The organism is Sphingomonas suaedae (genome assembly GCF_007833215.1).
In the GTDB taxonomy this organism is placed as follows: Bacteria; Pseudomonadota; Alphaproteobacteria; order Sphingomonadales; family Sphingomonadaceae; genus Sphingomonas; species Sphingomonas suaedae.
This window is the reverse complement of sequence record NZ_CP042239.1, coordinates 2,084,829-2,192,559: the sequence shown is the minus strand read 5'-3', so window position 1 is coordinate 2,192,559 and position 107,731 is coordinate 2,084,829. Positions and strand designations below refer to the sequence as shown.

Genomic DNA, 107,731 nt, shown 5'->3' with positions numbered 1-107,731 from the left:
CGATCCTCGACATCATGGAGCGACTTGATCCCGGGGTGGATGTCATCGTTTCCGGCCATACCCATCGCGCCTATATCTGCGATTATTCCGCGACCAACCCGGCCAAGCCGGTGCTGCTGACCAGCGCGGGGAATAACGGCGTGATGCTGACGGGCATCGACCTGACCTTTGACCCGGTAACGAAAAAGGTCTCGGCGCGGTCGGCGCAGCAGGTGATCGTGCAAGGCGACGGTGCGGTCGGCGCGGGCGGGCCGGTTAAGCCCAACCCCGCATTCCCTACCTATCCCGCCGATCCGGCGGTTGCAGCGCATGTCGCGCGCTATTCGGCGGCGGCGGCACCCCTGGCGCGGCGGCCGGTGGGCAAGGCGTCCGCACCGATCCTGCGCGACGAAGATAGCGAGATGCGCGAATCGCCGCTCGGGCTGCTGATCGCCGATGCGCAGCTTGCCGCGACCCGAAAGGACGGGGCGCAGATCGCGCTGATGAACCCCGGCGGCGTGCGCGCGTCGATCACTCCGGGGCCGGACGGGACGGTGACGTTCGGCGATCTTTTCACCGCGCAGCCATTCGGCAATAACCTTCAGGTCCGCGAATATACCGGCGCGCAATTGCTGGCGGTGCTGGAGCAGCAATTCACCAACGCGGACGGCGCGAAGCTGCTGTTCCCATCGGGTTTGACCTACAGCTATGACCGGTCAAAACCGGAGGGCCAGCGGATCATCGCGCCGTCGGTGCAGGGCAAGCCGCTCGACCCCGCCGCGACCTATCGCGTGGCGATGAACGGGTTCCTCGCAGGTGGCGGCGACAGCTTCACGACGCTGAAGGCCGGGCGGATCGTCGCGGGCGGCGTGCTGGATCTCGACGCGCTCGAGGCGTGGTTCGCACGGGGCGAGGTGGTGGACCCTCCAGCGCTGGGGCGGGTCAAGGATGTGACGCCGCAGTGACGCTTCTTAAGCCCCTCCCCTTTAGGGGAGGGGTTGGGGGTGGGGCCTATCCTCTGGGCGCGTCGGTCTCGGTGAGACTGTGACGCCCCACCCCAACCCCTCCCCTGAAGGGGAGGGGCGTAGATGAACTAAGCCCGCACGACTTTCGCAATCGCGTCGAGCAGCCCGTTCACAAACCCCTTCTCGCGCCGGTCGTAGAATGCGTCGGTGACGTCGAGATATTCGCTGATCGCGGCGCCCGTGGGTACGTCCTTGCGCGCGAGCAGTTCATAGGTTCCGGCGCGCAGGATCTGGCGCATCGGGCGGTCGAGCCGGTCGAAGCTCCAGTCCGCCGATAGCTTCGACGCGATCAGGGCGTCGATCTCGTCGCGGCGCGCGTCGACGCCCTTGACGATGTCGTCGAAGAAGGTCGGATCGGCGTCGATATATTCCGCGTCCTCGATCGTCGCGCCCAGGCGATGCTGGTGAAATTCGGTAAGCAGCTGAGTGAGCGGGGTCTTCTCCATCTCCTGCTGGTACAGCGCCTGCACGGCGGCGAGGCGCGCGGCGGCGCGGGCTTTGGATCGGGTCTTGGCGGTGGGACTGGGCATGGCGGGCGCACATAGTCCCCCGGATCACGGAACGCAAAGAAGTTCGAACGCAAGCACCGGGACGCTGTGCTCTCCCTGCCATTCTAACCGGGCGGGGAAGGAGACACATCATGACCCTGCTCACCGGAAAAACCGCAATCGTCACGGGCGCCTCATCGGGCATCGGCCGCGCCACGGCGCTGTGCTTTGCTCGTGCGGGGGCGTCGCTCGTCCTCAACGCGCGCAGTCCCGCACCGTTGGAGCGGGTCGTCGCGGAGGTCGCCGCTCTGGGTGCTCAGGGGTGGGCCGTTCCCGGCGATGTCGGGGACCCCGATCTTCATGCCCGGATGGTGCAAATGGCGCAGTCCCGCTTCGGTGCGCTGCATGTTGCCGTCAACAATGTCGGGACCGTCGGAATACCGGGCCCGCTCGAAACCATGTCGATCGCCGAATGGGACCGGGTGATTCAGACCAACCTAACCTCTGCCTTTCTCGCCGCGCGGGTTCAACTGCCCGCGATGCGCGAGGCAGGCGGCGGGTCGATCATTTTCGTGTCGTCCTTTGTGGGGACCAGCGTGGGCCTGCCGGGCATGGCCGCCTATGGCGCGAGCAAGGCGGCGCTGATGGGACTGGTCAAGGGGATCACCGCCGATCACGGGCGGGAGGGCATCCGGGCCAATGCGCTGCTGCCCGGCGGCACCCATACCGCGATGGCGGGCGACGCCGCCCAGCGCGAATGGGCGGCGGGGCTGCACGCGCTCGGTCGCATCGCCGATCCGGATGAGATCGCGCAGGCCGCCTTATTCCTCGCCAGCGACATGAGCAGCTTTGTCGCCGGGTCGGCCCTTTATGCCGATGGCGGCAACGCGGCGGTCAAATAGCGGTCAGCGCAACCGCAGCGCCACCGACCTGGCGTGCGCCGGAAGCCCCTCCGCCTCGGCCAGGGCCACCGCCGCCGGGCCGATCGCCGCCAGCCCCTGCGCATCGAGCGCGAGGAAGCTGGTGCGCTTCATGAAATCGAGCACCGATAGCCCGCTGGCAAAGCGCGCGCGGCGGCCGGTGGGCAGGACGTGGTTGGGACCGGCGACATAATCGCCGATTGCCTCCGGCGTCATCCGCCCGAGGAATACCGACCCGGCATGGCGGACGCGGGCGAACAGCGCGTCGGGATCGTCCACCGCCAGTTCCAGATGCTCGGGCGCGAGCTTATTGACCAGCGGAATCGCTTCGTCGAGTGTTCCGGTCAGGATGATCGCGCCATTGGCGTCCCAGCTTCGCCGCGCCACGTCGCGCGTTGCCAGCTCGCCGATCTGGCGGTCGACTGCCTCGGCCACCTTGCCCGCCAGGATCGCGTCATCGGTGATGAGGATGGACTGGCTGGTGGGATCATGTTCGGACTGGCTGAGCAGGTCGGCGGCGATCCATTCGGGGTCGTTCCTGCCGTCGGCTACGACGACGATCTCGCTCGGCCCCGCGACCATGTCGATGCCGACCACGCCATAGAGTTGACGCTTGGCCTCCGCGACCCAGGCATTGCCGGGGCCGGTGATGACATCGACCGCGGCGATCCGCCCGGTACCATAGGCGAGGGCGGCAATCGCCTGTGCACCGCCGATGCGCCAGATTTCGTCCACCCCGGCGATGTGCGCGGCGGCGAGGACCAGCGGGTTGATCTCGCCATCCGGGGTCGGCGTGACCATGACGACGCGATCGACGCCCGCGACCTTGGCCGGAATGGCGTTCATCAGCACCGAGCTGGGATAGGCCGCGCGGCCGCCGGGGACATAGACCCCCGCCGCCTCGACCGCACCCCAGCGCGCGCCGGTGCGGACGCCCGCGGCATCGGTGTCGTCGCTGTCGGCAGGCTTCTGCTTCTCGTGATAGGCGGTGATTCGCTGTGCCGCGAGTTCGAGCGCGGCGCGCAGGTCGGGGGCGAGGCCGTCGAGCGCGGCGGCGCATTCGGACTTCTCGATCCGCCAGCCGGTTTCGTTGAGGTCGTGGCGGTCGAACTTCCGGGTGAAGGCATGGACTGCGGCATCGCCCTCATCGCGGACGCTCGAGACGATGGTCCGCACGTCGCGGGTGACATCGGCGTCAGCTTCGCGGCGCGCGTCGACCAGATCGCGGAACGCCTGGGCAAAGCCGGGTTCGGAGGTGGACAGGCGGATCATGCGGTGTCGCGCTCCACCGCCCGGCGGAAGCCATCGACCAGCGGCAGCACCTCGGGGCGCGTCTTGAACGCGGCGCGGTTGGCGATCAGGCGGCTCGACACCTCCATGATCGTCTCGACCTCGACCAGGCCATTTTCCTTGAGCGTGCGGCCCGAGGAGACGAGATCGACGATGCGCGGGGCTAGGTCGAGCAAAGGCGCCAGCTCCATCGCGCCGTTCAGCTTGATGCATTCGGCCTGCACGCCGCGCGCCTCGAAATGCTTGCGGGTCAGATGCGGGTATTTGGTCGCGACGCGGACATGGCTCCAGCCGCGCGGATCGTCGGTGGCGGCGAGCGCGGCGGGTTCGGCGACCGACAGGCGGCAATGGCCGATGCCAAGATCGACCGGAGCGTACAGTTCCGAATAGTCGAATTCGGCCAGCACGTCCGAACCGACGATGCCGAGCTGTGCCGCGCCATGCGCGACAAAGGTCGCGACATCGAACGCCCGCACGCGGATCAGGTCGATATCGGGCCGGTTGGTCCTGAAGCGCAGCGCCCGGCTGCCTTCGTCCGAAAATGCCGGTTCGGGCACGATTCCGGCGCGCGCGAGCAGGGGCGAAGCCTCTTCGAGGATGCGGCCCTTGGGCACGGCAAGGATGATCGGTTCGGGCGCGGTGTCGGTCATGGGTTGCGCGCCTTTACTTGGGGGGGCGCTGCGGCGCAACAAGGGGAGAGGAGGCGGCGATGACGGACTGGATGGCGCTGGAGGATGTGCGGACAGCGTTCGCGAACCAGGTGGACTATTGTCGGGCGAACGATGCGCCGCTGACGGCTGCGGTGGTGCAGGCGATCCTCGACGGCATGGCCGGGCCGGGGGCGTTCCGGGCCGCGCTGCGCGATTGGCCGGGCAAGCCGATGGCCGACGCGCTGCCGTTGCGTGCGGCGGGCGGGCTGCATGGGCTGCTCCTGACCGGAGCGGCGCCGTCGCTGGCGCCGCTCTATGCGGGGGAGGCGGTGGATAGCGGCGCGCTGGTCAACGCGGCGATCGACGCGCATGACGCGGCCCTGCTCCCCTGGCTCGACGGCCCGCCGCAGACCAATGAGGCGGCGCGCTCGGCCAATTACGCTGCGGCGATGCTGTGGCTGGCGGCGCAGGGCCTGCCCCGACGGTTCGAATGTATCGAGATCGGGTCGAGCGCGGGCATCAACCTGATGATGGACCGCTATCGCTACGACCTTGGCGGGATCGCGGTCGGGCCGGAGAACGCGGCGATGCGCATCGCTCCCGACTGGCGCGGTCCCCCACCGCCTGAGGCCACCGTCGAGATCATGTCTCTGCGCGGCTGCGACGTCGCGCCGATCAACCTGACCGACGCCGAGGCCTTGCTGCGCCTGCGCGCCTATGCCTGGCCGGAACATCGCGTGCGCGCGCAGCGGCTGGAGATCGCGGCGGCGGAGGCGGCACGGCGCGCGCCCGATCTGGTCGAGGCCGATGCTGCGGCGTTTGTGGTCGAGGCGCTCGCCCGGCCACAGGCGGCGGGGACGAGCCGCGTGCTGATGCACTCGATCGTGTGGCAATATCTGGGAGCCGAGCGGCAGGCGGCGATCACCACCGCGATGGAGGCGGCGGGTGCCGCCGCAACGCTCGACCGCCCCCTGGCCTGGATCGCGGTCGAGGCGAACCGACTGACCTTTCGGCACGAACTGACCGTGCGGTACTGGCCCGGCGATGGCGAACCGCAGCTGCTGGGGGCAGCGCATCCCCATGGCGCATGGGTGGAGTGGAAGGGCTGACCAAGCCCCAACCGTCACCCCGGACTTGTTCCGGGGTCCACCGGGAGGCAGGCGCGAAGCAAGAGGCTCAAAGCGATGCGCGGGATGATGAGTGGACCCCGGCACAGGTCCGGGGTGACGAGCTTTACTGTTCTGCAGCTACGGGCGCGCGCTTCTTCCCCATCACCCACGCAAACAACCGCGGGATTGGCGCATTGCGCTCCATCCACTCGCTATAGTCGCGATAGGCCGGGTCTTCGCGCAGATGCTTTTCCTCGGTCTTGGCGCGGACATAATAGATCAGGCTGACCAGCCCGAGCAGTAATGTCGCGCGCGCCGCATCGGCCAGGCTGCCGGTGGTGACCAGCAGCGGGCAGGTCGCGATCCACCAGAACAGGTTCTTCGACAGATAGGCCGGGTGCCGCGTGAACGCATACGGCCCATGGGTGATGATCCCGCGATGGGTGAGGTTCGAGAAGCGAAAGCCGAACGCCATCGTCGCCCAGGCGTAGATGGCGGTCAGCGCCACCAGCACCGCGCCGACGATCCACAACAGCACATCGTGCCCCGCCAGCCAGTGCGTCCAGTCCGATGTGCCCGGATGATAGTCGAGCGGCCCGCCATTCCCCATCAGGATGAAGGGCGGGTAGCAGATCAGTGCCACCGCCCAGGCCCCCGCATAGGGATTGGCGGTGCGGATATGGCTGTCGAGCGGGCGGAAGGTGAGGATGTAGCCGACCGTCGCAAAGGCGACGTCGAGCATGAACATGCCGGTGATCAGCCAGTTGGCGAGCGCGACCGGGTTGGTCAGGATCCCACTCGCATCGGCGCGGACGAACGCGCCGAAGCCGGGTGGGACGATCGCGAGCATGAAGGCGAGGAAGAACGCCTTCACCCCCCAGCTGCGCAGATGGTTGTGAATCGCCTCGTCCTCGACCGGCTCCTTCGACCCGATCAGCCACGCGCCGAGCGCCCAGGCGCCGTCGCGCGGGTTTTCGAGATGGCGGTCGATCCACAGCACATAGGGGACCGAGAGGACGAACAGCGCAGGCGCCGCCATCTGGAAACACCACATGGCGAAGGCGAAATTGCCCTCCCAATAGAAGCGGCAGATGGCGTAGATTGCGGCGATCCCGCCCCAGGTGAGCCACAGCCCCGCAATCTTGGTGATCGAGATGTCCAGCGTTTCGCGCAGCGGGCGGGGGTTTTCCCATTTGACGCCGGTCGTCGGATTGCGATGGACCCTGTCCACGAACACCGCCCAGAACACCATCGGTACGCCGCCCGCGACAAGATTGACCAAGGCCGCGAAAGGTCCGTCGAGGCCATAGCTACGCGCGATCGTCAGCCAGATCGCCATGCCCGCGAGGCCGGCGAGGCCGCAGCCGGTGCTGACGGCGGATTTGGGCCGGGGGTCGGCCTTGGCGCTGCGGGCAAGGGCGGGGTCGTGATACATGGCGAACGGCATAACGCGGCAATGGTAAGCAAGCCGTGAACCCTGATGTCGCCAAGGGTTTACGTCGCGGTGCCGGACTGGCTAAGGTGACAACATATCCTGTCTGCCCTGTCCGAAAGGTTTGTTCATGCGTCGCGCCTTTGCGCTCACCGCCCTGTTGCTCGCTACAAGTGCCGCCCTCGCCCAGAACAGCGCGCCCCAGCCACTGCCGTTCGACAACCGCATCCCTGCCGCGCGCGACATCGCCTATCCCGGCACGATGACGGTGAAGGTCGATGCGACCGATGTGCAACAGGCGATCTATCGCGTGAAGCAGACCATCCCCGTCGCGAATGCCGGGCCGATGGTGCTGATGATGCCCGCATGGCTGCCTGGCAAACATGCGGCGCGCGGCGAGATCGAGAAGCTGGCGGGCCTGAAGATTGGCGCCAATGGCAAGCCGGTGCCGTGGACCCGCGATACGGTCGATGTCTGGGCGTTCCATGTCGATGTGCCGCAGGGCGCGACGCAGCTCGATCTGGAATTCCAGTTCGTCGGCGCCACCGACGGCAATCAGGGGCGCGTGTCGATCGCGCCGACGATGCTGAACCTCCAGTTCGAGCAGGTAAGCCTCTATCCGGCGGGCTATTTCACCCGCCATATTCCGGTTTCCGCCACCGTCACCTATCCTCAAGGCTGGACCGCGGTCTCGGGCCTGCCCGCGAAGAAACAGGGCGACTCCTATGTCTATGAGACGACCGATTATGAGACGCTGATCGACTCGCCGGTGTTCGCCGGTCGCCATTATCGCGAGATCAAGCTCTCGCCCCAAGTCGACCTCAACGTCTTTGCCGATGAGCCCGAGGAGCTGGCGGCGACGCCCGAGCAAATCGACGCACACAAGAAGTTGGTCGAACAGTCGGTCAAGCTGTTCGGCGCGCAGCATTACGACCAGTATGAATTCCTGCTGGCGATCAGCGACGAGATGGGCGGGATCGGGCTGGAGCATCATCGCAGCTCAGAAAATGGGGTGAAGCCCGGATATTTCACCAAATGGAGCGAGGGGCCGGGCTCGCGCAACCTGTTGCCGCATGAGTTCGTTCACAGCTGGAACGGCAAGTTCCGTCGCGGTGCCGATGCCTGGACCCCTGATTTCCGCACCCCGATGCGCGATACGATGCTGTGGGTCTATGAAGGCCAGACGCAATTCTGGGGCTATGTGCTCCAGGCGCGCTCGGGCATCGTCAGCAAGCAGGATACGCTCGACATGCTCGCCAATATCGCGGCGAGCCTGGACAATCGGCCGGCGCGCAGCTGGCGGCCGCTGGTCGACACGACCAACGATCCGATCATCTCGGCGCGCCGTCCCAAGGGCTGGGTCAGCTGGCAGCGGTCGGAGGATTATTACAATGAAGGGCTGCTGATCTGGCTCGAGGCCGACGCCAAGCTGCGCGAACTGTCGCGCGGGAAGAAATCGATGGACGATTTCGCGCGGGCGTTCTTCGGGATGCGCGATGGCGACTGGGGTGTGCTGACCTATGATTTCGATACGGTCGTCGCGACGCTGAACGGGGTGCAGCCCTATGACTGGGCGGGTTTCCTCAAGTCGCGGGTGTACGACGTTGCGCCAAAGGCGCCGCTCGCGGGGTTCACGCAGAATGGCTACCGCCTGATCTATACCGACGAGCCAACCCCGGCATTCAAGAATAACGAGAAGCGCCGGAACATGGTCGATCACAGCTATTCGATCGGTCTGACCGTCGGGAAGGGCGGTTCGATCAGCGGCGTGATCTGGGATTCGCCCGCGTTCGACGCGGGGCTGGACCTGGGCGACACGATCGTTGCGGTCGCGGGGCGCGAATATTCGGACGAGCGGCTGAAGGATGCGATCATCGCCGCCAAGACCGGCAACGCGCCGATCAAGCTGCTGGTGAAAAGCGGTTCGCGCTATCGCGAAACGACCATCGACTATCGCGATGGCCTGCGCTATCCGCGCCTCGAAAAAATCGGCACCGGAGAGGGTGGCCTGGATAAGCTTTTGGCTGCTCGCTGACGCGAGCCGCGGCGGCACCAGCCCGCTCCCCCAGCCGGCCACCCATCACGCTATACTGGTGTGGGCGGACGGCTGGGGAGCGGGCTGGTGCCGTAACCTAACAGAGGACGAAACATGCGTATCGACATGATCCCTGTCGGCGACAATCCGCCGCACAGCCTGAACGTCATCATCGAAGTGCCGACCGGCGGCGAGCCGGTGAAATATGAGTTCGACAAGGCGTCGGGCGCGCTGTTCGTCGACCGCATCCTGCACACCCCGATGCGCTATCCGGCCAATTACGGCTTCGTGCCGCACACGCTGTCGCCCGATGGCGATCCGCTCGATGCGCTGGTCATCTCACGCTCGCCCTTCATCCCGGGCTGCGTCGTGCGCGCGCGGCCCATCGGCGTGCTGAAGCTGGAAGACGAGGCGGGGGGCGACGAGAAGCTGGTCTGCGTTCCCGTCGACACGACCTTCCCCTATTATACCGATGTCGGCGAGCGCGGCGACCTGCCCTCGATCGTGCTCCAGCAGATCGAGCATTTCTTCAAACATTATAAGGACCTGGAGTCCGAAAAATGGGTCCGCATCGGCGAATGGGGTGATGCCGAGGAAGCACGCCGGATCGTCGTCGAGGCGATCGACGCGGCGAAGCAGGCCAAGGCTGCGGCGGCCTGACCTGCTTCAATCGTTGAATTTCGCAAGGCCCCGAACGGTTCCGCGTTCGGGGCCTTGTCCGTTCAGAACGCACCACCGGCGGGACGCACGATGATCTCGCTGACGTCGACGCCATCGGGCTGGGCGATGGCATAGGCAATCGCGCGCGCGATCGCATCCGGCGTCAGCGACTTCTGGCGCCACTGCTTCAGCCCCTCCGCGATCTCGGGCACGGTGATGTCCTCACCCAGCTCGGTCGCGACCACGCCGGGCGAGATGATCGTGGTGCGGATATCGTCATGCTCCATCCGCAGCCCTTCGGTGATCGCCCAGACGGCATATTTGGTGCCGCAATAAACCGCTGCGGTCGGCGCGACCATGTGGGCGGCGACCGATGCGACATTGACGACATGGCCGCTCCCTTGCGCGGCGAAGCGCGGCAGCACCGCGGCGATGCCGTTGAGCACGCCATGGACATTGACGTCGATCATCCGCTTCCACTCGTCGCGCTTGAGCGCATCGAGGCGGGAGAGCGGCATCACGCCGGCATTGTTGACCAGCACGTCGACGCGCCCGAACCGCGCCTCCGCTGCTGCGACGAACGCCTCGAAGCTGTCGCCATCGGCGACGTCGAGCTGCCGCCAGGCGACGTTGTCGCCCAGTTCGTCGGCCAGCGCGGCGAGGCGATCGGAGCGGCGCGCGCCGATGAACAGGCGTGCGCCGGCGGCGGCGAGTTCGCGCACGGTGGCTTCGCCGATGCCGCTCGATGCGCCGGTGACGAGGATCGTCTTGTCGAGGGTGGGGGTGGTCATGGGTCCATTCCTTTCGGCTTGAGTTGACGCGTCAGAGATGCGTCCGGACCGCGCCGGAGCGGTAGAGCGATCGCCCGAAGAAATTGCACGATCCTCCATTTCCAAATGCCATGGGTTGCGATCGCGCGGAGCGTGCGCGACAAGGGCGGATATGGAACGCATTGCCGAAGTCGCGAAGGTCCTCGCGCGCCATACGCAGGAACCGGGTATATTTCCGTCGGAGGTACCGCGACTGTCGTTGATCCGGGGCCATGAGCCGACCGAGCCGATGCCTGCCGTTTATGAAGCATCGCTTTGCCTGATCGCCCAGGGGTCGAAGCGCGTGGCGGTCGGGGAGCACAGCTTGGTCTATGACCCGGCACATTATCTGGTCGTATCTGTCGACCTGCCCCTGGTCGGGCATGTGCTGGAGGCGAGCCCGGAGCGACCCTATCTGTGCTGCAAGATCGACCTCGACATGGCGGCGCTCGCCGATCTGGTCGTCGCGCAGCGTGGGCCGGACGCGCCTGCGGGGGTCCCCGCACTCGCGGTATGCAAGAGCGATGCGGGGCTGATCGACGCGGTGAACCGACTTGTCGGCCTGCTCGATACGCCAGGGGACATTGCAATGCTCGCACCGTTGATCGAACGCGAAATCCTCTATCGTCTGTTGAACGGCCCGCACGGACCGATGCTGCGCCACATCGCGGCGGGGGACAGTCATTTGCGGCAGGTAAGCCGGGCGATCGCGACGATCCGCGGGGCTTTCGACAAGCAACTGCGCATCCGCGACATCGCCGATGCGGCGGGGATGAGCGAATCCTCGCTCCATGCGCATTTCAAGGCGATGACGCGAATGACGCCGCTGGAATATCAGAAGCAGCTACGGTTGCAGGAGGCGCGGCGACTGATGCTGGCGGAGGGGGCGAGCGCGGGGAGTGCAGGCTTTGCGGTCGGCTATGACAGCCCGTCGCAGTTCAGCCGCGAATATGCCCGGCTGTTCGGCGCGCCGCCGCGGCGGGACATCGCGCGGTTGCAGGGGCAGGAAGCGCAGGCGGTCGCCTGAAACGGCTCAGCCGGGTTTGCGCTTCTTCTTCACGGGTGCCCGTCGGCTCGCTTCAAGCGCCAGCGCCGCCCAGGTCCGCATCGCATCGGCATCGTCATAGACGTCGTCGGGCGCGCGGCGATAGTTCATCGAGACGGTCTCGCCGTCCTTGCCGGTGAAGGTGAAGGGCGGGCATCCGGCTTCGTCCCACAGGGGCGCGCTGACCTTGTCGTTCTTGAAGTAAATTGCCTCTTCGTCGACCACGGCGAAGACGAGTCCGTCGCAGTGGAGCACCGCTGCGCCCATCATCGGGCGGTGGCTGACGGTGCCGAGCGGCTCCAGCGCTTCCTTGGCCCATTCGACGAGCCCCGCGTCAAAAGCCATTGGCCAGCGCCTCCAGCGCTTCGTCCTGCATCCGCCAGCGTTCCCAGCCATCGACATGCGCCGCGCCGATGCTGCGATAGAAGCCCTTGCCCAGTGCGTTCCAGTCGAGGACGTTCCATTCGAGCCGCGCGCCGCCGCGTTCGATGACGAGCGCGGCGAGGCTGGAGAGCAGGGCGCGGCCCAGCCCCGCGCCGCGTGCGTGGGGTTCGACGAACAGGTCCTCCAGCCAGAGGCCGGGCTTGCCCTCGAAGGTCGAGAACGTCTGAAAGAACAGCGCGAACCCGGCAGGGACGCCGTCCAGTTCGCCGATCAACACTTCGGCGGCGGGCCGCTCGCCGAACAGATGACGATGGAGCGTCGCGTCGTCGAAACGGACCTCGTGTGCGAGTTTCTCATAGTCGGCGAGCTTGCGGATGAAGCCTGCGACGAGATCGAAATCCTGCGCAGTCGCCTGACGAATCGCGATCATGGCAATTGTGCCTCCGTATCGGCGACCGGCGCCTGATCGCGCCGCCGCGCCGCGATGATGCAGCCTCCGACGATCAGCGCCGCGCCCGCCACGGTGAAGACGGAAACCCGTTCGCCGAACACGATCCAACCCCAGAATGTCGCCCAGAGGAAGCCGGTATATTCGGTCGGCGCGAGATAATTGGCCTCGGCGCGGGCATAGGCCCAGCTGAGCAGGAAGAGCGAGGCGGTGGCGAGGATCGCGGCGAGGATCAGCGCGGGGGCGTGCTCGACCGAGGGGACGCGCAGTAGCCAGGGCGCGGCGAGCAGGAACAGCCCGGCGACGAACAGCGACTGGTAGAAGGCGACCTCGCCCGGACCTGCGAGCAGCGATTGCTGGCGCATCAGGATGATGTTCCAGGCGTAGCAGAGCGCCGAGCCGAGGATCGCGAGCGCGCCCCAGAACGCGTCCTCGCCCAGTTCGGCGTGCGACTGGCCCCACAGGATCAGCAGCACGCCGGCAAAGGCGAGCGCGGTGGCGACGAGGGTGAGGCGGGTGATCCTCTCCTTCAGCAGCCAAGCCGCGAGGAACAGCGCGATGATCGGCGCGATGAACGAGAGCGCGATCGCCTGCGCCATCGGCACGCGGCCGAGGCCCCAGAAGAACAGGAAGGCCATCACGGCGGACACTGCGGCGCGAACCAGATGCAGCCGCATCGCCGCGCGGCTGGGGCGCGGCGGGCGCGACAGGGCGTAGGGAACGCCGCTCGCCACCACTCCCGCCAGCATCCGCCAGGTCAGCGCATTATAGGCACCGAGCGCGATCACCAGGCCCTTCATCACCGCATCCATCGACGAAAAGATCGCGATGCCGAGCGATGCGACGGCGAAGGCGATGAGGGGGGCGATGGGACGCATGGCGGCGGCTTGACCGGTCGCAAACCGCGGGTCAAGCGACGCCGATTGGACATGCTCCGGCGACGGGCTATCATCAACCGTCAGAGGGGAAAACATGTTGAAACTGCTCGCGATGCTGACGATGTTTGCCGTGCCGCTGACGGACGCCCCAAGCGTGCTAGAGCCCGCGAACGACTGGTCGGTCGAGCACAGCGATGGGCGGTGTCTTCTTTCCCGCAGGTTCGGGACCGGAGCGGACCAGGTCGTGTTCGGTTTCGGGCTGTATCCGATCACGGGCGCGGACCAGATCGTCCTGATCGAACCGACCCGCGAAACCAAATCGATCAAACCGACGGACGCCAGGCTCGTCCTGAATCCCGGGCGTGATCGAGAGACTGTCTATGGCGTCGCGGTGCCGCGGGAAGAGGGCGGACGCATAACCAAGTTCGGCGTTCCCATCACTCTGAGCGATGGATTCCGGGGCAGGGAGCGGGTGGTGATCCGTACCGACGGCAGGCGCTATGATCTTCCGTTGTCCGACATGGGTGCTGCCTTCGCCGCAGCGGAACGATGCCAGAATGACCTGATGCGAAAATGGGGTCTGGACCCAAACCTCGTGACCGCCGCGGTGACGCCAGCCGAACCCATCGGCAGCCCTGCGTCATGGCTGAGTGCCAATGATTACCCGCGTGATGCGCAAATACGGGAGCCGACGCGCAAGGTCGTTGTGCGTGCCGAGATCGACGCTCGGGGGGCGGTGACCAACTGTGCCGTGGTCCAGTCCAGCGGGGCGCAGGCGCTCGATCAAGTTACCTGTGAGGTGGTCGTCAGCAACCGGGTGCGTTTTCGTCCGGCGCGGAACGCTGCGGGCGAGGCAGTTCCATCGATCTGGATTCAGGGGTTCTGCTGGCTGCGCTGGCCGGACTCGCTTTGCATCCCGTAGCCGCGATCACGCCGCCGCGACCGCCGCCGCCTCGTTGGCGGCCTCGATCTCCGCTGCCTTGGCTTCGACCAGCTTGACAAGATGGTCGAGCATGTCGGCATCCTCGATCGTGTGATCGGTCACGCCCGACAGATAGACCATGTGCTTGCCGTTGCCGCCGCCGGTCAGGCCGATATCGGTTTCGCGCGCTTCGCCCGGGCCGTTGACGACGCAGCCGAGCACGCTGAGCGACAGCGGAGTGCGGATATGCTGGAGGCGTTCCTCGAGCGCCTGAACAGTGCGGATCACGTCGAAGCCCTGGCGCGCGCAGCTGGGGCAGCTGACGACTCGGACGCCGCGATTGCGGATGCCGAGTGCCTTGAGGATTTCGAAGCCGACGCGGACTTCCTCTTCCGGCTCGGCGGAGAGCGAGACGCGGATCGTGTCGCCGATGCCGAACCATAGCAAAGACCCGATGCCGATCGCGCTCTTCACCGTCCCGCCGACGAACCCGCCCGCCTCGGTGATGCCGAGATGCAGCGGGCAATCGACGACTTCGGCGAGCTGCTGATAGGCGGCGGTGGCGAGGAACAGGTCGCTCGCCTTCACCGCGACCTTGAACTCGTGAAAATCGCGATCCTGCAACAGCTTGATATGGTCGAGCGCGCTTTCGACCAAAGCCTCGGGGCAAGGCTCGCCATATTTTTCGAGCAGGTCTTTCTCGAGCGACCCGGCATTGACGCCGATGCGGATCGCACAGCCATTGACCTTGGCGGCGTTGACGACCTCGTTCACCCGCTCTGCCGAGCCGATGTTGCCGGGGTTGATGCGCAGGCACGCCGCGCCGGCATCGGCGGCTTCCAGCGCGCGCTTGTAGTGGAAATGGATGTCGGCGACGATCGGCACGCGCGCGGCGCGGACGATCTGCTTGAGCGCCGCGGTGCTTTCAACATCGGGGCACGAGACGCGGATGATATCGACTCCGGCATCCTCGCAGCGACGAATCTGGTCGATCGTGGCGACGGGGTCAGAGGTCGGGGTGTTGGTCATCGTCTGCACGGTGACCGGCGCATCGCCGCCGACGGGGACGTTGCCGACCATGATCTGACGGCTTTGGCGGCGCGTGATATCGCGCCAGGGACGCACGGACATTGGATTTCCTCTGGGTTCGGCGCGCCTATACCCTATCGCTGCCCCGCGAGGAAGGCGGCGACGCGGTCGACGGCATTGTGGCGCAGGTCCATATAGACGAGCTGAACGTCGAGCGCGCGATAGCTGCCGTCCGGGGCGATGAAGCTGGCATAGCGCTCGCCCGGGGACGAACTATAGACACGCCCACCCTGTCCGCAGCGCGCCTCGATCAGTTCGGCATCGGGCGCGCGCAGCGGCTCTGGAAATTCATAGCCGCCCCGCATCCAGGCGCCGCGATGGGCGGTGCGCGGGGCGGGCGTCGGCCCGGTCGTCCAGCTGATCGGGTTGTTGCAGGCGGCGGCGGGACGGCTCGGCGCCGCCTTGCTCCCCTCGGCCCAGATCGACCAGGTGACGACGCAGCCGGTGTCGGTGGCGGTCGTACAGTGGCGGATGTCGCGCCGGGCGCCGAACCAGTCGAGCGGGATATGTTCGCCGACCAGATAGGCGGCGACCATATGCGCGGCGATCGGCCGGCCGTCGACCTCGCGCTCGATCAGCATCCGGCCAAGCCGTGATCCCAATCCATGCCCCGCAAGGATGAAGGGACGATCGCCGACGCGGCGACGAAACTCGCGAAAGGCGCGGAGGATATCGCCATAGGCGAGCGCGAGCGCCGCTTCGCTCCCGTCCGACGACCATGCCGGATTCATCTGGCGATAGCGCGGCGCATAGATCGCGCAGCATCCGTTGAAGGCGCTGGCCTGATTGCGGATCGTGGTCTGGCCCACATCTCCGTTGAACCACACGTCGCTTGTGCCCGCATTCCACACCGCACGGCGCAGCGGCACGGCGGAATGGATGAAGAAGACATCGGCGGGTGCGCGCAGCTGGGGCGGCTCCGCCACGCCCTTCGGCACCGTATCGCCATCGTCGCGGATCGACGGGAGCGACGCCCAGTTGGTGGGTCCCGCATAGTCGGGGGCTGGCGGCGCAGTCGCGGGGTCGAAGCGCGGGGGCTGCGCCTGCGCGCTGTCCGGTCGAGCCGTAGTGGCACAGCCCGCCAGCGCGCACGCGATCGCGGCGATGTATAAAGAGGTGCCGTTCCGCCGCATTCCCGCTCCCGCTAACCAATTGGTGAGGCGCCGCCGCGTATAGCGCGGCGCGTGAGTGAAGCGAACCGGGACCTTTCGGACGATGCCGCACGTGGCGGGCGCCATTATGGCCTCGACTGGCTGCGCATTGCCGCGTTCGCGCTGCTGATCCTCTATCATATCGGCATGGTGTTCGCGCCGTGGGGATGGGTGATCCACACCGATTACCAGATTTCCGCGCTGATCGCGCCGATGGCGCTGCTGACGCCGTGGCGGCTGCCGCTGTTGTTCGCGGTATCGGGATTCGCCTCGCGGCACCTGTTCGAGAAATCGGGCAGCGCCTCAGCCTTTCTGCACGCGCGCAACCTCAGGCTGCTGATTCCGCTCGCCTTCGGCATGGCGGTGCTGATCCCGGTCGAGATGTGGGTGCGGGTGCGCGAGGCGGGCTATCCGCATGGCTATCTCGTCTTCTGGGCCACCGATTACTGGCGTTGGGGGCCGTTCTGGGGGCGCGAGTTCCCAAGCTGGGAACATCTGTGGTTCGTCGTTTATCTCTGGGCCTATACCGCCGTGCTGGCGCTGATCCTCTGGCGCTGGCGGCGCTGGTTCGATGCGGTGGCGAGCGGGATCGCCGCCTGGCTGGCTCAGGGCTGGCGGCTGCTGTGGGTGCCGGCGGTGGGATTGGCCGTGGCGCGGCTTGGCCTTCAGTTCCTGGTTGCGGACGAGCAGGGCCTGCTGCGGGACTGGGCGGGTCATGCGCTCTATTTCCCCATCTTCCTGTTCGGGTTCGTGCTTGCCGGATCGCCGACGCTGTGGCCTGTGCTGCGCCGTATTTCGAATGCCGCGCTGGCCGTCTCCGCGCTGACCGGCGCCGTCATCGTCTGGATCGAAACCAGCTATCCCGGAGAGACGATTCCGCCGCACGCGGTGATGGCGCTGGCGCGGGTGGCACAGGTGACGATGGGCTGGACGGTCACGCTCGCGCTGATCCAGCTGGCCGATCGCTATTGGAACCGCGATCGTCGCTGGCGCAAGAGTGCGGCGGAGGCGGTGTTTCCCTTCTACCTCGTCCATCAACCCGTGATCGTGCTCACTGCCTGGTACAGCTTGCCCCTCGGCCTGCCGGCGGGCGTCCAGTTCCTTCTGCTGGTCGCGACGACCGGGATCGCGTGCCTTGCCACCTATCTGATCGGGCGCGAGATCGGCTGGCTGCGCCCGCTGATCGGACTCGGGCCACGCGCCCGCCCGCCCGCGCCCGCGATTTCACCACAAGCGGCCTGACAAGCGTCTGGCCTGCGGCTATGGCGCGGGGGTGAAACGGCATTACGGCATGGACTGGCTGCGGATCGGGGCGTTCGCGCTGCTGATCCTCTACCATATCGGCATGGTCTTCGTGCCATGGGGCTATCATGTGAAGACCGCCGCGCCCGCCGACTGGGTGACGGTACCGATGCTGTTCACCAACCCGTGGCGGTTGACCCTCCTTTTCGTGGTGTCGGGCTATGCCAGCCGGGCGCTGTGGCGAAAATCGAGCGGCGCTGGCGGGTTCATGGCGAATCGCAGCTGGCGGCTGATCGTGCCGCTGCTGTTCGGGGTGGCGGTGATCGTGCCGCCGCAAGCGTGGGTCGAGCTGACTACCCAATGGCCCTACCGGTTCGATTACTGGACCTTCTGGACCCGGCATTACTGGTATTTCGGTCAGTTCGGGCCGATCGTTCTGCCGACCTGGAACCATTTGTGGTTCGTCGGCTATCTGTGGCTCTACACGCTGGGGCTGGCACTGGTCGCGAGCCTGCCGGGCGGCGCCTGGGCGCAGCGGACGTTCGACCGCGCGTTTGCGGGAACGCGCGTGCTGTGGCTGCCCGCCGCCTATCTGCTGATGACGCAGGTCGTGGTGTTTCAGCGGTGGAGCGACAGTCACGATGTCTTCAACGACGGCGTCGCGCATCTGGCTTATTTCCCCGCCTTCCTGTTCGGCTTTGCGCTGGCGGGGTCGGAGCCGGTGATGCGCTGGATCGCGCGGCTGTGGAAACCGGCGCTGGCGATCGGGCTGGCCGGCTATGCCACCACCGCCGCGATCGACATCGCCTATACCGGCAGGATTCCCTGGCTGCCCAGCCGTATCATGCTGGCGGCGCGTTACATTCAGGCATGGATGATGATCGCGGCGCTGATCGGCATCGCCGAGGTCTATCTCAACCGCGACCATCGCTGGCGGCAGATGCTGACCGAGGCGGTGTTCCCCTTCTATCTGATCCATCAGACGATCATCGTCGTGGCGATGTACTGGCTGTTGAAGCTGAGCCTGCCTGCAGCGGCGGAATTCGCGATCCTGGTGCCGGTGACCGCATTGGGATGCTGGCTCTTCTATCGCTATGGTCGCGAGGTGCCGTGGCTGCGCCCGTTGATCGGGCTGCGCTATGCCCGGCGCGACCGCCCCGACCCCGTACCGCCCGTTACAAGCCCGGAGGCCGCATGACTCGCCTGATCGCCCTGATCGTCTCCGTCACGCTGGCGCTGCCTGCGCTGGCGCAGGACAAGCCGAAATGGACGCTGGTGATCCATGGCGGCGCCGGGGTGATCGAGCGATCGAAGATGACATCCGAGCGCGAGGCGGCGGCGCGCAAAGGCCTCGACGCGGCGCTTGAGGCGGGGTCGAAGGTGCTGGCCAGCGGCGGCAGCGCGCTCGACGCGGTCGAGGCGGCGGTGCGGCTGCTGGAGGATGACCCCAATTTCAACGCCGGACGTGGCGCGGTGTTCACCTGGGAGGGGACGAACGAGCTCGACGCCTCGATCATGGAGGGAACGGAGCGCAAGGCGGGCGCGGTCGCCGGGGTCACGCGCACGCGGCATCCCATCAGCCTGGCGCGGATGGTGATGGAGGATAGCCCGCATGTCCTGCTCGCAGGGTCGGGCGCCGACCGGTTCAGCGTCGAGAAGGGGCTGGAGCAGGTCGACCCGAGCTGGTTCGCGACCGAGGAGCGCCGCCAGCAACTCGAGCGCTTCAAGGCACGGCGCACCGGCGCGCTGCCCGACGCCATGCGCTTCGGCACGGTCGGCGCGGTGGCGCTCGACAGCAAGGGGCGGATGGCGGCGGCGACCTCGACCGGCGGCATGACCGGCAAGCGCTGGGGCCGGGTGGGCGATGCGCCCATCGTCGGCGCGGGCACCTATGCCGACGATCGCGCCTGCGCGGTCTCGGCGACCGGCGACGGGGAGTATTTCATCCGCGTCGGCGTCGCGCACGAGATCTGCACCCGGATGCGCGTGGCGACCCCGAGCAACGGTGTGGCGTGCCCCGAGGAAACGAAGGAGCCGGACACCGTCTCCAGCTGCACCCTCCGGATTCTGCTCAGCCCGGAACAGGCGACCGGCATTGCCGACGACGTCCTTTCCGATGTCGAGGATCTGGGCGGCAGCGGCGGGGTGATCTTCATCGCGCGCGGCGGTGCGGCGGGCTGGAGCTTCAACAGCGCGGGCATGTATCGCGGTGCGGTGTCGTCCGACGGCAAGAAGGTCGTCGCGATCTATGGCGACGAGGATTAAGAGCGGCCGCATGATTCGCTCCCTCCTCGCCGCACTGGCGCTCGCCGCCAGCCTGATCGCCACGCCCGCCCTCGCGTACTGGGAATGGGGCCACGAGACCGTGGCGACCATCGCGTACAAGAATGTGAAGCCCGAGACGCGGCGCGCGATCGACCGGCTGCTCGCGCGGCAGGGGCTGCTTGAGACGCCGACCTGTCCGGCGAAGACGCTGGAACAGGCGAGCATCTGGGCGGACTGCATCAAGCCGCTCGGCGCGCGGTTCAGCTATGCCTATAACTGGCACTATCAGAATGTGAACATCTGCAAGCCCTTCACGCTCAAGGGCAATTGCCCCGACGGCAATTGCGTGTCGGCGCAGATCGAGCGCGGCGTGAAGCTGTTGCAGGACAAGGACGTGCCGGTGCGCGAAAAGGTGATGGCGCTCGCTTTCCTCACCCATTTCGTGGGCGATCTGCACCAGCCGCTGCACGCCGGCGACAAGGGCGATCTGGGCGGCAACCGCGCGCGGACCGATTATGGCATCTACGGCCCGGAGCGACTGAACCTGCACAGCATCACGGACGGCTGGCTGGCCGAGCGCGCCATCTCCACCCCGCCGGCGCTGACCATCGTCTATCCCGAGGAGGAGCGGGCGCGGGAAAGCGCGGGGACGGTCGAGGACTGGAGCCGCGAGAACTGGCAGGCGGCGCACATGGCCTATGAAGCGGCGTTCGACGGCGATCCGTGCCGTGCGGACCTCCCCGCGCGGGGCAAGCTCGACGATGCCGATATCGAGAAGCTGGTCCCGATGATGCGCGCGCAGATCAAGCGCGGCGGGCTGCGGCTGGCGCGCTTGCTCGACGAGGCGTTCGGTCCGCCGCCGCCGGAGCAGCCCAGGCGCTGATGCTGATCAATCGCGGTCCGGACCCCAGCGCCAGCGAAAGCCGCCATCGGTCTTCGTCCAGACGAACCAGATGAAGACCGCGAGCATCGGCAGTGCGACGCCGAACCGCACGAACTGGGTCGGCGCCCAGGTGAGCACCAGAGCAAGGGCGATGGCGAAGACCAGCGTCGCCAGCCATCCCTGCCACGTCACCGGCGTCGCGCCCCAGCCGAACAGCTTGGGGGCGAACCAATAGCCTTCGCGCACCTTGAGCGCGTCGCGATAGTCCTTGAGCGTCATGCCAGCGCGGCCAGCAGGCCGATCCCGAGTGCGAGGGCCGACGCCGCGATCAGCCAGGGCACATGGCGGCGGGGTGCGAACAGGGCGGTCAACATCCTTGTGTCTCCTTGGCTGCGGGATCAGGCGGGCGCATAGTTTTCAAGAAAGCCGCAGCTGCGGCAGCGCCAGGTGCGGATCTCCAGCTTGCGGCGCTTGCCGATTTTCAGGCCGGTCCAGAAGCTCTTTTCCGGCGCACCTTCGATCCATTTGCTCACATGTTTGGTGCCATAGCCTTCGTCTGCGACGAACCCTTCGACCATATGGCTCTGACATTTGGGGCAGCTGGGGGAACGCATCTTCAATCCTCCTTGGGCGCCGGATCTTTTGCGGGCCGCCCGCGCTTGGCGCGGACAGGCTCCGTCAGCTTGACGCCGCGCCGGGCCAACGCCTCGCGCAGCAGGCATTCGACCTGAGCGTTGACGCTGCGCAGGTCGGTCGCCGCGCTCCGCTCGATCGCGGCGTAGAGGGCCGGATCGACGCGTAGCGGAAATGCCTTCTTGGGTGGTGCAGCCAAGACGGACTCCCGGTTACTGGTACAGCGATCCGGCGTTCACCACCGGTTGGGTGTCGCGCTCGGAGCAGAGCACGACCATCAGGTTGGACACCATCGCCGCGCGGCGTTCGTCGTCCAGCTCCACGACATTCTTGTCGCTCAGCTGCTCCAGCGCCATCTCGACCATGCCGACCGCTCCCTCGACCAACGTCTTGCGCGCGGCGACCACCGCCTCGGCCTGTTGCCGCCGCAGCATCGCCTGGGCGATCTCCTGTGCATAGGCGAGGTGGGTCAGGCGACACTCGTCGATATGCACGCCGGCGGCGAGCACGCGCTCCTGCAATTCGACGCGCAGCTCCTCGCTGACATGATCGGCATTGCCGCGCAGCGTCATCTCCTCATGGGTGAAATCGTCATAGGGATAGCGCGATCCGATCGCGCGGACGGCGCTCTCGATCTGGATATGGACGAACTCGCGATAATCATCGACGTCGAACAGCGCCTGCGCGGTATCGGCGACGCGCCACACCACGTTCGACGCGATTTCGATCGGATTGCCGCGCAGGTCGTTCACTTTCAGCCGCTCCGAGGTGATGTTGTGGATGCGGACCGAGATTTTCTTCTTGATCATCCACGGCCAGGTCCAGCGCAGCCCGGTGACGCGATCGGTGCCCTTGTAATCGCCGAACAACAGGATCGCCGCCGCCTGATTGGGCTGGAGCAGATAAAAGCCCGGCGCGACGAAGGCGAGGAGCACGACACTCGCGACAAGCCCGAACGGCGCCCATGCCGCTTCGCCGATCTGCGGCGCCGATGCGATAATGCCGATCAATGCGGCCAGCGCGACGAGCAGCATCGCATAGCCGCTCGCGGTGCTGGCGGGGCGCTCGGCGCTGGAGCGTAGTGCACGGGAATCGAAGTCGGACATCTTTGCCTCCCAATAAATATGATATCATCTTTATATCGATTTTCTCGGGAGGCAAGCGGAATCGGATGCGGCGCAGTCGCTAACGGCGCAGCACGTCCTGCAGTTCGGGGTGCCGGTCGATCGTTGCTTTCGCGAACGGGCATAGCGGGATGATCGCGAACCCCTCGCGCCGTGCGTCCTCGATCGCCTGACGCACCATGCGCTCACCCACTCTGCGGCCCCGCAATGCGTCGGGCACGTCGGTATGGTCGATGATGACGAGTGTGTCGCCAGCGCGGCTATAGGTCATCTCAGCTTCGACCCCGTCGACGGTCATATGGTAGCGACCCTTCGACGGCCCGTCCTCGCGCAGGACCGGCTCCTCGGGCAGCTTCCGCTTGTCCGGGGGCGTCAGCGCGTCGGTCGGGCGCACGATCGCGGGGCGCCCCAGCCCGCATTCCAGCAGATCGCGGTCCCACTGGCCGAGATCGGCGGCCGCTTCATAGGTCGACTGGAGGAAGGCGAGGAGTGCTGCATCGCCGTCCTCCGCCGCCTGGACCGCTTCATAGGGTAGAATGAACTCGGACATCCCCTCGTGCCAGAACGCCGCGTCGGGCTGGACCGGCGCGGATCGAAAGCCATGGGGCGCGGGATAGGCATAGGCGTAGAAGGCCGGATAGTCGATGCCGCCGCCGCCCGGCCAGAAGCCTGCGGACGAGACTTCGCGATCATAGGCCTCCTGCGCGACATCGTCGGGCAATGCCGGGATGCCGCCCCCGTGCAGCGGCGCCCTGCGACCCGAAAAGCGCGTGACGGCCATGTCGAAGCTGCCCCAGAACAGGTGGACGGGGCTGCATTTGCCCAGGAACGATGTCCGGAATGTCTTGAACACCCGATCGATCGAGACCAGCGCCTGATGAAAACGCTGGACCGCATCGCGATCATAGGGGCGGTCGCGATGATCCTCGCCGAACGGCACCGGATTGGGGACTTCGTTGGGCGTCCCGTCGAAGCGCGGGGTGCCGCCGAGTTCGGAGACCAAGCGGCAGAAATCGCCGTGGAACTCCGCGACTGTCATGGGACGCAGGGAAAAGGAGGCGATTCGACCGTCTCCGCTCGTTCCGACGACCTGATGGTCGTGAAGGTCGAACAGGATTTCGATCCCCGGTCCATCGGCGATGAGCGAGGAAGTCAGTCCGCGCGGCGTGACATAGAAGGTCGCGTGCCAGGAATGATTGATCCACGGGGTATGCGCCAGCCGATATTTGCCGGCCACCTGCAAATAAAGATGCAGCGCGGAGCATGTTTCGCGCCAGCCGAGATAGTCGAGTTCGGACCAATGGTTGGGCATGTTCGCTCCTTCAATCAGGCGTCGACCGATCCAATCTCGATCCCGGCGAATCTGGCATTCGATCGTGCTGCCCGCCAGTCCTGCCGCCCGAACGCTGTGTTGCCCAAAGCGGACTCTTGATCGCAGGATATGACTCCCCGGCGTCCGTCCAAAGAAAAGGCCAAAAAAAGGGGCGCCCGCCTTCCGGCGCGCGCCCCCGTCTTGCCATCGGGCGAAGTCGTCAGTTGATGACGATGGTCACCGCGCGGCGGTTCTGTGCCCAGCTGGCTTCGTCCGAACCCAGCGCGAGCGGGCGTTCCTTGCCATAGCTGATCGTGGTGATGCGCGCGGGCGAGACGCCGCGGGCGGCCAGATAGTTCTTGGCGGCATTGGCACGACGATCGCCGAGCGCGAGGTTGTATTCGCGCGTGCCGCGTTCGTCGGCATGGCCCTCGATCGTGATCCGCGTGCCCGAATATTGGGTCAGCCACTGCGCCTGGCTGTCGAGGATCTGGCGCGCGCGCGCGTCGATATCATATTGGTCGAAGTCGAAATTGACCGTGTCGCTGATGACGTTCTGGCGGAAATGCTCTGCCGTGCCGGGCTGGGCTGCGCCGGTATCAGGTCCGGGTCCGGGGCCGGGATCGACTGGCCCGCCCGGGCCGGGGGGCAGGGTTTCCGGGCGCTTCTTCTGGCAACCGGCGACGGCGACGGCCATCGTCGCGATGATGAGGGCAGTTTTGAACTTCGCCATTGGTCTTGTCTCCCTAGGCTGTTTCGAATTTCGATACCCCTGCGTAACGGACAGGGTGCGGGTCCGTTCCCGGTTCCGTCAACCCCGATCAGGGGCGCAGCGGTCCCCATGCGGGATCGGAGCCGTCGAGCGGGGTCGGAATGCGCCGCGCATTGGTGCCGGTCAGGTCCACCGACCACACGTCCGCCTTGCCTTCACGCCCCTGCGCGCCGCGATAGAACATCAGCACGCGGCCATTGGGGGACCAGCTCGGCCCCTCATCGCCCCATGCGTCGGTCAGCAGCTTCTCACCGCCACCTGACGGGCTCATGACACCGATGCGGAACCCGCCGCCCATGCGGGTGAAGGCGATCAGGTCGCCGCGCGGGCTCCAGGACGGGGTCGCATAGCGCCCGCCGCCAAAGCTGATCCGCTGCTGGTTCGATCCGTCGGCGTTCATCACGTACAGCTGCTGGCTGCCCGACCGGTCGCTTTCGAAGACGATCTTCGACCCGTCGGGCGAATAGCTGCCGCCGGTATCGATGCCGGGCGCGGTGGTCAGCCGCTGGGGCGTGCCGCCGGTCGCCGGGATGCGATATACATCGGCATTGCCCGCCACCGACATGGTGAACAGGATCCAGCGGCCATCGGGCGAGAAGCGCGGCGCGAACGCCATGCTGACATTGGTGACCAGCAGCCGTTGGGTGCCGTTGGCGAGGTCATAGACATAGAGCGACGGCTTGTCGTTCTGGTAGCTCATATAGGCGATGCGCCGCTCGTCGGGCGAGAAGCGCGGGGTCAGCACGATCGACTGGCCGTTGGTCAGGAAGCGGTGGTTGGCGCCGTCCTGATCCATGATCGCGAGCCGCTTGATGCGGCGGTTCTTGGGCCCGGTCTCGCTGATATAGACGACGCGGCTGTCGAAATAGGGGCCTTCGCCGGTCAGCCGGGTATAGATGGTGTCGGAGCATTTATGCGCCGCGCGTCGCCATTCGGACGGGCGGACGACAAACCCCTGGCGCGTCAGTTCGGTGCCGAGCGCGATATCGTAGAGATAGCAGCCCACGGTCAGGTTGCCGTCGCCATTGGCGCGAACGAAGCCCTGGACCAGCGCCTGCGCCGTGGCGCCGCGCCAATAGGGGAAGTCCGGTGCGCTGACTTCGCCATAGGGGATGGCGCGCACGCCGGTCGGGCCGAGCGGCCTGAACAGCCCGGAATTGCGGAGGTTGTCGGCGATCACTTGGGAAATCTGGCGTCCGAGCGCATCGGTGCTGCCCGCCGGGGTGCTGACGATCTGGGCGGTCGGCATCGGCGGGATGAGGATGGTGAGGTCCTGCGCGGCGACGTTGGTGACGTCGACGCTCAAAATTTCCTCGTCCTGAGGCACGGATATAACCGGTGGTGCAACCGGGACTTCTTGCGCGGTGGCCGATCCGACGATGCCGATGGGCAACATTGCGACTGCGATGATTTGCGCTCTCATGCTTAAAGACCCTCGTACAATACCGGCCCGATCGTTTTCCAAGCCTCGTAGAATTCGGTTGGCAGCTTGAACGGTGCTGCCAGTTGAACGGCACGAACTGCGCGTTCGGCGTGAAGTTTCGCCTGTGCCCGGTTGCTTGGTGTGAATCCGGATTGCTTCACTGTCGGCGATCCGACGATCTCACCGCGCTCGTTCAAGCGAACGATAACCTGTGTCTTCAATTTTTCAGAATCGGCTCCGCTCGGGGGTGCCCAATGTGGCCGCACCTGACGGAGAATTTCCGCCTGCAACGATGCCTTCACATTCGCGCCGATCTGGCTCGCCTGCGGCCGGGTCGCCTTGCCCTTGCTTGGCTGGTCGGTGAGCCCGTCGACGATCCCTGACAGGCGACCGGTGGGCTTCACCGCCTGACGCTCGGTCTTGCGCTCCGCCTTGGCCGGGGCGGGGTTGGACTTCTTGGCCTCGGCCTTGGGCTGAGGCTTGGGGGCAGGGGCGGGGGCTGCTTTGGGCGGGGTAGGATCGGGGCGCGTGACCGGCTCGGCCTGGGTTTCTGGCACCGGCGGTGGCGAATCGGGTTCGGGCGGGGCAGGGACCTCGGCCAGCCGCTCGGCCGGCGCCTCGCGTTCGATCACCGGCGCCTCGCTGACCAGGCCGACCTCGTCGGTCAGCGACACCTCGATCGGGGTGGTTTCCAGCTTGAGCGGGTTGGGGGTGGCGAGAAAGCCGACCGAAAGCAGGCCGAACAGCACGACATGGCCGATCACGGCCACCCCGATCCCCGCCCCCTCTCTGCGGTCGAGCGCCAGGCTCATTAAATCCTCCCCGGAACGGGGAGGGGGACCGCGCGGCGCAGCCGCGTGGTGGAGGGGGCGTGCGGCAAAGGGCTCTGGTGAGGTGAAGCGAGTCCCTTGCCTCGCTCCCCCTCCACCATCCTTCGGATGGTCCCCCTCCCCGTTCCGGGGAGGATCATCGACGCCTTATCGATCACTCCTTGCCTTCCCCCGTCGTCACCAGCGACACCTTGTTCAGCCCGGCGCGGTTGAGCTCACCCATCACGCGCATCACCTTGCCGTAATCGAGGCGGGTGTCGGCGCGCAGGAAGACCTGCGGCGCCTCCTCACCGCGTGCGGTGGCGATCTCGTCGAGCAGGCCGGGCAGTTCGGCATCGGTCACCGGGCTGTTGTCCAGAAACACCGCGCCCTGTTCGTCGATCGAGATCTGGATCGGCTTCTGATCCTGGTCGAGCGGCCGCGCGCGGCTTTCGGGCAGGTTCACCTGGACCCCGGCGGTCAGCAGGGGCGCGGTGACCATGAAGATGATGAGCAGCACCAGCATCACGTCGACCAGCGGCGTGACGTTGATGTCCGCCATCGGCGCGCGCCGCCCCTTGCCGCGCCGGGATGGAAGCTGCGCGCCCATCAGAGTACCGGCTTGCCGCTCGTCGGCGCGCTGTCGAGCTGGCGGCTCAAGGTCGCGTGGAAGCCGTCGGCGAAGCGATTGAGCCGCGCCTCGACCCGGTCGATGCCGTGGCTGAAGCGGTTATAGGCGATCACCGCGGGAATGGCGGCGAACAGACCGATCGCAGTCGCGAACAGCGCCTCGGCGATGCCCGGCGCCACGACGGCGAGCGAGGTGTTCTGCGCGGTGGCGATCGCGGTGAAGCTGCGCATGATTCCCCACACGGTGCCGAACAGGCCGACGAACGGCGCCACCGCGCCGACAGTGGCGAGGATGTTGAGCCGGTCCGACAGCCGGTCGATCTCCAGCGCCACGGCGGCGCCCATCGTCGTCGCCAGCCGCTCGCGCGTCCCGTCCTTGTCGAGCGTGCGCCCGCCGGTCGAGCGGCGCCATTCGGTCACGCCCGCGGCAAAGACGCGCGCGACCGGATGGTCCTCGTCGCCATGCAGCCGGTGAAAGGCATCGATATCGTCGCTCTTGCGATAGTCATGCTCGAACTTGTCGGCCGCCTTGCGCACCTTTCCGACGCGCCCGCGCAGCGAGAAGATGATGCCCCAGGTCCAGATGCTGGCGAGCAACAGGCCGATCATCACCGCCTTCACCACCCAATCGGCCTGCATGAACAGGCCGAGCGGCGACATCGCCGAAGCGTCGAGATTTACGAACCAGTCCATGCGTCCCCTAATTTCCATTCCACACGAGCGGCAAGAACGCCTTGACCCAGTCTGCCGGTTGCCGTTTCGCGCGCCCCGATGGCGCCACGAACGCGGCCTCGACATCCGCCTGGGTCAGCAATTCCCCGCCGCGCATGACTCGTTGATGAATATCGACCGATGCCGCACGCACGCGCATCACCCGGCTGACCACACACAACGCATCGTCGAGCCGCGCGGGTGCGACATAACGAATTGCGAGATTGCGGACGACATAGACGCCTTCTCCCGCCTCATGCGCCGCGCGCTGGTCGATCCCGGCGCAGCGCAGCATATCGGACCGCGCACGTTCCATGAACCGCAGATAATTGGCGTGATAGACCACCCCCGACAGGTCGGTGTCCTCAAAATAGACACGAATCGGGAAGCGATGCTCGATGCCGTCGAAACGGCCGGCGACGGGCTGGTCGATCTGGGCGGTCACATGCGAGCCATAGCGGGAGCGCGATTCGAAGTTCAACTGTCACCGGCAGGGCGCCCCCGACGCACGACGAGCCGCGCGCGAGACGGGTTACCCCTTCGCCATCTCGATCACCCGGTCCCATTCCGCCTTGGTCACCTTGCCGACCGACAGGCGGGAATATTTGACCAGGTCCATCTCGGCGAGCTTCGGCTCCGCCTTCACCTGCTTCAGGGTCACGGGATTGGCGAGCGGCTCGACCGGCTTCATCTCGACCGATACCCAATGCTTGCCCTCGCCATCGGGCTTTGCCTCGCGGCTCACCTCCATGATGCCGACGATCTGCAGCCCGATATTGCTGTGGTAGAAAAAGGCGCGGTCGCCGACCTTCATCGCGCGCAGATTGCCTGCGGCGGTGTGGTTGCGGACGCCGTCCCATTCGGTCTTGCCGTCGCGGACCAGGTCGTCCCAGCTGAACACATCGGGTTCGGATTTCATCAGCCAGAGGTTCATCGGCGATTCCCTTATTTTGGTGTCGGCATCCGCCGGCCGGTGCCGCCTTCCAAACCGAAAACCACCTAAACCGCAAGTGAACACGCGATTCCGCGCGAGTTCAGGACGACTCGTCCAGGGTGCATCCACGGCGCCCGCTCATGCGTTTTCGGCGTCAGTCATGCAGATGCACGAGGAGGAACGTCATGAACACCCTTACCAAGGCGGTGATCGGCCTGACGCTCGGCGCCACCGCGCTCACCGCAGCCGCTCCCGCAGAGGCACAGCGCTATCGCCATCGCGACCGCGACGATGCCGGTGCGGCGATCGTCGCGGGAATCGCGGGTATCGCCATCGGCGCGGCGATTGCCTCGTCCGATCGGCGTTACGATTATGACCGGCGCTATTATCGCGGTCGCGGCTATTATCCGCGCGACGGCTATTATTACCGCCACTATCAGCGCCGCGGCTGGCGCGGATGTACCATCCGCCGGGTGTATGACCCCTATATCGGCCGCCGGGTGAAGGTCCGTTATTGCCGCTGATTGCGGTGGAATGCGGGCGGCGCGGGACTTGCGTTCCGCGCCGCTTTCGTTTGCGCGCAATTCGGGCTAGAGGCGCCGCCCATGAGCGACACTCCTCCCGACCGGCTCTCGGTCAATCCCAAGAGCCCTTATTTCGACCAGACGCTGCTTCAGCGCGGCATCGGCATCCGTTTCAAGGGCGTCGAGCGCCGCGATGTCGAGGAATATTGCATTTCCGAAAGCTGGATCCGCGTGCAGGTCGGCAAGACGATGGACCGCAAGGGCAACCCGCTGACGATCAAGCTCTCCGGCCCGGTCGAGGCGTGGTTCGAAAGCGCGCCTGCCGACGAGGGCGAGGGCGACCCCGAGGCTGAAGCCTGACATCATTCAAGCCCCTCCCGTGAAGGGGCGGGGCCAAGATCGGCTACAACAACCCCCGCGCCGACGCTTCCAGCGCCTGCATCGCTGCGCGGAACGGAAACGGCCCGTGGCTGATTCGCGCAATCCCGGCTTGCGCCACCGCCGCCGCATCGGGCGCGCCTGGAAAGGCCATGAAGTTCACCGGTAGCGGGGACGCGTCGCAGATGCGTTCAAGCAGGTCGAGATCGGCCAGCCCCGGCACGAAGAAGCCACTCGCTCCTGCCGCCGCATAGGCATGTGCGCGATCGATCGCGGCATCGGCCTGTGCCACGTCATGCATGTCGGGTCCTGCCTGCAGGAAGATGTCGGTCCGTGCGTTGATGAAGAAGTCAGGGCCGGTCGCGGCGCGGATCGCGGCGATGCGCTGCGCCTGGAACGCGGGATCGTGAATTCCCGCGCCGCCGATCACCTGATCCTCGAAATTGCAGCCGATGGCGCCGGTCGCCGCAAGCCGGGCGACATTCGCACCGACCGCATCGGGGTCCACTGCATAGCCCCCCTCGAAATCGATCGTCACCGGCAGATCGACAGCGGCAACGATCCGCGCGGCATTCGCCAGCGCCAGATCGATCGCCAGTCCCTCCGCATCCGAAACGCCATGGGCGGCAGCGACCGATGCGCTGCCGGTCGCGATCGCGCGTGCACCGGCTGCGGCCACCGCCCTTGCCGACCCGGCGTCCCAGATATTGACCAGTATCAGCGGCTTGCCGGGTACATGCAGCGCAGCGAATTCTTCGAATCGATTGGTCATCGGTCCCTCCTCGTCGCGATCATTGTACAATCGGAACGAAGAGGGAACAATACCGATTCCTGCGCGCAATCCTAGTGAACGAAGCGTGCCACCACGTCGCGATAGCTGCGGCTCACCTTCACCTGCGATCCCGAATCGAGGATCAAGAAACATTCGCCATTGGTGTGCGGCTTGACCTGCTTGACCTGGTCGAGGTTGACGATGGTCGAGCGATGGACGCGCTGGAAGCGGCGCGGATCGAGCCGCTTCTCCAGGTCCTTCATCGTTTCGCGCAGCACCAGCGTGTTGTCCGCCGTCTTGATGCACATGTAATCGCCCGCAGCCTCCACCACCTCGATCGTGTCGACATCGACGCGGAAAATCTGCCCGCGATCCTTGATGTTGATGAGCTTTTCGAAGCGGTTGGACGAGACTTCGCCGCCATCGGCGGCGGCGAGTTCTTCGACCGCTTCGGGGGCGACTTCGGCGAGAACCTCCTTGAGCTTCTCGACCTCCTCGACGCCGCGCTTCTCGGTCAGCCGCTGGCGGACGCGGTCGAGCGTGTCGGCGAGGCGGCCCTCGTCCACCGGCTTCATCAGATAATCCATCGCATTCGCCTCGAACGCGCGGATCGCGTGGTCGGAATAGGCGGTGACGAAGACGAACAGCGGCGGCTCGATCTCCATCAAGCCCTGAACCACGGAGAACCCGTCAAAACCGGGCATCTGGATGTCGAGAAAAACCAGATCGGGCTTGTGCGTCTTGATCGCGCGGATCGCTTCGCGGCCGTTCTGGCATTTGTCGATGATCTCGACATCCTCATGCGCGGCCAGCCGCAGTTCCAGGCCCTGAATGGCCAGGGGTTCGTCATCGACCAGAATGGTGCGGATCGTCATGTTCTCTCTACTCTCATCCGGTGCCGTCCCGATGCCCCCGGTCCGGCGTCCAACAACCCCTGTTAAACTCCCAACTCAATGGTTACGGCTCGGTTCCGATCAGGCTGCCTCCTTGGCTTGTTCCTCGAACTGGAACGGAATTTCGATCTCAACGCGAAAACCCCGTCCGGGGTCCGACCGGGTTTCGAACCGGTGATCCGGCCCGAACGCCTGTGCCAGCCGCTCCCGTATATTGGTCAGCCCGACCCCGGTTGAAAGGCTTGGACGGTTCTTGCCCTCGATCAATCCCGGACCGGTGTCGGATACGGTGATCTGCACCCGATCGCCGTTGAGTCGCGCGACGACGGTGATTTCGGCGCCTTCCTCCTGCGGGGTGACGGCATATTTGATCGCATTCTCGACCAGCGGCTGGAGCAGCAGCGAGGGCAGCCGCGCCTTGGCGGTGCGCGGATCGATGTCGAACACGGGTTTCAGCCGCTGCTCGAACCGCATCTTCTCGATCTCGAGATAGAGTTTGAGCGTCTCCACCTCCTGCGCCAGCGTGACATGCGCGGTCGGCTCGTTGGCGAGCGTGTAGCGTAGGAAGTTGGACAGGCGCGCGAGCATCGCGTTGGCCCGATCGGTCTGCTTGAGCAGCACGAGCGTCGAGATCGAGTTGAGCGTGTTGAACAGGAAATGCGGGTTGAGCTGATAGCGCAGCATCGCCAGCTGCGCCGAACTGGCCTGGTTTTCCAGCAGCAGCATCCGGTCGCTCTGATCCTCGACGATCAGGTAGAAGTTGATGCCGAAATAGAGCGCCGACCAGCCCGCCAGCACCGTGAAATTGAGGAACAGGCTGCCCAGGATGAGCGGCAGCTCGATCCCCGGATCGCCCCGCATCACCGATACGGTGAAGGCGTTGAGTACCGCATAGATCAGTGTCGCCGCTGCCAGCGTCGCCACGGTTGCCAGAATGCCGCTGATCCGCGGCAGACGCCGGAAATAGCCGAACAGCGCCGACAGCAGCAGCGTGATGCAATAGCCGACGATCGATTCGATCGTGACGCGAATCAGATCCTCGAAGCTGAAGGTGCGGTTGGAGAAGTTCGATACCGCGCGCAGCAGCAGATAGCCGCCCCAGCCCGCGCCCTGGAGCATCCAGAAGGCACGGCTCTTCTGTTCGAAAAAGGGGCGGGAGAAGATGGCGGGTTTCTGCATGGGGTTCGCGGCTTCTCTACATCGCCCCTCTGCGGCTGGGAAGAATGGTGCAACGTAGCTGCAACGATATCGTTGCACCCCTGTTCATGTCGCGACCCGCGCACCCATATCGGCTGGCGCGTTCAATTCGAGAGGAGATCGACCCATGACGACCCGTACCGCCACGGCCCGCTATTCCGGTTTCGGCAAGGAGGGGAAGGGCGCGATCTCGACTCAGTCGGGTGTACTGACCGACCAATTCTATGGTTTCAACACGCGATTCGAGGAAGAGCCGGGGACCAACCCGGAGGAACTGATCGCCGCCGCCCATGCCGGCTGCTTCACCATGGCGCTCAGCTTCGCGCTCGCGCGGGCGGGCTATAGCGAAGGGACGCTGGAGACCAAGGCGGCGGTCAAGCTGGAGCAGAAGGATGGCGGCTTCGTCATCACCCGCTCCGACCTGACGCTGGAAGCCAGCGTGCCGGGAATAGACGGCGATGCCTTTGCCGACCTGGCCGAGGAAGCGAAGAAGAACTGCCCGGTCTCGAAGCTGCTCAACGCCGAGGTCAGCCTGGCGCACAAGCTGAACTAAGCTCCTCCCCGGAACGGGGAGGGGGACCGCCGAAGGCGGTGGAGGGGGCTCAAGGCAAGCGAGTCCGGTGCGGACAGCCCCCTCCGTCAGCGCTGCGCGCTGCCACCTCCCAGTGCCGGGGAGGATTACCGCTCGCTCAGATAGTAGCGATCGGTCGGCGTCAGGTCGTCGGCCAGCTCGTACACGATCGGCTGCCCGGTCGGGATCTCCAGGCTGGCGATCTCGGCGTCGGAAATCCCCGACAGATGCTTCACCAGCGCACGCAGCGAATTGCCGTGTGCGGCAATCAGCACGCGCTTGCCCGCGCGCAGGTCCGGCGCGATGCGCTCTTCCCAATAGGGCAGGACGCGGGCGATGGTATCTTTCAGGCTCTCGGTCTGCGGGATCGGGATGCCGCGATAGCGCAGGTCCTTGGCGAGGTCCCAGGGCGATCCTTCCTCGGGCAGCGGCGGCGGGATGTCGAAGCTGCGGCGCCAGATCTTGACCTGGTCGTCGCCGTGCAGCGCGGCGGTCTCCGCCTTGTTGAGCCCGGTCAGCCCGCCATAATGCCGCTCGTTGAGCTTCCAGCTCTTCTCGGTCGGCAGCCACAGCCGGCCCATCGCCTCCAGCGCCAGGTTGAGCGTCTTGATGGCCCGGCTCTGAAAGCTGGTATAGGTCATGTCGAAGTCGAGACCCTTGTCGCGCATCAGTTCGCCCGCCGCCCAGGCTTCCTTGACGCCCTGCTCGGTCAGGTCGACGTCCCACCATCCGGTGAAGCGGTTTTCCAGATTCCAGGACGACTGGCCGTGGCGGATCAGGACGAGCGTGGGCATGGGACCTCCTTGCAGGACTTTGCCCGCGTCCTTAGCGGATAGGGACGACAGGGCAACGGAGGATGGCCATGGCAATCGAAAGACAGACCGTCATCTATGACGGCCCCGGCGGCCCGTTCGCGGGTGTCGCGGTGGTCGACGGCGACTGGACCGAGCCCCGCCCCGGCGTGCTGATCGTCCCCAATGTGCTGGGCGAGAAGGAACAGGACCGCGTCACCGCCGAACGCATTGCCGCACTCGGCTACGCCGCGCTGGTCGCCGACCTTTACGGAAAAGGCAAGCGCACCACGCGCGAATCGCCCGATCCGGCGGTCTACATGAACGCGCTCAATGCCGACCGACCGCTGCTCCGCGACCGGTTGTTCGCCAGCCTAGCCGCGCTCCACGCACTGCCGCACGTTGATGCCAGCCGCACCGCCGCAATCGGTTATTGCTTCGGCGGCAAGTCGGTGATCGATCTCGCCCGCGCCGGGGGCGAGGTGCGCGGCGTCGTCGCCTTCCACGGCATCTTCGATCCCCCCGGCTATGCCTATCCCACGCCGATCCGCCCGAGGCTGCTGGTCTGCCACGGCTGGGACGACCCGCTCGCGCCGCCGCAAGCCGTGATGGACCTCGCCGCCGAGCTGAGCGGGGCGGGGGCGGACTGGCAGATCCATGCGTATGGCGGGGCAGGGCATGGCTTCACCGACGCCAGCATGACCGGCTCGACGCGGCCAGGGTTCGGCTACAATCCCGACGCCGACCGACGCAGCTGGTCGGCGATGACGGGGTTTCTGGCGGAGGTGTTTGAATAGACCGTGACAAGGCCCGCTTGAAACCACCAGTTCCCCGGCGAAGGCCGGGGCCCAGTTGCGACGCAGGCCGTGGCTCCGCCCCTCTCGAGCCGATAGATACTGGACCCCGGCCTTCGCCGGGGAGCGGGTCAGCCGGGCGACACGCCCGGCTTGCGCCGAGTAAGCCTCCGCAACACCCTCCGCAGCAGCACCAGTGTCGCGATCGTCGCGAGCAGGATCAGCACCGCGATGGCGACTGCGGCAATCGGGCTGGCGAGCGCGAGCAGCAGCAGCCCGCCGGTGACGATATCCTCCCCGGTCGACACAATGACATTGCTCACCGGCTCGGGGCTGACATTGACCGCGGCGCGCGTGCCCGCCTTGGCGCCATGGGTCAGCAGCGCGCCGCCGCCGCCGAGCAGCAGCGCGGCGATCTGCCATGCCGGGTCGGAAGGGTCGACGATTGCGAGCGCGAGCAGCGCACCGCCGATCGGGCGGATCGCGGTGTGGACGCTGTCCCACAACGAATCGACCCACATCACCTTGTCGGCGAAGAATTCGGCCACCGCGCCGATCCCGGCGATGCCGATCAGCCAGGGATTGGCCAGCACGTCGAGCGCCCTGAGCTGTTCGGGCAGTTCGACCCAGCCGGTCTGCATCGCGACACCGACCGCAAATACGCACAGATAGAGCCGCCAGCCCGCGAGCAGGCTGACCGATGCCGCGAGGCCGATCAGCTCGACTGCGCCCATCGGCGGCGCGTCAGCTTGCGCCGCCGGTCTTGCGCGGCGCGCGCGGCTTGGCGGGGGCCTTCGCCGAGGTTTTATTCGCGGCGGGCGTCTTTGCACCAGCCGGTTTCTTCGCCGCTGCTTTGGTGGCGGTGGTGGCTTTCGTCGCAGCTGGCGTGCGCGCGGGCGCCTTGGCGGTCGCCGTCTTGGCCGCAGGTTTGCGGGGTGCCGCGGGCTTTTTGGGCGCGGCAGCGCGGGCGGGCCTGGCCGGGGCCGTCTCGGCAACGGGCGCTGTCGGGGGCTCGGGTGCCGCGGGAGGTTCCGGCGCCTTGGGCGCTTCGGGCGCAGGGCCCTTGGCATCGCCGCCCAGCTTCGCGGTGATCTTCTCCGCTGCGCGCGCGGCGATCAACGTCGCCAGCGACGACGCGGTCTTGGCGAGGTCATCCATCCCCGACGGCTTCTTCTCGCCCGTGTCGGCAGCGGCGGGCGCCGGGGCGGGAGACGGCGCGGGCGCGGCGCCCGCCGCCTTCTTCCGCACATTCCCCGCGAGCGCGACCAGCCCGGCGGCGACGATATCGGCGACCAGCGGGTGCTTGGTCAGCTCGAGCAGTTTGGCACCCTGTTCGCGCAGTTCCTTGGGCAGCTCGATCCCCGCGACGCTCTTGGGCAGCTTCGCGGTCTTCTCGGCCTTGTTGGTCTTGCCGGTCTTCGGCTTGCTCGCCTTCGCGCTTTTCTTGCCCTTGGCCATCTTCACGTCTCCATGGTGTGTCATTCGACTGACACACCTATGGGCGTGCCGTCAATCCGCGAATACCCGTTCGAAAATGGTATCTACCGCCTTGAAATGATAGTCGAGGTCGAACTTCTCCTCGATCTGCTGCGGCGACAGCGCGGCGGTGACCTCGTCATCGGCCTTGAGCAGCTCGAGCAGCGACAGTTCGCCGTCGCTCTCCCACACCTTCATCGCGTTGCGTTGGACCAGGCGATAGCTGTCCTCGCGGCTCACCCCCGCCTGGGTCAGCGCCAGCAGCACGCGCTGCGAGTGGACCAGCCCGCCCATGCGATCCAGATTCTTCTGCATCCGCTCCGGGTACACCAACAGCTTGTCGATCACCCCGGTCAGCCGTGCGAGCGCGAAGTCGAGGGTGATCGTCGCGTCGGGCCCGATATAGCGTTCGACCGACGAGTGGCTGATGTCGCGCTCATGCCACAGCGCGACATTCTCCATCGCGGGGATGACGGCGGCACGGACCATGCGCGCAAGGCCGGTCAGATTCTCGGTCAGCACCGGGTTGCGCTTGTGCGGCATCGCCGACGAACCCTTCTGCCCCGGCGAGAAATATTCTTCCGCCTCCAGCACTTCGGTCCGCTGCAAATGCCGCACCTCGACCGCCAGCCGCTCGATCGAGCTGGCGATCACACCCAATGTCGCAAAGAACATCGCATGGCGGTCGCGCGGGATCACCTGCGTCGATACCGGCTCGACCGCGAGGCCGAGCTTGTCGGCGACATGCTGCTCCACGCGCGGGTCGATATTGGCGAAGGTGCCGACCGCGCCCGAGATCGCGCAGGTCGCGATATCGGCGCGCGCGGCGATCAGGCGGGTCTTGCAGCGGCTGAACTCGGCATAGGCCTCGGCGAGCTTGAGCCCGAATGTCACCGGCTCGGCATGAATGCCATGGCTGCGCCCGATCGTCGGGGTCAGCTTATGCTCGTACGCGCGACGCTTGAGCACGGCGAGCAACTGGTCGAGATCGTCGAGCAGGATATCCGCCGCGCGGGTCAGCTGCACCGCCAGGCAGGTGTCGAGCACGTCGCTCGACGTCATCCCCTGATGCATGAAGCGTGCTTCGTCGCCGACATTCTCCGCGACCCAGGTCAGAAACGCGATCACGTCATGCTTGGTGACCGCCTCGATCGCGTCGATCGCGGCGACGTCGATCGTCGGGTTGGTCGCCCACCAGTCCCACAGCGCCTTGGCCGCCGATTCGGGCACAACGCCCAGCTCGCCCAGCTTCTCCGTCGCATGCGCCTCGATCTCGAACCAGATGCCGAAGCGCGTTTCGGGCGACCAGATCGCGGTCATGGCGGGGCGGGAATAGCGGGGGACCATAGATGAGCCTTTCGTGGGACGCGGCGCCCCTAGCAAAGCCCCGGGTGCGCGGCAAACCGCATCGCCTCGCGTGCGTTCCGCTCGCTTCGTCGTGGAAATCGAACGGATTTGCGATGGAGCGATCGCAAGTAACGCCCAAATGAAAACGTCCAGATTTTTTGATGGAACGTGATAATTCTGCAACGCGTTTAGTTCTCACAAGCATGGCTGTCCCGAAACGGCTCCGTGCGAAAGTTCACTGTTAGAAAACAGGAGAATGACGATGTTGAAATCTATACTTCTTGCTAGCGCCGTGATGATTTCCGCGCCTGCACTTGCACAGGACATGCAGGATCCACAGACGCCGCCGACGCAGGAGCAGCCTGCGCCCGATACGGCGACCGAGCCGGTTCCTCAGACACCGGCACCGCCAGAAGCGGAAACCGCGCCTGAGCCGATGCCGACCCCGGAACCGACACCGGAACCCGTTCCCGCTCCGACGCCTGAGCCTACCGCGACGCCAGAGCCGCAGGCGGCTCAGCAGACAGCGCAGGCAACTCCCGCCGAGACGCCCGCGCAAACTGGCCAGCAACCCGCCAATGCGACGCAGATCGCGCAAATCGTCGATCAGGGCTTTCCCAGCTATGACAAGGATGCCGATGGCAGCCTGAAGCCCGAGGAATTCGGTAGCTGGATGGTGGCGCTGCGTTCGGCCGGCGAACCCGCCTTTACGGGTCAGTCGGCGGCGGACAAGGAATGGATCGGTCGCGCGCTGGCCGCCGCCGATGCCGACCAGTCGGGCGGCGTGACCAAGGATGAGCTGAAGAGCTTCCTGGCCCCGGCCGCCGCATCCTGACCGTCCCCCGGACGGGTCTCCTCGCATCTGACCCGTCCCACGGCCGCCGGAGTTCGCTCTGGCGGCCGTTTCGTTTGCCTACATCAACCCCTGGGCGCGCAGGCTCACATGGCCGCCGCTGCCGATGACAATATGGTCGTGGACCGCGATGCCGAGTCGCTTGCCCGCCTCGACGATATTGCGGGTCAGGTCGATATCGGCCCGGCTCGGACTCGGATCGCCGCTTGGGTGGTTGTGGACCAGGATGATCGCGGTCGAGCCGAGGTCGATCGCGCGGCGGATCACCTCGCGGACATAGACCGGCGCCTCGTCCACCGAGCCTTCCTGCATCAGTTCGTCGCGGATCAGCATGTTCCGGCTGTTGAGGTGGAGCACCCGCACGCGCTCGATCGCATGATGCGCCATGTCGGCGCGGAGGTAATCCAGCAATGCCTGCCAGTTCGACAGGATCGGTCGCGCCGCAACCTCTCCCTTCAGCAGGCGAAGCGCGGCAGCATGGGCGATCTTCAGCGCGGCGACCGATGTCTCCCCCATGCCCGGCACCCGCGCAATGGCTTCGGCATCGGCGGTCAACAGCCCCGCGATCCCGCCGAATTCGTGCAGCAGCGCCTTGGCCAGCGGCTTGGTGTCGCGCCGGGGAATCGCCAGCGCGAGCAGATATTCGATCAGCTCATGGTCGAGCAGCGCCTCATGGTCCGCGAGCAGGCGCGCGCGCAGCCGCGCGCGATGCCCGGTCCCATCGGTGATCGCGTCGCTGCCGCCGTCCCCCATAAAGCAAGCCTAGCGGCAGAGGCGGGGGCGGGGAAGGGGAACAAATCCTCCCCGGTACGGGGAGGGGGACCTCGCCCGAAGTGCGTGGTGGAGGGAGCCCGAGGCACCGGAATCCCTTGCCTCGGGTCCCCTCCGTCAGCGCTGCGCGCTGCCACCTCCCCGTGCCGGGGAGGATTTCGTAGGATTGCAACAATGTTGCACCGCGGTTGACTCGGGGCACCCCCCTTTCTAAAGCGCGCGTGCCTTGGCGGGCTCGCCGCTCGGCCCATGCGTTTCGCCCTGGTAATCGACTGGCGGAGGAAGCGAAATGACCGAGAACGAGCCCGGACCGGACCCCCTCAAGGAGGATGCCCGCATCACTTCGCTCAACGAGCGGCTGGCGCGGGCGCAATCCGAAGAGGCGGATCGGCGGGGCGAGGGGCAGCAGGATGGCGAGCGCGATTATCGCCTCGGCAACCGCGTCCTCGCCGAGCTGATCGGGGGAATGGTCGGAGGGGCGCTGATCGGGTGGGTGCTCGATCGGTTCCTCGGCACCTCTCCATGGCTCCTGCTCACGCTGCTTGCCCTCGGCATCGTCAGCGCGTTCAGGAACATCATCAGGATTTCGAACCAGCGCTCGAAGTGATTTTCGGGCGCTTGCGTTACATGGGAAGCGGACGTGGCTGAAGAAGCGGGCAAGATCGATCCGATGCACCAGTTCGAGGTGACGTCGATTGCCGACATGTTCACCATCGGCGGGCAACAGATCGCCTTCACCAACAGCGCGCTGTGGATGGCGATGGCTGCCGTCGCGCTGTGGATTTTCATGCTGGGCGGCATGAAGCGCGAAGTGGTTCCGGGCCGCTGGCAGATGGCGGTCGAAGGGTTCACCGGCTTTATCGACAATCTGCTCAAGGCGAATATCGGAGCGGAGGGGCGCAAGTTCCTGCCCTATGTATTCTCGCTGTTCATGTTCATCCTGTTCGCGAACGTGATGGGCCTGCTGCCGTTCGGTGTGGTCCCGGGCGTGCATCCGTTCACCGCGACCAGCCATTTCACCGTCACCGGCGTGCTGGCGATCCTCAGCTTCTCGATCGTCCTCGTCGTCGGCTTCGCCAAGCATGGCCTGCGCTTCTTTTCGCTGTTCGTGCCGAAGGGAACGCCGATCCCGGTGCTGATCCTGGTCGCGCCGATCGAGTTCGTCTCGTTCATGGTCCGCCCGTTCAGCCTCGCGCTGCGACTGTTCGTGGCGATGACCGCGGGCCATATCCTGCTCAAGGTGCTGGCCGGCTTCATCATCAATTCGACCAACGCCGGCCTTGGCTGGGGCGCGCTGGTGGGCATCCCCAGCTTCGCGCTGATGCTCGGCGTTTCGGCGCTGGAGATCCTGGTCGCGGGCGTCCAGGCTTATGTGTTCGCGCTGCTCACGTCGCTGTACATCAACGACGCGGTGCACCTGCACGATCATCACTGAGTTTCTTTCAACCAAAGACTGAATTTTCGAAGGAGTGAATTTCATGGAAGCAGAAGCATTCAAGCTGCTCGGCGCCGGTCTCGCGGCGATCGGTGCTGGCCTCGCGGCGATGGGCGTGGGCAACGTCTTCGCGGCGTTCCTCCAGGGCGCGCTGCGCAATCCGGGCGCGGCTGCCAGCCAGCAGGGCAACATGTTCATCGGCTTCGCGGCTGCCGAGCTTCTCGGCCTGCTCGCGTTCGTCGTGGCGGTGCTGCTGATCTTCGTCGCCTGATGTCTCTGCCGCCCCGTATGCTGTATACGGGGCGGGCTTGAGGACGGACCGCGAGAGGACCGACAATGCCCCAGATCGAACAAATCGCGGCGACCTATGCGTCGCAGATCTTCTGGCTCCTGCTGACCTTCGGGCTCACCTTCGTGATCGTCGGCCTGGGCATCGTGCCCAAGGTATCCTCGACCATGGATGCGCGCGATGCGTCGGTGGCCGAGAACCTCGCCGCTGCGGAGGCGGCGCGGCTTGCCGCAGATCAGGCCGAAGAGGCCTGGCGTGCACAGGAGAATGCGGCGCGTGAAGCCGCGCGCAAGCGCCTGACTCAGGCACGCGCCGAGGGGCAGGCGCAGACCGACGCGGCGCTCGCCTCGGCCAAGGCGGAGATCGAGGATCGCGTCGCCGCAGCCGAAGCCCGGATCGCGGAGGCCAGCGCCGCCGCAGCCGGGGAAATCGAAACGGTCGCGACCGATGCCGCTCGTGACATCGTCGCGCGCCTGTCGGGCGTCAGCGTGACGGCGGCGGAAGCAGGCAAGGCAGTGAAGGCGGCACTCAATGGCTGAACCGGCAATGGCTGAACAGGCACAAGTGGCGGGGGATACCGCGACCGATCCGGTCGCCGCCAATCTGAGCGCCGCGTCCAAGGGCGAGGGCATGGGTATGCCCCAGGCCGAGGTCGAGGCGCCCGGCGCGGTCCACGCCGCGCCTGCGGTGTTCGGCATTGACGCGACGATGTGGGTCGGCCTGGCGATGCTCGGCCTGATCCTGATCGTCGTGTGGAAGAAGGTGCCGTCGGCGATCGGCGCGATGCTCGACAAGCAGATCGCGGCGATCCGCACGCGGCTGGACGAGGCAAGCACGCTGCGCGCCGAGGCCGAGGCGCTGCGCGACGAATATGCGCGCAAGATCGCAACGGTCGAGCAGGAAGCGGCCGCCATGGTCGCCCATGCCGACGAGGAAGCACAGGCGCTGCTGGTCAAGGCCAAGGCGGATGCCGAGGATCTGATCCGCCGCCGCACGCGCATGGCGGAGGACAAGATCGCCGCCGCCGAGCGCGCCGCACTCGACGAAGTGCGCGCCAAGGCGGCCGAAGCGGCGGCCACTGCGGCCGGCACGATCATCGCGCAGAAGCACGATGCCGGTGCCGACAAGGCGCTGGTCGACCGGACGATCGCGGGCCTCTCGCGCCTCAACTGAGCCGGGGTTCCGGGCAGGAAAAAAAGGGGCGTCGGTCGAAAGACCGGCGCCCCTTTTTTCTATCTTGAGCCCCTCCCCTTCGGGGGGGGCGTCCAAGTCTCACCGAGGCCGACGTGCTCGGTGGATAGGCCCCACCCCAACCCCTTCCCTGAAGGGGAGGGGCTAATCACCTCACCTCCCGACCAATCCAGCTCCCAGACGCCACCCGAAGCCAATCGCCGCCTCACGCGTTCAACCGTCATGCCGGACGAAACCCCTTCCCGCTCGGAACTGGCGGAAGACCGCACCGACCTCGCCGAGGATCGCACGCTGCTCGCCAATGAGCGCACCTTCAGCGGCTGGGCGCGCACCGCGCTCGCCACCATCGGTATCGGGTTGGGCTTTCACGTCCTGTTCGGCGCCCTCGAACCGGCATGGCTGCCCAAGGTTATTGCGACGGTCTTCATCGCATTGGGCGTCGTCATCATCTGGATGGCCGAGCGGCGCGCCTGCGCGATCCAGAGTCGCCTGTCGGCGCACAACATCCGCACGTTGCGATCGCTCAACATCCGGCTGATCGCCTGGGTCTATACGCTGGGTGCCTTGTCGCTGACGGTCGCGTTGTGGCTCGTCAACGGCGACGCTATTTCTTGAGCAGATCCAGCACCGCAACGGTCATCGCGGTCGTCCCCAGCGTCACCGATGGCTTCGCCTCGACCTTGAAAAAGGGCGAATGGTGCGCGGGCAGCGTCTTTTCACCGCGTTTGGCAGCGTCCAGCTCGGCCTGCGGCGTCCCGCCGACGACGAAATAGGCGCCCGGCACGCCATGTTTCTGCTCGATGAAATAGGCGAAGTCCTCTGCGCCCATGCTCTGTCTCGGCTCGACATGGATGATATCCGCGCCGAATGCGCTGGTGAAGGCGCCGCGCACCCGCCCGGTCAGAGCGGGATCATTGAGCGTCACCGGCGTCGACTCAAAGCCGACCCGCACCTCCGGCAATTTGTCCTCGGGCAGCCCGTTCATCCGCCCGACATTGGCCGCGATCCGCTTGATCCCGTCGAGCAATTTCTTGCGAGTCTCCTCGTCGTCCGACCGTACGGTCAGCTGCAACTCGGCCTTGTCGCTGATGATGTTGTGCTTGAACCCCGAATGAAACGCGCCAACGGTGACCACGCCGGGCTTCAACGGCGCGATCTCGCGGCTCACCAGCGTCTGCAGCGCCATCACGATCTGCGCGCCCATCACGATCGGATCCTTGCCCATATGCGGCGCGGCGCCATGGGTGCCGACGCCATGGATGGTGATGTCGACGCTGTCCGACGAGGATGAGCTGATCCCCGGTTCCAGCCCGATCTTGCCGGTCGGAAAGCCCGACGTGACGTGGAACGCCACCGCATAATCGGGCTTGGGGAAGCGGGTATAGAGCCCATCCTCCATCATCTTGCGCGCCCCGCCGATGCGCTCCTCGGCCGGCTGGACGACGAACACCACCGTGCCCTTCCACCGGCTCTTGAGCTTCGCCAGCTGCCGCGCGGTGCCGATCAGCGAGGTGATGTGCACGTCATGCCCGCACGCATGCATCACCGGCTTCACCACCCCGTCGATATCCTCCTGCGTCACGGTCGAGGCATAGGGCAGCCCGCTATCCTCCTTGAGCGGCAGGCCGTCCATGTCCGCGCGCACCAGCACCACCGGCCCCGGCCCGTTGCGCATCACCCCGACCACGCCGGTTCCGCCGACCTTTTCGGTCACCTCGATCCCGCCGACCGCGCGCAACTCCTTCGCCATGATCGCGGCGGTGCGCGTTTCCTTGTACGAAAGCTCGGGATTCTTGTGGAAATCGATGAACAGCGCCTCGAGATGCGCCGCATAGTCCGCCTCCACCGCTGGCGCGAAGTCCGGCTCGGCCAGCACAGGCGCGGCGATCAGCGACGAAGCGAGCAGGGCGGTGAGCAGGCGCATGGTGGGTCCCCCGAAAACTGACTGCCTCAGGCTATCAGATGGATTCTCCTACGCAATCGCGGGATTCAAGCAGGTCAGCTGCGCCCGTCGGGCGGAGTGGGCCAGATGAAACCGTCGCCCCAGTCGATCAACTGGTCGGTGATCTTCAGCGCGCTCTCGACTTGTTCGATGCGATAGATGGTCTGCCCGAAATTTTTGCCAATCGCGATATCCAGCGCGCCGCCCATTGGGTGTGGAACGGTGAAGCGCAGTCGGATTGCACCCTGATCATGGCTAGACGGCCAGCCGACCGAGCAAGGCTCCCAATAGTCATCGTCGCGTGACCAGTAGCGCCGGTAGATTGCCATCTTGCGCTCGATGAAGTCTCCCAAATCCACCTGCTTCCCCTGTAAATGGTGGTCGCGATCGATCGGCAGCATCTCGCGGTCGTAATCGGCGGCAAGCGCGTGCGCTGCCTCCAACAGGCCATCGGCGGAATCGCCAGCGCCCTTTGGCGCCGCTTCGTCGAGGCGCAGCGCCACGAACAGCGAGGTCGATCCGTTGACCATGCAGCGATAGACGCCGTCCGCGCCCCCGTCCTGCGCCGCGAGCGCCAGCAGCGGCAGCAGGTCGTCGAAGGTGACGGTCTGGACCGGTGTCGTGAGCGCCGCCACGCCGAGCCGCTCGCCCTCAGTCTTCAATCGCGCTGCATCCTCGCACAGCTCGGGCCGGATCGACGGATTCGCCCAGCTCCACATGAAGCTGTGGTCGCGCGGATCGAAGCTACCGAGAATCTGTCCTTGCGCAGCAATTGTCCGCCGGCCGCCGAACTTCAGGACCAGCCGGCCCGCCTCCTGATCAAATGTATAATCGCGTTCGAGGCCAATCCCCCAGTCGCGCGCCAGCGCGATGTTCCGGGCCGTGAGCCAGTCGCACGCTGCGCTCAACCGCGCGGTCAATCCATCGACTTCGCCCGGCGCCGAATATGCAGGTGCATCCGGATCATCCCGGGCGAGCGACAGCTCTTGCACAACCTCCACGATTCGTCCTTGGGCGTCCCGCTTCACCTTGGCGTTGGGCGGCGCAACATCCTGATCGCCTGCCATGAGTTTCTGCAGCCAGTCCAACACAGATCACCATTCCCGATGAAGTGCTTTCAAGTCGGCATTGATGACATTGCGGCGGCGGATGGGGAAGAGGCAGGTGCGGCGTTGCTGGCGAGCGGTCCCCGCCCTACATCACCCCGGTGACCGCCGACCCCAATTCCCCCAGCCGTTTCAACGAAGAAACCGCGACCTACGCCGTGCGCGGGTCGGAGACGCCGGACCTCGACGCCGGCGTCGCTGCGATCCGCAACGTCCTCGCCACGCTCCCTGCGCGCCCGGGCGTCTATCGGATGCAGGACGCGCGCGGTGACGTCCTCTATGTCGGCAAGGCCCGCGCGCTCAGGAACCGCGTCGCCAACTACACCCAGCCCGCCAAGCTCTCCAACCGCCTGCGCCGTATGATCGCCCAGACCCGGTCGATGACCGTGGTGACGACGAACAACGAGGCCGAGGCGCTCCTCCTCGAAGCCCAGCTCATCAAGCGCTTCCGCCCCGCCTATAATGTCCTGCTGCGCGACGATAAGTCCTTCCCCTACATCCTGCTGCGCGGCGACCATGATTTCCCGCGGGTCCAGCTCCACCGGGGCGCACGCCGGGCCAAGGGCGACTATTTCGGCCCGTTTGCCGGCGCGGGGCAGGTGCGCAAGACGCTCAACGCGCTCCAGAAGCTGTTCCTGCTGCGCTCGTGCACCGACGGCTTTTTCAACAGCCGCGACCGGCCGTGCCTGCTCTACCAGATCCGCCGCTGCTCGGCCCCCTGCGTCGATCGAATCGACAAGGCGGGCTATGAGGAACTGGTGTCCGACGCGCGCGATTTCCTGATGGGCAAATCGACCAGGGTCCAGGCGAAGCTGGGCGAGCAGATGGAGGCGGCTGCCGCCAATCTTGATTTCGAGCTCGCCGCGGTGCTGCGCGACCGGCTCAAGGCGCTTACCTTCATTCAGGGGTCGCAGGCGATCAACGCGGAGGGCGTGGGCGACGCCGATATCTTCGCACTGGCGGGCAAGCAGGGCAGCATCGGCATCCAGGCTTTCTTCATCCGCGGCGGCCAGAATTGGGGCCATCGGGCTTTCTTCCCCGCTCACACCGCGGAGGTTCCCGAAGAGGAGGTCTTCGCCCAGTTCCTGATGCAATTCTATGAGGAGGTGCCGCCCCCCAAGGCGGTGCTCATCGATCGCGACCTGCCCGAAGCCGAGCTGCTCTCACAGGCGCTGGCGGAGCGCGCGGGCTTCAAGGTCGAGCTGTCCCGCCCCCAGCGCGGTGCCCGGCGCAAGCTGATGGAACAGGCCCAGCGCAATGCGGTGGAGGCGCTCGACCGCCGCATGGCCGAATCGACGACCCAGGCAAAGATCCTGCGCGACCTCGCCGATTTCTTCGGCCTCGCCGAACCGCCCGACCGGATCGAGGTCTATGACAACAGCCATATCCAGGGCAGCAACGCCGTCGGCGCGATGATCGTCGCCGGGCCGGAGGGGTTCCGCAAGGGCCAGTATCGCAAGTTCAACATCAAGAGCGCCGCGACCGACGACGATCTCGCGATGATGCGCGAAATCTTCACCCGCCGCTTCGCCCGCGCGCAGGAGGAAGACCCCGACCGCGACAAGGGAATCTGGCCCGACCTCGTCCTGATCGACGGCGGGCGCGGCCAGCTCAATGCCGCCCGCGCGGTGCTGGAGGAACTGGGGATCGAGGATGTCTGCATGGTCGGCGTCGCCAAGGGCCCGCACCATGGCCGCGAGGGGCGCGAAGTCTTTCACCTGCTCGACGGCAGCGAACGGATGCTCCCGGTCAACTCGCCTTTGCTGTTCCACATTCAGAAGCTCCGCGACGAGGTCCATCGCTTCGTCATCGGCGCGCACCGTCAGAAGCGCGCCAAGGCGATCGGCGCCTCACCGCTGGACGACGTCCCCGGCATCGGCCCGGCGCGCAAGAAAGCGCTGCTGATGCACTTCGGCACCGCCCGCGCGGTGCGCGGCGCGAGCCTTGAGGATTTGCAAAAGGCCCCCGGCGTCAGCGCGGCGGTGGCGCAGCAAGTGTATGATTTCTATCATTCGCGGTGAGGGGGATGCCGCACAACTGAAAACCACTCACTCCGGCCAGTCCTCGAACGCGCGCGCCACCGCCAGCCGCTCGTTCTCGATCGACAGCGCCGCCCGCGCGCGGTGCCGGGCATCGTCCGCAGCGTGGCGTGCAGCCGCGCTCCAGTCGGGCGCGAATCCCCCGAGCGCCGCCAGCGTCTTCTGCAGCTTCATCGCCACCTCGACATGGGCGGCGCCGTCGCGCGCGATCGGGCGGAATGCGTCCACCACCAGCTTTTCGATCGCCAGCGCCGGGACCACCACCCGTTCGTCGAATGGCGCGCCCTTTGCACCGGCCAGCTTTTGGAGCACCCGCAGCTGCGCGCCCAGCACCGCGATCGCCGTGCCGGGATCGTTGACCGCCGGCGACAGCGCGCGCGACGCGATCTCCGACAGCACGATCAGGCCAAAGCGCGGATCGTGGTCGAAGCTGCGGTCGCGCTGGACCGTGATCGACTCGGCGACCCGAGCGCAGGTCGCCTCATCGCCATCCACGACCCATGCGACTACCCGCCCCGGATCGACGAAGCTGCCGGGAAGCACCGCCAGATGCACGTGCCCGCCGCACGCGGCCATCGCCTCGCCCAGCTCGGACAGATCGATATTGGTGACATGGCCGATCCGGTCCCCGCAGCGCACCGGCTGCGCATCGGCGGGGACCGGCGGCGTGGCGAGCGCGGCGATGCGCGGACGGTGCTGAACCGATTGGACCGCCGCCATCGCCGCGCGCTCGACCCGGGTGATCGTGTCGTGCACCCGGCCCAGCAGCGCGATATGCTGAATCCAGCGCAGCAGCGTGACGGCGATCACCACGATCAGCGCGATCGTGCCCCCGAACAGCAACACGCGCCCCTGCTCGCCATAGAAACCGGTGGAAAGCGCGATAATCCCGACGATCGCGAACAGGAACGCGCCCAGAAAGGTGGACAGCGCATTTTGCGACGTCGTGTCTTCGAGCAGCAGGATCACCGCGCGCGGCGTGACATTGGCGGTCGCCGCGCCATAGGCGGAAACCATCGCGGTCAGCGAAAAGGTTGTCACCGCCAACATGCTCGACGCGATGATGCCCAGGATATTGTCGACCGCGTCCGCCCCGATCTTGGCCCCCAGCTCATAGGGGATCAGCGGCGCGATCAGCGGGGCGACCAGCGCGAGCAGCGCCGCCGCGAACGAAAAGGCGGCGGCCCGAAACCACAACCGCCGCGACACCAACCGCCACAGCCATGCCCAACGGCTCATATGGGCTTCCGGACCGGATTCGTAACGATCATGCCCGTCCAACCCGCCGGGACGGGGGAGGTTCCGGGGTGGGGGCGGTCACCAGCCGGGCAGCGGCGCGGCGTCTGCCATTCGGTGCTCAGCCAACGCTGACGCCGGGATCGCCAACCGTTAGCTTCTGGGCCGATTACGGTCTGGCAGGTCTCAGAACACAAATCCGGCGTTGCCGACGTCCAGAAACTACTAACGCAGCAGCCCGTTCAAATGCTTAAACGCCGCCTCGAAGCGGTCCTTCGTCTCGTCTGACACCTTCGGCCACAGCTTGGTGAGCTGCTCGGTGAAGTAGCGTGCCGGTCGGTAGTGTCCGAACGAACCCGACTTCATCGGGTTGTCAGCCAGCCAAGCCTCGATGGCTCGAAGGCTGCGCGGCTCCTTCGCGTTGAGCTTGGTCTTGGTGATCTTCTCCGACAGCTGTCCTGCAAACTCACCGTTCACTAGGTCGATGTAGAAGGCACGGTCGAACATGTCTTCGACATCCGCTTCGGCAGTGCCCGTGAAGTCAGCATAGGTCGAAACTTGCTTCTTGGTGAGCAGCTTCTTCTTATAGAGGTCCTCGATGAGCTGCTTGTCGCTGTTCTGGATATCTAGCAGTGTGGCGACATTCATGCCCTTCTGCGAGCCGAGCATGGCGACGAAGGTGGGCACCTTGCCGCTACCGCCCACGGGGGTGATGACCCACTGCTCCGACAGCCCAGTGCGGCCCTCGCGCTCCAGCTCGCCGGACACGGCGCGGAGATAGAGCATGTCGGCGACGCCCTCCACGATCAGCGAGTTGGGGCCGATGAACAGTGTCTGCTGGATTTCGTAGCCGAGCGCGCCCTGCAACGGGAACAGGCTGTCATCGGTGGCGTCGAAGACGTTGGCCAGCACCTTGGTTCCGTCCTCCTCCTTTGGCAGCGCTTCGGGGGCGTCGATGCCCAGGTCCTGCACGATACGCACCCGCTCAAACTTGGTAGGGTCGATCATGAACGGGGAGTGCGTGGTGTAGAGGAGCTGGTGGCCCGAAAGTTCCGAGTCGAAGTAGCGCAGCAGGTCGGCTTGAGCCCGACCGTGCAGCGACAGACCAGGTTCATCCAGCAGCAGGATGACGTTCTGTCCTTGGCGCTTCACGTCCTCGTACCAAGCGAGGAAGGAGAAGAACCACACAAATCCTCGCGAACGGTTGCTCAGTGGCGTCGTCGCCCAGTGCACGGAGTCGTACACCTCGCCCCAGACGTTAACGCCCTGCTGCATCCCCTCTGGGTCACCGACTTTCGCGTCACGCACGTCGAAGCGCATCTGAATGTGCCTGTTCTGGGACCAGTACTTGACGATTCGCTGGGTCAGGTGGTTCCCGGCACCTTGCAGCTTGTTTTTCAACTCGACCGTGTTGTTGGTGGCCACGAGCTTGCGGTGGTCGAGGCGCGCCAGGTTGATGAGGCCGATGAGGGGGTAGTCCGAGTCAAGCAGCTGGTCCTTGTCCTCGCGCGTGATGAGGGCGTTGAGGTTGGCCTGCCCCTCCATCTGGTAGTACTCGTCGAAGTACAGGAACTTGGGCGCGCGCGGCCAAATCAACGTGTTGAAGACGTAATAGCTAAGCTCCTTCTCGCGGACTTTCGCCACCAGCTTCTTCACGGCGTTGACCGCATCCGTCGCTTCGACCGCATCAAGCGCGGTTGCAAAGTCCTTCCAAGTCGCCGCAGCCGCCAATGCAGCGCGAAGATCATCGGAAAGAGCCGGGTTGCTGGCGAGGTGCTTGCGCGCGGCGGCATTGTCGCACGTGAGCGTATATCTGCTGTTTCCGTTACCGTAATAGGTCGTCCGCTTGAAGGTCTTACCATTGAGCACATTGGGGCCGAAAACGTTCTCCACCGCGAGCAGGTCGTCCTTCTCCAGCTCGTAGGTGCACTCGACTACCGCAGCCTCCTCACGCTCCCCGTTTTCGACGGCGAAACGGTAGTCTTCGACCTCCCGCTTCGGGTAGTCGTATGTCTCGTCGAAGACGGCGTCGCCCGTGCGGATCGGGTTAGTGCGGTAGAGCGCGGTCAGGACCGTGGTCTTGCCCGCCTCGTTCTTGCCCACGAAGCAGGTGGTCTGGTCGTCAACCTCAATCGGGCCGCTGTCCCAGATGCTGCGGAACTCTCGAACCCGATACTGCTTCAGCTTCATCTCAAGCCCACCCTGCTGATTAACTGCGCGGTGATCGCGGGTACTTCTATGAAGGAACAGAAAACGAACAGCAAGACTTACGACGTGCTGACCTGTGGTGAAGCAAGTGCAAAGAGCGGAAGGAAATCAACGTCGCGCGCTGAACGACCGACCGCTTGAGCATTCAGCGTCCTAGACGTGGAAAAACTCGGAGTGCGCCTTCAGCGCTGCCAGCACCGATGTGCAGACATGCAGCACGTCGTGCTTCTTACCGTCTGGAGTCTCGACCACGACCGTCTCGCGGGCGTCGGAGTGCGTTGTACCATCTGAATAATAGGTGCCGTCGCTGAAGGCCGCGCCCTTGCCACGAAGGAGGTGTTCTGCACGTAGACCGATCAGCTCAGACTTGGGGTGTCGGGTTAGTTCCACGTGCTTCCCGGCGTTCGCGATCGCCCGCACGGTGTGGAAAGCAGGGACCTGGGCGGCAATCTCCTCTGCGATCGCGTGCGGAGTACTAGATCTGACATACGCGACCACGTCCGCAAAGTGATACAAAATGATGCAAGTTGAAATGGCGAGCTCGTAGGCGCTCGGCTCCGCCTCGAAACGACGGCAGAGCGGTGACGCGAGTTCATCCATGTACACTTGGGGATTCGAAAAGGCCATGGTTGGGGCATACTCGGACCCGACCAAATACTCCATGAGGCATCATCCGGGACGTTCCAATCCCCGGAGTCGGGGGTCCGCTTTCAGGAAATTTGCAGGGTCAGTCTAATGACCAATGTTAGGGCGCAAAGCTGACGTGGTGTCATCCCCCGCTTTGGTGTCGGAGGCGGTCAACCCACCTTCGTCTCCACCCCAAATTCGGCCAGCTGCCTAACGCCCACTGCCAGCCGTTCCGACATCATCCACCGGGACTGTCCTACAAGCCCCCGAATCACTACACTCCCGCCATGCCCATCGCCATGCCTTCGCCGCTCGCCTCCATCGCGCTGAACTCTCAGGCGACACCCTTCACATACGGGAATTTTGTCAGAATTGTCAGCATAATGAACGTCTGCGTTCAGTTATTTCCGCCGCATTTTGCGATTTCTTCACCCCTGTCCGTTACGCCGCCGCCATGCCCACGCGCGCTTTCCTGACCGTCGATACCGAATTGATGTGGCGGCACCACGCCGCCGGGCTGCCGATATCGGAGATCGCGGAGCGGTCGCTGGAGCCGGCCGGGGTCGGCATCGGCTATCAGCTGCGTCGCTTCGCCGACCATGGCCTTCGCGCCACCTTCTTCGTCGATCCGATGCCCGCCGTCGCCTATGGCCTCGATCCGATCAAGCGCGTCGTCGGCGCGATCCTTGAGGCGGGGCAGGAGGTTCAGCTGCACCTCCACCCCAATTGGGCCGCTGCGCGCGACGATGATCGCACCGCCGCCGCCTCGTTCGAACTGATCGACTTCACCTTTGCCGAACAGCGCGATCTGATCGCCGCCGCGTCCGACCTGCTGGTCGCCGCCGGGGCGCCGCGTCCGGTCGCGTTCCGCTCGGGCAGCTACAGCGCCAGCGACGATACCCTGGCGGCGCTCGCCGAACTCGGCATCCGCTATGACAGCAGCCATAATGGCTCCGAACATCCCTGGCCCAGCGCCATCGGCCTGAACCCGCGCCAGATCGCCCCGGTCGAACATCGCGGCGTGATCGAGGTGCCGGTGACGCTGATCGAGGATGTCCGCGGCCATCTTCGCCATTTCCAGATCTGTGCGCTCTCAACCGCCGAGATGCGCGACGCGCTCGACCATGCGGTGTCGGCGGGACATGCGGCGGTGACGATCGTCAGCCATGGCTTTGAACTGGCCAACCGTTCGGGCACCCGGCCCAATGCGGTGCATGTCCAGCGTTTCGACTCGCTCTGCGCGATGCTGGCGGAGCGCAAGGGGGGGATCGAGACGGCGCAGTTCGCCGATTTGCCGGACCTGCCGCTCGACCGCGCCGACTCCCCGCTCGGACCCAGCCTGATCCGCACCCGGATGCGTCAGGCGCAACAGCTCTGGTCGAACCTGGTGTCGGAGCGCGCCGCATGAGCGCCGCTGCCCGTCCGACCCCGCTCAACTTCCGCATCGGCGCGCGGACTTTGATGGCCGTGCAGCGCGACATGGTCCGCGTGCCGCTCGGCCTGGATGAAGCCCGCGAAGGCCGCTTGCCCGTCCTGCCGCCCCTGCCCCGCGACGCGCATGGCTATGTCGTGACCTCGCTGCCCGAGGATCGGCTTGAGGCGATGGTCTATGCTTCGGGCCGGATGATCGGCTTCGTCCGGCAGAAATATACCCGCTATTATGCCGATCTGACCGGCGGCTTCGACGCCTATATGGCGAACCTGTCCGGCAATGCGCGACAGGGGGTGCGCCGCAAGGCCAAGAAGATCGCCCAGGTCTCCGGCGGCGAACTCGACATCCGCAGCTATCGCACCCCGGCCGAGCTGGAGGCGTTTCACGACATCGCCCGCCGCATCGCGCTGCGCACCTATCAGGAAAAGCTGATGGGCGAAGGGCTGCCCGCCGGTCCCGACTTCATCCGCGACATGATGGCGCGGGGCGCGGCGGACGCGGTGCGCGCCTGGCTGTTGTGGATCGCGGGCGAGCCTGCCGCCTATCTCTACTGCCCTGCACAGGGCGATACGCTGATCTATGAATATGTCGGCCATGACCCGGCGTTCAACGACCTGTCGCCCGGCGCGGTGCTGCAGGTGGAGGCGTTTCGCGACCTGTTCGAGGAGGGGAAATATACCCGGTTCGACTTCACCGAGGGCGATGGCCAGCACAAGCGCCAATATTCGACCGGCGGGGTGCCGTGCGTCGATCTGCTGCTGCTGCGCCCCAGCCTCACCAACCGGGTGACCACGGCGGCGCTGGGTGGGTTCAACCGCACGGTGGCGGGCGGCAAGGCGCTGATCGAGGCGGCGGGGCTGGAGAAGCTGTCAAAGAAGCTGCGCCGGGGCTAGGCTATTCCTCCCCTGCAACGCAGGGGAGGGGGACCAGCCGAAGGCTGGTGGAGGGGCCGCCCCTTAGAGGGCGGAATTTGCCGAGCTGCTCACCGCCGTCTGCGCGGCGGCCCCTCCGTCATCGCTCCGCGATGCCACCTCCCCCTGAGGGGGAGGAATTGCTAGACGACGCCATGCACCTGCGCACCTCCGCCATCGTCCTCGCCATCCGCCCGCATGGCGAAAGCGGAGCGATCGTCCGGGCATTGACGGCGGAGGCGGGGCTGCTGGCGGGCTATGTCCGCGGCGGCCGCTCCCGCCAGCACCGTCCGGTGCTCCAGCCGGGCAATGTCATTCTGGGCGACTGGCGCGCCCGAACCGAGGAGCAACTGCCCGCGCTGGTCGCCGAACTGGTCCATAGCCGCGCCCCGATGTTCCGCGAGCCGCTGCCCGCCGCCGCATTCGACTGGGCAACCGCGCTGACCGCCGCATCGCTGCCGGAGGGCCAGCCCTACCCCCCGGTCCATGCCGCGCTGGGCGGGCTGCTCGATGCGATCGAGGCGGCGCCCGCAGCCCGGGGCTGGGCGGTGGCGCTGGTCCGCTACGAATTGCTGCTGCTGGCGATGCTCGGCTTCGGCCTCGACCTGGAGCGCTGCGCAGCCACGGGGACGACCGAAAATCTCGCCTTTGTCAGCCCGAAAAGCGGCATGGCGGTGAGCCGGGCAGGAGCGGGCGGTTATGAAAGCCGCCTGTTGCCGCTCCCCGCCTTCGTCCGCACCGGTGGCGCCGCGGAATGGAACGATATCCTCGATGGATTGCGCCTCACCGGCCATTTCCTCGAACGCGATCTGCTCCATGGCAGGGCGGCAGAAGTGCTGGCGGCGCGATCCCGACTCGTCGATCGGCTCAACAGGGCGGTTGCGTGACGCGGCGCAGCACGGCAAGGGGCCAGCACCTTGAGCAGGTGGAGTGTCCATGCCGTTGATCGCAATCCTTCCCGGCGACGGGATCGGCCCCGAAGTCACTGCGGAGGCCCGCCGCGTCCTTGACGCCCTCGATCTCGGCCTGAGCTTCGAGGAGGCCCCGGTCGGCGGCGCTGCCTATTTCAGCGCCGGTCATCCGCTTCCGCCTGCGACGCTGGACCTTGCGAAACGTGCCGACGCCATCCTGTTCGGTGCGGTCGGCGATCCGCGCTGCGACGCGCTGGAGCGGCATCTGCGCCCCGAACAGGCGATTCTCGGCCTGCGCAAGGAACTGGGCCTGTTCGCCAATCTGCGCCCGGCGAAACTGTTCCCCGGACTTGAGGATGCGTCCGCGCTCCGCCCCGAAGTCGCTGGCGCCATCGACATGGTGATCGTCCGCGAACTCAATGGCGACGTCTATTTCGGCGAAAAGGGGATGCGGACGACGGCATCGGGCCGCCGCGAGGGCTATGACATCATGTCCTATGATGAGGACGAGGTGGCACGGATCGCAAAGGTCGGGTTCGAAACGGCGCGGGTCCGCAAGGGCAAGCTCTGCTCGGTCGACAAGGCCAATGTCCTCGAAACCTCGCAATTGTGGCGCGACGTGGTCATCGAAATATCGGCGCAATATCCCGATATCGCGCTGACACATATGTATGTCGATAACGCCGCGATGCAGCTTGTTCGCAACCCCGGTCAGTTCGACGTGATCGTCACCGGCAATCTGTTTGGCGACATCCTGTCGGACCAGGCGAGCATGTGCGCCGGGTCGATCGGGATGCTCCCCTCCGCCTCGCTCGATGGCAGCGGCAAGGGGCTGTTCGAGCCGATCCACGGCAGCGCCCCCGACATCGCCGGGCAGGGCAAGGCGAACCCGTGCGCGACGATCCTGTCGGCGGCGATGCTGCTGCGCTATTCGCTCGGCATGGACGCGGCGGCCGATCGGGTCGAGTCGGCAGTGACCGCGGCGCTGACCGGTGGCGCGCGCACGGCGGATCTCGGCGGCACGCTCTCGACTGCGGCGATGGGCGATGCGGTGGTGAAGGCGCTCGGGTGACCGCAACAGCGCTCGAACTGGCGGTCGTCGTCCCGACCTTCAACGAATCGCGTAACGTGCCGGTGATGGTGGCGGCGATGGACAAGGCGCTGGCCGGACGGCGCTGGGAAGTCATCTTCGTCGATGACGATAGCCCCGACGGCACCGCCGACGCGGCGCGCGCGATCGGACGGACCGACCCGCGCGTGCGGGTGGTGCAGCGGATCGGGCGGCGCGGGCTGTCCTCGGCGACGATCGAGGGGATGTGCGCGACCGCCGCGCCCTTCGTCGCGGTGATCGATGGCGACATGCAGCATGACGAGACGCTGCTGCCGAAGATGCTCGATGCGCTGCTGGCCGACGACAGCGTCGATGTCGCGATCGGATCACGCTTCGTCGAGGGCGGCGGCACCGGCGAATGGGACCGCGACCGAGTCGCCAAGTCGGAACTGGCAACCCGCATCTCGCGCAAGGTGCTCAAGGCGGATCTCAGCGATCCGATGAGCGGCTTCTTCATGATCCGCGCCGACCTTGTCCGCACCATCGTCCCACATCTCTCGGCGATCGGGTTCAAGATCCTGCTCGACATCCTGACCGCCAGCCCGAAGCCGCTGAAGTTCGTCGAACTTCCCTATGTCTTCCGCACGCGGCAGATCGGTGAGAGCAAGCTCGACCATGTAGTCGCGATGGAATTTCTGATCGCGCTCTATGACCGCATGTTCGGGCGGGTGGTACCGGTGCGGTTCGTGATGTTCTCCGCCATCGGCGCACTGGGCGCGGGGGTGCATTTTGCGGCGCTGTGGCTGTTCTTCCGCCTGTTCGGATACAGCTTCCTCACCGGCACGATCGTCGCGACGCTGATCGCGATGACGTTCAACTTCTTCCTCAACAACGCGCTCACTTATCGCGACGCGCGGTTGAAGGGCTTTCGCGCGCTGCTCGACGGCTGGGTCGGATTCTGTATCGTCTGTTCGGTGGGCGCGGTCGCGAATATCGGCGTCGCAGCGTTCCTGCACGATGTCCAGCAGGCGCAATGGGCGCCATCGGCATTGGCCGGAATTGCCGTTGCGGCGGTGTGGAACTTCGCGCTGTCTTCGCGCTTCGTATGGGGGCGCTACTAAAGCGCTACGCCCAACCGGGAAGCCACATCCATCGCGTGAACGCGCGCTCGTGGGTCAGCGCCTGCGCCGAGAGGATCGGGTAAAAATAGGCAAAGGCGCCCACCGCCGGGATCAGCAGCCATTCGTCGCGCCGTTTCAACGCGTCCCGCCAATGGTGAAAGGCGACCGCCAACACCACGCACAGGACGATGCTCGGCAGATAATAATAATAAAAGAATCCCAGCGATTTGGGGATGATCGCCCATATGCCGATCGAAAAGGTCCACAGCATCGCCGCCGCCAGCGGGACACCTGCCTTCTCACGCACCCCCGCCCACCAGCACGCCGCCACCGCGACCAGCCCCGTCCACAGGATCGCCGGATTGCCGATCAGCAGCACGCCGCGCATCACCCCCTGATCCTTCTCATAGAAATACCAGATCGGTCGCAGCATCAGCGGCCAGCTCCACCAGTCCGACTGGTAATTATGGGGGCTGAGCACCTGAGTCTGCAGCGCCCACATCTCGAACTGGAAGGGGATCAGGCGATCCAGCGTCATTGGCCCGACGCGATAGAAAAAGGCGGGGGCGAAGGTCGCGAAATAGGTGGCGATGCTGACCACGCCAAACGCCGCCAATGCGGGGAACCAGTGCATCCCGCTAAATCGCGCCGGGTCGCGCCAGCGCAGCCACAGGAATGCGACGCCCGCCAGCGCGACATAGGGGATCGCCGCCCATTTCACTCCGACCGCCGCACCCAGCAGCACCGCGCTCGCTAGCCACCAGAGCCAGACGCGGCGCGTCTTGGCGTGCATCGCTGCGAGAAACGCGACGCCGCCCCAGACGAGGAAGCCGCCCAGAAACACGTCGAGCATCCCGATCCGCGCCTGCACGAACACCATCTGCCCGAGCAGCGCGAAGATCGCCGCGAATAGCGCCGGGCGCGTCGCGCGGGTCAGCAACAGGGTGAAGGCATAGACGCCGACGATCGTCGCGGTGCCGAACAGCGTCGAGAAGGCGCGCCAGCCGATCGGATTGTCGCCGAACAGATGGATACCCAGCGCGATCAGCGATTTGCCCAGCATCGGATGTTCGGGATTGGTGATGTGCGAGAAATCGAGCAGCACCCGCGCGGCAGTGACGTAATGGACTTCGTCGAACAACAGGGTGCTCGGCCGCTCGATTCCGATGGTGAACAAGGCTTGCGCGACGGCCGCAATCAGCAGGGCAAGCAGGGCGGGGCGCTGTTCGAGACGGTCGAGCATCGCGGCGTTCGATAGCTGAGCTTGGCGCCCGCGTCATCCGTCCCGCTTGGCACGCGCGCCAACCGCGCTTAGGAGCATCGCCATGAAGCGTCGTACCGGACAAGATCGCAGCATCACCCGCAACTGGAAGCCCGCCACGCTCGCCGTGCGCGGGGGCACCGCCCGCAGCGAATGGGGGGAGACGAGCGAGGCGCTCTTCCTGACCTCCGGCTACGCCTATGACTGCGCGGGCGACGCCGCCGCGCGCTTCGCGGGCGAGCAGCAGGGCATGACCTATTCGCGGCTCCAGAACCCCACGGTCGAGATGCTGGAACAGCGCATCGCCCTGCTGGAGGGCGCGGAGGCGTGCCGCGCGACCGCATCGGGCATGGCGGCGATGACCGCGGCCTTGCTGTGCCAGCTGTCGGCGGGCGACCATCTGGTCGGCGGGCGCGCCGCCTTCGGGTCGTGCCGCTGGCTCACCGATACGCTGATGCCGCGCTTCGGGATCGAGACGACAGTGGTCGATGCCCGCGATCCACAGCAATTTATCGACGCGATCCGCCCGAATACCAAGGTCTTCTTCTTCGAAACGCCCGCCAATCCGACGATGGACGTGGTGGACCTCCAGGCCGTGTGCGCCATCGCGAAGGATCGCGGCATCACCACCGTTGTCGACAATGCCTTCGCGACCCCCGCGCTGCAGCGTCCGATGGAGTTCGGCGCCGATGTGGTGGCTTACTCCGCGACCAAGATGATGGACGGACAGGGCCGCGTGTTGGCGGGCGCGATCTGCGGCAGCGAGGACTTCATCACCAACACGCTGCTCCCCTTCCATCGCAACACCGGCCCGACGCTCAGCGCATTCAATGCCTGGGTGGTGCTCAAGGGGCTGGAGACGCTGGACCTGCGCATCCGCCGCCAGAGCGAGAATGCGATCGCCGTCGCGCGCTTCCTCGAGGGGCGCGTGCCCATTGTGAACTATCCCGGCCTGCCCAGCCATCCGCAGCACAATCTGGCGATGCGCCAGATGGATGCTGCCGGGCCGATCTTTTCACTGGAACTCGATGGCGGACGCAAACAGGCGCATGGCCTGCTCGATGCACTGGGCCTCATCGACATTTCAAACAATATCGGCGACTCTCGCTCGCTGATGACCCATCCCGCCTCCACCACCCACAGCGGCGTCGCCGAAGACCAGCGCGAGATCATGGGCGTGCGTGAGGGGATGCTGCGGATCAATGTCGGACTGGAAGACCCCGCCGACCTGATCGACGATCTCGACCAAGCGCTCAGGGCGGTCGGGCTGTGAAGGCGTTGTTCGGCCAGGAAGCGGTGACGCGCGACATCACGGTGCGCGTGTCGGTCAGCTATCTGTCCGAACAGTCCGAGCCCGATCGCGGTCGCTGGTTCTGGGCCTATCATATCCGCATCGAGAACGGCTCGCATCAGGCGGTACAGCTGCTCACGCGGCGCTGGACGATCACCGACGGTCGCGGCCACCAGCACGTCGTCGAGGGGGAGGGCGTGGTCGGCGAACAGCCGATGATCGCGCCGGGATCGAGCTACGATTATGTCTCCGGCTGCCCACTCACCACGCCGAGCGGCTGGATGGAGGGCAGTTATCTGATGGTCGGCGCCGACGGCCGCGATTTCGAGGTGGCGATCCCCCGCTTCCCCCTGCTCGCGCCTGCGGTGGCGGAGTAGAACTATGAAGCGTACCCATCTCCCCCTCAATGGCCTGCGCGTGCTCGACGCGGCGGCGCGGCATCTGTCCTTTACCCGCGCGGCGGACGAGCTGGCGGTGACCCCGGCGGCGGTCGGGCAGCAAATCCGCGCGCTGGAGGACACGCTGGGCGTGGTGCTGTTCCGCCGCACGACCAGGGGGCTGGAGCTGACGCCCGAGGCTGAGGCTGGCCTTGCCGCGCTGCGCGCCGGCTTCCTGCAGTTCGAGGAATCGGTGCGGGCAATGCAGGCGGGGCAGTCGAGCAAGTCGCTGACCATCGCCGCGCCGCGCGACCTCACCGAAAAATGGCTGATGCCCCGCCTCGCCGAGATCGCACGCGAGGACCCGGAGCTGCGCTTCGTGCTGATTGCGGCGGACGAGGCGATCGACTTCACCGAAGCCAATCTCGATCTCGCGATTCGCTGGGGCGAAGGGCCGGGCGAGCATGAGGGCGAAGCGCTGGAGAGCGACGGGATGGTCACCGTCGCGAAGCCCGGTGCGCGCGCCGACACGCCGATCGGCTGGCCCGGCTGCGTGCAGGAAGACGGCGTCGCGCTGGTCCGTGTCGGCGATGCGGGCCTTGCGCTCGATGCGGCTGCCGAGGGGCTGGGGCGCGCCACCATCCCCGAACTGCTCGCGCGCGGGGATATCGAGGCGGGCCGCGTCGCGGTGATCGGCGAGCCGACAACGTCGCGGCTGGGCTATTGGATGGTCGCGCCGCTGCCGCAATGGCGGCAGAAGAAGGTGAAGGCGCTGGTCGAGGCGCTGGGCGAGGCGTGAGCGCGCTCCCGGTGCGTGAGACGGTGGTGCTGGAAACGCCCCGGCTGGTCCTGCGTCCGCGCCGGGTCGAGGACGCTGATGCAATGTTTCCGAGCTTCGCCGATCCCGACTTGATGACCTATTGGTCCGGTCCCCCGCATGCCAGCATCGAGGATACGCGCGCCGATTTCCATCGTCACGCGTCCGACTGGCGCGCCTGGGCGCTGACGCTCCGCGGCGACGATACGGCGATCGGTATCGTTGCGGCGGGTGAGAAGCGCCAGGGCAACGTCACCGAGCTTGGCTATTTCCTGGCCCGCGCGCATTGGGGCAAGGGTCTCGCCCGCGAAGCGGTGAGCGCGGTGATCGACCGCATCTTTGTCGAGGGCCAGCGCAAGGTGTTCGCCGACACGGACCCCGACAATGCCCCCTCGCGCCGCCTGCTCGAACGGTTCGGCTTTCAACAAGAGGGGCATCTGCGCGCCGAGTGGGAAACCCATATCGGCGTGCGCGATACTCTTATCTACGGCCTGCTGCGCGAAGAGTGGCTCACTGCGAAGCCAATTGCGCGATCAGCCGGTTCATCAGGTTCATGAACACCGGCAATTGAACCCCGGCATCGGCGCGAGTCCACCCGCCGGTGACCGCGTACCAATTGCCCTTCTTGGTCTTGAGCAGCCAGCTGCCATAAATCACCCCCGGCTCCGATCCGCCCTTGAACCCCGCATAGTCGAACAGAGCGGCGTGTGGCGTGCCGGGGTTCGCGGCCATCACCTGCAACGCAGTGTCGCCGCCTTTCGTCCGAAGCCAGTCGAGCAGCGCCGCCTGGTCGCGCGGGGTGGCGAACCATTCGACATCGAGCGCCAGCGGCGTCTCGCCGAACAGCCCGGTATCGACCTTGGTCGCCGCGATCCGAGCCTGATTGTCCTTCAGCAGTTTTCGACGCCCCTCCGCCCCGGCGGCCTTCCACTGTGCGGCGAGTTGGGCATTGGCGGGGGATTTCAGCCGAAACGCTTCCATCGTCGTGAGCACGGGCAGGGTCGCACTCGCATCGCCCCTGCTGCTGCGCGCGACCATCGCATCGACGTTGTCGCGGCCAAGCGTCCGCATCAGCGTGTCGGTGGCGGTATTGTCACTGATCGAGATCATCAGCGTCGCCAGCGTCTGGAGCGTCACTGGCGCATTCTGGGGCCAGGTCTGGGTGACGCCGGACGGCAGCGAGCGCTGCGCGTCGATCCGCACCACATCGCTCCACCGGCGTTCCCCGGCCTCGACCTGGCGCGCGGCTTCGGCCAGCACCCATAGTTTGAACGCGGAGCCGAGTGGCATCGTCGCGCCGCCGCCATGTTCGAACTGCGGGGTTCGTCCCTCGCCGAGGGCATAGACGCCGAACGCGGTCTGTCCGGGCAGTGCCTTGAACTCGGCCTCGACCTTTTCGGCAGTGTCGCCGCGCGGCTCGATCCCAGTGATGAGCAGCCCGGTGACCCTGTGGGGTGGGGCGGGGTCGACGATCAACTGGATCGTGGCGATGCCGCGCTCGAAGCCCAGCAGCAAGGTCGCCTCATAGGGGGAGGTCGCCGTCACCTTCTCGACCGTTCCGATCGCGCCATATTGCGCCACCAGTTGCGGCCCGATCGCATCGAACTTGTCCTTCGGCACCTGCGCCTTGAAGCTGGGCGCGAAATAGGCGTCGAAATCGCCCTTGGCTGCGACGATCGCGGGAAGTTCGGCGATCCGCTGGGTCAGGGCAGGCGCGGGTTGAACCGGCGCGGCGCTGTCAGGCGGCGTAGTCTGTGCGGTCGCTGGCATCAGCGACGCGGCGAGCAGGCACAGGGCAAGGAGGATGAGGCGCATCTGCGGTCCTTTCGGGTCAATCTTCGGTGGAGTCGCGTTCGGCGTCGAGCGCGGCGATCTGTTCGTCGAGCGTTCGGGCGGCACGGCGGTTGAGCCAGAGCACGAGCCACAACGCCGCAGCGGACGAGACCACAACCAGGGCGATCGGGGCGAGCGCCGCGGCGAGCGGCATGACCTGCACGCTCTTGTGGCCGACCGCCGCCGCGAACAGGATCATGCCGGGCAGGGTGGGGCCGATATACCAGCTGGCGACGCTCGCCAGCGTGTCGCGCTGGGCGACGAGCTGGTTGCGATAATAGGCATGGGCGTCCTGCGCGAGCGCGGCGGCGTCGTCGCGCGGGCGGCGGCGCCACAAATTCCACATGACGATCGCGGTCCCAAGCAGCGTTACGGCACAGGCGATGCGCATCGTCCAGAAGGGGATGGCGACCGCCATCCAGCCGAACGCGACCATCACAAACAGCCCTGCCGCATATTCGGTCAGGTCGCGCCGCAGGACACGCCGCCGCAACAGTCGTGAGCGGCGTGCGAGCTCGTCATGCGAAAGGCCGCGCGCGTCGTGCTCCTGCGCGGTCCACAGCGTGATGAAGGGATCGCTCATGCGGGATCTCCCTGGGCGAAATGGCGGGCGAGCATCGCCTTGATACGATGCACCTTCACCGCGACATTGGTGGAGGACAGACCGGTGATCTCCGCGATGACGCGGGCCTCCAGCCCTTCGAGATAGAGCAGCATGACGCCGCGGTCGGCGGGTTCGAGCGCGGCGATCAGCGCGCGGATGCGCGCAAGTGTCTGGGCTTCCCCCGCCTCGAACTCCGGATTGGTGCTGGCGGGCAAGTCGCCTGCCTCCTCCAGCGTCACCAGTTTTGCCGAACGGGCGCCGCGCGCGGCATGGGTCGCGGCGGCATTGTGCGCCACGCGATAGACCCAGGTACCGAGCGCGCAACGCCCGTCAAATGCCGCCAGGCTGCGCCACAGCGCAAGATGGATATCCTGTTCCAGATCGCGGGCGCGGTCCGCATCGCGCTCGATCGCCCGGGCAAGCCGGGCGATTGCGGGAGCATGGGCCGTACAGGCATCGGCATAGAGCCGGTCCTGCGCCGTTGCGCCATGGTCGATCGGGGCGGTCATCACGTCCATGCCCCCTTTAGTCGCCGGCGATGCGACCTTCTTACACCGGGGCGCGAAAAATTTGCGCGTCAGGCGTCGATCGCCTCCTCGTCCAGCCGCGCGGCATTTTCCTGGATGAAGGCGAAGCGGTGTGCCGGGTTGGTTCCCATCAGCCGGTCGACCAGATCCTTCACCTCCGCGCGCTGCTCATATTCCTGGGGAAGGGTGATGCGGACCATGCTGCGCGTCTTCGGGTCCATCGTCGTTTCGCGCAACTGGCCCGGGTTCATCTCGCCCAGCCCCTTGAATCGCGACACCTCCACCTTGCGGCCCTTGAACGCCGTGGCCTCGATCTCCGCCCGGTGCGCGTCGTCGCGGGCGTAGAGGCTCTTCGCCCCGGCGGTCAGGCGATAGAGCGGCGGCTGGGCGAGGTAGAGATGGCCGCGCCGGACGATGTCGGGCATCTCCTGGAAGAAGAAGGTCATCAGCAGCGTGGCGATATGTGCGCCGTCCACATCCGCGTCGGTCATGATGACGATGCGCTCGTAACGCAGATTGTCGGGCACACAGTCCTTGCGCGTGCCACAGCCCAGCGCGAGGATCAGGTCGGCGATCTCGCTGTTCGCGCCGATCTTGGCGCTGGTCGCCGACGCGACGTTCAGAATCTTGCCGCGGATCGGCAGGATCGCCTGCGTCTTGCGATCGCGCGCCTGCTTCGCGCTGCCGCCCGCGCTGTCGCCCTCGACGATGAAGAGTTCGGTTCCGGCGGGGTCGTCGGCCGAGCAGTCGGTGAGCTTGCCGGGCAGGCGCAGCTTGCGACCCGAGGTCGCGGTCTTGCGCTTGACCTCACGCTCCTGCTTGCGCCGCAGGCGATCGTCCATCCGCTCCAGCACATAGCCGAGCAGCGCTTTGCCGCGCTCCATCTTGTCGGTCAGGAAATGGTCGAAATGGTCGCGCACCGCCTTCTCGACCAAGGCGGTTGCCTCGGGGGAGGTGAGGCGGTCCTTGGTCTGCGACTGGAATTGCGGTTCGCGGATGAAGACGCTCAGCATCAGCTCGCTGCCGACCATGATGTCGTCGGCAGTGATGTCCTTGGCCTTTTTCTGCCCGACCAGATCGCCGAACGCGCGGATGCCGCGCACCAGCGCCTGGCGCAGCCCCTGTTCGTGCGTGCCGCCGTCGGGGGTGGGGATGGTGTTGCAATACCAGCTGTAGCTGCCGTCACTCCATAGCGGCCAGGCAACCGCCCATTCGACACGGCCCGCGCCGTCCGGGAACTCCTGCTGCCCTGAGAAAAACTCGGCGGTCGCGCCTTCGCGGGTGCCGAGCTGTTCCTTGAGATGGTCGGCCAGCCCGCCGGGGAACTGGAACACGGCCTCGGCGGGCGTGTCGTCGGTGATCAGCGAGGGGTCGCATTTCCAGCGGATCTCGACGCCCGCGAAGAGATAGGCTTTCGACCGCGCCAGCTTGTAGAGCCGTGCAGGTTTGAAGTGCAGTTCCGGCCCGAAAATCTCCGGGTCGGGGGTAAAGGCGGTCGATGTGCCACGGCGATTGGGCGTGCCGCCCAGATGTTCGATCGGCCCAAGCGTCCGCCCCTGGCTGAAGCGCTGGCGATAGAGCTGCTTCTCGCGCGCAACTTCCACCACCGTATCGATCGACAGCGCATTGACCACCGACACGCCCACGCCGTGCAGGCCGCCCGAGGTGGCATAGGCCTTGCCCGAAAATTTGCCGCCCGAATGCAGCGTCGAGAGAATGACTTCGAGCGCCGACTTGTCCGGGAACTTCGGGTGCGGATCGACCGGGATGCCACGGCCGTTATCGACGACCGTCAGCCGGTTGCCGGGTTCCAGCGTGATCTCGATCCGCGTGGCATGTCCTGCCACTGCCTCGTCCATCGAATTGTCGAGCACTTCGGCGGCAAGATGGTGGAGCGCGCGCTCGTCGGTGCCCCCGATATACATGCCCGGGCGGCGGCGGACAGGCTCGAGCCCCTCCAGCACCTCGATCGAGGAAGCGTCGTAGCTGTTGTCGGGAGTGGCGGAACCGGACTGGAAGAGATCGGACGACATTTGTTCTGGCTAGTGCGCGGAGAGGGGCGGGGCAAGCGCGGCTGTTGCTGCCATGCAACATAATCGCGCAATCGCAATGATCGGCGGGAAAGAAGTCGGCTTTGGCTCGTTGTCGCGGTTCAGTTCAAAACTGGAGTAGCTTGTAAATGCGTATGCGTACCCTGATGGGGGCCACTGCGGCCGCCCTGACCCTTGTTGCCGTCCCCGCCATGGCGCAGGACGGCGAAGCCGAGTTCGATGGCGTCTATGTCGGCGGATCGGTGGGCTACACCGTCCAGAACAACGATGTCGGCGAACGGATCGATTTCGATGCGGGGCAGGATGGCAGTTTCGGAGATTCGATTACCACTTCGACCGGCGCCGATGCCTTCTCGCCGGGCTTCTGCAACGGCGCGGCGGTCGCAAACGCCAATGTCGCCTGCACCAATGACAAGGACGATATCGAATATTACGGTCGGATCGGCTTCGACAAACAGATGGGCAAATTTGTGGTCGGCGCGGTCGGCGAGTTCGGCAAGACCGAGGTCCGCGACAGTGTCACCGCATTCAGCACCACGCCCGCTTATTACACCATGACGCGCGAGATCGACTGGAACGCGGCGCTGCGCTTGCGTGCGGGCTATGTCGCGGGTGAGAAGACGCTGTTCTACGCCACCGGCGGCGGCGCCTATGCCAAGATCGACCATAGCTTCACCACCAGCAATGGCGCGAACAGCTTTGCGGTGACCGGCGACGACAAAGCCTGGGGCTGGCAGGCCGGCGGCGGTATCGAGCAAAAGCTCGGCCGCAACTTCTCGCTCGGTCTCGAATATCTCTACAGCCGCTATGACGACGATGGTTCGCGCGTTGAGGTCGGCACCGGCAGCGCGGGCGCGACCAACCCGTTCGTGCTGGCGGGCGGCGCAGACTTCCGCCGCAGCGACAGCCGGTTCGACTATCATTCGCTGCGCGCCACCGCGGCGTTCCGCTTCTGATTGAAATCCCGGCTCAACCCGGGGGTGCGGGCGGCGGAGCAATCCGTCGCCCGTTTTTATGCGGCGTCGATCCGAAGCAGGAAGCGCCGGGTCGAGTCATCCAGCGCCCGTGCGGTCTCGGTCAGCGCCCCTGCGGCGGCGGCGACGCGATCGGACAATTGCTCGGTCTCTCCGGCCATCGTCGCGACACCGCGCACCCGTTCCGCCATGAAGGCGGCGCCGGTTGCCGCATCGCGTGCGGATCGGTCGATCGCTCCGACGGTTTCGCGCTGCGCATCGACCGATGCTCGGATCGCTTCGGCGGCGGTGGCTAGATCGGCGACCATCGCCGTGATTTCGGTCAGCGCGTCCTGCGCCACTTCCGCGCCGCCATGCATCGAATCGGCGAGCAGGCGGATTTCGCCGGTCGCGCGCGCGGCCTCTCCTGCCAGTTGCTTCACCTCGTTCGCCACCACTGCAAAGCCGCGACCGGCATCGCCGGCACGCGAGGCTTCGATGGTCGCGTTGAGCGCGAGAAGATTGGTGCGGGTCGCGATCTCGTGGATCGAATCGGCAAAGCCGGTGATCGTGTCCGACCGTTCGGTGAGTGCCGCCACCGCGCCGCGCCCGCCATCGGAGATGCCGCTGGCATCGTCACTGCGGCGCGCCTGCTGATCGGCGCTGGCCGCGATCGCGGTGATCGAGGTGGACAGCTCGCGCAGCCTGGCGGCAAGCGTCTCGGCCGCGGTCGACGTCTGCACCGCGCTCGACGCGGTCTCCGCCGATTCGTGGCTTGCGCGCCGGGCGACGCCGTTGAGCGACGCGGAAAGCTGTTCAAGTTCCGTCGCGGCGGTCCCGACCGAGGCGATGATGCCTGCCATCGATTCCTGGAACGCTTCAGCCAGCTGGCGGTGGTCCTCCCGGCGCTCCTCCTCGGCGTTGCGGCGCTGGGCTTCCGCCTCGCGCGCCAATGCCTCGCGCGCTGCACGCGCTTCGGCCTCGCGGCGGGCGGCGGCGGCGCTCTCGGCCATTGCGGTTTCGGCCTGAAGCCGACGCTCTTCCGCGATCTCCGCTGCACGGTCGCTCGCATCGAGCGCATCGGCCTGGCGTTGAAGCAGGGCGCGCAGGGTCACGGTAAGATAGATCAGAACCGATGCCTGCATCACGACCGCCACGGCGTGGAACAGCACACGGCCCAGATCGCCCGCACCTGAAAACACCCAGGCGGGGGCGGCATATTGCAGGATCACATGATGCAGCGCGATCAGCGCGGAGGCGAGGACGATCGGCCGCCAGTCGCACAGGATCGTCAGCGCGGCGAGCGCGACGAAGAAATACATATGCCCGTCCATCTGCCAGCCATGACCGCTCAGCGCATAGACGATCAGTGCAGGCTGAACTGCGGCGAGCGTGCCCAGTATCAGTCGGGCGGAAAGGTCGATTCGGCCCTGCCGGACCATCAGCGTCGGCAGGATCATCGCGCCGACACCCAGCACCGCCAGCGGCAGCGTCTTGTCGCTCCCTGCCGCCCAGGTGAGCAGAATCAGGCCGAGCGTGTTGAGCCAATTGACTGCAACCAGAAGTGCGGCGCCGCGCAGCCGCATTGCGGTGAGGTCGCGTGGGGTCATCACCGCCGCGCTTCTGCGCCGCACCAGAGGGCGGGTGCGGCGAGAACCAGCACACCGCCTGGGACGAGACGGGCGAGCCGATGGCGCTCGCCACGCACGATCAGCATATTTGCAAGCGGGCCGCGCCCGGTGATCTGCACCCCCGCATCGATTGCGGGCTGAACCAGTCGACCTGCATCGCGCCCGTCGAGCGCAACAAGCACCAGAGCGCCTTCGCGCGGCGGATAGAGCGCGAGAATGCCCGCTCCGGCCAGGACAAGCAGCGCCTGGGCAATAACCGGACCGAACCGGAGCAGGGAAGCGGGCAGGGGCACCCGGCCGTCCTATCGGCGACAGGGTTAAGAGAGCGTTGACCTTACCACGCGGGATTTCCGTAGCGGCTGCGCCTATCGCACCCGCGGGCCGCCATAGGGCAGCGGCGGCGGCGGGCGCCGGTCGCGGCGCGGCAGCTGTGCCTGATAGGCATGGCCGCAATGTTCGACGCAATAGGGGAAACCGGGGTTCACCTTGTCGCCGCAGAAATGGAAATCGGGTTCGCCCGGGTGACCCAGCGGCCATTTGCAGATGCGATCGTTAAGGTCGAGCAGCGTCGTCTTGCCCTCGATCTCCTTGCTTGGCTTGGCCGGCACCAGGCGGCGCGGCGGGGCCGGGGCGATCGGCGGAGCCTGTTCGCCCGGGTTCTGGCGGATGAAGCCGCCGGGTCCGACCGAACGCAGCACCGGGCCGTCCGGGCGCGGGGCAGGCGGCGTATCGTCCGCGTCCGATGCCTCGGCGGGCGGGGCGGCTGGGGCGGCCGGTGCTGCGGCGCGCGGGGCGGGCGCCGCGGGTCGGGGCGCAGGTGCCGGTGCGCTCGCCGGTGCCGCAGCGGGAGCCGTCGGAGTCGCTTTGGCTTCAGGCGCGTTCGCCTTGACCGGCGAGGGACGCGAGGCGAGGCCGAGCCGGTGCGCCTTGCCGATCACGGCATTGCGGCTCACCCCGCCCAGTTCCTCGGCAATCTGGGTGGCGGTCAGGCCGCTGTCCCACATCTTGCGCAGCGTCTCGATCCGTTCGTCGGTCCAGCTCATTTGTCGTCCCTAAAGAATCTTCCCGTTGCCGGGCGTTGCGGCAGCGATTACCCGGCCTGATTATGGCCGACCAGTCCCCACCGCCTGAAATGATCGCCAGCCCCGGTGTTCCGGTGATCCGCAACGTCAATTGGGGCGGGCTGTGGACCCTCTATGTGAAGGAGGTACGGCGTTTCTTCAAGGTGCAGCTCCAGACGATCTGGGCGCCTGCGGTCACGACGCTGTTGTTTCTGGTCGTCTTCACGGTCGCGCTGGGCGGTGGCGGGCGGACCGTGACGCTTGACGGGCGGGCGATTCACTTCGCCGATTTCATCGCGCCGGGTCTGATCGTGATGGGGATGCTTCAGAACGCCTTCGCCAATGCCAGCTTCTCGCTGCTGGTGGGCAAGATCCAGGGGACGATCGTCGATTATCTGATGCCGCCGCTATCGACCGGCGAGTTGCTGGCGGCCTTGTGCGGCGGCGCGGTGACGCGCGCCTTTTGCGTGGGCGCGGCAGTGTGGCTGGCGATGGCGCTATGGCCGGGAGTCAGCGTAACGCCGCATCACCTCTGGGCGATCCTGTGGTTCGGGTTTCTGGGATCGCTGTTCCTTGCCCTGATGGGGGTGCTCACCTCGATCTGGGCGGAAAAGTTCGATCATGCCGCTGCAGTCACCAATTTCGTCGTAGCGCCGCTCGCGCTGCTGTCCGGCACCTTTTACTCGGTCGACCGACTCGCCCCGACCTTTCAGGCGATCAGCCACGCCAACCCCTTTTTCTACATCATCTCGGGCTTTCGCTACGGCTTCCTCGGGGTCGCCGACTCGCCGATCCTGATCGGCAGCCTGGCGATCCTCGCGATCGATATCGTCTTGGCGCTCCTCTGCTATTGGCTGCTGCGCTCGGGGTGGAAGATCAAGAGCTAGAATCGCGGCACCGGCCCGCTCTCCCACCCCGGCGATAGCATGACATGGGTGACCGGGTGGGGGAGCGGGCCCGTGCAGCAACCGGTGCAGCTTGCTGAACCAGATCCTAGAAGATCGGTCCGTCGCCCGACACATTTCCCGCCGCCGGGATGGTAAAGCTAAACACCGCGCCGCCGGTCTCGCGATCCGCCGCGGTCAGCGTTCCGCCATGCGCTTCGACGATCCGTTTGGAGATGTTGAGGCCGATACCCAGACCGGTTTCGCCCTTTGTCGAAGAGAAGCGCTGACCCAGCCGCTCGACGAACCCCTCGGGCAGGCCAGCGCCATTGTCGGCGACCGTGATCTCCACCAGATGGTCGCTCACCAGTTCTGCGGCAATATGGATATCCGGCTCGCGTTCCAGCTCTTCGCAGGCTTCGAACGCGTTGCGCAACAGGTTGACCAGCACCTGCTGAACCTGAATCCGATCGACATAGACGGGAGGCAGTTTGGGGGGGATGCGGATCGTCAGACTTCCGCTGACCCGCCGGGAGCCGATCTTGACCAGATTGATGGCGTCCTGGACCACCTCCTTGAGCGGTTCCCGGCGTAGTTCGATTTCGCGATTCGCCAGAAAGGCGCGCAACCGGCTGATAATGCCACCGGCGCGCAGCAGCTGCGCGGAGATTTGCTTCAGATAGTCCTGGGCCTTTTCCGCATCACCCTTCTGCTCCAGCGCATAGGCCGCGGCGGAGGCGTAGTTGGTGGCGGCGGTCAGCGGCTGGTTGATCTCGTGCGCGATATCGCCCGCCAGCTCGCCCATCGCATTCTGGCGGGACAGGTGCATCAGCTGGAAGCTGAGGCCATTGAGCTGATCCTCCATCGCCATTCGCTCGGAAAGGTCGCGGATGAAGGCGACGCAGACTCGTTCGCCATCCGGCTCCGCAACGCCCAGCCGCACTTCGGCGGGAAAGGTCGATCCATCGCAGCGCCGCCCGGTCATGATCGTCGCGCTACCCTGGGCGAGACCAGGGCCATTTCCGAAAATCCGGGAACTGTCGAGTATGTCGATCGGCTTCTCGAACAGCATATGGAGCGACTGGCCAGCCAGATACGCCGCATCGCATTGCCACATCTGGAGTGCCGAAGCGCTGAACGCGCGAATCTTGAGATCGTCGCCGGCGACGATCAGTGCGTCGGGCGCGGTATCCAGGATGGAATGGAGTCGGGCCTCCTCACCGGCGAGCAGGCGGTTCTGGACATTGGCGCGGTGCGTGACGAAAGCCAGCAGCGCCGACAGCAAGACAAGATTGGCCATCGCGATCAGAAAGTAGAGTTCTGCGTCCGACAACACCGACCGCTGGCGCAGCCCGATCAGGATAAGAGCCGGAACTACCGAACAGACGACAATGACCGGCTGTAGCCGCTGCAGCGTGTCCCAGGGGGTCGCGCGCTGCGCACTGGCCGGGGGGCTGGCATCAAGCGACGCCAGGATCGCAGCGCACAGCAACAGGATCGGCGCAGCCGATGTCGCGGCCACGCCGATGAACCGCACCCCGGCGCTGAACTGGGTCGCCACGGTGAAGGCAAGAAGGAGCAGTGTCGCCGCAATCGCGATCCCGGTGACCTGGCCGACCCATAGTCGCGCTGCCGGGGAGTCGGAACTGCGCAGGAACAATGCGGTCAACAGCGCGGCAAGAACCGCGACTGCGCCCATCGGGGTGATCGGTCGCTGAAGCTCGGGCGAGGACGCCATCGTCTCGGCGAACAACAGGCGCGAAATGCCGGTGTCGAACCCGGTGAGATGCTGCAGCAGGATCAGCACCAGATAGAGGGTCGGAAGAATCAGGAGAATCCGCGCTGCCCGGCGCGAGCCCAGGAACATCATGATTCCCGCCGACGCCATCAATAGGAAACAGGCCGCGGTCATCGGGTGGATCGGGCGGGAAGGGTCCCCCAACCCGCGCAGCAGCGCGCTATCGAATGCCCATCCCGCGAGGATGGCCAGGGGGAGCAGCTTCGCTCCGATCGCCAGCGCAAGCTCACCGGTGAGCTGGGGTCGCTGCATCAGATCCTGGGTGCGCGGGCGTTCATGCCCGCTCTTCCCTGGCTTGGTTCGCTGGTATCGACTGGGCGTTCATACCCCTCCATCGCGCGACTTGCGATCGGTCCCCTTGGGCGGGGTGGTCGATGCGTCGCGATTGTCAAATCTAGGGCGTTCGGTCGGCTAAGTCATTAGGGGTTCTACTAACTAGGCTGGGGCGCGCGGGCCGTTACCGCGGCAATGTTGACGCCCCCTGGCCGAAATCATAGTGTCCCGCTCCGGGCGGTTCGCGATGGGCCGCCCTTTTCTGTTTTGAAGGAGGCTGCCCGTGTCGATCACCCCGCTCATGCCCGTTTACCCGCGGTGCGATGTGCGTCCGGTGCGAGGTGAGGGCTGCTACCTGATCGGCGAGCGCGGCGAGCGCTATCTCGATTTCGCCGCCGGCATAGCCGTCAACGCGCTTGGCCATGGCCATCCGCAATTCACCAAAGCGGTGCAGGACCAGCTCGCGACGCTGACTCACGTCTCCAATCTCTACGGCTCGCCACAGGGGGAGGCGCTGGCACAGCGCATCGTCGACAACACGTTCGCCGACACCGTGTTCTTCACCAATTCGGGCGCCGAGGCGATCGAGTGCGCGATCAAGACCGCGCGCCGCTATCATTATGTCAGCGGCAATCCGAACAAGACCAAGATCATCACCTTCCACAATGCCTTTCACGGGCGGACGATGGGGGCGATCTCGGCGACCAACCAGGCCAAGATGCGCGACGGGTTCGAGCCGCTGCTGCCCGGCTTCGACTATGCCCCGTTCAACGACCTCGACGCTGCGCTCGCGCTGGTGGACGAGAATACGGCCGGGTTCATGGTCGAAACGGTGCAGGGCGAAGGCGGGATGACCGCTGGGACCCCGGAGTTCATCCAGGGGCTGCGCAAGGCGTGCGACGATCACGGGATGCTGCTGATCCTCGATGAGATCCAGTGCGGCTATGGCCGCACCGGCAAGTTCTTCGCGCACGAACATTACGGCATCACGCCCGACATCATGACCGTGGCGAAGGGGATCGGAAACGGCTTCCCGCTCGGCGCCTGCCTCGCGACCGAGGAAGCGGCGAAGGGCATGGTGTTCGGCACGCATGGCTCGACCTATGGCGGCAATCCGCTCGCCATGGCGGCGGGGATGGCGGTGCTCGACGTGATGCTCGAGCCCGGTTTCTTCGAGCATGTCGCGAAGATGGGCGATCGCCTGCGCGCCGCGTTCGAACAGATGATCCCCAATCACGACCATCTGTTCGACGAGATTCGCGGCAAGGGGCTGATGCTCGGCATCAAGCTCAAGGAACCGGCGGTCGCGCGCGACTTCGTGGCGCATCTGCGCGACCATCACGGGCTGCTGACGGTCGCGGCGGGCGAGAATGTGTTCCGCGTCCTCCCCCCGCTGGTGATCGACGAGAGCCATATCGCCGAGGCGGTCGAAAAGCTGAGCGCCGGCGCGCGCAGCTATGCGCCGCTGTCGGACGACTGAAATCCTCCCCGGGACGGGGAGGGGGACCATGCCGAAGGCATGGTGGAGGGGGCTATCCTCCAGCGAGTCCGGTGCGGAGGCCCCCCTCCACCACCGCTTCGCGGCGGTTCCCCTCCCCGTGCCGGGGAGGAATAGATGACCTATCGCAATTTCCTTTCGTTGAGTGACGCTGGCCCCGACGGCCTCGCCGCGATCCTGGCCGAAGCGATCGACCGCAAGGCCGCACGCGCAGGCTGGCCCAAAGGCCGCGTCGATGCCGATGCCCCGCTGGCGGGTCACGCGCTGGCGATGGTGTTCGAGAAGAGCTCGACCCGCACCCGCGTCAGCTTCGAAATGGCGATCCGGCAACTGGGCGGCAGCGCGGTGGTGCTCGACGCGGCGACCAGCCAGCTCGGCCGCGGCGAGACGGTCGCCGACACCGCGCGCGTCCTGTCGGGCTATTGCGACGCGATCATGGTCCGCACCGACGATCCGGCCAAGCTGCTCGAAATGGCCGAATACGCCACCGTTCCGGTCATCAACGGCCTGACCGACAACAGCCACCCGTGCCAGATCGTCGCCGATCTCCAGACCATCCTCGAAAGCGGCAAGGCGCTTCCGGGACTGAAGGTCGCCTGGCTCGGTGACGGTAACAATGTCCTCGCCTCGATCGTCGAGGCGGCGGGGCTGATGCAGTTCGACGTCGTCGCCGCCTGTCCGCAGAGCTTCTCGCTGCCCGACGACGCGATGGCGTTGGGCAAGGGCCGTGCGCGCTGTGTCAACGATCCGGTCGAAGCGGTCGCGGACGCCGATGTGATCGCCACCGACACCTGGATCTCGATGGGACAGGTCCATGCCGATGCGAAACTTGCCGCGCTGACCCCCTATCAGGTGACCGAGGCGCTGATGGCCCACGCCAGGCCCGACGCCAAGTTCCTCCACTGTCTCCCCGCGCATCGCGGCGAGGAAGTGGTGCCCGAGGTGATCGACGGCCCGCAATCGCTGATCTGGCCCGAGGCGGAGAACCGCCTGCACGGGCAAAAGGCGATCCTGCGCTGGTGCTTTGGCCAGATCGGGTGAGTTGACGGGGGAAGCGGGCGACCCCACTTAGCCGTCACCCCCGCGCAGCCGGGGCCCCATCTCCCGCGCTTTCCGCCCGCCAGACAGCGGTGTTGCTCGTGGCCCGGACCCGAGATGGGTCCCCGCGTTCGCGGGGATGACGAAGGACATGAGATGAACGCGACGCCGACCACCGACCTCGACCGCACGATCAACTTCACCATCCCCGGCCGCCATGCGCGCGGTCGGCTGGCGCGGCTTGGCCCGGTGCTGGGCGAGATTCTCGCCGCGCACGCCTATCCCCCGCCGATCGAGCGGCTGCTGGCAGAAGCGCTGACGCTGACCGCGTTGCTCGGCTCGATGCTCAAGGATGCCGGGGGGCAGCTGACGCTCCAGGCACAGGCGCAGGGCGGCATCGTCAGCCTGATGGTCTGCGATTACAAGGCGGGCGAGCTGCGCGGCTATGTCCAGTTCGACGCCGACCGGCTGGTCGAACTGGGCGCGAGCCCCTCGCTCTACGCGCTGTTCAACCAGGGCTATCTGGCGGTCACCTTCGATCAGGCGACGACGGGCGAGCGCTATCAGGGCATCGTCCCGCTCGACGGTGGATCGCTGGCGGACGCTGCCGAGGCGTATTTCGACCAGTCAGAACAGATCCCCACGCTGATCCGGCTGGGTGTCGGCCATGACGCGGCGGGCAACTGCATCGGTGGCGGCCTGTTCCTCCAGCATCTTCCCGAGGGAGAGGAGGGCGGCGAACGGCTGCACGCGCGCGAATCGCATCCCGAATGGGAACATGTCGAGGCGCTGGGCGCGACGCTGGGAGCCGATGAACTCGCCGATCCCGCCATCCCGCTCGAAACGCTCGCCTGGCGCCTGTTTCATGAGGAGGAGGTGCGCCTGCTGGGCGGCGTCGATCTGGTGCGCGGATGTCGCTGCGACCCGGACTATATCGGCTCCGTTCTGGCAAAATTCACCGCTGAGGATCGCGTCGAGATGGCGGAGGATGGGGTCATCACCGTCGATTGCGCATTTTGCGCGAAGAAATTCCCGATCGCGCTCGAAGCGCTTTCCTGACTGGTTTTGTCAGGGAAGCGACAGGCGAATCGTGCTAGGACAGCGATGAAATGAACATATTTCGCACCTTGTTCGCCTCCGGGGCGCTGATCGCCGCCATGGTCACCGGCTATGCCGCGGCCGGGCAGGGCAACGGCCTGACCGCGCTCGCCGGGATCGAGCGTGGCGAGTGGACGCTGCGCGCGCCCGATGGATCTACGCGTGCGATCTGCGTGACCGATCCCCAGATGCTGCTAACGCTTGAACATCGCGGTGCGAGTTGCACCCGTTTCGTCGTCGAAAATGGCGCAAATGGTGGCCGCATCACCTATGATTGTCCCGGAATCGGCAAGGGCGACACCCGCATCACGGTCGAAACGCCGCGCCTGATCCGGCTGGAGACGCAGGGGATCAGCCGGGGCCTGCCCTTCACCTATGAATATGAAGGGCGCCGGACGGGCAGCTGCACCCGCTGACCTTTCTTGCCGCATTGCGGCAAAAGGGCTAGCGATCGCGCGATGACCGATCGTTCCAGCCATGCCGTCTGCCTGATTTCGGGCGGGCTCGACTCCTTCGTTTCCGCAGCCTGTGCGCGTGCGGACGGTCATCGCATCCTGGCCCTGTCGATCGATTATAATCAGCGCCACCAGGTCGAACTGGCGGCCGCGCGCCGGATCGCGACCGTGCTGGGCGCCGAGCGGCATGTCGTGCTCCCGCTCGATCTGTCGTTGTTCGGGGGGTCGGCGCTGACCGCCGACATCGCGGTGCCCAAGGATGGCGTCGGCGAGGATATTCCGGTCACCTATGTGCCCGCGCGCAACACCATCTTCCTCAGTCTCGCGCTCGGCTGGGCCGAGGCGATGGGCGCGCGTGACCTCTATATCGGCGTCAACGCGCTCGATTATTCAGGCTATCCCGATTGCCGCCCCGAATTCATCGCTGGGTTCGAGAAGCTGGCCGAACTCGCGACCAAGGCCGGGGTCGAGGGCGAGCCGTTCCGTATTCGGGCGCCGCTGCTGACGATGAGCAAGGCCGATATCGTCCGCAAGGGGACCGAACTGGGCCTCGATCTGGGGCTCAGCTGGTCCTGCTATGATCCCGCGCCGGGCGGGGTGCATTGCGGGCTGTGCGACAGCTGCCGCCTGCGTGCCAAGGGGTTCGAGGAAGCCGGCATTCCCGATCCCACGCGTTATGCGGTCCCCGCCTGAGGCAGTGCCGATGAGCTATGCGGTCAAGGAGATGTTCCTGACCCTTCAGGGGGAGGGGGTGAATGCGGGCGCGCGCGCGGTGTTCGTCCGCTTCGCCGGGTGCAATCTGTGGTCGGGGCGTGAACAGGATCGCGCCACGGCGGTCTGCCAATTCTGCGACACCGAATTCGTCGGGACCGATGGCGCGGGCGGCGGCAAGTTCGCCGATGCCGACGCGCTGGCAAGCGCGGTGCTGGGCCATTGGGGCGGGGGGACGGAACGCCGTTTCGTCGTGCTGACCGGAGGCGAGCCGATGCTTCAGGTCGACGACGCGCTGGTCGATGCCCTGCACGCACGCGATTTCCGCATCGCGATCGAAAGCAACGGCACCTTGCCAGCCCATCCCGGCATCGACTGGGTCTGCGTCAGCCCAAAGGCGGGAAGCATTGTCGTTCAGCAGCGCGGCGACGAACTCAAGCTGGTCTGGCCCCAGGCCGGAACCGATATCGCCGAACTGGAGCGCTGGGACTTCGCCCATTTTCTGGTCCAGCCGATGGACGATGCGAATGCCGCCGCCAACGTCCAGGCCGCGGTCGATTTCGCCCTGTCACGCCCCCGCTGGCGCCTGACGCTCCAGGCGCACAAGACGCTGGGGCTGCGTTAGACCCTAGCGCTTCTTGGTGCAGCGCTGCGGCGAATAGACGTCCTTGCGCCAGCATTTCTCGTCCGCGAAGTTCGGATAGCTGTACGGGATGTAGAGATAATAGGTGGCGGGAAATTGCTGTTCGCCCCAGCGCGTCAGACTGTTGCGGATTTCGCCCATCCGCTCGGCGGCGAGATCGCCGAACTGCCCCCGCGGAGTGAACACCGCCTCCTGCGCGACGTCGTCTGCTGCGGCACAGAAAGTCAGCTGGGCATGGACCGCCGAAAAGCTGGAATAGACGCGCGTGCCATATTGGTCGAGCGCGGTCTGCGCCGCTTTCACCGTCTTGTGCGTCCGCGTGAAATATTTGCTCAGCACGGTATAGGAATCGGCGAGTTCGACACGGTGGTCCCGCAGGATCGTATTGTAATTGGGCAGCGTCAGAAGCGTCGGCGCGAACTGGCATTGCAGCGCCGCAACGTTCAACGCCGCACGCAGATTCCATACCATCGCTGCGCGCAGTTCGCCCGGGGTGGCGCCCGGCAGCGGCTGCGCCAGCAGCCCGGGTTCCGCCCCGGTGGCGCGTGGACCGCTGATATCTGGACCCTTGAAATAGAATTGTGCGCTTGCCGGGGCCGCCGCGAACAGCGCCGCTCCGACTGCGGCCATTGAAATCAGACGCGAAACAGGCATTCCCAACCCTCTTGAATGCAGCACCGTGGCGGTTGGGTTACGGAGTTTTGACCGCCCGCCCAAGCGCTTTTTGATGCCGTTCCGTTGCGACTGCGTAAGGGTCCGCGCCCCGCCTTGGTACAGGCACCCCGCATCGCCCGGAATCGAAAGGGCCGCCCGGTCGCCCGGACGGCCCCGATTTCGATAAATCCGCTTGCGCGAACTTACATGCCGTTGCCCATGGTGTCGTTGGCCATCATGTCGCCGGCCATGCCCATGTCGTTGCCGGTGGCGCCATCGACCATGGTCATGTTGTCGGTGGTGGTGCCGTCAAGAACCGGGTCGGTCGCGTTCACGTCCATGACCGTCGTATTGTCGGTGGTGGTCTCAGTGGTCTCGCCGCATGCCGAAACGAGCAGCGCGGCGCTGGCGATCATCGAACCGGCAACAGCCTTGGTGAGAAGTGCGCGCATAGATATAGGCTCCCTAGATGTTGGCGGGGGCAGCGGTCAGCCGCTTAATCCCCGATCCGCGATAGACATTAAACGCTTCGGGCCGTCCCCTCAAGCCCCGGCATTTGACGCCGTCGAACACGCGCCGCCCACCGACCGAAGAAAGGCCGGGAGCGCAAACGCAAGTGCGGCGTCAAAGGTTTCAGGCGAAATGGTTTTTCCGAGCGCTGCCGCGCTGGTGACGGGGAATTCTGGGAGGCCGCACGGCACGATTCCGCCGAAATCGGAGAGGTTCGGATCGAGGTTCACCGCAAAGCCGTGCATCGTCACCCATCGCCGCACGCGCACGCCGATCGCGCCGATCTTCGCCTCGCTGCCGCCGTCGCGCGTCCAGATGCCGATCCGTCCCTCGGCGCGAAAGGCGTGGATGCCGAACTGTCCCAGCGCATCGATCACCCAGCCTTCCAGAGCATGGACGTAGCAGCGCACATCCTTGTTCCGCTTCGACAGGTCCAGCATCGCATAGCCGATGCGCTGGCCCGGCCCGTGATAGGTGTAGCGTCCGCCGCGCCCAGTCGCGAAGACCGGGAAACGCGGGTCGATCAGTTCGGCCGGGTCGGCGCTGGTCCCGGCGGTATAGACCGGCGGATGTTCGAGCAGCCAGATCTGCTCGCGCGCCGTGCCCGCCTGGATCGCGGCGACGCGCGCCTCCATCTCCGCCAGCGCCTGCGGATAGGGAACGCGCCCTTCCGCCACCCGCCATTCGATGCCATCGACCAGTTTCATCGCTGCCAGATGCGATGCCCGAAGCGCGAGCGCAAGCATGTGGCGCACCGGCTCCGGATCGGCTAACCAGCGCCGCGAGAAGGGGAAGACGATCATGACGAGCATGGGCACTGTCTGGGACCGCACTGCGGAGTTTCTGAGCGACAATCTCGGCACCATCCTGCCGCTCGCCTTGCTCGCCATCTTCGTGCCCGCCACGGTCAGCGCCAATCTCAGCGAGTTGCAGCGGACCGCCGAGCCGGGCACGTCGATGCTGCTGGGTCTTGGCGTGTTCGTGCTCGCGCTCGTCACCTTCTGGGGACAGTTGGCGATCACCGCGCTGGCGATCGATCCCGCGCTTGGTCGTCAGGCGAGCGGGCTTGCGACGCGCCGCTTTCCGGCCGCGCTTCTGGTGATGATCGTCCTGATGGGGGCGACGATCGTGCTGCTGATCCCGATCGCGGTGATCCTGGCGGCAACCGGGGTCGCGCTGACCGGCATCGAATCGGGGACGATGCCGGAAATCCCGGCCACCGCCACGCTGTGGATCATCCTCTATCTGTTCCTGCTCCTGCCGGTGATCCTGTGGCTCGCGGCGCGGCTTTCGGTGATTCTGCCCGTCATCGTCGGCGACCGACTCGTTCTGCGCGCAATTGCCCGCTCCTGGGCACTCACCCGCGGCGTGGCGCTCAAGATCGTCGGTGTGATCCTGCTCTATGCGATCGTCTCGATCGTCGCGAACCTCGCCGCCACCACCGCCTTTGGCGCGGTCATGTTCCTGGTCGCCGGGCGGGGTGAGGACGGGCTGTCGCTCGCCACCGTGCTCACGACCATCGTCGGCGGCGCGGTATCGACGGGGTTCACCGTGCTCGGCGCCGCCTTTGCCGCGAAACTCTATGTCGCGCTGCTCGCCCGCAAAGAGGCGTCCGCCGCGCAATGAAATTATCGCTCGGCGGCGCGCTGGCCGACGCCGCGACCCTCTGGCGCACCGACCGCGATCTGCTGCTGCGGATCGCGGGGCTCTTTCTGTTCGTGCCGGTGCTTGGCTTCCTGTTCCTCGCGAGCGGCATTCAGCTTCCCGAGGGTGGCGATCGCGAGCAGGTTCGGGGCGCGCTCAACGGCTTTTTCGCGGCCAATCTCGCCTGGATGGCCCTCATCATCGTGCTGTCGGAATTTGGCAGCCTCGCCATCCTCAACCTCTATCTGCGACGCGGAGAGACGGTCGGAGCCCTGCTTTCGGCAACGCTTTTGCGCCTCGTTCCCTATTTCCTGATCGGCGTGATGGTGAATGCGCTCGTTCAGCTTGGCGCCTATTTTTTCGTGGTCCCGGCCATCTATGTGTTCGGCCGCACCTGCCTGATGACGATCGCCTATGCCGCCGAGCCCGAACAGGGCGCGTGGAGCGCGATCGCGCGGGGCTTCGCGTTGAGCGAGAAGAATGGCTGGAAGATCGGACTCTTCATGGCCGGGCTCATGCTGTTCATCGGTGCAGCGCTTTTGTCGATCGCGCTCGCGATCGGGCTGCTGGCGCCGATAACCGGTTCGTCGCAGCTCGCCGGAGCGCTGCTTCTTGCGCCGCTCGCTCTTGCAATCACTGCCGCCTGGGTCTTCTTCGCCCTCGTCCGCATCGCCCTCTATCGGCGGCTGGGCGGCTCGATCAACGGGATGTGAGGGGCCGCCGTGCGCGGGAGATGGCCGGTGATGCGGGGGTCGGGAAAGGTTTCGATCGCGCGGGTGTAGGGCACCAGCCCTGAGGCGCGGTAAAAGCCCAGTGCCTTGGGATGGTCGAGCGTGCAGGTGTGCACCCACACCCGGCGCACATCCTTGCGCCACGCGCGCGTCAGTGCTTGCGCCATCAGCCAGCGGCCATGACCCTGTCCGGTCAGTTCGGGGACAAGCCCGAAATAGGAAAGCGCGCATTGCCCGGCCTCGCGAAGATCGAGTTCGAGCAGCCCGACCTCGATTCCCCGCGGATCGGCGACCGCATAAATCTCCACCGCCGGGTCATGGATGATCGACACCAGCCGCGCCTCCTCCATCACCAGCCGCGAAAACCACAGCCACGGCGCGCCCACGCGCTCGAACAGCGCGCGGTACTTGGCGGGCGCCGGCGCCTCCCACCGCACCAGCCGCAGCGGCGAATCGGGCATCGGTCGCGGCTTTGGCCGCTCGCGCATCTCCAGGCTGGTAACGATCGTCGCGATCTCGCCCGGCTTTACGGGAATGAGACCCATTTCAGCTCCACGTGGCCAGCGGCGGCAGGCTCATCAGGATCGCGTCGATATTCCCGCCGGTCTTGAGGCCGAACAGCGTGCCGCGGTCATAGACGAGGTTGAACTCGGCATAGCGTCCGCGCCATTCGAGCATCTGCGCCGTGTCGGCCGCGCTGAACGGAGTCGCCATCCGCCGCCGAACGATCGTCGGGAAGATATCCAGGAACGCGCGTCCGACATCCTGGGTAAAGGCGAAGTTCGCCTCCCAATCCGCCTCGATGTCGCTGTCGAGATGATCGTAGAAAATCCCTCCGACGCCGCGATGCACCTTGCGGTGGGGGATGTAGAAATAATCGTCCGCCCATGCCTTGAAGCGCGGATAATGCTCGGGATCGTGCGCGTCGCACGCCGCCTTCAGCCGCGCATGGAAGTCCGCGCTATCCTCCGCATAGGGAATCGGCGGATTGAGATCCGCGCCGCCGCCGAACCACCGCTTCGTCGTCACCAGGAAGCGCGTATTCATATGCACCGCCGGGACATGCGGATTGGCCATGTGCGCGACCAGGCTGATGCCCGTGGCGAAGAAGCGCGGGTCCTCGCCCGCGCCATGGATGGTCTTGCCGAATTCGCCCTCGAACGTCCCCCCGACGGTGGAGACGTTGACGCCCACCTTCTCGAACACCTTCCCCTTCATGACGCCGCGCACGCCACCGCCACCCGGCGCGCCCGACGGATCGGCACGGTCCCATGGGGTATAGTCGAACGCCGCATCGGACCCCGCCTCGCGCTCGATCGCCTCGAATTCGGCGCAGATCGCGTCGCGCAGTTCCTCGAACCAGGCGCGGGCGCGCTGCTGCTGGGCATTGAGTTCGGTCATTGCGGATAGCCTTTGGTTTGCCGGAGCGCTTCGGACAGCGCGATGCCCGCCGAAACGGACAGGTTCAAGGATCGCGTGCCCGCCTTCATCGGGATTCGCAGCCGCAGGTCGGCGCGATCATGAACGTGATCGGGAACGCCCGCATCCTCCGATCCGAACAACAGGATGTCGTCGGCGCGAAATTCGGCCATGTCGAACCGTTCGGCGCCCTTGGTCGTGAACAGCACGATACGGCCGCGCGCATGGTTCAGGAACGCGTCCCAATCGGGATGCCGGGTGACCTGGACATGCGCGATATAGTCCATCCCTGCGCGGGCGACGCGCTTGTCGTCCCAGGCGAATCCCATCGGTTCGATCAGGTCCACGGGCGTGTCGAAACAGGCGCCCACGCGCAGCACGGCACCGACATTTCCGGCGATACAGGGTTCGAACAGGGCTATCCGCATGGCTGCCCCGATAGGGCAGGGGGCATGGTCGTAACAAGCGGCGTCGCCGGCCGTGTCACTGGCGGGTCAAAAAGGCGGTTGGCAAACGCGGCGTGTGGCGTCTATCAGGCCCGCCAGCCACCGGGGGCAACCGGGGGGCTCGACGTGGCGTTTGCGCGCCGCGGCGTATCCGGGACAGGGCGCGAAAAGCGCCGGATTTTGAAGTGCAAGGGCTGATGCATGGCAACGCTTGATGAAGCAGTTCCTCCGGGTGACGCGGCCGATGCGCCCGCCGATCCCCGCCGTCGCGACTATTTCGCGATCGGCGCTGTCGCGTTCGCCGGGGTTGGCGCGGGCGTTGTCGCGCTGCCGCTGATCAATCAGATGAGCCCGTCGGCCGACGTGCTGGCGCTCTCGACCACCGAACTCGATATTTCGGCGATCCAGCCCGGCCAGTCGGTCAAGGCCAGCTTCCGCAAACAGCCGCTGTTCGTGCGCAACCTGACCACCAAGGAGATCGGAGAGGCGAACGCCGTCCCGGTCAGCGAACTGCGCGATCCCCAGACGCTCGCGCAGCGGACCAAGGAGGGCAAGGAGAACTGGCTCGTCACGCTCGGCGTCTGCACCCATCTCGGCTGCGTGCCGCTGGGCGCGGGCGAGGGTGAGAATAAGGGGCCGTTCGGCGGCTATTTCTGCCCGTGCCATGGCTCGGCCTATGACACGGCCGGCCGCATCCGCACCGGCCCGGCGCCGACGAACCTCGCGGTTCCCGAATATGAATTCATTTCCGACACCGTGATTCGGGTCGGCTGAGGGGCGAACTGGCAATGAGCTTTCCCTGGGCAAAGCAGTATGAACCGAAACACCCGCTGATGAAGTGGGTGGACGACCGGCTCCCGCTTCCGCGTTTCGTCTATAACGCGGTGGGCTCGGGCTATCCGGTTCCGCGCAACCTCAACTATTTCTGGAACTTCGGCGTCCTCGCCGGCATGTTCCTGGCGATCCAGATCGTCACCGGCATCGTCCTGGCGATGCACTATGCGGCCAATGCGGGCATCGCGTTCGACAGCGTCGAGCATATCATGCGCGACGTGAATGCGGGCTGGTTCTTCCGCTACGCGCACGCCAATGGCGCGTCGTTGTTCCTGCTGGTGGTCTATGTCCATATCGCCCGCGGCCTGTGGTACGGATCGTACAAGGCGCCGCGCGAGATGGTGTGGCTGCTCGGTGTGGTCATCTTCCTGCTGATGATGGCCACCGCCTTCATGGGCTATGTCCTTCCCTGGGGTCAGATGAGCTTCTGGGGCGCGCAGGTCATCACCGGCTTCTTCTCGGCGATCCCCGTGGTGGGCGAGACGATCCGCGTCTGGCTGCTCGGCGGCTTCGCGCCGGACAATGCCGCGCTCAACCGCTTCTTCTCGCTCCACTATCTGCTGCCGTTCGTCATCGCCGGCGTGGTGATCCTCCACATCTGGGCGCTGCACATTCCGGGGTCTAACAACCCGACCGGCGTCGAGGTGAAGACCGAACAGGATACGGTGCCCTTCCACCCCTATTACACCGCCAAGGACGGTGTGGGCGTGGGCGTGGCGCTGATGGTCTATGCCGCGCTGATCTTCTACGCGCCGAACCTGCTGGGTCATCCGGACAATTATATCCCGGCCAACCCGCTCTCCACCCCGGCGCACATCGTCCCCGAATGGTATTTCCTGCCCTTCTACGCGATCCTCAAATCGTTCACGATCGACTTCCTGTTCCCGGCAAAGCTGTGGGGCGTGCTGGCGATGTTCGGCTCGATCCTGCTGCTGTTCTTCCTGCCCTGGCTCGACACGTCGCCGGTGCGGTCGGCGAACTATCGCCCGACCTATCGCTGGTTCCTGCTGATCCTGCTCGTCGACGTGCTGGTGCTCGGTTATATCGGCGGCGCCGCCCCGACCCCGGGCGTGATCCTGATCGGCCAGATCGCGACGGCCTATTATTTCCTGCATTTCCTGGTGATCCTGCCGATCGTCTCGGCGATGGAGCGTCCGCGTCCGCTGCCGAACTCGATCACCGAAGCCGTACTCGCCGGAAAGGGTGGCACCTCGCCGCTCCAGACCGCGGCTGCCGAATAAGAGGGGCTTAAGAAAATGGTTCGCATCGGCGGATTTTTGGTCGGGCTGGGCTTCGTCTTCGCCCTGTTCCTCGGGATCATCGACACGATCTCCAACGGGCTGACCACGCCCAAGACCGTGGAAGAGGAATTCCACAAGCACGCGCACGCGCCGGAAGGCGGCTTCTCGTTCGAGGGCGCGTTCGGCAAATATGACAACCGCCAGCTCCAGCGCGGGCTTCAGGTGTACAAGGAAGTCTGCGCCGCCTGCCACTCGCTGCGCCTGGTCTCGTTCCGCGACCTCGCCGCGCTCGGCTATAGCGAAGGGCAGGTCAAGACGATCGCCGCGGGCTTCCAGGTCCCGTCGATCAACCCGGAGACAGGCGAGCCTGCGACGCGCGACGGCATCCCCTCGGATCGCTTCCCCTCGCCCTATGCCAATGACGTCGCCGCGCGCGCCGCGAACAACAACGCGATCCCGCCCGATCTGTCGCTGATGGCAAAGGCGCGCGCCAACGGCTCGGCCTATATCTACTCGCTGCTGACCGGCTATCAGGACCAGCCTGCGGAGCTGCTCAAGAAGTTCCCCGAGGCGAAGACGCCGGAGGGGCTGCACTACAACCCCTATTTCCACACGCTCAACCTCGCGATGGCGCCGCCGCTGTCCGACGGTCAGGTGACCTATACCGACGGCACCGCCGCGACCAAGGCGAACTATGCGGCGGACGTCGCGGCGTTCCTGACCTGGACGGCGGAACCCAAGATGCAGGTCCGCAAGAGCTGGGGCCTGGGTACGCTGATCTTCCTGCTGATCTTCTCCTTCCTCGCCTATGGCGCGAAGAAGCAGATCTGGCGGAACGTGAAGGACTAAGGTCCGCCCGTAATGTTCTTCAGCGGCCCGGGAAGCGATTCCCGGGCCGTTTTTGTTTGGAAAGCCCCTCCCCTTCAGGGGAGGGGTTGGGGGTGGGGCGTCTCAGTCTCACCGAGCCGACGGCCAAGAGGACAGGCCCCACCCCAACCCCTCCCCTGAAGGGGAGGGGCTTGATACACCCAGCGTTCGCCACCCGGATTCGCCTCCTAAAGAAGAGTGCCGCCATGACCTCGACCAGTGACGATCTCGCCGCGCTGATCCGCACGATCCCCGACTTCCCCAAGCCGGGGATCATGTTCCGCGACATCACCACTCTGCTGCTCGACGCGTCCGGCTTCGCGCGCGCGGTCGAGCGGATCGTCGACGCCGTCGACGGCCCGGTCGATCTCGTCGCCGGGATCGAGGCGCGCGGATTCATCTTCGCCGCCCCCGTCGCGCTCGCACTCGGCGCAGGCACGTTGCTGGTGCGCAAGGACGGGAAGCTGCCCGGAGCGACCGTGGCGGAGGATTACGCGCTCGAATATGGCACCGACCGCATCGCGATCCACGCCGACGCCTTCGCGCCGGGCGCGCGCATCCTGCTGGTCGACGACCTCATCGCCACTGGCGGCACGGCGCGTGCCGCCGCGCGGCTGTTGCGCAAGGTGGGTGCGGTAGTCACCCAGGCTGCATTCGTCATCGATCTGCCGGAACTCGGCGGCGCCGATGCGTTGCGCGCCGAGGGGATCGACGTCACCGCGCTGGTCGCCTTCGCCGGACACTGACGGAACCCGACCCCTCTCTCTCCCGTTCTCAAGGGGATAGGACGCCCGGACGGCGTCCGGGAGAGGTAAAATGTTCGGTTCGACAATCCTGAAACTCGGTCTGGCGGGCGCCGCGGCGCTCGGCGTGGCCGCCTGCACCGACGGCTATGGCTATTCCGGCGCTTCGGTGGGCTATGGCACGGGCTATTATGGCGGAAGCTATGGCGATCCCTATTGGGGGTGGAGCGGCGACTATTATTATCCGGGCACCGGCTATTATGTGTACACGCGCGATCGCCGCCCGGTTCGCTGGAGCGCCAGCCAGCGTCGCTATTGGGAACAGCGCCGCCAGAACTGGCGCGGCGATCGCCGCGAAGTGCGGGCCAACTGGCGCGATTTCACGCGCGATCGGCGCCAGGACAGCCGGGCCTATCGCCAGGACCGGAGACAGGATCGTCGCGCATTCCGGCGCGGTGAGGTCACGCGTCCGGAAGCCCGGGCCGAACGCCGCGAGGATCGTCGCGATTATCGCCGCGAATATCGTCAGGACCGCCGGGAGCTTCGCCGCGAGAACCGCAGGGATCGCCGCGACCGGCGCCCGCGCTGATCGTCAGTCCTGGGGGCGGCGCGCGATCATCGCGTTCGCGATAAAACGCATGACCGGTTCGTCATTCTGATTGAACACGGTCATGCGCGATCGCGTCCGCCCGATCTCGGGCCGCTTCTCCGATATCCTCTTCTCGATCAACTCGGTCTCGCACCGCAGCGTGTCGCCCGGAAAGACGGGCTTGATCCAGCGTAGCTCGTCGATCCCCGAAGCGCCCAGGCCGGCCGACGGGTTTTCCTTCATATGCGCGACCAGCATCGCCATGGTCATCGCCGATGTATGCCACCCGCTCGCCGCCAGCCTCCCGAAATGCGTCCTGGCCGCTGCCTCGTCCGAAAGGTGAAAGGGCTGGGGGTCGTATTTCTCCGCAAAGGCAAGAACTTCCTCGCGCGTGACCGGATAGGAGCCGAAGCTCGCCTTGTCGCCGACCGTCAGGTCCTCGAAATATTTCATGCGATCCGTTTCAACCCGAAACCCGCTTTTTGGCAAGCGCCTCAGCGCGCGATGACGGGCGCCAGCACAGCCGGGTCGCCATCGATATCCTTCGCCTCGGGTAGCCCCGCAAGCCGCCGGATCAGCGGCGCGACATGGACATTGTCGAACGCTGGCACGGTCATGCCGCGGGTGATGTCCGGCCCATGTGCCACGAACAGCGCCGCCATCTCGGGCGCCGCCGGGTCCCACCCATGCGCGCCGCCCGGGCGCAGCGGCTCGGCGGCGGGGCGGGTCGTGATCGTCCAGCCGACCTTCGCCAGGCACAGGAAGGACGAGACGCGCGGGTTGCGCCCATAGTGAAGATGCGCCGGGATGTCGGCGCGTCGCCAGCAGCTCATATTGGGATGCGGTTTCAGCAGCGCCGCCGCCAGCGCCGCCTCGCGCCCGGGCAGCGGCTCGATCGCAGCATAGGGGCCTTCCTCGATCGTCCGGAAATCGCTCGCCGCCGCGACGGTATCGAGCTGGATTCGGCGGCTCTCGTCCACCGCCGCCATGCCATGATCGGCGACGAAGACGAGGTTGGCGGGCTGGTTTAGGCCAGCAAGTTCGCTGGTCAGCCGCCCGATCAACGCGTCGATCTCCGCTACCGCCGCCGTCGTTTCGGGCGCGTCCGGACCGAAATGGTGTCCGGCCGTGTCGATCGTGTCGAAATACAGCCCCAGCAGCTTGGGCCGGGTCGCTGTCGGACGGCGCAGCCAGTCGATGATCGAATCGACCCGCTGGCGCCCGTTCACTGCCATGCCGAATGCCTGCCAGTCGTGTGGACGGGTGCCGCCGATCTCGATCCCCGATCCGGGCCAGAACATCACCGCGCTCTGCACCCCGGCCTTTTCGGCGGCGTTCCAGACCGGCTCGCCCTGGTCCCACCAATAGGGCTGTTCGGAGCGCATGGTGAACACCTCGCCCGGCCGCGCCGGATCCTCGAACCGGTTGGCGACGATGCCGTGGCGGTCGGGGCGCTTGCCGGTGACGAGCGTGTAGAAATTGGGAAAGGTCTTGGTCGGAAACGACGCCCGCATCGTTCCGCGCGCGCCCTCCGCCGCCAGCTTCGACAGCACCGGCGTGACCCCGCGGTCGAGATAATCGGGGCGAAACCCGTCGATCCCGATCAGGATCGTCACCGGAGCGCGCACCTCCGCTGCGGGAGCGGGCGGCACCGGCGCGATCGCGGCGGGGGTGGTGCAAGCATAGAGAAGGGCGGCACAGGCGGCCGCCGCCATGGGTCTGATCCAACGCATGACGGCGGCCCTAACCGCCCGAGATGACAGAAGCGAGTCAGTCGCCCAGCGTCAGCTTGGCGAATCCGGTCGCGCTCACCGGACTGTCGCCATAATAGGGATTGAGCGCATCCGGCTTGGCATAGGCCGCGACCGATCCGCCCAGCGCCAGTGTCACCTTGTCCGCCAGCGGAATGCGATAGGCATAGCCGCCCTCGAACCGCGCGACACGAAACGGCCGGTCGTGCAGGGGGTGGCCGTGCTCGGGAAACAGTTCGTCGTTGCGCACCAGTTCGGCGCGGCCGAAGATGCTGTGCCGCGCATCCACGTCCCAATTCGCCTCCGCCACCCAGGCGCTGAGCACGTCGCCGGGGATGCGATTCTTCGCCGACCAGGCGAGCGTCGCCGACAGGCCGCCGCGCGCATAATGGACGCTGGCGGTGGTCCGCGCCTCGTCATTGCCGCCGTGCAGCGCCTCGGGGCTTTCCAGGCGTCCGTGGCTCACCTGCACCGCCCAGTTGGGCGAAGGGGTAAAGGTTGCACGCAGGCTCCACGAATCGAGCTTGATCGGATCGAAGCCCCAGCGTTCCTCGTCCGGCTCGCGCCCCTTGAACGCCGATGCCTCGATCTGGAACGCCCGCGCGCGAACGCCCGCAGTCGCCACGCCATAGGTGATGTGCGTCGAATCGAACCAGTGATGCGCGATCGGCGACATCGTCTGATAGCGCGCGGAGCGGCGGTGCATGAAGGCGGGCGGCCCCAGCGCAGGCTCGCCGACCGGCCCGCCATAGAGGAAGGCGGTGGCGCCGGGGGCGACGTCGACCTCGACCCGCGCGGCGAGCTCCATGAACAGGTCGTGCGGATGCTGGCGATCGACCAGCGCGCGGCCATTGGCGGTCTCACCCGCCGCGAACAGGTTCGGATAGCCGCGCCGTCCCATCAGCGGGTCGAGGCTGAACATGCCGCGCAGTTCGATCCGTGCTGAGTCGCCCAGCGGACGGCTGGCCGTGACCATGCCCATCGACTGGACGAACGCCATGTCGTCGCCGCGCGGGCCGCCCTGGCTGGTGACGGCGCCCCAGGCATAGCCATGCGCCATCAGCATCCAGTCCCCGGTCATGGCGTGCAAGCCGCCATGCTGGCCTCCCTCTGCCGCAGGGAGCAGCGCGGTGCCGGACGCGACCTGCGCATTTGGCTTCGGGGTCTCCGAACCCGGCTTTGGCGTGGCGCCATGGTGCATATGCTGGGCTGGAGCCGGGGCGGGGGTCGGCGAAGGGGAGGGCGCAGGCGCGTCCATCTTGTGCTGATTATGGTCGTGTTGCTGCGCTGCCGCCGCAACGGGCGGCGGCGTCGCCGCCATCAGGGCAGCGACCGTCATTCGGTATTTCATCGTCAATCTCCGGGTCTGATCGGGTGGAGCGGGACAATCGCCCGCAGCCGGTCAGGCGCGCGGAGGGGGCGGCTCGGGCGTCAGCACCGCTCCGGTCAGGCCACGGTGCGGCCCTGCCATCGCATGGGATTGCGGCGCGGCGCGCCACGCGGCGACCGCCGCCGTCTTCAGCGTCGATGGCGCGATACAGCCGACGCACAGCGCTTTGCCCATCACGGGCGGCGCTTCGGGTTGGGGGGCGGGTGTATCATGCCCCGTCGGCATCGCCATTTCGCTCATCTCATGGCACGCCGGTGCCGCCGCCGAGGGGGCGGGCAGGGTGCCCAGCATCAATGCGAGCAGGATGAACAGCCGAAGAAGCATCGCCCGCCCGTAGCATTGCCGCGCGCAGTGCGACAACCTAGCTTGCACATATGTCGCCGCCCGATCTCGCCGCCGCTCTGCGCAAGCGCCTGATCGGCGTCATCCGCGCCACCTTCAACGATCAGGAAAAGGGCGAAACCCCGGTCCAGCGTAGCGACGACGCGCTGTTCCCGCGCGACAGCGTCACCTGGCGCGTCCATGGCGACGTCACCACAATGATGGTCGGCGGCGTTGCCTCGCTGTTGCTGCAGATGCTGCACCCGGCGGTGCTGGCGGGCGTGTGGGACCATAGCGCCTTTCGCAAGGACATGCTCGGCCGCCTGCGCCGCACCGCGCGCTTCATCGCCGAGACGACCTATGCCGAGCGCAGCATCGCCGAAGCGACGATCGCCAGGGTGCGCGCGGTGCATGAGCGCGTCGGTGGCACGCTCCCCGACGGCACCCCCTATCGCGCGGACGATCCGGAGTTGTTGGCATGGGTCCATGTCACCGAAATGTCGAGCTTCCTTGCCGCGTGGCAGCGCTATGGGGTGCCGATTAGCCGCGCTCAGGAGGACGTCTACTATGCCGAAACCGCGCGGATTGCCGAAGCACTGGGCGCGGACCCGGTCCCGCGCAGCCGGGATGAGGCAGCGGCGCTGATCGCCGCGATGCGCCCGCAACTGGCGGTGGACGATCGCACGCGCGAGGTGGCGCATTTCCTGCTCGGCCATCCACCCACCAGCCTGGCAATGGCGCCGGCACAGGCGGCGATTTTCGGGGCCGCGATCGATCTGCTCCCGGACTGGGCACGGACGATGCACGGGCTAAAACGCCCGCCTGCGACGCCGCTGGTGCGCGGCTCGACGCTCGCGATTGCCAAGACGTTCCGCTGGGCGTTCGGCTGAGCCTCAGCGCGGCGGCAGAATCTCGATATCAACCCGTCGCATCCGCCGTGGCGCGCGCAGCGCTTCCGCGTTGCGCGCGGTGCCATAGTCGAGCGTCACCCGAGCCGGATCGACGCCCAGCGCCTCCAGCCGCGCGCGGACGGCCTGCCCGATCAGCGTATTGCCGGACTGCTGCGTCCCGGGGATCGGCGGCCCGTAATAGGTCGCCCGCAGCGCCACGCTTCCGCCCGTCCGCGCGACCAGCATCGCAACATGCTCGACGAGCCGCTCCGCCGCGGGGGTCAACGCGGCATCGCCGCTGTCGAAATAGGCGGTGAAACGCCGTTGTTCGGGCGGCCATGCGAAGGGTGCCGTTTGCGTGGCGCGCCAGGCCACCGCGACATGCTGGCGGAACGCGGCGCGATAGAGCCGGGCGGCACCGGCAGGATCGCCGCCATCCTTGCCCGCACCCAGCCGCTTCCGCGCGCCTGCCACCCCCTGCCGGCTCTGCGACCAGGCAGCCGGGATGTCGGTCGCCGCCCGGTAGCGGGCGAGCGTGGTGCGGCCGCCGATCACCTCGGGAAGGTCGATACCGAATTCGCCCGCGCGCACGTCGATCGCCCATTCGGCACGATCCGCAGAGGCGGAGATCGTCCCGGTGGCCAGCTCGGCAAGCATCAGAACATGCTTTGCGTCGGGGGCGTCGGGCGCGAGCCTGCCCCCCGAACGCGCCGCCGCGAGCGCGCCCTGCTGGTCGCCGCGACGCAGCAGCACTTGCGCCAGCAGCAGCGCGCGGCGCCCTTCCGCATCGGCGAGCAGCGGGGCGTCGCGCGCAAGGTCCGGCTTCGCCGTGCTCCCCAATCGCCGCGCGCTATCTGCTTCCCCGATCGCGATCGCGCGGCGTAGCAGCGCGTCGGCTTCGGCAACATCCCCGCGCCGCAGCGCCGCAGCTCCAGCCAAGGTCAGCGCGTCGGCACTCAGTCGCCCCGCTGCGCGGCCCGCCCGCGTCTCGACGGTCAGGATCGCCTTCGCGAGCCGGTCGGCCCCATCGGTGTCGCCCTTGCCCAGCAGCGTCCGCGCCAGCCCGATCCGCATCGCGTTCAACCGCGCGTCATCGGCGGGCAATTCGGCGGACAGCGTGGCGAGCGCCCGCGTCTGAAGCGTCTCGGCGACCGCGAACGCCCCGCGATAGGTCTGGGCCACGCCCTCATTATAGTCGGCCACCGCCTGTCGGCGCGGATCGGGTCGCGTGGCCGATTGGAATGAGTCGGTGGGCTCGGTGCGCCAGAACAGTTCCCGGCGCGCCATGACCTTGATCGCGAGCAGGTCGTCAGCGAGGTCAGGCTGCCCCGCCCCCTCCGGCGAGAGCAGAAAGGTTTCCAGCCGCGCTTCGGCCAGCGGCGATCCGCGCGCCAGCAAGGCGCGGGCGAGGGCACGAATCGCGGCTGGACGCTCGGATGGACCGGCCCTCTCGGCAGCAGCGGTCGTCGCCTGCAACGAGCCGGTGGCCGGGGGGAAAAAACCTGCGATAACGCCAAGCTCCGGCGCCGTCGGCCGGGCGGCAGCGGCCGTCATCAGGGCGAGAAGCGCCACGATCAGCAGGAGCACGCGCATGGCGGCATTCTGCACCGGCGGAGCGGCGATGGAAACTGACGATGCCAGATGCGGTCTCAGTGGAACGGAGACGGCAACGGGCCGGCGCCGCCATTCAGCGGAGCTGGCTCACCTCAAACGTTAAACCGGAACAGCATCACGTCGCCGTCCTGCACGACATACTCTTTCCCTTCCGACCGCAGCTTGCCGTTGTCGCGCGCGCCGGTCTCACCGCCGAATTTGACGTAATCGTCGAACGCGATCGTCTCGGCGCGGATGAAGCCGCGTTCGAAATCGGTGTGGATCTCGCCCGCCGCCTGCGGTGCCTTGGCGCCGACATGTGTGGTCCAGGCGCGCGCTTCCTTCGGTCCGACGGTGAAGAACGTCAGCAGGTGGAGCAGGCTGTACCCGGCGCGAATCACGCGGGTCAGGCCGGTCTCCTCCAGCCCCAGTTCGGCCAGAAACTCGCCGCGTTCTTCGGCGGGCATCGTCGCGATCTCGGCCTCGATCGCCGCGGAAACGACGACGGCCTGCGCGCCCTCCGACTTGGCCTTCGCGAATACGCGCGCCGAATAGGCGTTGCCCTCGGCGGCGTGTTCCTCATTGACGTTGCAGACATAGAGGACCGGCTTGGCGGTGATCAGCTGCGCCTGCTTGAGCACGCGCGCTTCCTCGGCATCGTTGGGTTCGGCCAAACGCGCCGGCTTGCCCTCGCGCAGCAGGTCGAGCGCCTGTGCCAGCACCGTCGCGGCGACCTTCGCCTCCTTGTCGCCCTGCGCGGCCTTTTTCTGAAGGTTCGGCACGCGCTTCTCGAGGCTTTCGAGGTCGGACAGCATCAGCTCGGTCTCGACCGTCTCGGCGTCGGCGATCGGATCGACCTTGTTGTCGACATGCTGGATGTCGTCATTCTCGAAACAGCGCAGGACATGGACGATCGCGTCCACCTCGCGGATATTGCCGAGGAACTGATTGCCCAGCCCTTCGCCTTTGCTCGCGCCGCGCACCAGCCCTGCGATGTCGACGAACCCCAGCTGCGTTTCGATGATCTTGGCCGAGCCCGCGATCTTCGCCAGCGCATCCAGCCGATCGTCCGGCACCGCGACATTGCCGACATTCGGCTCGATCGTGCAGAAGGGATAATTGGCCGCCTGCGCCGCCGCGGTCTGCGTCAGCGCGTTGAAAAGCGTCGATTTGCCGACATTCGGCAGGCCGACGATGCCGCAGCGAAAGCCCATGAGTCTCTAGGTCCTGTGGTCCGGGAAAGGCGCGCAGATAGGCCGGACACGGACAAAAGGCTAGGGTCGGAACTCGATCCGGCAATTTCCTCCCCGGCCGGGGCCGGGGAGAGGATCAGCCGATATCAGCGGCAGCGGGATTTGGCGCGGCGGCGCTCGGCCCGCTTTGCCGCCTCGCCGGTGAGTTCTGCATCAGCGGCCAGTTGCGCCGCCTGGCGCTCGCGACACGCCTTGCGCGATGCATTGGTAATGAGCGGCGCCTTCCATTGGTCGTACCCAAGGGTGGGCCAGCGCTGCTGCGGCGTGAAGCTGCGGTTGGCGTCCTGATCGGCAAAGGCCTGGGCGTGCGCGGCGGTGGACAGGGCGGGGGCCATCGGAACCGCGACCGCTACGGCGATGAGTGTGGTGAGTTGGCTACGCATACAGAGCATCTCCCTATGTGCCGGATCGACCCGACCAGCGGCAGAGGCGCTGCTCCGCCAACCCAAAGTGAACATCGAAACGCTTTCGACGTCAAGTTGGCGGAGACCGGTGCCGGTCGACGCTGTTCGGCCAGCTCGGTTCAGCGGCAGCGCACATTGCCGCGATCGACCTCCCGGCCCAGCAGCGCGCCGCCGGCGCCGCCCAGGATCACGCCCAGCACATCGCCATTGCCGATCGCGCCGCCCAGAATTCCGCCAAGCGCCGCCCCGACCACCAGGCCGGTCGTGCCGTCGTTCCGGCGGCAATAATAGCGCCCGTCGCGACCCCGATAGATGCGGTCCCGACGGCTCAGGCGGCGCTCGCGATAATTGCCCTGGCGATAGGCGCGCGACGGTTCCCAATTGCGGTCGCGGCGATCGCCCTGCCAGCGATAGTCACGGCCGCGGTTGCGCCGTTCATTATATTCGCGGTCACGCTGGCGTTCGCGCTCCTGCCAGCTTTGCGCCGACGCAGTGGTCGTCATCAGCGTGGCGCTCGGAACGGAAAGCGACAGGGCCAACAGGGCTGCAAAGGCTTTACGCATGATCGTTCTCCCGAAGAATTGCTTCCCAATCGTATCACAGGCGAAATGGTTCCCGTGGAGGGGCGAGCCGAGACGAATCAGCGATAATTGAAGCTGATGCTGATCCGCTCGCTTTTGCCGGAATGGGGCATCACTTCGTGTCGCAGCCAGCTTTCCCACAGAAAGATGGTGCCCGGCGCGGGCTGCGCATAGACGAAGGTCCGCAGATCCTCGGGCGCATCGGCGCGGCGGGGCGAGGCGGCCATCAGCATCGGCAGGCGCGGGTCTTCCAGCTTCAACGCACCGGCGCCCGGCGGCACCTCGACATAGATCGTCCCGGAAACGACGCTGTGCGGATGGATATGGCCCGAATGGGCGCCGCCGGGCTTCAGGATATTTACCCAGAGACTGTCGAGCTTCAGCTTGCGCGACAGGTCGAGCGCGCAAGCGTCGGCGAAGCGCGCGACGTGGCGGTTGAGATGGCGGACCAGATCGGCAAAGCGCGGGTCGCGATCGGGCAGATCGTCGAGCGAGGCGTAGCTGGTATAGCCGCGATAGCCATGTTCTTTTGACCAGCGTTGCCCCGCCCGGTCCTGCCCCGCCAGGTCGCGACAGGCTTCGGCCAATTCCTCCAGCAATGCCGCGTCGTCGAGCGCGGTTTCGGAAAAGCGCGTGGCAAAGAGCGATCGGATCGTCATCCCGCCCGCACAGCATTTCGACGCTGCCTATGCAAGCCGGACGCTGTTGACAGCGCCCGACACCGCGTCACACTTGCGCCATCGAACGAACAGGGGAGGACGGCAAGTCCATGAAACACATCGCAATCCTTGCGCCGCTGGCGCTGCTCGCGCTCGCCGGCTGTGGCGACAATGGCGCACAGGAAAACGCTGCGGCGGAAGCGAAGGCCAGGGCGGCGGAGGCGCGCAAGGCGCAGGACCTTCAGGACGCGCTCGCACTCAACGTCCGTTGCTATGCGGCGGTCAAATGGCAGGAGCGGCTGCTCAACAGTCCGGTTCCGCGCAACATCGCGGGCGGCACGCAGCCCTTCCTCGATTATTATCGCGGCATGATTGAAAAGAAATTGGGCGATCAGGTGATCCCCGCCGATCCGCCCAAGCCGGAATTGTCCAAGGCCAATCTCGACGCCTATCTCGACTGGGCGGTGAAGGATCAGATCGACAACAACTTCACGAAGGGCGATCGTGCCCAGGCCCATGCCACCGTCACCACCTGTCTTCAAAGCGGCGCCGAATTCGGGACGGGGCCGATGGCGAAGCTCGATCCTGCCACCCGACTCGGCAAGATTCAGCAACTTCGCGCATTGCTCGCCGAACTGGGCGCGTGATCGCCGGAGCCGCCGGTGCGGTGAAACCCGCACCGGCGCTCTTCCGTTTCGCGCAGAGGCACGCTACCGCATGGCGCAAAGGCCGCGGTCACGCGGTTCGTTCATCCGGGGTACAGGCGCGGGGCGCCTTGCAGTCGGTCACGTAACAGGAGTCGCAGTATGATTCGCCGTTCAGTTCTGATTGCCAGCACCGCTGTTGCGTTGACCGTTGCGGGTTGTGGCGGCGGCGACGATCCCAGCCCGACTCCCACGCCGTCGCCCACCTCCACCGTGACGCCGACCCCGTCCCCGGTCAGCTATTCCAGCCTGCCGCTGACCACCGCGGCTGAGGTGTACACCGTCAGCGCCGCAACGAGCTTTACCGGCGATGCTTCGGCCGGGCCGGTCACGCTCGGCACCGCAGGTACCGATGCCTTCTCGAACCGTGTTCGCCTTGCGCTTCAGAGCAGCGTCACGTCAGCCCAGACCGCCGAGACGGTAGTTCGCGAAAATACCGAAGAGTCGCGCTTCACCGGTGCCGACCTGCTCGTCGTCCCGGCTCCCGCCGTCACCGAATATGTCTATCGCGAAAGCACCGCGCCGACCACGGCGGGCGCGTTCAGCCAGCTTGAGCTGCTCAACAACACCATCTCCGGCCAGGTGACGTCCGACATCGCGCTGGCGCTGTCGCGGGTCAGCTATGCCGGCTGGTGGCGTGGTGCCAGCACGACGGGCACCAAGCGGATCACTTATGGCACCTTCGGCTATCCGACCGTCATTTCCGACATGCCGACCACCGGCACGGTCAATTATACGATGCGGGTCGCGGGCCGCGCGGTTGTTTCGCCTGCCGCCGGGGCCAGCGCGGTCGACAAGCTGACGGGTACCGTCACGCTGTCGATCAACTACGCCACCGGGCTGGTGAGCCTGTCGATGGACCTCAGCCGCGTCACCGCGGGCGGCAATGTCGCCTACGGGACCTTCACCGGCACCGGCGCGATCGCCGTCGGCAACAACCAGTTCACCGGCAGCTTCGGTCCGGGCAGCACCGCAGGCGGCACCTTCCAGGGTCTCGCTTACGGTCCGCAGGCGGCCGAGATGGGCATCAGCTTCGCGATCAGCGGCGCGGTCGCGGGCGGCGACAGCCGCGCCGTCGGTGTCCTGGTCGGCAAGAAGAGCTGATCGGGCCGACTCGCAATCAACGAAAAAGGCCGGGGAGACCCGGCCTTTTTTATGTGCTTCAGGGCGCCTGATTCAGCCGCAGCGCGATGTCGTTCATGAACCGCGCATCGTCCCCCTTGGCCAGCCACTCGGCCTCCGCCGCGATCGCGCCGAGCAGGTCGGACAGGTCCTCGATTTCGGCCTTCGCATAATTGCCGAGCACATAGCCCGTTACCCGGTCCTTGTGTCCCGGATGGCCGATGCCGATTCGCACGCGGCGAAACTCGGGCCCGATATGCTGGATCGCGCTGCGAATGCCATTCTGCCCGGCCGCGCCGCCGCCGCGTTTCACCTTGACCTTGAACGGCGCCAGATCGAGCTCGTCGTGAAACACGGTCACGTCCTCGGGCGCCAGCTTGTAGAAATCCATCGCCGCGCGAATCGCCCGGCCGCTCTCGTTCATGTAGGTTGCGGGCTTGAGCAGCAGGATCTTGTCGCCGCCGATCCGCCCCTCCTGCACCCAGCCCTGGAATTTCTTCGCGGGCGCGGTGAAGCCATGGACCTCCGCGATCGCGTCGGCAGCCATGAATCCGACATTGTGGCGGTTCATCGCATAGTCCGGTCCGGGATTGCCGAGCCCCACCCACAATTGCATCGTACAACTCCTATGGCAGCGGGCCGGTACCGCGACCGCTAAAACGCAGATCGCCCCCGCACCATGTCGATGCGGAGGCGATCCAGATCAACCCGAAGTCGGGCGTTCGGCTTATTCGCCGTCCGTCGCTTCGTCCTCGGCGCCCGCTTCATCAGCAGGCGCTTCGGCCGCGGCGTCCGCTTCGGCTGCCGCTTCGCCCTCTTCGGACTTCAGCGCCGACGGAGCGACGATCGTGGCGATGGTGAAATCGCGGTCGTCGATCGCGCTGGCCACGCCCTTGGGCAGCGTAACCGACGAGATGTGCAGCGAATCGCCGACTTCATAGCCCTTGAGCGAGATGGTGATCTCGCTGGGGATCTCGGCCGCGTCGCACACCAGCTCCAGCTCGTGGCGGACGATGTTGAGCACGCCGCCCTTTTTGAGACCCGGCGATGCGGCTTCGTCGGCGAACACCACCGGCACCGCAACGGTGACCTTGGCGTGTTCGGAGATGCGCAGGAAATCGACATGGACCGGACGTTCGGTCACCACGTCGAGCGCGACGTCCTTGGGAAGCGTGCGAACCGCCTTGCCGCCCACGCCTTCGATCATCACGACCGAATTCATGAAGTGGCCGGTGTGCAGCGCCTTCATCAGGGCGCGCTCTTCCAGGTGGATGCTCGTCGGTTCCTTGTTGTCGCCATAGATCACGGCGGGGACGCGGCCTTCACGACGCAGCGCCCGGGAGGCTCCCTTGCCAACCCGGTCGCGCGTCTCGGCCGACAGCGTAAGCGTGTCGCTCATATGTCGTTCCAATGCGCTAAAGTGTTTCCAATTCCGCCCAGGCCTCCAGGGATGACCCTGACCGGAAGCGCGCGCCTATAGGCAGACGAGCGGAAAAAGGCAACAAAATCCTCCCCGGCACGGGGAGGGGGACCATGCGCAGCATGGTGGAGGGGGCGCGAGGCAAGCGAATTGCTTCGAGGAGGGTCCCCTCCGTCAGCGCTACGCGCTGCCACCTCCCCGTGTCGGGGAGGATCTAATACACCACCCGCTCGACCGTCAGCCCCTTCTCGCCCAGCAGGTCCTGCACGCTGCCCCTGCCCGCCAGATGCCCGGCACCCACCGCGAAAAACACCGTGCCCGGCTGATCCATCCGCGCCGCGACCCAATCGGCGAAGCGCGCATTGCGCCGCGTAATCAGCGCCTCGGCAACCTCAGGTGCGGCCTGCGCGGTGCGGTTCATCTCCGCCCCCACGCTCTCGGCATCGCCCTTCGCCCAGGCCGCGACGAACCGGTCCAGCCGCGCCTTGGTCCCCGGCAGCGCCTTCACCGTCGCGTCGAGCATCGCGCTCTGCGCCGCGCCGGGGAGCCCGTCGAACAGCATCAGCTGCCCCCGCGCCGATTCCAGCGCCTTGACCGGCTTGCCCGCATCCTCCGCAGCGTCGGATAGCGCCGCCTCGACCCCTTGCGCGTTGCAATAGCCCGCCTTGGTCACCGCCAACTGGTTCAGCGTGATCGCCGCCAGCCATGGTTCCTGCTTGTCGATCGCGCCCTCGGGCATTCCCAGGTCGCGCGCCGCCGCGTCGACCTCGGGCGCAAAAGGCGGGCCGCCGCGCGTGCCGAGCTGCGCGGTCAGCGCCGCGATCGCATTCGGATCGGGCCGGGCAATCTCCAGAACCACCTCGTCGCTTGCATCGAACGCCTCGCGAATACCCTCGTCGAACCAGTTCATGCCCGGTTTCAGTACATGGATCGTCCCGAACAGATAGATGGTGGTGTCCTCATCCTTGACCACCCACAAGGCGGGATCGGCATCCTCGCCGAGCAGCGAACAGCTGGAAAGCAACAGGGCGGCAAGGGGGACGATCAAACGCTTCAACATGATCCGGCCCCCAAAGCCGCCCGCGCCTCCCACGTCAACCGCAGTTGACCCTGCATCGCCCTTTCGCCAAAGCCCGGCCCCATGACCACGCCGCTCAGCTTCCAGGGCATGATCCTGCGCCTCCATGACTATTGGAGCCAGCGCGGCTGCCTGATCCTGCAACCCTATGACATGCGCATGGGCGCGGGCACGTTCCACACCGCGACGACGCTGCGCGCGCTCGGCCCAGATCCGTGGAACGCCGCCTTCGTCCAGCCCTGCCGCCGCCCGACCGACGGCCGCTATGGCGAAAACCCCAACCGGCTCCAGCATTATTACCAGTACCAGGTGATCCTGAAGCCCAGCCCGCCCGACCTTCAGGAACTCTATCTCGGCAGCCTGACCGCGATCGGCATCGATCCGCTCAAGCACGATATCCGCTTCGTCGAGGATGACTGGGAATCCCCCACGCTCGGCGCCTGGGGTCTTGGCTGGGAAGTGTGGTGCGACGGCATGGAAGTCACCCAGTTCACCTATTTCCAGCAAATGGGCGGCTTCGACTGCAAGCCGGTGGCGGGCGAACTGACCTACGGCCTCGAACGCCTCGCCATGTACATCCAGAACAAGGACAGCGTGTACGACCTCGCGTTCAACGACGCGCAGGATGGCAAGCCCGACTTCACCTATGGCGACGTCTTCCTCGAAAACGAACGCCAGATGTCGAAATATAATTTCGAGGTCGCCGATACCGACACTTTGTTCGAGGGCTTCCGCAAGGCGATGGCCGAGTGCGAGAACTGCCTCGCCCACAACATCCCCATCGCCGCCTATGAACAGGCGATCGAGGCGAGCCATCTGTTCAACCTGCTCCAGGCCCGCGGGGTCATCTCGGTCGCCGAGCGCCAGGCCTATATCGGCCGCGTCCGCGATCTCGCGAAGGGCAGCTGCGCGGCATGGATGGAGAAGAACGGGTGGAGCGCGTGACCGCAAATCCTCCCCGGCACGGGGAGGGGGACCGCGCGAAGCGCGGTGGAGGGGGCGTGCGGCAAATGCTTCGGCCAGAGGTTTCCGCTGCGCGTCGTCTTCGCCGGGAGATGAGCCTGTCCGAGGTGCTTCTTTGGCAAAGGCTGCGCGATCGGGGCGATAGACCGTCATTCCGCCGCCAGCACCCAATCGGGCCTTATGTCGCCGACTTCTATTGCCCCGCGGCACGCCTCGTGATCGAGATTGACGGCGAGGTTCATGCGGATACCGCCCGGATTGCCTTCGACGACCGCCGCGATCAATTCCTGCAAGAGAATGGATATCAAGTGCTGCGCTTTACCGCTGCCGATGTGCTGAAAGATGTGGACGCTGCCGCAAACGCGATCGTCTCGCTTGCCGCGCTCCCCCTCCACCCCCAGCCTGCGGCTGGCGGTCCCCCTCCCCGTGCCGGGGAGGATTTCTGATGACCAACTTCCTTCTTGAACTCCGCTCCGAAGAAATTCCCGCGCGAATGCAAGACAAGGCGCGCGAGGATCTCGCCCGCCTGTTCGCCGCCGAGCTCGACAAGGCGGGCCTCAAGGCCGCCGAGCACGTCACCTACGCCACCCCGCGCCGCCTCGCGCTGATCGCGCGCGACCTGCCCGAACAGACGCAGGCCGTCAGCGAGGAGCTGAAGGGCCCCCCCGCCGACGCGCCCGACGCCGCGGTCGAGGGGTTCCTGCGCAAGGCGGGCCTGACTCGCGACGCGCTCGAAACGCGCGACGTCAAGGGCCGCGCCACCCTGTTCGCGGTGATCGACAAGCCCGGCCGCGCCACCGCCGACGTCCTCGCCGAAGCGATCCCCGCCATCGTCCGCGCCTTCCCCTGGCCCAAGTCGATGCGCTGGGGCGACGCCTCGCTCAGCACCGAAAGCCTGCGCTGGGTCCGCCCGCTGCAGGGCATCGTCGCATTGTTCGGCGAGCAGATCGTCGACTGCGAAGTCGCGGGCGTCCGCTCGGGCGCCGCGACGGTCGGCCACCGCTTCCACCATCCCGGCGTCATCACCATCGGCTCGGCCGCGGACTATGTCGAAAAGCTGCGCGCCTGCCACGTCATCGTCGACCAGAATGAACGCCGCGTCACCATCGCGCTCGGCGCGAAGATGGCGGCGAACAAGGCGGGGCTGACGCTGGTCGAGGACGAGGCGCTGGTGTCCGAAAATGCCGGCCTCACCGAATGGCCGGTGCCGCTGCTCGGCCGCTTCGACGCGGCATTCCTCGACGTGCCACCCGAGGTGATCCAGCTCACCGCGCGCGTGAACCAGAAATATTTTGTCTGTACGAATGCGGATGGCAAGCTCGCCAACGCCTTCATCTGCACCGCCAACATCGACGCCGCGGACGGCGGCGAGCGGATCGTCGCGGGCAACCAGAAGGTTCTCACCGCGCGGCTGAGCGACGCGCGCTTCTTCTACGAGACCGATCTCAAGACGAAGCTCGACGACCTGCATCCCAGGCTCGAAAAGATCGTCTTCCACGAAAAGCTGGGCACGGTGGCCGACAAGGTCGACCGCGTTGCCAAACTGGCGCGGTGGCTGGTGGAAGAGGGGATCGTAAAGCCCTCTCCCCTTCAGGGGAGAGGGTTGGGAGAGGGGGACTCTCCTCAAGCCCAGTCGCCTGCGGATATGCCCCTCTCCCCGCCCCTCTCCCCTGAAGGGGAGAGGGAGAGATTGGCGGACCTCGCCGAACGCGCCGCGCGCCTGTGCAAGGCGGACCTCGTCACCGGGATGGTCGGCGAATTCCCCGAGCTACAGGGCCTGATGGGCGGCTATTACGCCGCCGCACAGGGCGAAGACCCGGCAGTCGCCGCCGCGATCCGCGACCATTACAAGCCGGTCGGACAGGGGGATGAGGTGCCGTCCGCGCCGGTCACGGTGGCGGTGTCGCTGGCGGATAAGCTGGATACGTTGGTGAGCTTTTACTTTATCAACGAGCGCCCAACGGGTTCAAAGGATCCATTCGCACTCAGAAGGGCGGCTTTGTCAGTCATTCTTCTTCTCACGCGAAATGGCTTGCGGTTGCCATTCGGTCGCGCGGTCGTCGAGGCTGTGGATCCGGCAATTGAACGTGTCGCGACGCCATTTGAGAACCTTGGCGACGAACTCACTCCGCTCTTTAAGCGCGTTACGGAGATGCCGAGCGAGTTGGTGCATTCATTGATGGCGTCAGCTCAATCCGAGGCAGATGAGTTCAAAGAGCGTTTCCGCAAGCAGTTTGCTGATACATATTTCGGATTGTTGTCTTTCTTCGCCGACCGCCTCAAGGTCCAGCAGCGCGAAGCCGGCGTTCGCCACGACCTGATCGACGCAGTCTTCGCCCTTGGCGGCGAGGACGATCTCGTCCGCCTGCTCGCCCGCGTCCATGCGCTCCAGGCGTTCATGGCGACCGAGGACGGCGCCAACCTCCTCGCCGGCTACAAGCGCGCCGCGAATATCCTGAAGAAGGAAGGCGGCGTGCCCGAGGGGGCGGGGGCCAATGCGTCGCCCGAACCGGCCGAAGCGGCGCTCATCGCCGCGCTCGACGTCGCCGAGCCGAAGGCTGCGGACGCGGTCGAGGCGGAGGAGTTCGAAGGGGCGATGGCGGCGCTCGCCACCCTGCGCGCGCCGATCGATGCGTTCTTCGCAGATGTAACGGTCAACGACAGCGATCCTGCGAAGCGTGCCGCGCGCCTCGCTTTGCTGGGCCGGATGCGGGACGCGGTGCATCGGGTTGCGGATTTCGGGAAGATCGAGGGGTAAGGCTACTTAGCCCCACCCCTTCAGGGGAGGGGCTAAGTTTGCCTCGCCCCACCCGCAAATTTCACATCGCTGTAGCATTTCTTCCCCCTGACAACGTCGGACAGACCCTTCCCCCTTGTTCGCACCTGCGGTAGGCCGCGCGCCAAGTCACGGAAGGGGTTCGAATGACTCGCTATGTGTACCGCTTCGGCGGGAATGTTTCCGACGGCGGCCAGGGGGACAAGAATCTGCTCGGCGGCAAGGGCGCGAACCTCGACGGGATGGCGTCGATCGGCCTGCCGGTCCCTCCCGGCTTCACCATCGCGACCCCGGTCTGCGCGCTCTATTACGACAATGGCGAGCGCTTCCCCGACAGCCTGAAGGCAGAGGTCGCCACCGGCATCGCCCATATCGAGGGCATTACCGAGAAGAAGTTCGGCGACGCCGCCGATCCTTTGCTCGTCTCGGTCCGCTCGGGCGCGCGCGTCTCGATGCCGGGCATGATGGACACCGTCCTAAACCTCGGCCTCAATGACGAAACCGTCGTCGGCCTTGCGGAGATCAGCGGCGACCCGCGCTTCGCCTGGGACAGCTATCGCCGCTTCATCCAGATGTATTCCGACGTCGTGCTCGAACTCGACCATGGCCGGTTCGAGGAAGCGCTGGAGATCGCCAAGGAGGATAATGGCTACACTCTCGATACCGAGCTGACCGCGAAGGACTGGCAGAAGCTGGTCGAGGAATACAAGGCGATCGTGGTCGAGCTGTGGGGCAAGCCCTTCCCGCAGGACGTGCACGACCAGCTATGGGGCGCGATCGGCGCGGTGTTCGGATCGTGGCAGTCGGAGCGCGCGAAGGTCTATCGCCGTCTCAACGACATCCCGGGCGACTGGGGCACCGCGGTCAACGTCCAGGCGATGGTGTTCGGTAATATGGGCGAAACCTCGGCGACCGGCGTCGCCTTCACCCGCGACCCCGCGACCGGCGAGAATGCCTATTATGGCGAGTTCCTGATCAACGCGCAGGGTGAGGACGTGGTCGCGGGCATCCGCACCCCGCAATATCTCACCCGCGCCGCGCGCGAGCGGGCAGGGGCCAAGCCGCTGTCGATGGAAGAGGCGATGCCGGAGGTGTACGCCCAGCTCGCCGCGGTGTTCGAGACGCTCGAGAAACACTATCGCGACATGCAAGACATCGAGTTTACCGTCGAACGCGGCAAATTGTGGATGCTGCAGACGCGCTCGGGCAAGCGCACCGCGAAGGCGGCGCTCAAGATCGCGATCGACATGGCGAACGAAGGACTGATCACGCGCGAGGAAGCGATCCTGCGCGTCGATCCGGCGGCGCTCGACCAGCTGCTCCACCCGACGCTCGACCCCGATGCGCCGCGCGACGTGCTGACCAAGGGCCTTCCCGCCTCGCCCGGCGCGGCATCGGGCATCGCGGTATTCGACAGCGACACCGCCGAGAAGCGCGCTGCGGCGGGCGAGTCGGTGATCCTGGTCCGCGTCGAGACCAGCCCGGAGGACATTCACGGGATGCACGCCGCCAAGGGCATCCTCACGGCGCGGGGCGGAATGACCAGCCATGCGGCGGTGGTCGCGCGCGGCATGGGCCGTCCCTGCGTCTCCGGCGCGGGCACGCTGTCGATCAAGGCGTCGGAAGGCGTCATGCGGATCGGCACGCGCGAGGTGCGTGAGGGCGAGGTGCTGACGATCGACGGATCGACCGGCGAAGTGATGCTCGGCGCCGTCCCGACGATCCAGCCCGAACTCGCGGGCGACTTCGGCACGCTGATGGTGTGGGCCGACGAAGTTCGGCGCCTGAAGGTGCGCACCAATGCCGAAACCCCGCTCGACTGCCGCACCGCGCGCGAGTTCGGCGCAGAGGGGATCGGCCTGTGTCGGACCGAACATATGTTCTTCGACGCCGCGCGCATCACCGCCGTGCGACAGATGATCCTGGCAAGCGACGAGGCCGGCCGCCGCGCCGCGCTGGACAAGCTGCTGCCCGAACAGCGCGCCGACTTCACCGAGATTTTTGAGGTGATGGCGGGCCTGCCCTGCACGATCCGCCTGCTCGATCCGCCGCTCCACGAATTCCTGCCGCACGAGGAATCCGAGTTCGAGGAAGTGGCCAAGGCCGCCGGGCTCGATGTCGAGACGCTGCGCCGCCGCGCCGCCGAACTGCACGAGTTCAACCCGATGCTCGGCCATCGCGGCTGCCGTCTCGGCGTGACCTATCCCGAAATCTACGAGATGCAGGCGCGCGCGATCTTCGAGGCGGCGTGCGACGTTGCCGAGAAATCGGGCGCCGCGCCCGTACCGGAAGTGATGATCCCGCTGGTCGGCACGCGCCGCGAGCTCGAGCTGATGAAGAATGTCGTCGACCGGGCCGCGCAGGCGGTCTTCGCCGACAAGGGCCGCACCATCGACTATCTGGTCGGCACGATGATCGAACTGCCCCGCGCCTGCCTGCGCGCCGGGGAGATTGCCGAGGTCGGCGAATTCTTCAGCTTCGGCACCAACGACCTCACGCAAACGACGCTGGGCGTCAGCCGCGACGATGCCGGGCGGTTCCTGACCACCTATGTCGAGAAGGGTATCTACGCGCGCGACCCGTTCGTCAGCATCGATGTCGAGGGCGTCGGTGAGCTGATCGGCATCGCCGCCGAGCGCGGCCGCGCGACCCGGCCTGACATCAAGCTCGGCATTTGCGGCGAGCATGGCGGCGATCCCGCCTCGATCGCCTTCTGCGAAGCCACCGGCCTCGACTATGTTTCCGCCTCGCCCTATCGCGTGCCGATCGCGCGGCTCGCTGCGGCGCAGGCTGCGCTCAGGGCTCGGTGACGGGCAATGGCTGCGGTCGCATTCCTGGCCGCAGCCATGGCAGCAGTACAGATGAGCCCGGTCGAACGCCTCAACGCCGATCTGCTCGCCGCGCGAACCGCGACCGAGGTGCTCGAAGCGCGCTGTGCCGCGCTGAACCTGGCCGATCCGCCGCGGGTCCATGCCGAGGTGAAGCGCGCGCGCATCGTCGCCAGCGCGTCACCCGCCCGGCACCGGCTGAAGGTCGGCAAGAGCGAGATGCTCGGCTATCGTCGCGTCCGGCTGATGTGCGGCACGCACCTGCTGTCCGAAGCGACCAACTGGTATGTCGCCAGCCGGTTGACGCCGGAGATGAATGCGGCGCTCGACACTGGCGACGCGCCGTTCGGCCGGGTGATCCTGCCGCTCGCGCCGCGTCGCCGCACGCTATCCACCTGGACGGTGAAGCCCGGGCGCGTGCCGCCGGGCGGGGTCGTGGTGCGCCACCGTGCGGTCGTCCTCGACGGCGAGGGGCGCCCCCTCGCCCAGGTGGTCGAACAGTATCAGCGCGTTCTGCTCGGCGAGCGCTGAGTCGCCTTCAGTGCTGCGATCCTTCCGCCCGGACATGCGGGGGCAGCCATTCATTGGTTCGCTGAAC

At 66.2% G+C, this 107,731-nt stretch carries 118 protein-coding genes (2 of these 118 only partly in view); 55 read left to right on the top strand and 63 right to left on the bottom strand.

Annotated elements, in window-relative coordinates; translation table 11 throughout:
* Positions 1–944 carry the 3' portion of a bifunctional metallophosphatase/5'-nucleotidase gene (locus tag FPZ54_RS10515; RefSeq protein ID WP_145847013.1) on the top strand. The gene continues 790 nt to the left of window position 1, outside the view, so only the last 944 of its 1,734 coding nucleotides appear in the window; its start codon lies beyond the left edge, outside the window; it ends in the stop codon at positions 942–944.
* Between the two features lie 128 nt (positions 945–1,072).
* On the opposite strand, the gene nusB is transcribed toward FPZ54_RS10515, so the two are convergent.
* The gene (gene nusB, locus FPZ54_RS10510) at positions 1,073–1,534 is read right to left on the bottom strand and encodes a transcription antitermination factor NusB (protein ID WP_145847012.1); all 462 of its coding nucleotides are present in this window, start codon (positions 1,532–1,534) and stop codon (positions 1,073–1,075) included.
* Positions 1,535–1,644: 110 nt separating this feature from the next.
* On the opposite strand from nusB, the gene FPZ54_RS10505 reads away from it, so the two are divergent.
* The gene (locus FPZ54_RS10505) at positions 1,645–2,394 is read left to right on the top strand and encodes an SDR family oxidoreductase (protein WP_145847010.1); all 750 of its coding nucleotides are present in this window, start codon (positions 1,645–1,647) and stop codon (positions 2,392–2,394) included.
* Between the two features lie 3 nt (positions 2,395–2,397).
* On the opposite strand, the gene hisD is transcribed toward FPZ54_RS10505, so the two are convergent.
* Together hisD and hisG are read right to left on the bottom strand one after the other, a co-directional pair.
* Positions 2,398–3,684 carry a histidinol dehydrogenase gene (hisD, locus tag FPZ54_RS10500; protein WP_145847008.1) on the bottom strand — a complete coding sequence of 429 codons (1,287 nt, stop codon included), beginning with the start codon at positions 3,682–3,684 and terminating at the stop codon, positions 2,398–2,400.
* Positions 3,681–4,352, bottom strand: coding sequence for an ATP phosphoribosyltransferase (hisG, locus tag FPZ54_RS10495; protein WP_145847006.1), 672 nt, complete (start codon positions 4,350–4,352; stop codon positions 3,681–3,683). Before hisG ends, hisD begins: the two co-directional genes overlap by 4 nt.
* 59 nt (positions 4,353–4,411) lie before the next feature.
* Here hisG and FPZ54_RS10490 point away from each other — a divergent pair, with 59 nt between their 5' ends.
* Positions 4,412–5,461 (top strand): DUF2332 domain-containing protein, encoded by a 1,050-nt coding sequence (locus tag FPZ54_RS10490; protein WP_145847004.1) that lies wholly within the window; start codon positions 4,412–4,414, stop codon positions 5,459–5,461.
* A 124-nt stretch (positions 5,462–5,585) separates the two neighbouring features.
* Here the strand turns inward: FPZ54_RS10490 and FPZ54_RS10485 are convergent, their stop codons facing one another.
* On the bottom strand, positions 5,586–6,896 hold the full coding sequence (locus tag FPZ54_RS10485) for a methyltransferase family protein (RefSeq protein WP_186456730.1): 1,311 nt from the start codon (positions 6,894–6,896) through the stop codon (positions 5,586–5,588).
* Between the two features lie 127 nt (positions 6,897–7,023).
* Here FPZ54_RS10485 and FPZ54_RS10480 point away from each other — a divergent pair, with 127 nt between their 5' ends.
* Positions 7,024–8,928: a M61 family metallopeptidase gene (locus FPZ54_RS10480; protein ID WP_145847002.1), complete on the top strand. Its 1,905-nt coding sequence runs from the start codon at positions 7,024–7,026 to the stop codon at positions 8,926–8,928.
* A 114-nt stretch (positions 8,929–9,042) separates the two neighbouring features.
* Entirely contained in the window at positions 9,043–9,588 is a 546-nt protein-coding gene (gene ppa, locus FPZ54_RS10475; RefSeq protein WP_145847001.1) for an inorganic diphosphatase, read from the top strand.
* 62 nt (positions 9,589–9,650) lie between these two features.
* Here ppa and FPZ54_RS10470 read toward each other — a convergent pair whose 3' ends face one another.
* On the bottom strand, positions 9,651–10,379 hold the full coding sequence (locus tag FPZ54_RS10470) for an SDR family oxidoreductase (RefSeq protein ID WP_145847000.1): 729 nt from the start codon (positions 10,377–10,379) through the stop codon (positions 9,651–9,653).
* Positions 10,380–10,530: 151 nt separating this feature from the next.
* Between FPZ54_RS10470 and FPZ54_RS10465 the strand changes: the two genes are divergently transcribed.
* Positions 10,531–11,424 carry an AraC family transcriptional regulator gene (locus FPZ54_RS10465; protein ID WP_145846999.1) on the top strand — a complete coding sequence of 298 codons (894 nt, stop codon included), beginning with the start codon at positions 10,531–10,533 and terminating at the stop codon, positions 11,422–11,424.
* Positions 11,425–11,430: 6 nt separating this feature from the next.
* Here the strand turns inward: FPZ54_RS10465 and FPZ54_RS10460 are convergent, their stop codons facing one another.
* From FPZ54_RS10460 to FPZ54_RS10450, 3 genes are read right to left on the bottom strand one after another with little or no spacing between them, the layout of a single operon-like run.
* Positions 11,431–11,787 carry a TfoX/Sxy family protein gene (locus FPZ54_RS10460; protein ID WP_145846997.1) on the bottom strand — a complete coding sequence of 119 codons (357 nt, stop codon included), beginning with the start codon at positions 11,785–11,787 and terminating at the stop codon, positions 11,431–11,433.
* Positions 11,777–12,256, bottom strand: a complete 480-nt coding sequence (locus FPZ54_RS10455; RefSeq protein WP_145846996.1) for a GNAT family N-acetyltransferase — start codon at positions 12,254–12,256, stop codon at positions 11,777–11,779. The genes FPZ54_RS10460 and FPZ54_RS10455 overlap by 11 nt, the downstream gene beginning before the upstream one ends.
* On the bottom strand, positions 12,253–13,152 hold the full coding sequence (locus FPZ54_RS10450; protein ID WP_145846995.1) for a DMT family transporter: 900 nt from the start codon (positions 13,150–13,152) through the stop codon (positions 12,253–12,255). The genes FPZ54_RS10455 and FPZ54_RS10450 overlap by 4 nt, the downstream gene beginning before the upstream one ends.
* Positions 13,153–13,246: 94 nt before the next feature.
* Between FPZ54_RS10450 and FPZ54_RS10445 the strand changes: the two genes are divergently transcribed.
* Entirely contained in the window at positions 13,247–14,074 is an 828-nt protein-coding gene (locus FPZ54_RS10445) for a TonB family protein (protein WP_145846994.1), read from the top strand.
* Positions 14,075–14,080: 6 nt separating this feature from the next.
* On the opposite strand, the gene ispG is transcribed toward FPZ54_RS10445, so the two are convergent.
* Both ispG and FPZ54_RS10435 read right to left on the bottom strand, forming a co-directional pair.
* On the bottom strand, positions 14,081–15,205 hold the full coding sequence (ispG, locus tag FPZ54_RS10440; RefSeq protein WP_145846993.1) for a flavodoxin-dependent (E)-4-hydroxy-3-methylbut-2-enyl-diphosphate synthase: 1,125 nt from the start codon (positions 15,203–15,205) through the stop codon (positions 14,081–14,083).
* A gap of 32 nt (positions 15,206–15,237) precedes the next feature.
* The gene (locus FPZ54_RS10435) at positions 15,238–16,296 is read right to left on the bottom strand and encodes a DUF3089 domain-containing protein (RefSeq protein ID WP_186456729.1); all 1,059 of its coding nucleotides are present in this window, start codon (positions 16,294–16,296) and stop codon (positions 15,238–15,240) included.
* A gap of 51 nt (positions 16,297–16,347) precedes the next feature.
* Between FPZ54_RS10435 and FPZ54_RS10430 the strand changes: the two genes are divergently transcribed.
* Genes FPZ54_RS10430 through FPZ54_RS10415 form a run of 4 tightly spaced genes read left to right on the top strand, consistent with a single transcriptional unit; the run spans position 16,348 to position 20,704 of the window.
* Positions 16,348–17,556 (top strand): acyltransferase family protein, encoded by a 1,209-nt coding sequence (locus FPZ54_RS10430; RefSeq protein WP_186456728.1) that lies wholly within the window; start codon positions 16,348–16,350, stop codon positions 17,554–17,556.
* 31 nt (positions 17,557–17,587) lie between these two features.
* Entirely contained in the window at positions 17,588–18,754 is a 1,167-nt protein-coding gene (locus FPZ54_RS10425; protein WP_145846989.1) for an acyltransferase family protein, read from the top strand.
* Positions 18,751–19,821, top strand: coding sequence for an isoaspartyl peptidase/L-asparaginase family protein (locus tag FPZ54_RS10420; protein WP_145846987.1), 1,071 nt, complete (start codon positions 18,751–18,753; stop codon positions 19,819–19,821). The genes FPZ54_RS10425 and FPZ54_RS10420 overlap by 4 nt, the downstream gene beginning before the upstream one ends.
* Positions 19,822–19,831: 10 nt before the next feature.
* Positions 19,832–20,704, top strand: coding sequence for a S1/P1 nuclease (locus FPZ54_RS10415; protein ID WP_145846986.1), 873 nt, complete (start codon positions 19,832–19,834; stop codon positions 20,702–20,704).
* Positions 20,705–20,710: 6 nt separating this feature from the next.
* Here FPZ54_RS10415 and FPZ54_RS10410 read toward each other — a convergent pair whose 3' ends face one another.
* From FPZ54_RS10410 to FPZ54_RS10355, 12 genes are all read right to left on the bottom strand, one after another.
* The gene (locus FPZ54_RS10410; RefSeq protein ID WP_145846985.1) at positions 20,711–20,983 is read right to left on the bottom strand and encodes a hypothetical protein; all 273 of its coding nucleotides are present in this window, start codon (positions 20,981–20,983) and stop codon (positions 20,711–20,713) included.
* Between the two features lie 119 nt (positions 20,984–21,102).
* Entirely contained in the window at positions 21,103–21,318 is a 216-nt protein-coding gene (locus tag FPZ54_RS10405) for a PF20097 family protein (protein ID WP_145846984.1), read from the bottom strand.
* 2 nt (positions 21,319–21,320) lie between these two features.
* A complete protein-coding gene (locus FPZ54_RS10400) occupies positions 21,321–21,536 on the bottom strand; it encodes a type II toxin-antitoxin system antitoxin (RefSeq protein ID WP_145846983.1) in 216 nt (71 codons plus the stop codon).
* A 13-nt stretch (positions 21,537–21,549) separates the two neighbouring features.
* A complete protein-coding gene (locus FPZ54_RS10395) occupies positions 21,550–22,443 on the bottom strand; it encodes an SPFH domain-containing protein (protein ID WP_145846982.1) in 894 nt (297 codons plus the stop codon).
* Between the two features lie 79 nt (positions 22,444–22,522).
* Positions 22,523–23,773, bottom strand: a complete 1,251-nt coding sequence (locus FPZ54_RS10390) for a DUF5996 family protein (protein ID WP_145846981.1) — start codon at positions 23,771–23,773, stop codon at positions 22,523–22,525.
* 220 nt (positions 23,774–23,993) lie between these two features.
* Positions 23,994–24,506, bottom strand: a complete 513-nt coding sequence (gene pal, locus FPZ54_RS10385) for a peptidoglycan-associated lipoprotein Pal (RefSeq protein ID WP_145846979.1) — start codon at positions 24,504–24,506, stop codon at positions 23,994–23,996.
* 88 nt (positions 24,507–24,594) lie between these two features.
* Positions 24,595–25,968, bottom strand: a complete 1,374-nt coding sequence (gene tolB, locus FPZ54_RS10380) for a Tol-Pal system beta propeller repeat protein TolB (RefSeq protein WP_145846978.1) — start codon at positions 25,966–25,968, stop codon at positions 24,595–24,597.
* A 2-nt stretch (positions 25,969–25,970) separates the two neighbouring features.
* A complete protein-coding gene (locus FPZ54_RS10375; protein ID WP_145846977.1) occupies positions 25,971–26,780 on the bottom strand; it encodes a TonB C-terminal domain-containing protein in 810 nt (269 codons plus the stop codon).
* A 172-nt stretch (positions 26,781–26,952) separates the two neighbouring features.
* Complete coding sequence (gene tolR / locus FPZ54_RS10370) at positions 26,953–27,387, bottom strand: protein TolR (RefSeq protein WP_145846976.1); 435 nt, start codon at positions 27,385–27,387, stop codon at positions 26,953–26,955.
* On the bottom strand, positions 27,387–28,100 hold the full coding sequence (gene tolQ, locus FPZ54_RS10365; protein WP_145846975.1) for a protein TolQ: 714 nt from the start codon (positions 28,098–28,100) through the stop codon (positions 27,387–27,389). The genes tolR and tolQ overlap by 1 nt, the downstream gene beginning before the upstream one ends.
* 7 nt (positions 28,101–28,107) lie before the next feature.
* Positions 28,108–28,563, bottom strand: coding sequence for a tol-pal system-associated acyl-CoA thioesterase (ybgC, locus tag FPZ54_RS10360; protein ID WP_145846974.1), 456 nt, complete (start codon positions 28,561–28,563; stop codon positions 28,108–28,110).
* A gap of 87 nt (positions 28,564–28,650) precedes the next feature.
* Positions 28,651–29,052, bottom strand: coding sequence for an EVE domain-containing protein (locus FPZ54_RS10355; RefSeq protein WP_145846973.1), 402 nt, complete (start codon positions 29,050–29,052; stop codon positions 28,651–28,653).
* A 185-nt stretch (positions 29,053–29,237) separates the two neighbouring features.
* Between FPZ54_RS10355 and FPZ54_RS10350 the strand changes: the two genes are divergently transcribed.
* Positions 29,238–29,576 carry a hypothetical protein gene (locus tag FPZ54_RS10350; RefSeq protein WP_145846972.1) on the top strand — a complete coding sequence of 113 codons (339 nt, stop codon included), beginning with the start codon at positions 29,238–29,240 and terminating at the stop codon, positions 29,574–29,576.
* Positions 29,577–29,657: 81 nt separating this feature from the next.
* Positions 29,658–29,936, top strand: a complete 279-nt coding sequence (locus tag FPZ54_RS10345; RefSeq protein ID WP_145846970.1) for a DUF3297 family protein — start codon at positions 29,658–29,660, stop codon at positions 29,934–29,936.
* Between the two features lie 43 nt (positions 29,937–29,979).
* Here the strand turns inward: FPZ54_RS10345 and FPZ54_RS10340 are convergent, their stop codons facing one another.
* The 3 genes from FPZ54_RS10340 to FPZ54_RS10330 all read right to left on the bottom strand — a co-directional run bounded on the left by FPZ54_RS10340 (position 29,980) and on the right by FPZ54_RS10330 (position 32,798).
* Positions 29,980–30,726 (bottom strand): isocitrate lyase/PEP mutase family protein, encoded by a 747-nt coding sequence (locus FPZ54_RS10340; protein WP_145846969.1) that lies wholly within the window; start codon positions 30,724–30,726, stop codon positions 29,980–29,982.
* Positions 30,727–30,797: 71 nt separating this feature from the next.
* Positions 30,798–31,601 (bottom strand): LytR/AlgR family response regulator transcription factor, encoded by an 804-nt coding sequence (locus FPZ54_RS10335; RefSeq protein WP_145846968.1) that lies wholly within the window; start codon positions 31,599–31,601, stop codon positions 30,798–30,800.
* 99 nt (positions 31,602–31,700) lie between these two features.
* Positions 31,701–32,798 carry a sensor histidine kinase gene (locus FPZ54_RS10330; protein ID WP_145846967.1) on the bottom strand — a complete coding sequence of 366 codons (1,098 nt, stop codon included), beginning with the start codon at positions 32,796–32,798 and terminating at the stop codon, positions 31,701–31,703.
* Between the two features lie 145 nt (positions 32,799–32,943).
* Between FPZ54_RS10330 and FPZ54_RS10325 the strand changes: the two genes are divergently transcribed.
* On the top strand, positions 32,944–33,369 hold the full coding sequence (locus FPZ54_RS10325) for an OsmC family protein (protein WP_145846966.1): 426 nt from the start codon (positions 32,944–32,946) through the stop codon (positions 33,367–33,369).
* 125 nt (positions 33,370–33,494) lie between these two features.
* Here the strand turns inward: FPZ54_RS10325 and gpmA are convergent, their stop codons facing one another.
* Entirely contained in the window at positions 33,495–34,181 is a 687-nt protein-coding gene (gene gpmA / locus FPZ54_RS10320) for a 2,3-diphosphoglycerate-dependent phosphoglycerate mutase (protein ID WP_145846964.1), read from the bottom strand.
* Positions 34,182–34,249: 68 nt separating this feature from the next.
* Here gpmA and FPZ54_RS10315 point away from each other — a divergent pair, with 68 nt between their 5' ends.
* Entirely contained in the window at positions 34,250–34,975 is a 726-nt protein-coding gene (locus FPZ54_RS10315) for a dienelactone hydrolase family protein (protein ID WP_145846963.1), read from the top strand.
* 128 nt (positions 34,976–35,103) lie between these two features.
* On the opposite strand, the gene FPZ54_RS10310 is transcribed toward FPZ54_RS10315, so the two are convergent.
* Genes FPZ54_RS10310 through purB form a run of 3 tightly spaced genes read right to left on the bottom strand, consistent with a single transcriptional unit; the run spans position 35,104 to position 37,795 of the window.
* On the bottom strand, positions 35,104–35,706 hold the full coding sequence (locus tag FPZ54_RS10310) for a DUF4126 domain-containing protein (RefSeq protein ID WP_145846961.1): 603 nt from the start codon (positions 35,704–35,706) through the stop codon (positions 35,104–35,106).
* Positions 35,707–35,716: 10 nt separating this feature from the next.
* Entirely contained in the window at positions 35,717–36,430 is a 714-nt protein-coding gene (locus tag FPZ54_RS19845) for a hypothetical protein (protein WP_186456727.1), read from the bottom strand.
* A 51-nt stretch (positions 36,431–36,481) separates the two neighbouring features.
* On the bottom strand, positions 36,482–37,795 hold the full coding sequence (gene purB, locus FPZ54_RS10295; protein WP_145846956.1) for an adenylosuccinate lyase: 1,314 nt from the start codon (positions 37,793–37,795) through the stop codon (positions 36,482–36,484).
* A 262-nt stretch (positions 37,796–38,057) separates the two neighbouring features.
* Between purB and FPZ54_RS10290 the strand changes: the two genes are divergently transcribed.
* The gene (locus tag FPZ54_RS10290; protein WP_145846953.1) at positions 38,058–38,630 is read left to right on the top strand and encodes an EF-hand domain-containing protein; all 573 of its coding nucleotides are present in this window, start codon (positions 38,058–38,060) and stop codon (positions 38,628–38,630) included.
* A 78-nt stretch (positions 38,631–38,708) separates the two neighbouring features.
* On the opposite strand, the gene radC is transcribed toward FPZ54_RS10290, so the two are convergent.
* Positions 38,709–39,401: a RadC family protein gene (gene radC, locus FPZ54_RS10285; RefSeq protein WP_145846951.1), complete on the bottom strand. Its 693-nt coding sequence runs from the start codon at positions 39,399–39,401 to the stop codon at positions 38,709–38,711.
* A 307-nt stretch (positions 39,402–39,708) separates the two neighbouring features.
* Between radC and FPZ54_RS10280 the strand changes: the two genes are divergently transcribed.
* From FPZ54_RS10280 to FPZ54_RS10255, 6 genes are all read left to right on the top strand, one after another.
* Positions 39,709–40,026, top strand: a complete 318-nt coding sequence (locus tag FPZ54_RS10280) for an AtpZ/AtpI family protein (protein ID WP_145846949.1) — start codon at positions 39,709–39,711, stop codon at positions 40,024–40,026.
* A gap of 63 nt (positions 40,027–40,089) precedes the next feature.
* On the top strand, positions 40,090–40,854 hold the full coding sequence (locus FPZ54_RS10275; RefSeq protein WP_145849711.1) for a F0F1 ATP synthase subunit A: 765 nt from the start codon (positions 40,090–40,092) through the stop codon (positions 40,852–40,854).
* Between the two features lie 43 nt (positions 40,855–40,897).
* On the top strand, positions 40,898–41,125 hold the full coding sequence (locus FPZ54_RS10270) for a F0F1 ATP synthase subunit C (protein WP_145846947.1): 228 nt from the start codon (positions 40,898–40,900) through the stop codon (positions 41,123–41,125).
* A gap of 65 nt (positions 41,126–41,190) precedes the next feature.
* On the top strand, positions 41,191–41,682 hold the full coding sequence (locus FPZ54_RS10265) for a F0F1 ATP synthase subunit B family protein (RefSeq protein ID WP_145846945.1): 492 nt from the start codon (positions 41,191–41,193) through the stop codon (positions 41,680–41,682).
* Entirely contained in the window at positions 41,675–42,316 is a 642-nt protein-coding gene (locus FPZ54_RS10260; RefSeq protein WP_239019530.1) for a F0F1 ATP synthase subunit B family protein, read from the top strand. The genes FPZ54_RS10265 and FPZ54_RS10260 overlap by 8 nt, the downstream gene beginning before the upstream one ends.
* 240 nt (positions 42,317–42,556) lie before the next feature.
* Positions 42,557–42,949 (top strand): YidH family protein, encoded by a 393-nt coding sequence (locus tag FPZ54_RS10255; protein WP_145846943.1) that lies wholly within the window; start codon positions 42,557–42,559, stop codon positions 42,947–42,949.
* Here FPZ54_RS10255 and FPZ54_RS10250 read toward each other — a convergent pair.
* Together FPZ54_RS10250 and FPZ54_RS10245 are read right to left on the bottom strand one after the other, a co-directional pair.
* Positions 42,939–44,258 (bottom strand): amidohydrolase, encoded by a 1,320-nt coding sequence (locus FPZ54_RS10250; protein ID WP_145846941.1) that lies wholly within the window; start codon positions 44,256–44,258, stop codon positions 42,939–42,941. The two genes, FPZ54_RS10255 and FPZ54_RS10250, sit on opposite strands and share 11 nt — an antisense overlap.
* Positions 44,259–44,332: 74 nt before the next feature.
* Positions 44,333–45,343 (bottom strand): DUF6882 domain-containing protein, encoded by a 1,011-nt coding sequence (locus FPZ54_RS10245; protein ID WP_186456726.1) that lies wholly within the window; start codon positions 45,341–45,343, stop codon positions 44,333–44,335.
* A 140-nt stretch (positions 45,344–45,483) separates the two neighbouring features.
* Between FPZ54_RS10245 and uvrC the strand changes: the two genes are divergently transcribed.
* Complete coding sequence (gene uvrC / locus FPZ54_RS10240) at positions 45,484–47,403, top strand: excinuclease ABC subunit UvrC (RefSeq protein ID WP_145846938.1); 1,920 nt, start codon at positions 45,484–45,486, stop codon at positions 47,401–47,403.
* Between the two features lie 27 nt (positions 47,404–47,430).
* Here uvrC and FPZ54_RS10235 read toward each other — a convergent pair whose 3' ends face one another.
* The 3 genes from FPZ54_RS10235 to FPZ54_RS10225 form a co-directional block, all read right to left on the bottom strand.
* Positions 47,431–48,660, bottom strand: a complete 1,230-nt coding sequence (locus tag FPZ54_RS10235) for a DUF2254 domain-containing protein (protein ID WP_145846936.1) — start codon at positions 48,658–48,660, stop codon at positions 47,431–47,433.
* 222 nt (positions 48,661–48,882) lie between these two features.
* A complete protein-coding gene (locus FPZ54_RS10230; protein WP_145846934.1) occupies positions 48,883–50,847 on the bottom strand; it encodes an ATP-dependent nuclease in 1,965 nt (654 codons plus the stop codon).
* Between the two features lie 171 nt (positions 50,848–51,018).
* Positions 51,019–51,528 carry a hypothetical protein gene (locus tag FPZ54_RS10225; protein WP_186456725.1) on the bottom strand — a complete coding sequence of 170 codons (510 nt, stop codon included), beginning with the start codon at positions 51,526–51,528 and terminating at the stop codon, positions 51,019–51,021.
* Positions 51,529–51,946: 418 nt separating this feature from the next.
* On the opposite strand from FPZ54_RS10225, the gene FPZ54_RS10220 reads away from it, so the two are divergent.
* The 5 genes from FPZ54_RS10220 to FPZ54_RS10200 all read left to right on the top strand — a co-directional run bounded on the left by FPZ54_RS10220 (position 51,947) and on the right by FPZ54_RS10200 (position 56,918).
* Positions 51,947–52,900, top strand: coding sequence for a polysaccharide deacetylase family protein (locus tag FPZ54_RS10220; protein WP_145846930.1), 954 nt, complete (start codon positions 51,947–51,949; stop codon positions 52,898–52,900).
* Entirely contained in the window at positions 52,897–53,817 is a 921-nt protein-coding gene (locus tag FPZ54_RS10215; RefSeq protein WP_145846927.1) for a GNAT family N-acetyltransferase, read from the top strand. The genes FPZ54_RS10220 and FPZ54_RS10215 overlap by 4 nt, the downstream gene beginning before the upstream one ends.
* A gap of 173 nt (positions 53,818–53,990) precedes the next feature.
* Positions 53,991–54,722: a DNA repair protein RecO gene (gene recO, locus FPZ54_RS10210; RefSeq protein WP_145849707.1), complete on the top strand. Its 732-nt coding sequence runs from the start codon at positions 53,991–53,993 to the stop codon at positions 54,720–54,722.
* Positions 54,723–54,771: 49 nt separating this feature from the next.
* Positions 54,772–55,818, top strand: coding sequence for a 3-isopropylmalate dehydrogenase (leuB, locus tag FPZ54_RS10205; protein WP_145846925.1), 1,047 nt, complete (start codon positions 54,772–54,774; stop codon positions 55,816–55,818).
* The gene (locus tag FPZ54_RS10200; RefSeq protein WP_145846923.1) at positions 55,815–56,918 is read left to right on the top strand and encodes a glycosyltransferase family 2 protein; all 1,104 of its coding nucleotides are present in this window, start codon (positions 55,815–55,817) and stop codon (positions 56,916–56,918) included. The genes leuB and FPZ54_RS10200 overlap by 4 nt, the downstream gene beginning before the upstream one ends.
* A 4-nt stretch (positions 56,919–56,922) precedes the next feature.
* Here FPZ54_RS10200 and FPZ54_RS10195 read toward each other — a convergent pair whose 3' ends face one another.
* On the bottom strand, positions 56,923–58,161 hold the full coding sequence (locus tag FPZ54_RS10195; protein WP_145846921.1) for a phospholipid carrier-dependent glycosyltransferase: 1,239 nt from the start codon (positions 58,159–58,161) through the stop codon (positions 56,923–56,925).
* An 82-nt stretch (positions 58,162–58,243) separates the two neighbouring features.
* Between FPZ54_RS10195 and FPZ54_RS10190 the strand changes: the two genes are divergently transcribed.
* The 4 genes from FPZ54_RS10190 to FPZ54_RS10175 are packed head-to-tail and all read left to right on the top strand — an operon-like array spanning position 58,244 to position 61,221.
* Positions 58,244–59,452: a trans-sulfuration enzyme family protein gene (locus FPZ54_RS10190; protein WP_145846920.1), complete on the top strand. Its 1,209-nt coding sequence runs from the start codon at positions 58,244–58,246 to the stop codon at positions 59,450–59,452.
* Positions 59,449–59,847, top strand: a complete 399-nt coding sequence (gene apaG, locus FPZ54_RS10185; protein WP_145846918.1) for a Co2+/Mg2+ efflux protein ApaG — start codon at positions 59,449–59,451, stop codon at positions 59,845–59,847. The genes FPZ54_RS10190 and apaG overlap by 4 nt, the downstream gene beginning before the upstream one ends.
* A gap of 4 nt (positions 59,848–59,851) precedes the next feature.
* Positions 59,852–60,646, top strand: a complete 795-nt coding sequence (locus FPZ54_RS10180) for a LysR family transcriptional regulator (RefSeq protein WP_145846916.1) — start codon at positions 59,852–59,854, stop codon at positions 60,644–60,646.
* Between the two features lie 11 nt (positions 60,647–60,657).
* The gene (locus tag FPZ54_RS10175) at positions 60,658–61,221 is read left to right on the top strand and encodes a GNAT family N-acetyltransferase (protein WP_145849705.1); all 564 of its coding nucleotides are present in this window, start codon (positions 60,658–60,660) and stop codon (positions 61,219–61,221) included.
* Here the strand turns inward: FPZ54_RS10175 and FPZ54_RS10170 are convergent.
* The 4 genes from FPZ54_RS10170 to parE form a co-directional block, all read right to left on the bottom strand.
* Positions 61,175–62,479: a serine hydrolase gene (locus FPZ54_RS10170; protein WP_145846914.1), complete on the bottom strand. Its 1,305-nt coding sequence runs from the start codon at positions 62,477–62,479 to the stop codon at positions 61,175–61,177. The genes FPZ54_RS10175 and FPZ54_RS10170 overlap by 47 nt on opposite strands.
* 16 nt (positions 62,480–62,495) lie before the next feature.
* Positions 62,496–63,080: a hypothetical protein gene (locus tag FPZ54_RS10165; RefSeq protein WP_145846912.1), complete on the bottom strand. Its 585-nt coding sequence runs from the start codon at positions 63,078–63,080 to the stop codon at positions 62,496–62,498.
* Positions 63,077–63,610 (bottom strand): RNA polymerase sigma factor, encoded by a 534-nt coding sequence (locus FPZ54_RS10160; protein ID WP_145846910.1) that lies wholly within the window; start codon positions 63,608–63,610, stop codon positions 63,077–63,079. The genes FPZ54_RS10165 and FPZ54_RS10160 overlap by 4 nt, the downstream gene beginning before the upstream one ends.
* A gap of 68 nt (positions 63,611–63,678) precedes the next feature.
* Entirely contained in the window at positions 63,679–65,661 is a 1,983-nt protein-coding gene (parE, locus tag FPZ54_RS10155) for a DNA topoisomerase IV subunit B (protein ID WP_145846908.1), read from the bottom strand.
* Positions 65,662–65,807: 146 nt separating this feature from the next.
* On the opposite strand from parE, the gene FPZ54_RS10150 reads away from it, so the two are divergent.
* Positions 65,808–66,635: an outer membrane protein gene (locus FPZ54_RS10150; protein ID WP_145846906.1), complete on the top strand. Its 828-nt coding sequence runs from the start codon at positions 65,808–65,810 to the stop codon at positions 66,633–66,635.
* A gap of 56 nt (positions 66,636–66,691) precedes the next feature.
* Here FPZ54_RS10150 and FPZ54_RS10145 read toward each other — a convergent pair whose 3' ends face one another.
* From FPZ54_RS10145 to FPZ54_RS10135, 3 genes are all read right to left on the bottom strand, one after another.
* Positions 66,692–68,242: a methyl-accepting chemotaxis protein gene (locus tag FPZ54_RS10145; protein WP_145846904.1), complete on the bottom strand. Its 1,551-nt coding sequence runs from the start codon at positions 68,240–68,242 to the stop codon at positions 66,692–66,694.
* A complete protein-coding gene (locus FPZ54_RS10140) occupies positions 68,242–68,556 on the bottom strand; it encodes a hypothetical protein (protein WP_145846903.1) in 315 nt (104 codons plus the stop codon). The genes FPZ54_RS10145 and FPZ54_RS10140 overlap by 1 nt, the downstream gene beginning before the upstream one ends.
* Before the next feature lie 72 nt (positions 68,557–68,628).
* Entirely contained in the window at positions 68,629–69,306 is a 678-nt protein-coding gene (locus tag FPZ54_RS10135) for a GcrA family cell cycle regulator (protein ID WP_145846901.1), read from the bottom strand.
* Positions 69,307–69,368: 62 nt separating this feature from the next.
* On the opposite strand from FPZ54_RS10135, the gene FPZ54_RS10130 reads away from it, so the two are divergent.
* Entirely contained in the window at positions 69,369–70,211 is an 843-nt protein-coding gene (locus tag FPZ54_RS10130) for an ABC transporter permease (RefSeq protein ID WP_145846900.1), read from the top strand.
* A 106-nt stretch (positions 70,212–70,317) separates the two neighbouring features.
* Here the strand turns inward: FPZ54_RS10130 and FPZ54_RS10125 are convergent, their stop codons facing one another.
* A complete protein-coding gene (locus FPZ54_RS10125; protein WP_145846898.1) occupies positions 70,318–72,258 on the bottom strand; it encodes a sensor histidine kinase in 1,941 nt (646 codons plus the stop codon).
* Between the two features lie 304 nt (positions 72,259–72,562).
* Here FPZ54_RS10125 and FPZ54_RS10120 point away from each other — a divergent pair, with 304 nt between their 5' ends.
* From FPZ54_RS10120 to queE, 6 genes are all read left to right on the top strand, one after another.
* Positions 72,563–73,759: an aspartate aminotransferase family protein gene (locus FPZ54_RS10120; RefSeq protein ID WP_145846897.1), complete on the top strand. Its 1,197-nt coding sequence runs from the start codon at positions 72,563–72,565 to the stop codon at positions 73,757–73,759.
* Between the two features lie 135 nt (positions 73,760–73,894).
* Entirely contained in the window at positions 73,895–74,818 is a 924-nt protein-coding gene (gene argF, locus FPZ54_RS10115) for an ornithine carbamoyltransferase (RefSeq protein ID WP_145846895.1), read from the top strand.
* A gap of 153 nt (positions 74,819–74,971) precedes the next feature.
* Complete coding sequence (locus FPZ54_RS10110) at positions 74,972–75,874, top strand: Hsp33 family molecular chaperone HslO (RefSeq protein ID WP_145846893.1); 903 nt, start codon at positions 74,972–74,974, stop codon at positions 75,872–75,874.
* Positions 75,875–75,924: 50 nt separating this feature from the next.
* A complete protein-coding gene (locus FPZ54_RS10105) occupies positions 75,925–76,329 on the top strand; it encodes a DUF3617 domain-containing protein (RefSeq protein ID WP_145846891.1) in 405 nt (134 codons plus the stop codon).
* A gap of 42 nt (positions 76,330–76,371) precedes the next feature.
* Positions 76,372–77,061: a 7-cyano-7-deazaguanine synthase QueC gene (queC, locus tag FPZ54_RS10100; RefSeq protein WP_145846888.1), complete on the top strand. Its 690-nt coding sequence runs from the start codon at positions 76,372–76,374 to the stop codon at positions 77,059–77,061.
* Positions 77,062–77,071: 10 nt separating this feature from the next.
* On the top strand, positions 77,072–77,704 hold the full coding sequence (queE, locus tag FPZ54_RS10095; protein ID WP_145846886.1) for a 7-carboxy-7-deazaguanine synthase: 633 nt from the start codon (positions 77,072–77,074) through the stop codon (positions 77,702–77,704).
* 3 nt (positions 77,705–77,707) lie between these two features.
* Here the strand turns inward: queE and FPZ54_RS10090 are convergent, their stop codons facing one another.
* The 3 genes from FPZ54_RS10090 to lipB form a co-directional block, all read right to left on the bottom strand.
* Complete coding sequence (locus tag FPZ54_RS10090) at positions 77,708–78,376, bottom strand: hypothetical protein (RefSeq protein WP_239019526.1); 669 nt, start codon at positions 78,374–78,376, stop codon at positions 77,708–77,710.
* Between the two features lie 203 nt (positions 78,377–78,579).
* Positions 78,580–78,828 carry a hypothetical protein gene (locus FPZ54_RS10085; RefSeq protein ID WP_145846884.1) on the bottom strand — a complete coding sequence of 83 codons (249 nt, stop codon included), beginning with the start codon at positions 78,826–78,828 and terminating at the stop codon, positions 78,580–78,582.
* A 90-nt stretch (positions 78,829–78,918) separates the two neighbouring features.
* Positions 78,919–79,593, bottom strand: a complete 675-nt coding sequence (gene lipB, locus FPZ54_RS10080; RefSeq protein ID WP_145849701.1) for a lipoyl(octanoyl) transferase LipB — start codon at positions 79,591–79,593, stop codon at positions 78,919–78,921.
* Between the two features lie 94 nt (positions 79,594–79,687).
* Here lipB and FPZ54_RS10075 point away from each other — a divergent pair, with 94 nt between their 5' ends.
* Both FPZ54_RS10075 and FPZ54_RS10070 read left to right on the top strand, forming a co-directional pair.
* The gene (locus FPZ54_RS10075; protein ID WP_145846882.1) at positions 79,688–80,512 is read left to right on the top strand and encodes a hypothetical protein; all 825 of its coding nucleotides are present in this window, start codon (positions 79,688–79,690) and stop codon (positions 80,510–80,512) included.
* Positions 80,509–81,243: a hypothetical protein gene (locus tag FPZ54_RS10070; protein ID WP_145846880.1), complete on the top strand. Its 735-nt coding sequence runs from the start codon at positions 80,509–80,511 to the stop codon at positions 81,241–81,243. The genes FPZ54_RS10075 and FPZ54_RS10070 overlap by 4 nt, the downstream gene beginning before the upstream one ends.
* On the opposite strand, the gene FPZ54_RS10065 is transcribed toward FPZ54_RS10070, so the two are convergent.
* The 3 genes from FPZ54_RS10065 to FPZ54_RS10055 are packed head-to-tail and all read right to left on the bottom strand — an operon-like array spanning position 81,207 to position 83,108.
* Positions 81,207–81,806, bottom strand: coding sequence for a GNAT family N-acetyltransferase (locus FPZ54_RS10065; protein WP_145846878.1), 600 nt, complete (start codon positions 81,804–81,806; stop codon positions 81,207–81,209). The two genes, FPZ54_RS10070 and FPZ54_RS10065, sit on opposite strands and share 37 nt — an antisense overlap.
* A 1-nt stretch (position 81,807) precedes the next feature.
* Positions 81,808–82,662: an oxygen-dependent coproporphyrinogen oxidase gene (hemF, locus tag FPZ54_RS10060; RefSeq protein WP_145846875.1), complete on the bottom strand. Its 855-nt coding sequence runs from the start codon at positions 82,660–82,662 to the stop codon at positions 81,808–81,810.
* Positions 82,659–83,108 carry a tRNA (cytidine(34)-2'-O)-methyltransferase gene (locus FPZ54_RS10055; RefSeq protein WP_145846872.1) on the bottom strand — a complete coding sequence of 150 codons (450 nt, stop codon included), beginning with the start codon at positions 83,106–83,108 and terminating at the stop codon, positions 82,659–82,661. The genes hemF and FPZ54_RS10055 overlap by 4 nt, the downstream gene beginning before the upstream one ends.
* Positions 83,109–83,327: 219 nt before the next feature.
* On the opposite strand from FPZ54_RS10055, the gene petA reads away from it, so the two are divergent.
* The 5 genes from petA (at position 83,328) to FPZ54_RS19840 (ending at position 87,400) form a co-directional block, all read left to right on the top strand.
* Complete coding sequence (petA, locus tag FPZ54_RS10050) at positions 83,328–83,900, top strand: ubiquinol-cytochrome c reductase iron-sulfur subunit (protein WP_145846871.1); 573 nt, start codon at positions 83,328–83,330, stop codon at positions 83,898–83,900.
* Positions 83,901–83,914: 14 nt separating this feature from the next.
* Positions 83,915–85,201 carry a cytochrome b gene (locus FPZ54_RS10045; RefSeq protein WP_145846869.1) on the top strand — a complete coding sequence of 429 codons (1,287 nt, stop codon included), beginning with the start codon at positions 83,915–83,917 and terminating at the stop codon, positions 85,199–85,201.
* A gap of 15 nt (positions 85,202–85,216) precedes the next feature.
* The gene (locus FPZ54_RS10040) at positions 85,217–86,050 is read left to right on the top strand and encodes a cytochrome c1 (protein ID WP_145846867.1); all 834 of its coding nucleotides are present in this window, start codon (positions 85,217–85,219) and stop codon (positions 86,048–86,050) included.
* Between the two features lie 224 nt (positions 86,051–86,274).
* Entirely contained in the window at positions 86,275–86,814 is a 540-nt protein-coding gene (locus FPZ54_RS10035) for an adenine phosphoribosyltransferase (protein ID WP_145846865.1), read from the top strand.
* Between the two features lie 70 nt (positions 86,815–86,884).
* Positions 86,885–87,400, top strand: a complete 516-nt coding sequence (locus FPZ54_RS19840; RefSeq protein WP_186456723.1) for a hypothetical protein — start codon at positions 86,885–86,887, stop codon at positions 87,398–87,400.
* 3 nt (positions 87,401–87,403) lie between these two features.
* On the opposite strand, the gene FPZ54_RS10025 is transcribed toward FPZ54_RS19840, so the two are convergent.
* The 4 genes from FPZ54_RS10025 to FPZ54_RS10010 all read right to left on the bottom strand — a co-directional run bounded on the left by FPZ54_RS10025 (position 87,404) and on the right by FPZ54_RS10010 (position 90,865).
* The gene (locus FPZ54_RS10025; RefSeq protein WP_145846863.1) at positions 87,404–87,853 is read right to left on the bottom strand and encodes a MaoC family dehydratase; all 450 of its coding nucleotides are present in this window, start codon (positions 87,851–87,853) and stop codon (positions 87,404–87,406) included.
* 41 nt (positions 87,854–87,894) lie between these two features.
* A complete protein-coding gene (locus FPZ54_RS10020) occupies positions 87,895–89,133 on the bottom strand; it encodes an alkaline phosphatase family protein (RefSeq protein WP_145846861.1) in 1,239 nt (412 codons plus the stop codon).
* Positions 89,134–89,170: 37 nt separating this feature from the next.
* Positions 89,171–90,490 (bottom strand): hypothetical protein, encoded by a 1,320-nt coding sequence (locus FPZ54_RS10015; protein WP_186456722.1) that lies wholly within the window; start codon positions 90,488–90,490, stop codon positions 89,171–89,173.
* A gap of 63 nt (positions 90,491–90,553) precedes the next feature.
* Positions 90,554–90,865, bottom strand: coding sequence for a hypothetical protein (locus tag FPZ54_RS10010; protein ID WP_145846858.1), 312 nt, complete (start codon positions 90,863–90,865; stop codon positions 90,554–90,556).
* A gap of 50 nt (positions 90,866–90,915) precedes the next feature.
* Between FPZ54_RS10010 and FPZ54_RS10005 the strand changes: the two genes are divergently transcribed.
* A complete protein-coding gene (locus tag FPZ54_RS10005; protein ID WP_145846856.1) occupies positions 90,916–91,752 on the top strand; it encodes an oxygenase MpaB family protein in 837 nt (278 codons plus the stop codon).
* 3 nt (positions 91,753–91,755) lie between these two features.
* Here the strand turns inward: FPZ54_RS10005 and FPZ54_RS10000 are convergent, their stop codons facing one another.
* The 5 genes from FPZ54_RS10000 to FPZ54_RS09980 form a co-directional block, all read right to left on the bottom strand.
* Positions 91,756–93,345 carry a hypothetical protein gene (locus FPZ54_RS10000; protein WP_145846854.1) on the bottom strand — a complete coding sequence of 530 codons (1,590 nt, stop codon included), beginning with the start codon at positions 93,343–93,345 and terminating at the stop codon, positions 91,756–91,758.
* A gap of 113 nt (positions 93,346–93,458) precedes the next feature.
* The gene (gene ychF, locus FPZ54_RS09995; RefSeq protein ID WP_145846851.1) at positions 93,459–94,559 is read right to left on the bottom strand and encodes a redox-regulated ATPase YchF; all 1,101 of its coding nucleotides are present in this window, start codon (positions 94,557–94,559) and stop codon (positions 93,459–93,461) included.
* A 125-nt stretch (positions 94,560–94,684) separates the two neighbouring features.
* Entirely contained in the window at positions 94,685–94,981 is a 297-nt protein-coding gene (locus tag FPZ54_RS09990; protein ID WP_145846850.1) for a hypothetical protein, read from the bottom strand.
* Positions 94,982–95,121: 140 nt separating this feature from the next.
* The gene (locus FPZ54_RS09985; protein ID WP_186456721.1) at positions 95,122–95,565 is read right to left on the bottom strand and encodes a glycine zipper 2TM domain-containing protein; all 444 of its coding nucleotides are present in this window, start codon (positions 95,563–95,565) and stop codon (positions 95,122–95,124) included.
* A 77-nt stretch (positions 95,566–95,642) separates the two neighbouring features.
* Positions 95,643–96,242, bottom strand: a complete 600-nt coding sequence (locus FPZ54_RS09980; RefSeq protein WP_145846848.1) for a TIGR02466 family protein — start codon at positions 96,240–96,242, stop codon at positions 95,643–95,645.
* 110 nt (positions 96,243–96,352) lie between these two features.
* Between FPZ54_RS09980 and FPZ54_RS09975 the strand changes: the two genes are divergently transcribed.
* Positions 96,353–96,889, top strand: a complete 537-nt coding sequence (locus FPZ54_RS09975; protein WP_145846846.1) for a hypothetical protein — start codon at positions 96,353–96,355, stop codon at positions 96,887–96,889.
* 159 nt (positions 96,890–97,048) lie between these two features.
* Entirely contained in the window at positions 97,049–98,050 is a 1,002-nt protein-coding gene (locus FPZ54_RS09970; RefSeq protein WP_145846844.1) for a HupA family protein, read from the top strand.
* A 58-nt stretch (positions 98,051–98,108) separates the two neighbouring features.
* Here the strand turns inward: FPZ54_RS09970 and pth are convergent, their stop codons facing one another.
* The 3 genes from pth to FPZ54_RS09955 all read right to left on the bottom strand — a co-directional run bounded on the left by pth (position 98,109) and on the right by FPZ54_RS09955 (position 100,548).
* Positions 98,109–98,684 carry an aminoacyl-tRNA hydrolase gene (gene pth, locus FPZ54_RS09965; RefSeq protein WP_145846843.1) on the bottom strand — a complete coding sequence of 192 codons (576 nt, stop codon included), beginning with the start codon at positions 98,682–98,684 and terminating at the stop codon, positions 98,109–98,111.
* Positions 98,685–98,795: 111 nt separating this feature from the next.
* Entirely contained in the window at positions 98,796–99,467 is a 672-nt protein-coding gene (locus FPZ54_RS09960) for a 50S ribosomal protein L25/general stress protein Ctc (protein ID WP_145846841.1), read from the bottom strand.
* Between the two features lie 235 nt (positions 99,468–99,702).
* Entirely contained in the window at positions 99,703–100,548 is an 846-nt protein-coding gene (locus FPZ54_RS09955; RefSeq protein ID WP_186456720.1) for a TraB/GumN family protein, read from the bottom strand.
* An 81-nt stretch (positions 100,549–100,629) separates the two neighbouring features.
* On the opposite strand from FPZ54_RS09955, the gene FPZ54_RS09950 reads away from it, so the two are divergent.
* From FPZ54_RS09950 to FPZ54_RS09930, 5 genes are all read left to right on the top strand, one after another.
* The gene (locus FPZ54_RS09950) at positions 100,630–101,511 is read left to right on the top strand and encodes a glycine--tRNA ligase subunit alpha (RefSeq protein WP_186456719.1); all 882 of its coding nucleotides are present in this window, start codon (positions 100,630–100,632) and stop codon (positions 101,509–101,511) included.
* Positions 101,481–101,975, top strand: coding sequence for an endonuclease domain-containing protein (locus tag FPZ54_RS09945; protein ID WP_338419505.1), 495 nt, complete (start codon positions 101,481–101,483; stop codon positions 101,973–101,975). The genes FPZ54_RS09950 and FPZ54_RS09945 overlap by 31 nt, the downstream gene beginning before the upstream one ends.
* Positions 101,975–104,287 carry a glycine--tRNA ligase subunit beta gene (glyS, locus tag FPZ54_RS09940; RefSeq protein WP_145846837.1) on the top strand — a complete coding sequence of 771 codons (2,313 nt, stop codon included), beginning with the start codon at positions 101,975–101,977 and terminating at the stop codon, positions 104,285–104,287. Before FPZ54_RS09945 ends, glyS begins: the two co-directional genes overlap by 1 nt.
* Positions 104,288–104,451: 164 nt before the next feature.
* Complete coding sequence (gene ppdK, locus FPZ54_RS09935) at positions 104,452–107,115, top strand: pyruvate, phosphate dikinase (RefSeq protein ID WP_145846835.1); 2,664 nt, start codon at positions 104,452–104,454, stop codon at positions 107,113–107,115.
* A gap of 6 nt (positions 107,116–107,121) precedes the next feature.
* Positions 107,122–107,664 carry a hypothetical protein gene (locus FPZ54_RS09930; protein WP_239019522.1) on the top strand — a complete coding sequence of 181 codons (543 nt, stop codon included), beginning with the start codon at positions 107,122–107,124 and terminating at the stop codon, positions 107,662–107,664.
* Positions 107,665–107,671: 7 nt separating this feature from the next.
* Here the strand turns inward: FPZ54_RS09930 and FPZ54_RS09925 are convergent, their stop codons facing one another.
* Positions 107,672–107,731 carry the final stretch of a hypothetical protein gene (locus tag FPZ54_RS09925; RefSeq protein WP_145846833.1) on the bottom strand. Its footprint extends 603 nt past the window's final position, so the window shows 60 of its 663 coding nt (coding positions 604–663); its start codon lies beyond the right edge, outside the window; the stop codon is at positions 107,672–107,674.

Bases quoted from the DNA above. Each gene is read 5' to 3' on its own strand.
- FPZ54_RS10035 (WP_145846865.1), top strand. From the start codon at position 86,275: ATGACCTCGACCAGTGACGATCTCGCCGCGCTGATCCGCACGATCCCC.
- FPZ54_RS10325 (WP_145846966.1), top strand. From the start codon at position 32,944: ATGACGACCCGTACCGCCACGGCCCGCTATTCCGGTTTCGGCAAGGAG.
- FPZ54_RS10260 (WP_239019530.1), top strand. From the start codon at position 41,675: ATGGCTGAACCGGCAATGGCTGAACAGGCACAAGTGGCGGGGGATACC.
- ppdK (WP_145846835.1), top strand. From the start codon at position 104,452: ATGACTCGCTATGTGTACCGCTTCGGCGGGAATGTTTCCGACGGCGGC.
- FPZ54_RS10345 (WP_145846970.1), top strand. From the start codon at position 29,658: ATGAGCGACACTCCTCCCGACCGGCTCTCGGTCAATCCCAAGAGCCCT.
- FPZ54_RS09975 (WP_145846846.1), top strand. From the start codon at position 96,353: ATGAAACACATCGCAATCCTTGCGCCGCTGGCGCTGCTCGCGCTCGCC.
- FPZ54_RS10455 (WP_145846996.1), bottom strand. From the start codon at position 12,256: ATGATCGCGATTCGTCAGGCGACTGCGCAGGATTTCGATCTCGTCGCA.
- FPZ54_RS09985 (WP_186456721.1), bottom strand. From the start codon at position 95,565: ATGCGTAAAGCCTTTGCAGCCCTGTTGGCCCTGTCGCTTTCCGTTCCG.
- FPZ54_RS09970 (WP_145846844.1), top strand. From the start codon at position 97,049: ATGATTCGCCGTTCAGTTCTGATTGCCAGCACCGCTGTTGCGTTGACC.
- FPZ54_RS10090 (WP_239019526.1), bottom strand. From the start codon at position 78,376: ATGCCTGTTTCGCGTCTGATTTCAATGGCCGCAGTCGGAGCGGCGCTG.
- FPZ54_RS10480 (WP_145847002.1), top strand. From the start codon at position 7,024: ATGCGTCGCGCCTTTGCGCTCACCGCCCTGTTGCTCGCTACAAGTGCC.
- FPZ54_RS10245 (WP_186456726.1), bottom strand. From the start codon at position 45,343: ATGGCAGGCGATCAGGATGTTGCGCCGCCCAACGCCAAGGTGAAGCGG.
- pth (WP_145846843.1), bottom strand. From the start codon at position 98,684: ATGCAATTGTGGGTGGGGCTCGGCAATCCCGGACCGGACTATGCGATG.
- FPZ54_RS10490 (WP_145847004.1), top strand. From the start codon at position 4,412: ATGACGGACTGGATGGCGCTGGAGGATGTGCGGACAGCGTTCGCGAAC.
- FPZ54_RS10265 (WP_145846945.1), top strand. From the start codon at position 41,191: ATGCCCCAGATCGAACAAATCGCGGCGACCTATGCGTCGCAGATCTTC.
- FPZ54_RS10215 (WP_145846927.1), top strand. From the start codon at position 52,897: ATGAGCGCCGCTGCCCGTCCGACCCCGCTCAACTTCCGCATCGGCGCG.
- FPZ54_RS10470 (WP_145847000.1), bottom strand. From the start codon at position 10,379: ATGACCACCCCCACCCTCGACAAGACGATCCTCGTCACCGGCGCATCG.
- FPZ54_RS10150 (WP_145846906.1), top strand. From the start codon at position 65,808: ATGCGTATGCGTACCCTGATGGGGGCCACTGCGGCCGCCCTGACCCTT.
- FPZ54_RS09980 (WP_145846848.1), bottom strand. From the start codon at position 96,242: ATGACGATCCGATCGCTCTTTGCCACGCGCTTTTCCGAAACCGCGCTC.
- FPZ54_RS10055 (WP_145846872.1), bottom strand. From the start codon at position 83,108: ATGCGGATAGCCCTGTTCGAACCCTGTATCGCCGGAAATGTCGGTGCC.
- recO (WP_145849707.1), top strand. From the start codon at position 53,991: ATGCACCTGCGCACCTCCGCCATCGTCCTCGCCATCCGCCCGCATGGC.
- FPZ54_RS10465 (WP_145846999.1), top strand. From the start codon at position 10,531: ATGGAACGCATTGCCGAAGTCGCGAAGGTCCTCGCGCGCCATACGCAG.
- FPZ54_RS10130 (WP_145846900.1), top strand. From the start codon at position 69,369: ATGGCCGACCAGTCCCCACCGCCTGAAATGATCGCCAGCCCCGGTGTT.
- FPZ54_RS10505 (WP_145847010.1), top strand. From the start codon at position 1,645: ATGACCCTGCTCACCGGAAAAACCGCAATCGTCACGGGCGCCTCATCG.
- FPZ54_RS10085 (WP_145846884.1), bottom strand. From the start codon at position 78,828: ATGCGCGCACTTCTCACCAAGGCTGTTGCCGGTTCGATGATCGCCAGC.
- petA (WP_145846871.1), top strand. From the start codon at position 83,328: ATGGCAACGCTTGATGAAGCAGTTCCTCCGGGTGACGCGGCCGATGCG.
- FPZ54_RS09955 (WP_186456720.1), bottom strand. From the start codon at position 100,548: ATGTTGAAGCGTTTGATCGTCCCCCTTGCCGCCCTGTTGCTTTCCAGC.
- FPZ54_RS10025 (WP_145846863.1), bottom strand. From the start codon at position 87,853: ATGAAATATTTCGAGGACCTGACGGTCGGCGACAAGGCGAGCTTCGGC.
- FPZ54_RS10110 (WP_145846893.1), top strand. From the start codon at position 74,972: ATGAACGCGACGCCGACCACCGACCTCGACCGCACGATCAACTTCACC.
- queC (WP_145846888.1), top strand. From the start codon at position 76,372: ATGACCGATCGTTCCAGCCATGCCGTCTGCCTGATTTCGGGCGGGCTC.
- FPZ54_RS10165 (WP_145846912.1), bottom strand. From the start codon at position 63,080: ATGAGCGATCCCTTCATCACGCTGTGGACCGCGCAGGAGCACGACGCG.
- FPZ54_RS10410 (WP_145846985.1), bottom strand. From the start codon at position 20,983: ATGACGCTCAAGGACTATCGCGACGCGCTCAAGGTGCGCGAAGGCTAT.
- FPZ54_RS10135 (WP_145846901.1), bottom strand. From the start codon at position 69,306: ATGAGCTGGACCGACGAACGGATCGAGACGCTGCGCAAGATGTGGGAC.
- FPZ54_RS10375 (WP_145846977.1), bottom strand. From the start codon at position 26,780: ATGAGCCTGGCGCTCGACCGCAGAGAGGGGGCGGGGATCGGGGTGGCC.
- FPZ54_RS10235 (WP_145846936.1), bottom strand. From the start codon at position 48,660: ATGAGCCGTTGGGCATGGCTGTGGCGGTTGGTGTCGCGGCGGTTGTGG.
- queE (WP_145846886.1), top strand. From the start codon at position 77,072: ATGAGCTATGCGGTCAAGGAGATGTTCCTGACCCTTCAGGGGGAGGGG.
- FPZ54_RS10350 (WP_145846972.1), top strand. From the start codon at position 29,238: ATGAACACCCTTACCAAGGCGGTGATCGGCCTGACGCTCGGCGCCACC.
- leuB (WP_145846925.1), top strand. From the start codon at position 54,772: ATGCCGTTGATCGCAATCCTTCCCGGCGACGGGATCGGCCCCGAAGTC.
- FPZ54_RS10230 (WP_145846934.1), bottom strand. From the start codon at position 50,847: ATGAAGCTGAAGCAGTATCGGGTTCGAGAGTTCCGCAGCATCTGGGAC.
- FPZ54_RS10460 (WP_145846997.1), bottom strand. From the start codon at position 11,787: ATGGCTTTTGACGCGGGGCTCGTCGAATGGGCCAAGGAAGCGCTGGAG.
- FPZ54_RS10275 (WP_145849711.1), top strand. From the start codon at position 40,090: ATGCACCAGTTCGAGGTGACGTCGATTGCCGACATGTTCACCATCGGC.
- FPZ54_RS10450 (WP_145846995.1), bottom strand. From the start codon at position 13,152: ATGCGTCCCATCGCCCCCCTCATCGCCTTCGCCGTCGCATCGCTCGGC.
- hisG (WP_145847006.1), bottom strand. From the start codon at position 4,352: ATGACCGACACCGCGCCCGAACCGATCATCCTTGCCGTGCCCAAGGGC.
- FPZ54_RS10340 (WP_145846969.1), bottom strand. From the start codon at position 30,726: ATGACCAATCGATTCGAAGAATTCGCTGCGCTGCATGTACCCGGCAAG.
- FPZ54_RS10045 (WP_145846869.1), top strand. From the start codon at position 83,915: ATGAGCTTTCCCTGGGCAAAGCAGTATGAACCGAAACACCCGCTGATG.
- hemF (WP_145846875.1), bottom strand. From the start codon at position 82,662: ATGACCGAACTCAATGCCCAGCAGCAGCGCGCCCGCGCCTGGTTCGAG.
- FPZ54_RS10160 (WP_145846910.1), bottom strand. From the start codon at position 63,610: ATGACCGCCCCGATCGACCATGGCGCAACGGCGCAGGACCGGCTCTAT.
- FPZ54_RS09950 (WP_186456719.1), top strand. From the start codon at position 100,630: ATGACCACGCCGCTCAGCTTCCAGGGCATGATCCTGCGCCTCCATGAC.
- ychF (WP_145846851.1), bottom strand. From the start codon at position 94,559: ATGGGCTTTCGCTGCGGCATCGTCGGCCTGCCGAATGTCGGCAAATCG.
- FPZ54_RS10105 (WP_145846891.1), top strand. From the start codon at position 75,925: ATGAACATATTTCGCACCTTGTTCGCCTCCGGGGCGCTGATCGCCGCC.
- FPZ54_RS10445 (WP_145846994.1), top strand. From the start codon at position 13,247: ATGTTGAAACTGCTCGCGATGCTGACGATGTTTGCCGTGCCGCTGACG.
- FPZ54_RS10415 (WP_145846986.1), top strand. From the start codon at position 19,832: ATGATTCGCTCCCTCCTCGCCGCACTGGCGCTCGCCGCCAGCCTGATC.
- FPZ54_RS09930 (WP_239019522.1), top strand. From the start codon at position 107,122: ATGGCTGCGGTCGCATTCCTGGCCGCAGCCATGGCAGCAGTACAGATG.
- FPZ54_RS10420 (WP_145846987.1), top strand. From the start codon at position 18,751: ATGACTCGCCTGATCGCCCTGATCGTCTCCGTCACGCTGGCGCTGCCT.
- FPZ54_RS10040 (WP_145846867.1), top strand. From the start codon at position 85,217: ATGGTTCGCATCGGCGGATTTTTGGTCGGGCTGGGCTTCGTCTTCGCC.
- FPZ54_RS10020 (WP_145846861.1), bottom strand. From the start codon at position 89,133: ATGCGTTGGATCAGACCCATGGCGGCGGCCGCCTGTGCCGCCCTTCTC.
- FPZ54_RS10255 (WP_145846943.1), top strand. From the start codon at position 42,557: ATGCCGGACGAAACCCCTTCCCGCTCGGAACTGGCGGAAGACCGCACC.
- FPZ54_RS10190 (WP_145846920.1), top strand. From the start codon at position 58,244: ATGAAGCGTCGTACCGGACAAGATCGCAGCATCACCCGCAACTGGAAG.
- FPZ54_RS10075 (WP_145846882.1), top strand. From the start codon at position 79,688: ATGACGAGCATGGGCACTGTCTGGGACCGCACTGCGGAGTTTCTGAGC.
- FPZ54_RS10290 (WP_145846953.1), top strand. From the start codon at position 38,058: ATGTTGAAATCTATACTTCTTGCTAGCGCCGTGATGATTTCCGCGCCT.
- argF (WP_145846895.1), top strand. From the start codon at position 73,895: ATGACCTATCGCAATTTCCTTTCGTTGAGTGACGCTGGCCCCGACGGC.
- FPZ54_RS19840 (WP_186456723.1), top strand. From the start codon at position 86,885: ATGTTCGGTTCGACAATCCTGAAACTCGGTCTGGCGGGCGCCGCGGCG.
- FPZ54_RS10355 (WP_145846973.1), bottom strand. From the start codon at position 29,052: ATGAACCTCTGGCTGATGAAATCCGAACCCGATGTGTTCAGCTGGGAC.
- FPZ54_RS10010 (WP_145846858.1), bottom strand. From the start codon at position 90,865: ATGCTTCTTCGGCTGTTCATCCTGCTCGCATTGATGCTGGGCACCCTG.
- FPZ54_RS10180 (WP_145846916.1), top strand. From the start codon at position 59,852: ATGAAGCGTACCCATCTCCCCCTCAATGGCCTGCGCGTGCTCGACGCG.
- tolQ (WP_145846975.1), bottom strand. From the start codon at position 28,100: ATGGACTGGTTCGTAAATCTCGACGCTTCGGCGATGTCGCCGCTCGGC.
- parE (WP_145846908.1), bottom strand. From the start codon at position 65,661: ATGTCGTCCGATCTCTTCCAGTCCGGTTCCGCCACTCCCGACAACAGC.
- FPZ54_RS10485 (WP_186456730.1), bottom strand. From the start codon at position 6,896: ATGTATCACGACCCCGCCCTTGCCCGCAGCGCCAAGGCCGACCCCCGG.
- FPZ54_RS10310 (WP_145846961.1), bottom strand. From the start codon at position 35,706: ATGGGCGCAGTCGAGCTGATCGGCCTCGCGGCATCGGTCAGCCTGCTC.
- nusB (WP_145847012.1), bottom strand. From the start codon at position 1,534: ATGCCCAGTCCCACCGCCAAGACCCGATCCAAAGCCCGCGCCGCCGCG.
- FPZ54_RS10070 (WP_145846880.1), top strand. From the start codon at position 80,509: ATGAAATTATCGCTCGGCGGCGCGCTGGCCGACGCCGCGACCCTCTGG.
- FPZ54_RS10145 (WP_145846904.1), bottom strand. From the start codon at position 68,242: ATGACCCCACGCGACCTCACCGCAATGCGGCTGCGCGGCGCCGCACTT.
- FPZ54_RS09960 (WP_145846841.1), bottom strand. From the start codon at position 99,467: ATGAGCGACACGCTTACGCTGTCGGCCGAGACGCGCGACCGGGTTGGC.
- ispG (WP_145846993.1), bottom strand. From the start codon at position 15,205: ATGTCCGTGCGTCCCTGGCGCGATATCACGCGCCGCCAAAGCCGTCAG.
- radC (WP_145846951.1), bottom strand. From the start codon at position 39,401: ATGGGGGACGGCGGCAGCGACGCGATCACCGATGGGACCGGGCATCGC.
- FPZ54_RS19845 (WP_186456727.1), bottom strand. From the start codon at position 36,430: ATGGCCAAGGGCAAGAAAAGCGCGAAGGCGAGCAAGCCGAAGACCGGC.
- FPZ54_RS10330 (WP_145846967.1), bottom strand. From the start codon at position 32,798: ATGCAGAAACCCGCCATCTTCTCCCGCCCCTTTTTCGAACAGAAGAGC.
- FPZ54_RS10335 (WP_145846968.1), bottom strand. From the start codon at position 31,601: ATGACGATCCGCACCATTCTGGTCGATGACGAACCCCTGGCCATTCAG.
- FPZ54_RS10015 (WP_186456722.1), bottom strand. From the start codon at position 90,490: ATGACGGTCGCTGCCCTGATGGCGGCGACGCCGCCGCCCGTTGCGGCG.
- tolR (WP_145846976.1), bottom strand. From the start codon at position 27,387: ATGGGCGCGCAGCTTCCATCCCGGCGCGGCAAGGGGCGGCGCGCGCCG.
- FPZ54_RS10220 (WP_145846930.1), top strand. From the start codon at position 51,947: ATGCCCACGCGCGCTTTCCTGACCGTCGATACCGAATTGATGTGGCGG.
- FPZ54_RS10225 (WP_186456725.1), bottom strand. From the start codon at position 51,528: ATGGAGTATTTGGTCGGGTCCGAGTATGCCCCAACCATGGCCTTTTCG.
- FPZ54_RS10250 (WP_145846941.1), bottom strand. From the start codon at position 44,258: ATGCGCCTGCTCACCGCCCTGCTCGCTTCGTCGCTGATCGCCGCGCCT.
- FPZ54_RS10270 (WP_145846947.1), top strand. From the start codon at position 40,898: ATGGAAGCAGAAGCATTCAAGCTGCTCGGCGCCGGTCTCGCGGCGATC.
- FPZ54_RS10005 (WP_145846856.1), top strand. From the start codon at position 90,916: ATGTCGCCGCCCGATCTCGCCGCCGCTCTGCGCAAGCGCCTGATCGGC.
- FPZ54_RS10195 (WP_145846921.1), bottom strand. From the start codon at position 58,161: ATGCTCGACCGTCTCGAACAGCGCCCCGCCCTGCTTGCCCTGCTGATT.
- ppa (WP_145847001.1), top strand. From the start codon at position 9,043: ATGCGTATCGACATGATCCCTGTCGGCGACAATCCGCCGCACAGCCTG.
- tolB (WP_145846978.1), bottom strand. From the start codon at position 25,968: ATGAGAGCGCAAATCATCGCAGTCGCAATGTTGCCCATCGGCATCGTC.
- FPZ54_RS10065 (WP_145846878.1), bottom strand. From the start codon at position 81,806: ATGGGTCTCATTCCCGTAAAGCCGGGCGAGATCGCGACGATCGTTACC.
- FPZ54_RS09990 (WP_145846850.1), bottom strand. From the start codon at position 94,981: ATGCGTAGCCAACTCACCACACTCATCGCCGTAGCGGTCGCGGTTCCG.
- FPZ54_RS10405 (WP_145846984.1), bottom strand. From the start codon at position 21,318: ATGCGTTCCCCCAGCTGCCCCAAATGTCAGAGCCATATGGTCGAAGGG.
- glyS (WP_145846837.1), top strand. From the start codon at position 101,975: ATGACCAACTTCCTTCTTGAACTCCGCTCCGAAGAAATTCCCGCGCGA.
- purB (WP_145846956.1), bottom strand. From the start codon at position 37,795: ATGGTCCCCCGCTATTCCCGCCCCGCCATGACCGCGATCTGGTCGCCC.
- FPZ54_RS09945 (WP_338419505.1), top strand. From the start codon at position 101,481: ATGGATGGAGAAGAACGGGTGGAGCGCGTGACCGCAAATCCTCCCCGG.
- FPZ54_RS10390 (WP_145846981.1), bottom strand. From the start codon at position 23,773: ATGCCCAACCATTGGTCCGAACTCGACTATCTCGGCTGGCGCGAAACA.
- FPZ54_RS10280 (WP_145846949.1), top strand. From the start codon at position 39,709: ATGACCGAGAACGAGCCCGGACCGGACCCCCTCAAGGAGGATGCCCGC.
- hisD (WP_145847008.1), bottom strand. From the start codon at position 3,684: ATGATCCGCCTGTCCACCTCCGAACCCGGCTTTGCCCAGGCGTTCCGC.
- FPZ54_RS10125 (WP_145846898.1), bottom strand. From the start codon at position 72,258: ATGCAGCGACCCCAGCTCACCGGTGAGCTTGCGCTGGCGATCGGAGCG.
- FPZ54_RS10435 (WP_186456729.1), bottom strand. From the start codon at position 16,296: ATGCGGCGGAACGGCACCTCTTTATACATCGCCGCGATCGCGTGCGCG.
- FPZ54_RS10395 (WP_145846982.1), bottom strand. From the start codon at position 22,443: ATGTCCGACTTCGATTCCCGTGCACTACGCTCCAGCGCCGAGCGCCCC.
- pal (WP_145846979.1), bottom strand. From the start codon at position 24,506: ATGGCGAAGTTCAAAACTGCCCTCATCATCGCGACGATGGCCGTCGCC.
- FPZ54_RS10315 (WP_145846963.1), top strand. From the start codon at position 34,250: ATGGCAATCGAAAGACAGACCGTCATCTATGACGGCCCCGGCGGCCCG.
- FPZ54_RS10000 (WP_145846854.1), bottom strand. From the start codon at position 93,345: ATGCGCGTGCTCCTGCTGATCGTGGCGCTTCTCGCCCTGATGACGGCC.
- gpmA (WP_145846964.1), bottom strand. From the start codon at position 34,181: ATGCCCACGCTCGTCCTGATCCGCCACGGCCAGTCGTCCTGGAATCTG.
- FPZ54_RS10170 (WP_145846914.1), bottom strand. From the start codon at position 62,479: ATGCGCCTCATCCTCCTTGCCCTGTGCCTGCTCGCCGCGTCGCTGATG.
- lipB (WP_145849701.1), bottom strand. From the start codon at position 79,593: ATGAAACTGGTCGATGGCATCGAATGGCGGGTGGCGGAAGGGCGCGTT.